Raw genomic sequence first — 90,598 nt, forward strand, 5'->3', positions numbered from 1 at the left:
CGCCGGTTCGAATGCGTCAATGAAGTCCGCCAGACCGTCGCCGTAACGGCTCATCAACGGACTGTGCGGTGGCTGTTGCTGGATGAATATGCCGGCCATGGCGCGGAAGAATTCCTCGCCGACCAACTGCTGCACCACCGGATAACTGTCGGCCAGCGCGTTGATCAACGAACCTTGCACGTTATTGCGATACACCGAGAATCGGCTGGCAGGATCGGCACCGTTGGTGCTGCACAGGCCGGCGGGGCAGGGCAGGCGAGTGTCGAGCAGAGCGGCGCTGAAGTCGGCTTGAATGCTCATGGCTGACCCCCTGCACGCAGCAACAACGCTTCGGCCTGCTGCGCCTCGGCCAGCAGCACATTGAACGCCGGGACCAGATTGTCCCGCTCGATCAAGGTTGCCACCGGGCCAACGCGTTCGAGCGCCTGTCGGTATAGCGCCCAGACCGCGTCATCAATCGGCGCGCCGTGATCATCGATCAGCAAGCGATCACCGAGGCTGTCGGCATCTTCGGCGAACCCGGCCAGATGGATCTCACCCACCGCGTGCAAGGGCAGCGCGTCAAGGTAGGCCAGTGGATCGCGTTGATGATTGATGCACGAGACGTAGACGTTGTTGACGTCGAGCAGCAGACCGCAGCCGCTGCGGCGAACCACCTCGGCGATGAACGCCGGTTCATCGAGGGTCGAGCGTTCGAAGCCGAGATAGGTCGCCGGATTTTCCAGCAGCATCGGACGCTTGAGGGTGTTTTGCACCTGGTCGATATGTGCGCAGACGCGGTCAAGCGTCGGCGTGTCATACGCCAGTGGCAACAGGTCATTGAGGAACACCGGGCCGTGGCTCGACCAGGCCAGGTGTTCGGAAAAGGCTTGCGGTTGATAGCGCTCGATCAGCGTTTTCAAACGTTGCAGGTGCTGAACATCCAGTGATCCTTCGGCCCCGATGGACAGCCCGACACCGTGCAGCGACAGCGGATACTGCTCGCGGATCAACCCGAGAAAATGATGAAACGGACCGCCGTCGACCATGTAGTTTTCGGCGTGGACTTCGAAGAAACCGAGGTCCGGTCGGGTGCCGAGCACTTCACGCAAGTGCCCGGTCTTGAGCCCCAGCCCCGCGCGGGGCGGGAGCCCGCAGAGGGCTGCCCGAGTGCGCGGTGGGACAGGTTCGCTGGTGGTGAACATGAGCGTCACTCGGACAGGCAATGGATCAGGACTTGGCTTTGAAGGCTTCCATCTGACCGAACCCGGTCGGCGAGGTCTTGCTCTCGGTGGTGGTGCAGGTGCCTTTTGGCACGAATTTCCACGAATTGGCCTGGTAGTCCATCTTCGCTGTGCCGGCACAGGTGGTGCCTGCGCCCGCGGCGCAATCGTTGTGACCCTTCATGGCCACGCCGAAGCATTTTTCCATGTTGCTGTTATCGGCGGCATTGGCGCTGGAAACGGCGGTCATGCTCAGGGCGGAACCAAGAGCCAGAACCAGGGCAGCGGCGGACAGGGTGCGAGTGGTAGCAGTCATGATGTTTCTCCAGATTTGAGCTTGGGTTTTACAAGCGAAGTGCGCTTGCTTACCCCACTAGAGAACGCTCATGGCGATGCGTTACAGCGCGGCCGAAATTTCTAAGAAAAAAATGCAAAACCCTGTAGGAGCTGCCGCAGGGATTTCTGTGGTTCCGCGTCTATAGTCATTTGCAACGGCCCCTGTCACAGGCCGATTTACCAGGACGGTATCTCATGACGAAGGATCGCTCAGCCCGCGCTGCGCTATTGCGCAGGACTTCCTCTTTTGCGCTCGCCTGCACGCTGCCCTTGCTGTTCGGCACGGTTTGCGCCCAGACGCAGGTTGATCCGCTGGACACGCTCAAGCGCATCAACCACAACTACAACACCCTCAAGGACGCTTGCCAGGAACCCGATACCGGTGCTGCGCGCGGCCTGTATTACTGCAGCGGCGTGACCTTGCGCATGGTCAATGACGGGCCGTTCAATCCGTGGGATTACAGCCCTTACGCGATCAAGATTGGCGCGACGTCCTATTCGTGGATTCGCAAGGACTTGAGTACGCGGATTCTGATTCACCCGGCGGGTTTCATCCTGCGCACGCCTACCGATGCGGCGGCGTTGAAGCTGCCGGTCAAGGAACAGGGCTTCACCTGCATCTACGCCTTCGATGGCGGCACCGGGCCGGAGCGCAAGTGGTACGGCTGCGGGTTCTTCGACAGCCGCGAACCGCCGCGCGCGGCCCAGGGCACGATGAACAATCGCAATGCCGCGCTGGCCTACGGCACTTGTGCCGAGGCGGGTGTCACCACTGCCGAGCAATGGACGCAGAAATACACCGGGCTGATGAAAGGGCCGATCCAGTACGGCCAGTGTTCGTGGAACGCGGAAAAAACCAGCGACTGGCACGCGATGATCCGCGTGCACGAGTCGCGCCCGAACACCACTAATAAAGACCCCTTTGCCTTCAGCGCCCAGGTCAACGAGTTCATGTTGAAGAACGCCACCGCCACCAATGACGGCAGCGAAAACATGAAGTACATCGACGCCTTCATCTACAACGTCAACAGCACGCAGAACTTCGCCACCCGCGGTGATCAGGCGCCGCCGAAGCCGGAGAACGGCCTGAACAGCGCGCGCAATTTCCAGAAGAAACTCCAGGCTCAGGGCTACAGCGTGCCGATCCTGCGGCTGGACTTCACCAAACCTGCCGATCAGCGTTTCAGCTATGTCGCCGCCGATCAGGCGATCGCCGAAATGGTGGTGGGTGGCGCCCCGGCGCCCAGATACATTGCTGATGCCGTGTGGATCGAGCGTTACGACCCGGGCAGCAAGAAAAACGAATGGTCGCTCAAGGTCACACCGACGGCCGAGGGCAAGGCGATACAGGCCAGCAATCAGGACGCCGTTTATCAGGAGTTGTCAGCCCTGCGTGGGGCCGACAGCCAGTGGCGCGATCACGAGAAATCAGCGGGCAGCATGCGTCAGCAATTGAGCTGTCTGGTACAGAACTACCCAGCCAAGACCGAGTGGAATCTGGAACCGTTCCGCCCCGTGGTCAGCCCGCAGGAAGCGGCTAAGGCCGGCTGCAATCCGGTGGCAGCCCCGGCGCCGCAATACATCGCTTCGGCCGACTGGATCAAGCGTTACGACCCCGGTACCCGCAAGGATGAATGGAGCCTGAGCATCGTGCCCACTGCGGCGGGGCGCGCCTTGCCCAACGACCAGCTCGGCGCCTTGTACGAGCAGTTGTTCGCGCTCAAGGGCGCGGACAGCAATTGGCGCGACAACGAAACGGCGGCCGGCAGCATGCGCCAGCAATTGGGCTGCGTGCTGGCCAACTATCGCAACAAGACGCCGTGGAATCTCGAGCCGTTCCGGCCGGCGCTATCGGATGCCGAGACCCGGGCCGCCGGTTGTAACCCGGTTCCGCGTTAAGTGTGTGTGTTGGCTAATCAAGGAGATGCAAGCCATGAACAAACGTCTGAACAGGATCGCTCCGCTGCTCGTATTGCCGCTGTTGGTGCATGCGGCATGGGCCAGTGCCGAGTCATGCGACGAGACGCTGAGGAAGGTTGAAAAGCTCTACAACAACACCGTCGACAGTTGCGGTCAGGACCCCGCGTCTGACTGCTCGGGGCTGCTGGTGCGCGGCACGCATCGGGCCGATCCGGCCAAGGGGCAGAAGTGGGACGTGTGGAATCCCAGCCCGAAAGCCGTGGAGCTGGGCACGTTTGCCGCCTCGTTCATGCGCGCCGACGGCATCAGTTATGAAGACCCGGGCATGAGCACGCAGAACGGCTATCTGATTACGCCACGGGATCTGGTGAAAGACCCCGAGACGCCAGTGCACGTCTATTGCGCGTTTCCCAACGATGCCTGGACCGACTTTCGCAATGATCGCGGCTGTGGCGACAACAAGAACACCGCCCCGACCGAAGCGGTCTGTCAGGCCATGAAACCACCGATCATCACACCGAACGCCTGGGTCGCGCACTTCACCCAGTACAACAACAATCGTCAGCAGGACCAGTTGCAGTGCGGTTTCAACATGCGCAATCCGATGAGCAGCAAGGAGCGGGTCGATGCCTTTCGCAATTTCATGGGGGCGCGCAAAGTCATCAACAGCCGTGAGTTTCAGACCCAGACCGAGCTGCGCCTGGGCAACCCGAAAACCGATGAGCTTCCGATTCTGGCGTTCTTCTACAGCGATCAGCGCGGCTTGAACGACGCGTTGGCCAACCAAAAGGACTACAAGGCCAAGACCGGCAAGGATCGCAACATCATCAAGATCGACTTCCCGAAAACCCCGGTGGCCAAGGCCTCTTTCTCGTGCATCCAGACCTCGACGCCGACAGAACCAAAATTCTGCGACAAGTACATCGAGTCCAGCACCTGGGTACAACGTCCCGATCCGAAACTGGGGCCGAAGACCTGGTCGCTCTCGGTAGTACCGACTGCGTGTGGTCGGGCGATCAAGGACGACCAGACCGACCGCATGTTTGCCGAGCTGTACAACAAGCACAAGGACGATCCGCAATGGCGCGAGTACAGCGTCAATGGCGGTTCGCTGCGGCGGCAGATGGTTTGCCATCTGGCGGCAACCTACGAGGGCAAGCCAGTGCGCAACAAGCCTGAGTGGAACCTTGAACCGGCGCGTCCGTATGTCGATCAGGCCACCGCCGTAGCCCAATACTGCAACCCGTACTGACGGCGCTTCCCTGTAGGAGCTGCCGCAGGGAGACATTCGTGAAGCACAAAAAACGGCCCGAGGGCCGTTTTTTTGTTCAGCGAAAAACCTCAACCGCCGAGGTAAGCCTCGCGCACTTTCGGGTCGGTCAGCAGTGCTTCACCGGTGCCTTGCATGACCACGCGGCCGTTCTCCAGAACGTACGCACGGTCAGCGATTTTCAGCGCCTGGTTGGCGTTCTGCTCGACCAGGAACACCGTCACACCGTCCTTGCGCAGCTGTTCGATGATGTCGAAGATCTGCTGGATGATGATCGGTGCCAGGCCCAGCGACGGCTCGTCGAGCAGCAGCAGTTTCGGCTTGCTCATCAGCGCGCGGCCGATGGCGAGCATCTGCTGTTCGCCGCCGGACATGGTGCCGCCGCGTTGGTTGAAGCGTTCTTTCAGGCGCGGGAACAGGCCGAGGACCTTGTCCATCTGCTCCTGATAGTCGCCCTTGTCGGTGAAGAAACCGCCCATCGACAGGTTCTCTTCAACGGTCAGACGGGCAAATACCCGACGACCTTCCGGCACCACCGCGATGCTCTTGCGCATGATCTGCGACGAGTCCTGGCCGACCAGTTCCTCACCCATGTAGCGGATGCTGCCGCTGTGCGCCTGCGGTGAACCGCAGAGCGTCATCAGCAGCGTGGACTTGCCGGCACCGTTGGCGCCGATCAGGGTCACGATCTCGCCCTGACGGACTTCGACGTTGACGCTGTGCAGGGCCTGGATCTTGCCGTAGAAGGTGGAAACGTTTTCGAACTGCAGCATTTACGCTTCCCCCAGGTAGGCTTTGATCACTTCAGGATTGTCGCGGATCTGTTCCGGCGTGCCATCAGCCAGCGGTGTGCCCTGGTTGATCACGACGATATGGTCGGAAATGCTCATGACCAGTTTCATGTCGTGTTCGATCAGCAGCACGGTGACGTTGTGCTCTTCACGCAGCACGCTGATCAGCGCCTTGAGGTCTTCGGTTTCCTTCGGGTTCAGACCGGCGGCCGGTTCGTCGAGCATGAGGATCCGCGGACGGGTCATCATGCAGCGGGCGATTTCCAGACGGCGTTGCTGACCGTAGGCGAGGGTACCGGCGGTACGGTTGGCGAACTCTTTCAGGTTGACCTTTTCCAGCCAGTACTCGGCATATTCCATGGCCTCGCGCTCGCTCTTGCGGAACGCCGGGGTCTTGAACAGGCCGGACAGGAAGTTGGTGTTCAGGTGACGGTGTTGCGCGATCAACAGGTTCTCGACCGCCGTCATGTCCTTGAACAACCGCACGTTCTGGAAGGTGCGCACCACGCCCTTGAGGGCGATCTTGTGCCCTGGCAGGCCCTGGATCGGCTCGCCGTCCAGCAGGATGCTGCCGCCCGATGGCTGGTAGAAACCGGTCAGGCAGTTGAACACGGTGGTCTTGCCCGCGCCGTTCGGCCCGATCAGCGCCACCACTTGTTTTTCCTTGACGGTCAGGGCCACGCCATTGACCGCCAGCAAGCCGCCAAAGCGCATGCTCAGGTTTTCGACTTTAAGGATCTCGCGGCTCATTTTCGCAACTCCATGTGTGGGCGTTGCATCGGCAGCAGACCTTGTGGACGCCAGATCATCATCAACACCATCAGCGCACCGAACATCAACATCCGGTATTCGCTGAATTCACGCATCATTTCCGGCAACAGGATCATCACCACGGCCGCGAGAATCACGCCCAGCTGCGAGCCCATGCCACCCAGCACGACGATGGCGAGGATGATCGCCGACTCGATGAAGGTGAACGATTCCGGCGTCACCAGCCCCTGACGGGCGGCGAAGAAGCTCCCGGCGAAACCGGCGAAGCTCGCACCCAGGGTGAACGCCGACAGCTTGATGATCGTCGGATTCAGGCCCAGTGCACGACAGGCGATTTCATCTTCACGCAGCGCTTCCCACGCACGGCCGATCGGCATGCGCAGCAGGCGGTTGATGATGAACAGCGCTGCCAGCGCCAGCAACAGGGCAACCAGGTAGAGGAAGATCACCTTGTTGATCGAGTTGTATTCGAGGCCGAAATATTCGTGGAAGGTTTGCATGCCTTCCGCCGCTTTACGTTCGAAGGTCAGGCCGAAGAACGTCGGTTTCTCGATGTTGCTTATGCCGTTCGGGCCACCGGTGATGTCGGTCAGGTTACGCAGGAACAGACGAATGATTTCGCCGAAACCGAGGGTCACGATCGCCAGATAGTCACCGCGCAGACGCAACACCGGGAAGCCCAGCAGGAAGCCGAACGTCGCCGCCATCAGGCCGGCAATCGGCAGGCAGATCCAGAAGCTCAGGCCGTAGTAGTGCGACAGCAGCGCGTAGCTGTAGGCGCCGACGGCGTAGAAACCGACGTAACCCAGGTCAAGCAGACCGGCCAGACCGACGACGATGTTCAGGCCAAGGCCGAGCATCACGTAGATCAGGATCAGCGTGGCAATGTCCACCGCGCCACGGGAGCCGAAGAACGGCCACACCAGTGCACCCAGAATCAACGCGATGATGATGTAGCGTTGGGTGGTCGGCAGGGTCAGGAAGTTGCTGGCCTTGGCCGGGATCAACGGCAGGCCCGGCGAGGATTTCCACGCCTTGCTGATTTGCTGGTTGAACAGCACGCGCAGGAACATCAGCACCGAGCACACGGCGATGGTCGCCAGAATGGCCGGGCTGGTGCCGTGCACTTCGAGGTTGATGCCGACGATGGTCAGTTTCAGACCGAGTACCGGGTAGGCCACGGCCCACACCAGCAAGGCGCTGAACAGCGCCTGTTTAAGATTCCTAGTCATACTTTCTCAACCTCCGGACGGCCCAGAATGCCGGTCGGACGGAACAACAGCACCAGAACCAACAAGCCGAAAGCCACGACGTCCTTGTACTGGTCGCCGAAGATATCGGCGCCAAAGGCTTCCGCCACCCCGAGCACCAGCCCGCCGAGCATGGCGCCGGGGATGCTGCCGATCCCGCCGAGTACCGCAGCGGTGAAGGCCTTGAGGCCGACGAGGAAACCGGCGTTGGGGTTGATCACGCCGTACTGCATGCTCAGCAGCACGGCAGCGACGGCTGCCAGCGCGGCACCAATGACGAAGGTCAGGGCGATGATGTTGTTGGTGTTGATGCCCAGCAGGTTGGCCATCTTGATGTCTTCGGCACAGGCGCGGCAGGCACGACCCAGGCGAGAGCGGGAGATGAACAGCGTGAGGCCGAGCATGGCGACCAGAGTCACCACGAACACCACGATTTGCATGTAGGAAATCAGCACTTCATGTGCGTCACCTGGCCCGATGGAGAAGTTGCCGGGGATCAGGTTGGGGATGGATTTGTCCTTGGAGTCTTGCGCGAGCAGAACCGTGTTCTGCAGGAAGATCGACATACCGATCGCGGAAATCAGCGGGATCAGACGGTTGCTGCCGCGCAGGGGGCGGTAGGCGATCCGTTCGATGCTGTAACCGTAGGAACTGGTGACGACGATGCTCGCGATGAACGCGGCGGTCATCAACAGCGGGACGTTGTCGATTCCCATCATGGCCAGCCCGGCGATAGCGATGAACGCCACGTAGGAACCGATCATGTACACCTCGCCGTGGGCGAAGTTGATCATTCCAATGATGCCGTAAACCATCGTATAGCCGATGGCGATCAGGGCATACGTGCTGCCAATGGTCAGGCCATTAACCAGCTGTTGGAAGAAGTGATAGATGTCAGGCATTACAACGCTCCTAAAAACCTGATACGCATTTCACTGGTGGAGTCATTTTCCCGCCCGGCCCCGTGGATCTTTATCCACTTCGAATCCGGGTTTTGCCAGCGAACCGCTGATGACGGTTTTGAGATTTTCAGGTGGGGAGACTGGCGGATCACGCCAGCGCGCCCCATACATTCGTAAAACAAAGCCCACGGCACGCCGTGGGCTTTATTGGCAGTCAGTCAGGGCGCGCCTTACTGAGGCGAAACTTCAGTTTTCGGTTTGCCGAAGTGCCACTCGTAAACCACAAATTTGAAGTCCTTCAGGTCGCCCTTGGCGTCGAAGCTCAGGTCGCCGGTAGGGGTCTTGAAGGTGCCGGCGTGGATGGCTTCGGCCACTTTGGCAGGGTCTTCGGATTTGGCTGCGGTGATACCGCCGGCAATCACTTCAACCGCCGAGTAGGAAGGGAACACGAACGGGCCGCTCGGGTCTTCTTTCTTCGCCTTGAATGCATCAGCCAGGGCAACGTTGGCCGGATCCTGGTCGAAGGATTTCGGCAGGGTCACCAGCAGGCCTTCGGAGGACTCTTTGGCGATCTGCGAAATGGAGTCGTTACCCACGCCTTCCGGACCCATGAATTTGGCTTTCAGGCCTTTTTCCTGGGATTGACGCAGGATCAGACCCAGCTCCGGGTGGTAGCCGCCGTAGTAGACGAAGTCGACGTTGGCTTGCTTGAGCTTGGCGATCATCGAGGAGAAGTCCTTGTCGCCGGCGTTGACGCCTTCGAACACGGCGACTTTCACGCCTTTCTTCTCCAGGGTCGCTTTGACTGCGGTGGCGATGCCTTCACCGTATTGCTGCTTGTCGTGCAGTACGGCGACGATTTTCGGCTTCACGTGGTCGGCGATGTAGTTACCGGCGGCAGGGCCCTGGGCGCTGTCCAGACCGATGGTGCGGAAGACCATTTTGTAACCACGGGCGGTGATGTCCGGGCTGGTGGCAGCCGGGGTGATCATCACGACGCCTTCGTCTTCGTAGATGTCCGAAGCAGGCTGAGTGGAGCTGGAGCACAGGTGACCGACCACGAACTTGACGCCGTCGTTGACGACCTTGTTCGCGACCGCTACCGCTTGTTTCGGATCGCACGCGTCATCGTATTCAACGGCTTCAAGTTTCTTGCCGTCGACGCCGCCCTTGGCGTTGATCTGTTCGATGGCCATTTTCGCGCCACTGAACTGCATGTCGCCGTATTGGGCTACAGGACCGGTTTTAGGGCCGGCGATACCGATCTTGATGGTGTCAGCGGCGAACGAATGGCTGGCAACCCCGGCCAGAACCATAGCGGCAAACAGTTTGGAAATCTGCTTAGTAGCCTTAGTCATAGTGCTCCACTCTTACTGTTGTAATTTTTTTGAGTTCTGGCGCCGTAGCAGCAGAACCGGGTCAGATATCTTTGCGATACCCTCCGGAAATGCCCCCGGCAACTGTACCGGTACAGTGTAGAGCGCCGGTTGTTGGCCTGGGAAGCAGGCGCCGAGGGGCAAAACTTGGGGGTGTCGCATTTTTGAATGAAAAAGACAGAATTGCGGCGGGGCTTTCGTGGGCATATATCCCAAACACCAGCATTCCTTGGCGTTCCTGCTCTTTTCGTTCGGTGAAGCCATTTGCAACCGGGTTTTTCTGCCGGACCACCGACGTTATCATTCGCGTCGATTTCTTTTCCGGACAGTCCCATGAATCAAGAACCTAGCACCCTCTATGCCAAGCTGCTTGGTGAAACCGCATCTATTACCTGGAAAGAGCTGGAGCCGTTCTTCGCCAAGGGTGCCCTATTGTGGGTCGACCCGGCCCTGGATTTGATCGCCGCCGCCGAGGCCGTGGCCGCGGATGACGGTGCGAAAGTCGCCGCCTGGCTGGCCGAAGATAGGGTCGCCAAGCTGTCTGAAACGCGGGCGCTGGATATTTTCGAACGTAATCCACAGCTGTGGGCGGTGGTGGTGAGTCCGTGGATTCTGATCCAGGAAAGGGCGGGCGATTCCAACGTTGCACCTTGATGGTGCGAATGATTGTCCGCAAAAAGTGTGTAGCCGAGTAGCGTGATGGCACGTTGCCGTAGAGAAAGGCCACAAGCGTGGGTGGCCTCACGGTGACGTAAACGTAACGGGAACAGTTTATTGAGCAGCCTGAGGGCTGCTTAATTGTTTCTGGATATTGGAATGACTGAAGGTTTTCAGTGAGTTTGAAGGCCTCTTCGCGAGCAAGCTCGCTCCCACAGGGGAATGCATTCCAATGTAGGAGCGAGCTTGCTCGCGAATGGGGCGGCTCGGTCTCCGATCAGACCGAGTAAGTCTTCCCGGTATGGTTATTCAGGGAAATAACCTTGGTCTTGCCGATGCGGTGACGGTAGATCTCGCGCAGGTACTTGATCGACTTCTTCACGCAATCGCGCGACAGGCGAATGTCGTTGATCGAGACAAACTTGTCCTTGTCGTTGATCAGCTCGCGGTACTTCTTCTCGTACATCGGCTTGATCGCGTACCAGTTGGTGTCGAGGATCTTCGCCGGGTTTTCGAACTCGTTGAGCAGATCGTCGATACGGTCTTCGTCGAACTCTTCATTAATGATGAAGTCGAGGATCGAGTTGTCCAGGGTCTCGTCGAAACGGTACGGGGTCTTGGCGAAGCAGCGCTTGATGAAGGCCACGATCAACGTCAGGAAATCGTCCGACAGGCACGGGCTCTTGGCGATCAGGGTGGTCAGCGACAGGTTGGCCGAGGCGCCGATCACCAGCGCATAGCGCTTGAGCGTGGTGTTGGGGAACAGGCTGTTGAGGTGGGTCTTCAACCGGTTCAGATCCATGTACGACAGCTTGTAGTCCTTCGGCAGGGAGACGATCGAGACCACCGACGAGCAGTTCTTGAAGAAGTGCAGGTCGTGCAGCGCCGCGGCGTCGTAGCCGGAATTCTTGTACTGCTCGAGCGAGGCGCGATAACGCTTGGACTCGATCGGCAGCAGGCTGATGCCTTCGATGGCCTGGGTGACCTTGTTGAAGTGCGGCAGGTCGATCGAGCGGAAGAACAGGTCGTCGATGTTCAGACGCTGCGGCTCTTTGTCGAACACCTTGAACTTGTCGCTGCTCGGCGGCGGGGTTTCCGGCACCACCGATTCGGCGTAGGCAATCGCCACCGGGCCGGCCAGGCTCATGAACAAGTCGTTGGCATCGAGGCGAATGGTTTCGCCGATGTCGATGCCGGCGCGACGGAAGTAGTTCTGGTCGTAGTCGGTGGTCACCGCCTGCGCCGTCAGAATGTTGAAGATCTGCTGCGAGATGTACTGGTTGGCGTGCTTCTCCATCGCATTGACATCAATGTTCTGGATGTTGCCGTCATCGCTCTCTTCGGCGTAACGCATGATGTCGTTGGAGATCAGCATCATCGCGTTCCATGGACGGATACGGCCCATGACGCTGGCTTCGCTGCTGTCTTCGTTGGCGAAGTTGTAGGAGAAATCCCATTCTTCCGAAAGGTATTTGCACAGCAGGCGTCCGGCGTTGATGTGCAGCGCCTCGGACATTTCACTGCGGTGATCGGAAATGTTCGGCAGCACGCAGATGCCGCTGGTGAAGATCGGCTCGAACACGAACGAATGCCCGCTCTTGCCGTCATGCTCGTCCATCGGCTTGGTGTCGAACGTCTTGTTCATGTACGAGTGCTGCTGGGCCAGGCCGAACTCCGAGGCCATGCCCGAGCCGGTACCGCCGCCGGCACTGAAGATCGAGAAGTACAGGCGCGACTGGTTGGCCTTGATGCCGCAGCTGTCGATCAGGTACGAGTGGATCATTTTCCAGTCGGGGCTGGAGAAGCGCTGGGTGTCTTTGTTGAGGATGATCTTCGCCAGATACTGGCCGAGGATCGGCGCGTTACCGGCGCCACCGGCGTGGACTTCGGACAAGTCCATGATCTTCATTTTGCTGTAGTCGCGCAGAAAGCCGCTTTTCTCGCCCTTGCGCGAGAAACGGATGCGCCCGGCGATGTCCTTGTCGAGGTCGCCGAGCATCACCAGCGGTTCGACGAGGAACACCGGTTTGCTCGACTTGTTCGGGCCGATCCGCAGATTCTGCTTGATCCACTGCGCCGGGCTGTAGCCCTTGTCGGCCAGACGCCGATCCGCCGCACGGTCTTCGTTGTTGAATTCGTTGAGGTAGAACTTGCGCGCGTTGTAGACCAGCTCCGCGACGTCGAGGGCGATGTTCGAGCCGCAGCGACCGAGGCCGATCAGGCACACCGAGGGAAATTCCTGGTCGTTGTGCTGTTCGTTGTCGCCTTCCAGGTGCGGTGGACGCGGGAATACCAGATCACGCAGCCCGTCGAGATTGTCGAGGATGCGGTCGGTGTTGGTTTCGGTGTAGTACAGATATTGCTGAGTGCCCAGCGGGCGCGAAGGAGGCAATGGCTTCATCGGAGCCGGGCTGTTCGCCGCAGGGCTCAGGGTCAGATCGGATACCGCAGTGGCCGGATTGTTTTTAGAAGTCATTGTGCGCCATATACCTGGACAGGGTTGGCTCGGCGACCGTTGTCATCGAGCCTCACGGAAAGAGGATCTCGCGTCTTTGACTGCGCGTATTTGGCCCGGGCGTCAGGGGCTTGGCCTGATCGTCGCGCGGGGGAATCCTTTCCTGATCGTTCATGAATCGGCCATTATTCAGTGATCTTTAATCGAAAAGAGGCAAAATGATGTCAACGCTACCTTCGTTGGGCTTTGCCGGAATCGGCCTGATGGGCCTGCCGATGTGCCGTCGTCTGCTGGCGGCGGGTTACCCGCTGACCGTGTGGAACCGCAATCCGGCCAAGTGCGCGCCGCTGGTCGAAGCCGGCGCCCGGCAGGTGGCGAGTCCCGCTGAATTGTGTGACCACGCGGACATGGTGATGCTCTGTCTGGCCGACACGGCAGTGGTGCGCGAGGTGGTGTTTGGCGCCGGGGGTGTCGCTGAAGCCGCGAAAAAAGGCCAGTTGCTGGTAGATTTTTCCAGCCTCGAACCGACGGCAACTCGCGAGATGGCGGCCGAGTTGGCAGGCAAGACCGGGATGAGCTGGCTCGATTCACCGGTGTCCGGCGGTGTGGTCGGTGCCGAGGCTGGCAGTCTGGCGATCATGGTCGGCGGCGAGGCGGGGGATCTGGATCGGGTGCGCCCGGTGCTGCTCAACCTCGGTCAACGGGTCACGCACATGGGCGGCATTGGCGCCGGGCAAGTGACCAAGGCCTGCAACCAGATGATCGTCGCCTGCAATGCGCTGGTGATCGCCGAAGTGGTGGCGCTGGCCGAGCAGTCCGGCGTCGATGCGCGCCTGATCGCCGAGGCGCTGGCCGGTGGGTTTGCCGATTCGAAACCGTTGCAGATCCTCGCGCCGCAAATGGCCGAGAGCCGTTTTCAACCGGTGAAATGGCACGTGCGCACGCTGCTCAAAGACCTCGATACCGCAGTGAAATTCTCCCGCGAACAAGGCTCGGCCACGCCGATCAGCGGATTGGCCGCACAATTGATGCGCCTGCATGGGGCGCAGGGCTTTTTGCAGAAGGATCCAGCGACACTGGTACAAATGTACCGCGCGCCAGACTCAACGGATTGACCGCATGCGAGTGTTTACGCTGATTGATTTCTTCCAGCACCGGGCGTAACTCGTCCAGCGGCACCGGACGGCTGAGCAGGTAGCCCTGAATGAAATCGCAGCCCGAGCGCTCAAGGAATTCGTACTGCTCCAGGCTTTCCACGCCTTCGGTCACCACCTGCAGATGCAGGGTGTGGGCCATGACGATGATCGCCTGGACGATCTCCATGTCGGCGGTTGCCTTGGGGATGTCGAGGATGAACGAACGGTCGATCTTCAGTGTGTTGAGCGGCAGGCGCTTGAGGTAGGCCAGCGATGAATAACCGGTGCCGAAGTCGTCGATTGACAGCGACACCCCGAGGGCGCGGATCTGCCGCAGCAGCACCAGGGTGTTGGCGATGTTGCCCATCAGCGCATTTTCGGTGACTTCCAGTTCCAGGCGTTCCGGCGCGACGCCAGCGGTGCGCAGCGCATTTTCGATTTCATCGGCGAGTTCTTCCCGGGCAAGGTTGAGCGGCGAGCAGTTCCAGGCGATTTTCAGTTCGTCGCAGCCGTGGCGCGTCAGTTCGCCAAGGTCGGTGCAGGCCCGGCGCAGCACCCAGTTATCCAGTTCGGCAATCAGGCCGTTGGTTTCGGCAATCGCGATGAAACGATCCGGGGCCAGCAAGCCATGCACCGGGTGCTGCCAGCGAATCAGCGCTTCGAGTTTGGTCACTCGACCGGTTTTCAGTTCGAAAATCGGCTGGTAGTAGAGCATCAGCCCGTTTTCTTCGCGCAGGGCGTGGCGCAGTTCTTCTTCCAGTTGCAGTTCGAGGCTGGCGCGGGTCTTCATGTTGGAGCTGAAAAAATGCAGGCCGTTACGCCCGGCGCCTTTGGATTGATACAGCGCCAGATCCGCGTGCTTGAGCAGTTCTTCGCAGGTGGTGCCGTCGTCGGGAAACAGGCTGATGCCGATGCTGGTGGTCATCACCATACGCCGTCCGGCCAGTTCGATCGGCTCCTTCATTTTCAGCATGATCCGTTGCGCCATGTTGCGCGCTTCTTCGCGGTCATGCAGGCCGATCAGGATGCAGAACTCGTCGCCGCCGAAGCGCGCAACCACGTCTTCATGGCTGCGCACCGAGCCTTTGATGTGATTGGCGATGACTTTGAGCAGGGCGTCACCGGCGTCATGGCCGAGGCTGTCGTTGATCCTTTTGAAGTGGTCGATGTCGAGAAACATCACCGCGAGCATGCCGCCTTCGCTGGTTTTCTGGTTGAGTTTTTCGGCGAAGATCTGGTTGAAACCGCGGCGGTTGATCAGGTTGGTCAGCGCGTCGTAATTGGCCACTTGCTGCAGTGACATGCGCGCCTGATCGAGCTGGCCGAGCAGGGCGTTGACCCGGCGCAGGTCGTGCTCCTTGTTCTGCAGTTTCTTGTCGGCGAGTGCCGCACTGATCGCGCTGCCGAGAATCAGCAGGATGATCAGCGCGACCGTCAGACCCAGTTGCAGATGGCTGGTTTCGCTCGCCATGGTCGGCGCGGTGCCTTCGGGCAAGACCAGATGCAACGCGGCCATGCCGGTGAAGTGCATGCTGATGATGCCGGCGCCGAGGATCACTGCGGCGGTGTATTTGAGCAATTGATGAAAACGCCCGCTGCCTTCACGCAGATAACCGGCGACCCACAGTGCGGCGAAGCTGGCGCCGATGGCAATCACGATCGACAGGCAGAACAACAGCGGCTGGTAGTAGGCGGTGGCCGCCGAGTGCATCGCCGCCATGCCGACGTAATGCATGCCGGCGATGCCCAGGCCAATGACGATCGCGGTTTTCAGGTAGTGCACCAGGCTGGGTTGCGGCTCACTCAAGGTGTGCATCGCCAGCCACGAGGCGAGCAGGGCGATCAGCAGGGAGAACAGGGTAATCGCCAGATCGTAGTGGACTTCGATCGGCGCCTGGAATGCGAGCATGGCGATGAAATGCATGGCCCAGATGCCGCCGGCCAGGCACGAGGCGCCGATCCAGCGCCACACCCGTTGCGAGCCCGGGTCTTCGGCATGCCCGACCCGCTCGGCCATGTCGAGGGTGGCAAAACTCGCGGCGCAGGCGACCAGATAGGCCACCAGCACCAGCAAGGGATTATGGGTGCAATCGAGAATGACCTGCCCGCTCTCCGGCAGCTCGGTAACAAACTGCAAACCAAGCCACTCCATAGCATCCCCGTCTGTGAAGTCGTCCCTGCTGCGTCAGCAACGCAGGCGAATGAGAGGAGTATAGAGGCGGTTTTTGCCATGCAAGCGGTAGTGGCACATTGGCGCCAACGATTTCGGCATGAGCTTTATAGCGATTGGCGCTAAATCTCAGGCGCTTTGCTCGTAAGGGATCTGATTCCAGTCAGGCTCAAGCGGCGGCAAGCCGAAGCGGGCGCGCGCCTTGTCGCAATCGACATTCTGTTCGCCGTTTTCCCAGGACGACTCGAATTCGCGGCAGGGGCTGGAACGCTGTTCGTAAATCGAGCACTGCACCTGGCTGCCCACCTCGCCGACCAACGCCGTACACCGCGGCGATTTGCAGTCGGTGCCGTTCATTGCCACCCGACTGGGGCTGATCTGGGTGACCAGTTCATCGGGCACCGTTCCGCCGGAGGAGGCGCATTCACCCCAGAAAAAAGACACGCGAAAATGGGAACAGCAGGCACCGCAATTCAGACACGGACTGACTTCGGACATTGGGAGGGCATCAAAGGGGTTGATCGGCGAATCCGGACGGATCCGGCGGCTATTCTAGGCTTCGCCAAGAACTTGGGAAGGGGGGCGCGAAAGTATTTTTTTGTGGCAGGATTTTGCTGCAAAACCCCCGGTTTACGGGGGATTGCTGCGTTATCAAGGGCTTACGTTTCTTTACAGTGCCATGGCTCATTATCAGGCTGACGAATGATCACAGACAGCCCCGGTCCGCCTGTCTAGATTGCAGGTTCCGGGCTCGGATGCGTCGGCAGTGAAGCCCTCATAACAATAAAGAGACGGACCCATGCAGAACTCGACCCAAGCGGCGAATGCCTGGCGCATTCTGTTCCTGTTGTTCCTTGCCAACCTGTTCAATTTCTTCGACCGCACCATTCCGGCGATCATCATCGAGCCGATCCGCATGGAATGGCACCTCAGCGATTTTCAACTGGGGATCGTCGGCACCGCTTTCACCCTGGTTTATGCGATCGCCGGCCTGCCGTTGGGGCGCATGGCCGATACCGGTTCGCGCAGCAAACTGATGGGCTGGGGCCTGGCGACCTGGAGCGCGCTGACGGCGGTCAACGGGCTGGTCGGCAGTTTCTGGAGTTTTCTGCTGGTGCGCATGGGCATCGGTATTGGCGAGGCCAGTTATGCACCGGCGGCCAACTCGCTGATCGGTGACCTGTTCCCGGCGCACCGTCGGGCGCGGGCCATGGGTATTTTCATGCTCGGCTTGCCGTTGGGTCTGCTGCTGGCGTTCTTCACCATCGGCGCGATGGTCAAGGCCTTTGACAGCTGGCGCGCGCCGTTCTTTATTGCGGCGGTGCCGGGGCTGATCCTCGCGGTGTTCATGTTTTTCATCAAGGAACCCAAGCGCGGCGCGGCAGAAACCGTGCAGGTCTCACAGGACAGAGTCGACAAGCCGATCCGCCGGGTGCTCGCGGTGCCGACGTTCCTCTGGCTGGTGCTGGCCGGGCTGTGTTTCAACTTTGCCACTTATGCCTGCAACTCGTTTCTGGTGCCGATGCTGCAGCGCTACTTCCTGATGCCGTTGCAGGATGCGGCGGTGGCGACCGGGGTGATTGTCGGTATCACCGGGCTGATCGGCCTGACCCTCGGCGGCTGGATCGCCGACAAGATTCATCAGCGGGTCGCCAACGGGCGGCTGCTGTTTGCCGGCTTCAGTCTGATCATCTCGACCCTGTGCACGGCGTGGGCGCTGCATGCCGGACGGGTCGAGATCGGCGTGTTCGTTGCGGTGTTCAGCGTCGGCTGGCTGTTTGCCTATAACTTCTATACCTGCGTGTACACGGCGATTCAGGACGTGGTCGAACCGCGCCTGCGGGCGACGGCGATGGCGCTGTTCTTTGCCGGGTTGTACCTGCTCGGCGGCGGCTTGGGTCCGGTGGTGGTGGGAGCCTTGTCCGATCACTTTGCCAAATCGGCGATGATTTCGGCAGGCGCCGAACAGATGACCGAGGCGTTCAAGGCTGTGGGGCTGCATGATGCGATGTACCTGATTCCGGTGGCGCTGTTCTTCACCATGGTGTTTCTGTTTCTGGCGGCGCGGTGTTTTGTGCGCGATGCGCAGCGGATGAGGGAGGGGTTGGTGGCTGTGGTTGAGCCTGATGTTTCTGTGGCGACTGCATAACCGCCTTCGCGAGCAAGCTCGCTCCCACATGGGAACGCATTCCAAACTGTGGGAGCGGGCTTGCTCGCGAAAGGGCTATCAGCATCAGTCGATAAATACCAGATAAACAAAAAGGCCCGCATCACTGCGGGCCTCTTCATTTATAGCGGTAGAGCAGGGGACTTAACCCGCCACCAGCACCCGGATCGCTTCCAGACGCAGTGCCGCTTTATCCAGCATCGCCAGGCCCAGTTCACGCTGCTTGCGCAACGCATCCAGTTCGCTGTCGCGTACGGTCGGGTTGACCGCTTGCAACGCGGTCAGGCGCGCCAGTTCTTCTTCGGTGTCCGCCGCCAGACGACGACGGGCCTCGGCCACGCGCTCGGCGTGACGCGGGGTGATCTTGTCTTCACCGGCGTTGATCCGTGGCGTCAGCTGATCGCGCTGGGCCTGGATGAACTTGTTGGCGCTGGCGCGTGGCACGCTTTCCAGTTGATCGTTGAGGGTTTCGAACGAGACCCGTGGCGACAGGTCGTTGCCGTTGGCGTCGAGCAGGCAGCGCAGCGCAGCCGGCGGCAGGTAACGGCCCAGTTGCAGCGAACGCGGGGCTACCACTTCGCTGACGTAGAGCAGCTCCAGCAACACGGTGCCTGGTTTCAGCGCCTTGTTCTTGATCAGCGCAACGGCGGTGTTGCCCATCGAGCCGGACAGCACCAGATCCATGCCGCCCTGCACCATCGGGTGTTCCCAGGTGATGAACTGCATGTCTTCGCGCGACAGCGCCTGGTTGCGGTCGTAGGTGATGGTCACGCCTTCGTCGTCACCCAGCGGGAAACTGGCGTCGAGCATCTTCTCGCTCGGCTTGAGGATCAGGGCGTTTTCCGAGTGGTCTTCGCTGTCGATGCCGAACGCGTCGAACAGGGTTTCCATGTAGATCGGCAGGGCGAATTGATCGTCTTGCTCAAGGATGTCTTCGACCAACTGATCGCCTTCGCCCGAACCGCCGGAGTTGAGTTCCAGCAGACGGTCGCGACCGGTGTGCAGCTCTTGTTCCAGACGCTCGCGCTCGGTGCGCGCCTCGTCGATCAGCGCTTGCCACTCGCCGTCATCGGCCTCTTCCAGCAGCGGCAGCAGGCGCGGACCGAACTGATGCTGCAAGGCGTTGCCGGTCGGGCAGGTATTGAGGAAGGCGTTCAGCGCTTCGTGGTACCACTGGAACAGACGCTCTTGCGGGCTGGTTTCCAGATACGGCACGTGCAGTTCGATAATGTGCTTCTGACCGATTCGGTCGAGACGGCCGATACGCTGCTCGAGCAGGTCCGGGTGCGACGGCAGATCGAACAGCACCAGGTGGTGGGCGAACTGGAAGTTGCGACCTTCACTGCCGATTTCCGAGCAGATCAGCACTTGCGCGCCAAATTCTTCGTCGGCGAAGTAGGCGGCGGCGCGGTCACGCTCGAGGATGTTCATGCCTTCGTGGAACACCGTGGCCGGGATGCCGGAACGCACGCGCAGGGCGTCTTCCAGGTCCATCGCGGTTTCGGCGTGGGCGCAGATCACCAGCACTTTGGTGCGCTTGAGCATTTTCAGCTGATCGATCAGCCACTCGACGCGTGGGTCGAATTTCCACCAGCGCTGTTCTTCGCTGGCGTCCGGCTGGGCCTGGAAGCTGACTTCCGGGTACAGCTCGGCGTGATCGCCCAGCGGCAGTTCGAGGTATTCGTCCGGGCATGGCAGCGGGTACGGGTGCAGTTTGCGCTCCGGGAACCCTTGCACGGCGGCGCGGGTGTTGCGGAACAGCACGCGGCCGGTGCCGTGGCGGTCGAGCAGCTCGCGCACCAGGCGGGCGCTGGCTTCGCTGTCGCCATCGTTGACCGCGGTCAGCAAGGCTTCGCCTTCGTTGCCGAGGAAACCGTGGATGGTCTTGTGCGCTTCCGGCGACAGGCGTCCCTTGTCCAGCAGTTCCTGAACGGCTTCGGCCACCGGGCGATAGTTCTCGCTCTCGGCGCGGAACGCGGCCAGGTCATGGAAACGGTTCGGGTCGAGCAGGCGCAGACGGGCGAAGTGGCTGTCCTGACCGAGCTGTTCCGGGGTCGCGGTGAGCAGCAGCACGCCGGGAATCACTTCAGCCAGTTGTTCGACCAGCGAATACTCGGGGCTGGCCTTGTCTTCGTGCCACACCAGGTGGTGGGCTTCGTCGACCACCATCAGGTCCCAGCCGGCGGCGAACAAGGCGTCCTGCGCCTTCTCGTCTTCGACCAGCCACTCCAGGGCAACCAATGCCAGCTGGGTGTCTTCGAACGGGTTGGTGGCATCGCTTTCGATGAAGCGCTCTTCGTCGAACAGCGCGACCTGCAGGTTGAAACGGCGGCGCATTTCCACCAGCCACTGATGCTGCAGGTTTTCCGGCACCAGGATCAGCACGCGGTTGGCGCGGCCCGAGAGCAGTTGGCGATGGATCACCAGACCGGCTTCGATGGTTTTACCCAGACCCACTTCGTCCGCCAGCAGAACCCGTGGCGCAATACGGTCGGCGACTTCACGGGCGATGTGCAACTGGTGCGCGATCGGTTGCGCACGCACGCCGCCCAGGCCCCAGAGCGAGGACTGCAACTGGCGGCTGGTGTGTTCCAGGGTGTTGTAGCGCAGGGAGAACCACGACAGCGGGTCGATCTGCCCGGCGAACAGACGGTCGCTGGCCAGACGGAACTGAATGAAGTTCGACAGCTGGGTTTCCGGCAGGGTGACGGCTTCGTTCTGCCCGTTGAGACCGTGATAGACCATCAGTCCATCGACGTCGTCGACTTCGCGCACGGTCATCTTCCAGCCTTCGAAGTGCGTAATGGTGTCACCCGGCGAGAACCGCACGCGGGTGAGGGGCGCATTCCGTAGCGCGTACTGGCGGGTTTCGCCAGTGGCCGGGTAAAGCACGGTCAACAAGCGGCCGTCCTGTGCCAGAACGGTGCCTAAACCAAGCTCTGCTTCGCTGTCACTGATCCAGCGTTGCCCCGGTTGATACTGCTGCGCCATGCTGCCTGACTCCCACCTTGAAAAAGCGGGCTATCTTAACGGAATGCAGGCTTCAGGGCCAAAGATTACTGGGTAAAAGCTGCCGCAGGCTGCGATCTTTTGATCTTTGGAAACACTTGAGATTTGTGGTGTCCGATTAAAAGATCGCAGCCTGCGGCAGCTCCTACAGTGCCAACCCGGTCACAAGTTTGCGACCAGTGGCTCAAGGCGCCTTTGCCGCAGCCGATAGCCTGCTGACAGGAGACCCTTCATATGCTGCCACCGATGCTCCCCCTGAGCGCTGTGCCGATCACTTCCCAGCAGGATCCGATTCGCCAGCGGCCGGACATTCCTCCGGTGGTGCCGGTGCAGGAAAGCTCCAACGAAAGCACGATTGATCTGCAAAAACGCGACCCGGAAGAGGATCGCCTGCTGGCGCGCGAAGAACAGCGTCGTCAGCAGGAGCGTGATCGTCGCCGGCGCGAAGCCGACGAAGACCCCGAAGAACATCTGGCCGTGCCAGGCACCGAGCTGAATGCCGACAATACCGTACCGGTGGTGCCGTTGATGGAAGATCAGCCGCGTCAGGGCTTGTGGGTCGATATCGAGATCTGAGGCGAGGCCGCCAGTTCGCCCAGATTGTCCAGCAACGCCTCGATTTCCTCTTCAGTGTTGAGATAACTCACCGCCACCCGCGCCAGGCTTTCGAGCCCGCGAGCCTGCATGTCGAGGGGCGTGTAGGCCACACCGTTGGCACCGATGTTGATTCGCCGTGCAGCCAGCGCCTGCTTCAGTTCGACACAATCCCAGCCTTCCAGGGTGAAGGCGATCAGCCCGGACTGTTGGTCCGCCGGACCGAGATTGCGCAGGGTCAGGCCGGGAATGCTCGGCAGGCGTTGGCGCAGATGATCGCTCAAGCGCTGGATGCGTTGGCGAATCGAGCGTGCGCCGATCCGATTGTGTTCTTCCAGCGCATTGGCCAGCCCGGCCAGCAGGGCCAGCGACACTTCACTGGTTTCAAAACGGCGCGCATCATCGCGCAGGGTGAAGCGCCGGCCATCCCACGGCGCTGACAACACATCACGTTGCTGTGGCAACAGACGTTGCAGAAACGCCCCCCGGATGTACATCAACGCCGTACCGCGCGGGCCGCGCAAAAACTTGCGCCCAGCGCCCTTGAGCACATCGCACTGCAAGGCCTGGACGTCGCAGGGCAACTGCCCCAGCGCCTGACCGGCGTCGATGAAGTAGGGGACTCCATGTTGTCGAGCGACCTGGCCGATCCGCTCGGCGGGGTTGATCAGGCCACCATTGGCCGGCAGCCAGGTCAGGGCGATCAGGCGCACATTGCCGTCGATCATCCGCGCGAGCGCTTGTGGATCGACAGCGCCATCGGCATCGCACGGGATCACCTGCAGTCGCGCACCGGCCTTTACCGCTTCAGCCATGCACGCCAGATTACCGGCCCATTCGTGACGTCCGACAAGGATCCGCTCGCCGGGTTGCCATGGCCCCAGCGCATTGAACGCCTGACTCCATGCCGCCGAGCCGCTGCTGGCGAAGGCGATGTCTTCAGGGGCAGCATTGAGCAGTGTCGCGGCGGCGCTGCGTGCTCTGTGCTGCAGTTGAGTATCAGCGGCCTCCATCGGGCCGCCGAGCGCTTCGCGTTGCAACTGCTCGATGATTGCATCGAGGGTTGCCTGACTCGGCAAGGAGGCACCCGCATGGTTGAAGTGAATGATCCGGGCGCAGCCGGGCGTGGCCGCTCGCAGATATTCGACGGCCTCGGCATTCACGGGAGTAGCTCGAAAATCGCATCGACTTCAACCGCCACACCACTTGGCAGGCTGCACACACCCACAGCGGTGCGGACATGCCTGCCCTTTTCACCGAGTGCGTTGACCAGCAGATTCGAAGCACCGTTGGCCACAGCGCCCTGGCGTTGAAAGTCGGGCGTGGTGGCGATGAACACGCCGAGTCGCAGGATACGTCCCAGCCTGGACAGATCATCGCCCAAGGCATCACCCAATTGCGCGAGCAGGCCCAAGGCCGCCAGCTCGGCAGCCTTGATCCCTTCCTCTTCGCTGATGGCTTCACCCAGGCGCCCGATGAAGGCCGGTTTGCCGTCAATCAACGGAATTTGTCCGGAGATGTACAGGCGGTTTTGAGTGCCGACCTGATTGACGTAATTGGCGATGGGCTGGCTGGGAGGCGGAAGTTGCAGCCCGAGTTGTTCAACGCGCTTGCTGAGCAGATCTGTCATGTTGAGTCCTCCTGAGTGAGGGCATCAGCATGTTGAAGCGACGGATCACCGACAAACGGATAGATCTAATCCGATGTATCGAAATCGCTCATGGGTGGGCCTTTGCATCCAGCCATTGGCTGAAACTCTGCACGTCTGCCTCGGGCAGGCGCTGGGGAGTGACCAGCCAATAACCGATTTCGCCGTGCAACGGCGGCGTGTCAAAGGCCGGGACCAGCGAGCCCTCCTTGAGCCGGCGTTCGATCAGGCATTGACGGCCCATGGCGATGCCCTGACCGGCGACTGCCGCCTCGACGACGATGTTGTAGTCATGGAGCATCACGCTGGGGACGTGGTTCAGGTCGATGCCGCTGTGCTGATACCAGTCTGTCCATTCGAAAGGCTGGTGCGACTTGGCCATCAGCAACGGACCGTTTTTCACGCCATTGGCCTTGAAGTCCGGGCTGCATACCGGGGTCAGGGTTTCGCTCATGAAGCGTCGGGCCAGGACTTTCGGCCAGCCACCCTTGCCATAGCGGATCGCCAGATCCACCTCGCCGCCAGCGACATCGGCCAGTTGCACGGAGGGCAGCAGTTCGACGTGGATGTGTGGGTTTTTCGTGCTGAAATCCGCCAGTCGCGGTGCCAGCCATAAAGTGGCGAACGAGGCGAGCAGGCCAATGCGTAAAGTGCTTGGCTGCTCACCGCGCAGTGGCCGGGTGGCGGCAGCGATGGCGGCGAGGGCAGGTTCGATTTGCTGGTAGTACGCTTGCCCGGCCGGCGTCAGATCGATGGCCCGGGTGCGTCGGACAAACAGACGCAGGCGGAGAAACTCTTCGAGTTTTTGCACCTGATGACTGACCGCACTCTGGGTCACTGACAACTCGTCGGCAGCCTTGATGAAACTCAAATGGCGGGCCACGGCTTCAAAGGCGCGCAGGGCCATCAGCGGTGGCAGGTCCTGATGCAGGGGCACGGCAAACATCCTTGGGTTCGCGGCAAAGCGCAGATTGTGCGGTGAAAACCGTCGCGCGGTACATCAATTGTTCCGGCTTGCCAGTGTCGACAACTGGTCAGGCTCGGCGCCAGGCGGCATTATTGGCGCAGTCCTGCCTTCGATTCGGCAGTTGTGATTCTTTCAAGTGATGCACCCGCCATGAGCCAAGACGACAAACTGATCGACCTCAGCACCGAACGCGCCAAGCGTGTGCATGACCTTAACGAGAAACGCCTAAACGAAGTGCGCAAGGCCTTCGAGCAGGCGATGCCGTTGGGAAAAGTTAAGAAAAAGTCGAAAAACAAGCCGAAAAAGCGTTGATCTCCCCCCTGCATCCTTTGATGCAGGTCAGTTATTTTCCCGCCTTTGCCTTCTGTGTTGACCGGACTTGATCCTGGTCAATTTCTGCGCCTGCGTGATTGGTTAACTTAGCTCCATCGCAGCAAAGCAGGGGCCAGGAGGCCACAGTCATGTTTTTCGATAACGTGGTGTTTGCCGGGGTTCTGACCGTAGGTCTCATGGTTCTGTTTTTTGCAGGGTTTGGATTTTTTATCTGGAAGGATGCGAATAAGCGCAAGAAGTAGGTCTTTCCGGGTTTGATGAGCACGCAAGGCATTTTGGGGCGACTTCGGTTGCCCCTTTTTTTGTGTCTTGGCGGCCTTTGGGCCGACCAGACTTTGGGTGTGCTTTGTGAATATCCGTTGCTGCGGTAACGGCGGCTTAGGGTTCCGCCCTTACGGCGGGTCACTTTTGACAAACGCCTCAAAAGTAACCAAAAAGGCTTTACCCTGACGTTCGGCCCTCGCTTAGGCTCGGGTTCCTTCGCTGCGGGATTCATCCGGGGGGCAGCGCCTACGGTTTGCTTCGCTGCACCTCCTCTCGCTGTGTTTGGCTGCGCCAAACGGTCGCTGCGCTCCCACCCCCGGATAAATCCCTCCACTCAGCCTGCCGACGGGCCCTCAGATCAAAAGCGGTACTCGAGCTAACGCTCATTGTGTTGAGTGGGGCGGCTTCGCCGCATGGGGTGCACGCTCTCTAAATTGTAGGAGCCAGCCTGCTGGCGATGGCGGCCTGACAGCCGACCAAACTCCAACTGAATACACCCGATCCCACTGTGGGAGCGAGCTTGCTCGCGAAGGCGGCCTGACAGCCGACCAAACTCCAACTGAAACACCCAATCCCCTGTAGGAACTGCCGAAGGCTGTGATCTTTTGATCTGTTCTGGCTCTGGCTCTGGCTCTGGCTCTGGCTCTTGCTCTTGCTCTTGATGTGGCTTTTGATCTTCAGCCCCTTCGGCAGGCCGAGCGTAGGTCTCCATCAGGGGGTTAGGCGCGTAGCGCCATGCGGCGAAGCCGCATACATCGAGAGGAGGTGCAGCGAAGCAAACCGTAGGCGATGCCCCCGGATGGACACCGTAGCGAGGGAACACTGAGCCTAAGCGAAGTGCCGTACGCCGGGGCAAAGCCTTTTGGGTTACCTTTTCGGCGTCTGGAAAAGGTGACTCGCTGTAAGAGCGAAACCGCCAGCGGCAACAACCGCAGCAACGGATATGCCCCCAATCCAACCAAAGCAAAAAAGGCGCGATCCTTTCGAATCGCGCCTTTTCATCAAAGCTTGAAGCGGTCTATCAGCTACCCAACGCTTTGGACGCCAACCAGAACAACCCAGCCGACAACGCCACAGTCGCCGGCAAGGTCAGAACCCACGCCAGCAGGATAGTGCGAACAGTCCCACCCTGCAGGCCGCTCTTGTTGGCGACCATGGTGCCAGCCACGCCCGAGGACAGCACGTGAGTGGTCGATACCGGCAGACTGAAGATGTTGGCCATACCGATCAAACTGGCAGTAGTGATCTGCGCCGACATGCCCTGGGAATAGGTCATGCCTTGCTTGCCGATCTTCTCGCCGATGGTCAGTACCACGCGTTTCCAGCCGACCATGGTGCCCAGGCCGAGGGCCAGGGCGACCGCCAGAATCACCCAGAACGGGGCGTATTCAGTGGTCGTGGTCAGGTCTTTGCGCAGTTTGTCCAGGTCAGCCTTTTCACGGGCTTCAAGGCCTGGCAGCTTGCCGACTTTCTTCGCGGTGTCATCCAGGCACAACAGATAGCGACGCACTTCGATGCGGCTTTCCGAGGACAGCGAATGGTAGTCCGCTACACCTTTAAGGGTGTCAAGCAAGGCGTTGATGGTCGGTTCGGTCTGCTGCGGGTTGCAGCGGAATTTCTCCGGCAGGTCGCCTTCGACGCTTTTGCCCAGGGCCAGGAATTCGCCCAGGGAGTCGGCATTGCGTTTGTAGAACTGGCTCAGATGCAGGGTCGCGTCGCGGGTGCGCTCGATCTGGTAAGTGGTGCTGCTCAGGTCGAGGACGAACTGCGCAGGCACGATACCGATCAGTACCAGCATGATCAGGCCGATGCCTTTCTGACCATCGTTGGAACCGTGCACGAAGCTCACGGCCATGGCCGAAATCACCAGAACCAGGCGGTTCCAGAACGGTGGGTGCTTCTTGTCGTCGATCTTGCGGCGCTGTTCCGGGGTCTTGTGCATCTTCGACAGCGGACGCCACCACTTCAGGCCGATCAGGATCAGCGCGGCGATCAGGAAACCGGCCATTGGCGAGAACACCAGCGAGGCGCCGATGTCGATCGCTTTCTGCCAGTTCACGCCGTCGGCCAACGGAATGTTGTTGATCAGGGCGTTGGCCAGGCCGACGCCGAGGATCGAGCCGATCAGGGTATGGGAACTGGAGGCCGGGATACCGAAGTACCAGGTGCCCAGGTTCCAGGTGATCGCCGCGGCGAGCAACGAGAACACCATCGCCAGGCCATGGCCGGTGTTCACATTGATCAGCAGTTCTACCGGCAGCAGGTGAACAATGGCATACGCCACGCCAACGCCGCCCAGCAACACGCCGAGGAAGTTGAACACACCGGAGAAGAACACCGCCAGGTGAGGCGGCATGGCTTTGGTGTAGATAACAGTGGCTACCGCGTTAGCGGTGTCATGAAATCCATTGATGAACTCGAAGGCGAGGACAAACGTCAGGGCGAGCAAGAGGCTCACAAGCACCCAAGCATCCAGTCCGCTGAATAAATCGATCATGAAGGTTTTCTGACCCGGTCATAAGGGGGCGCGATTATGCCAGAAAAGACTGGAAATCGATCCCCTACCTGCTCATCGGTAGCAATCAATGTCGAATTAAATTGTTGCAAGGTGCAAAGCCCCAGCGTGTTGCAGGGTTTTTCAAGTCATTGATTGGCTTGAAAAAACCTTCAGGCGGCAGGCATTTTGTCGAGTGCGTAAGGGCCTCAAACGTCTGTGTGAAATATCTCTGAAACGAGTCAGACACGCTCCTTTCCCGTTCAGGCCGGGGGAGGGGGGCCGCTGCCCGCGGGTAGCGGGCGCGCAAGGCATGGTCGGGTCACCGCGCTTTTAGCCGGTGGCGACGCAGACCCTCGAAAATCTCAGGATCGCCCGGTCATGGCTCTTCGGTTTTGAGTTCTTCTTCCATCTTTTTCAGTTCTTGCTGGAAAACCTGATCCTGAACGGTCGGGCGTTTGCGCCATGCCTTGCGTTCCGGTTCGGGTTGCGCGGCGTAGGTGGTGACTTCCCCGCCGTAAACTTCCTTGTAACGTTGTTCCTGGCGCTCAAGTTCCGCGCGCAGTTCGTCTTTCGTCACAGTGCTACCTGTTTGAGTTGAGATAAATATCTGGTGAAACGCTCGGCAACGAGTCGATTGAACACGTCCACCGAAGGGCCATGCCGGTTCAGGCATTGGCGTTATCGGCAGGGCGATCAAGACTTCCATGTTGCAGGCGGCTACGGCACCAGACTAAAACTGACGCAGCATCAGTTTCCTGTTTCAGCTAGCGCGCTGGCGGTGCATGAATTATGAGCGTCAGGCGCTGGCTGGGGCTGACGGCAATTGGCATCGGGTCAGCAGGCGGCACCCTCGGCCAATGAAAACGCGGCGCCACTGAGGTGCATTATAGCGGTCGATTCGGGAATGACTATCTTTGCCAAGTTAAAAACGGTTCGGGATGTGTGATCGTTTTGTTACTGACAAGTTTTATCGCTAGTTGAAATTCGCCGAAACCTTTTAAGGACTCGCGTTCAGTTTCTGGCGCCATTAAGTCGATCAACTAATGGGGCATGCAAAGTTGGATGAACAGGTCAGGCGAACGATTGAAGAAGCCGCGAAGGACAGCGGGTGATGGATTGCGATAATCGGTCGGCGGTTCGATAATCGCCCAATCTTGGCGTCTTGACTCTTGTGCATCCGCTGTCGAGTCGCTTGTATAGCCATTGATCCGTGCCGCAAAAAAGGACAAGAAATGAACGATCAAATGCGCAACTCCTTCACTTCCGTGGCGCCGCCGATCGTCGCTTCGCCGGCCAAGCGTATCCAGGCGCTGACCGGCGATCCGGATTTCATGACCTCGCTGGCCCGTGGCCTGGCGGTGGTGCAGGCGTTTCAGGAGCGCAAGCGGCACCTGACCATTGCGCAGATCAGCCATCGCACGGAAATTCCCCGCGCCGCCGTGCGCCGTTGTCTGCATACGTTGATCAAACTGGGTTACGCCACCACCGATGGCCGCACGTACTCGTTGCTGCCCAAAGTGCTGACCCTCGGTCACGCGTATCTGTCTTCGACGCCGCTGGCGGTGTCGGCTCAGCCGTACCTCGACCGCATGAGCGAGCAACTGCACGAAGCCTGCAACATGGCCACGCTCGAAGGTGACGACATTCTGTACATCGCCCGTTCGGCGACTACGCAGCGGTTGATCTCGGTGGACCTGTCGGTGGGCGGGCGGCTGCCGGCCTATTGCACCTCGATGGGCCGCATCCTGTTGGCGGCGCTGGACGACACCTCGCTGCGCGAATACCTCGACCATGCCGAACTGGTGGCCAAGACCAGCCGTACGCTGCATACCCCGGAAAGTCTGCTCGAATGCCTGCAGGAAGTACGGCAGCAGGGCTGGTGCATCGTCGATCAGGAACTCGAACAGGGCCTGCGTTCGATTGCCGTGCCGGTCTACGATGCGTCGGGCCAGGTGGTAGCGGCGCTCAATGTCAGCACCCACGCCGGTCGCGTCAGCCGTACCGAACTGGAACAACGCTTTCTGCCGGGCCTGCTCAGCGCCAGCCGCGACCTCAGCGCGCAGTTGTTCGCCTGATGAAGCTGTTCGATAAACGCACAGTGTTGCGTTTATCGAATTGACGCTAAAAGCCCCGGATCATTAATGTCGCGGCAGCGTCATCCGGCGCAGATTTGAATGAGCCTGCCGGATTGTCGACTCCCATAATAATGACAAGAGGCAACTCATCATGCGCATGCTCCCCGACTGTCTCAGCCCCATTCCCTGTTGCCGGATTCACCGCAACATCTGATTCCAGCCTTCTATTCTTGTGACCGTGCCGCTCATTGGCCGGCCGCCGTTCGACTGCGTTTTTTGCGTGGAATAAAAATAATGAACCAGCCTCAGTCCGCTGTAGGTAACTGCCTCGACGTGCAGACCTTCATCAATGCCCAACCGATCTCGCGCTATCAGTGGCGCGTGGTAATCCTGTGTTTCCTGATCGTGTTTCTCGATGGCCTCGACACCGCCGCGATGGGCTTCATCGCGCCAGCGCTGTCCCAGGACTGGGGCATCGACCGCGCCAGCCTCGGCCCGGTGATGAGCGCCGCGCTGATCGGCATGGTCTTCGGCGCACTGGGTTCCGGCCCGCTGGCTGACCGCTTCGGACGCAAAGTGGTGCTGGTTGGCGCGGTGCTGCTGTTCGGCGCTTTCAGCCTGGCCTCGGCCTACAGCACCAACGTCGAGCAACTGCTGGTGTTGCGTTTCCTTACCGGCCTCGGACTGGGCGCCGGCATGCCCAACGCCACCACGCTGCTCTCGGAATACACCCCGGAGCGCAAGAAATCCTTGCTGGTGACCAGCATGTTCTGCGGCTTCAACCTCGGCATGGCCGGTGGCGGATTCATTTCGGCGAAGCTGATCCCGGCGTTCGGCTGGCACAGCCTGCTGCTGATCGGCGGGATTCTGCCGTTGATCCTCGCAGTGGTGCTGCTGTTCTGGCTGCCGGAGTCGGCGCGTTTTCTGGTGGTGCGCAATCGCGGCACCGACAAGGTACGCAAGACCCTGTCGCCGATCGATCCGGTCGCTGTCGCGCAGGCCTCGAGTTTCAGCGTGCCGGAACAGAAAACCGTCAAGGTGCGCAACGTGTTCGCGGTGATTTTCTCCGGCACCTACAGCGTCGGCACGTTGTTGTTGTGGCTGACCTACTTCATGGGCCTGGTCATCGTTTATCTGCTGACCAGTTGGCTGCCGACCCTGATGCGTGACAGCGGCGCGAGCATGGAGCAGGCGGCGTTCATTGGCGCGTTGTTCCAGTTCGGCGGGGTGTTGAGTGCGGTGGCTGTGGGTTGGGCGATGGACCGCTTCAATCCGCACAAGGTCATCGGCACGTTCTATCTGTTGGCCGGGGTGTTTGCCTACGCGGTGGGGCAGAGCCTGGGCAACATCACGCTGCTCGCGACCTTGGTGCTGGTCGCGGGGATGTGCGTCAACGGCGCGCAATCGGCGATGCCTTCGCTGGCGGCGCGGTTCTATCCGACCCAGGGGCGGGCGACCGGGGTCTCGTGGATGCTCGGGATTGGCCGCTTTGGCGCGATTCTCGGGGCGTGGATGGGCGCGACGTTGCTGGGGTTGGGCTGGAATTTCGAGCAGGTGCTGACGGCGTTGGTGATTCCGGCGGGGCTGGCAACGGCGGCGGTGGTGATCAAAGGCATGGTCAGTCATGCGGATGCGACCTGAGTTTCACTGTCAGCATCGTCGGTGAATATGAAGGCCTCATCGCGAGCAGGCTCACTCCTACAAGTTGGAATGCATCTCCCTGTAGGAGTGAGCCCTGCTCGCGATGTTTTTGATGTTGATTGATAGGGTGATAACAATCCGTTCGATAAACGAACACTCAGTCGATTATCGGATTGTTTGGCGATTTTCAGCGGCTTAATCTGCAGTGACTCCGGCGCTGAACCTCGCGCCTTTTTATCACTGGCGATTCACTACAAAAACGGGAGCCTGCTCCATGGCCGAGATCCTTTCGCTGCACGCCGCGGTGAAGCAATTCGTCAACGACGGCGACACCGTCGCGCTCGAAGGCTTCACTCACCTGATCCCTACGGCGGCAGGTCATGAAATCATTCGTCAGGGCAAGAAAGATCTGACCCTGGTGCGGATGACGCCTGACCTGATCTACGACCAACTGATCGGTGCCGGTTGTGCACGCAAGCTGATCTTTTCCTGGGGCGGCAACCCGGGTGTGGGTTCGCTGCACCGACTGCGCGATGCGGTCGAAAAGCAATGGCCGCATGCGCTGGAAATCGAAGAACACAGCCACGCCGACCTGGCCAATGCCTACGTCGCCGGCGCTTCCGGCCTGCCGTTCGCCGTGCTGCGGGCCTACGCCGGTTCCGACTTGCCGAAGGTCAATCCGCTGATCAAATCCGTGACCTGTCCGTTCACCGGTGAAGTGCTGGCGGCGGTGCCGTCGGTGCGTCCGGACGTAACCGTCATCCACGCGCAGAAAGCCGACCGTCAGGGCAACGTGCTGCTGTGGGGCATTCTCGGCGTGCAGAAAGAAGCGGCACTGGCGGCCAGGCGCTGCATCGTCACCGTCGAGGAAATCGTCGACAACCTCAACGCCCCGATGAACGCCTGCGTGCTGCCGACCTGGGCCTTGAGCGCGGTCTGCCACGTACCCGGCGGCGCGCATCCGTCCTACGCCCACGGTTACACCGAGCGTGACAATCGTTTCTATCAGGCGTGGGATCCGATCGCTCGCGACCGTGAGACGTTTACCGCGTGGATCAACGAATACATCCATGGCTGCGCTGACTTCAGCGAGTTCCAGGCCAAGTTGGCCGCTGCTTCGGAGGCCAAGTAATGACTTACACCACCAATGAAATGATGACCGTTGCGGCGGCCCGTCGCCTGAAGAACGGCTCGGTGTGCTTCGTCGGCATCGGCCTGCCGTCGAAAGCCGCCAACCTTGCGCGTCTGACGTCGTCGCCGGACGTGGTGCTGATCTACGAATCCGGTCCGATTGGCGCCAAGCCCAGCGTGCTGCCGCTGTCGATCGGTGATGGTGAACTGGCGGAAACCGCCGACACCGTCGTGCCGACCGGTGAGATTTTTCGCTATTGGCTGCAGGGCGGGCGCATCGACGTCGGTTTTCTCGGCGCGGCGCAGGTCGACCGTTTCGGCAACATCAACACCACCGTGGTCGGCGACTATCACGCACCGAAAGTGCGCCTGCCGGGTGCCGGTGGCGCGCCGGAAATCGCCGGTTCGGCGAAGAGCGTGTTGATTATCCTCAAGCAGTCGGCGCGCTCGTTCGTCGACAAGCTCGACTTCATCACCTCGGTCGGTCACGGCGAGGGCGGCGATTCGCGCAAGCGTCTGGGCCTGCCGGGTGCCGGTCCGGTCGGAATCATCACCGACCTGTGCATCATGGAGCCGGAAGCGGGCACCCACGAATTCGTGGTCACCGCACTGCATCCGGGCGTGACCCGTGAGCAAGTGGTCGCCGCCACCGGTTGGGCGATTCGTTTTGCCGACAACGTTGAAACCACGGCGGCGCCGACCGAGGTCGAACTCACTGCACTGCGCGATCTCGAAGCGCGCACCGCCGCCGCCCACGGCCAGGCACCGGGAGAAGCATGATGCGTGACGTGTATATCTGCGACGCGATTCGCACCCCCATCGGCCGGTTCGGCGGTGGTCTGTCCGCCGCGCGCGCCGACGATCTGGCCGCCGTGCCGATCAAGGCGCTGATGGAACGTAACCCGTCGGTGGACTGGAACGCGATCGACGAAGTGTTCCTCGGCTGCGCCAACCAGGCTGGCGAAGACAACCGCAACGTGGCGCGCATGGCGCTGCTGCTGGCCGGCCTGCCGGAGAGTGTGCCGGGCGTGACCCTCAACCGTCTCTGTGCCTCGGGCATGGACGCGATCGGCACTGCGTTCCGTGCCATTGCCAGTGGCGAGATGGAGCTGGCGATTGCCGGCGGCGTCGAGTCGATGTCCCGCGCGCCGTTCGTGATGGGCAAGGCGGACGCAGCGTTCTCGCGCAACATGAAACTGGAAGACACCACCATCGGCTGGCGTTTCATCAACCCGTTGATGAAAGCCCAGTATGGCGTCGACGCGATGCCGCAGACCGCCGACAACGTCGCTGACGACTATAAGGTTTCGCGGGCCGACCAGGACGCGTTCGCCCTGCGCAGTCAGCAACGCACGGCCGCTGCACAAGCGGCGGGCTACTTTGCCGAAGAAATCGTCGAAGTACGGATCGCTCACAAGAAGGGCGAAACCGTGGTCAGCCAGGACGAACATCCGCGCGCCGACACCACGCTTGAAGCGCTGAGCAAACTCAAACCGGTCAACGGCCCGGACAAGACCGTCACCGCCGGCAACGCGTCCGGGGTCAACGACGGCGCGGCGGCGCTGATTCTCGCTTCGGCGGAAGCGGTGAAAAAACACGGCCTGACAGCACGGGCCAAAGTGCTGGGCATGGCCAGCGCCGGGGTTGCGCCTCGGGTGATGGGCATCGGCCCGGTGCCGGCGGTGCGCAAACTGATCGAGCGTCTCGGTGTGGCGGTCAGCGATTTCGATGTGATCGAACTCAACGAAGCCTTCGCCAGCCAGGGTCTGGCGGTGCTGCGTGAATTGGGCCTGACCGACGATGCGCCGCAGGTCAACCCGAACGGTGGCGCGATTGCCTTGGGTCACCCGTTGGGCATGAGCGGGGCGCGACTGGTGCTGACTGCGCTGCATCAGCTGGAAAAGACTGGCGGCAGGAAAGGTCTGGCGACCATGTGCGTCGGCGTCGGGCAGGGTCTGGCCCTGGCCATCGAACGCGTCTGACGCAGCGCGTCGACTGATAAGAACAGAGGAAAGCGAAATGACTGACAAGCCTGGCTACCGTCGTCCGCAGGAAGGCACCCAGCCTGAATACCTGCACCCGACGTATCAATCCACCAACCTGCGCTCGCCGTCCAAGCCGTTGGTGTTTCTTCCGCATTCGTTGTCGGAGATCACCGGCCCGACTATCGGTGCCGAACGTGTCGCCGACAAGGACAACGATCTGACTGCCCAGCACGACGGCGAGCCGTTGGGCGAGCGCATCATTATTCACGGCCGTGTGCTCGACGAAAACGGTTTGCCGGTGCCGGGGATTCTGGTGGAGATCTGGCAGGCCAACGCCGCCGGCCGCTACAACCACCAGCGTGACCTGCACGACGCACCGCTGGATCCGAACTTCACCGGCACCGGCCGCACCGTGACTGACGCCGACGGCTGGTATCAGTTCCAGACCATCAAGCCCGGCGCCTATCCGTGGGGCAACCACCACAATGCGTGGCGCCCGGCGCACATCCATTTCTCGCTGTTCGGGCCGAGCATCCTCACCCGTCTGGTGACGCAGATGTACTTCCCCGGCGATCCGCTGCTGGCCTACGACCCGATCTACAACTGCGTGCCGGACACTTCGGCGAAAGAACGTCTGATCGCCGCTTTCGATCTGGAAAAAACCATTCCGTCCTACGCCCTCGGCTATCGCTGGGACATCGTCTTGCGGGGCCGCGACGCCACGCCGATGGAGAAATAAGATGACGCTGACTGCCACCACGTCCCACACCGTCGGGCCGTACTACCACATCGGCCTGACCTGGCTGAACCGCGAAAACCTCACCGTCGAACAAACCCTCGGCGAGCGCGTGGCGATCACCGGCCAGGTCGTTGACGGCAACGGCGATGTGGTCAACGACGCGATGCTCGAAGTCTGGCAGGCCAACGCCGCTGGCAAGTACGCGCACCCGGAAGACGAGCAGGACAAACCGCTGGATCCGCACTTCGAAGGTTTCGGCCGGGTGCCGGTGGACGCCGAAGGACGCTTCCGTTTCACCACGATCAAACCGGGTACGGTCGAAGGCCTGAAGGGCTCGACCCAGGCGCCGCATCTGGTGGTGCTGGTGTTTGCCCGTGGGCTGGTCAAGCACTTGCTGACGCGGATCTACTTCGAAGGCGACCCGGCGAACGTCAATGATCCGCTGCTCGAATGTGTGCCCGCCGAGCGTCGCGGGACGTTGCTGGCGAAGCCGGACGCGGCGGGGGTGTATCAGTGGAATGTGATTTTGCAGGGCACTGAGGCGGAGACGGTGTTCTTCGATTATTAAGGTCAAAAGATCGCAGCCTTATGGTTGGCGATCGTCTGTGGCGAGGGAGCTTGCTCCCGCTGGCTTGCGCAGCAAGCCCAAATCCTGTGAATGCGGTGATTCATATCACCTTGTTTTCCGGTTTTACGACTGCTTCGCAGCCGAGCGGGAGCAAGCTCCCTCGCCACAGTGTCGTGCGGTGCCCTTGACGATGTATCAGTGGAACGGGACTGTTGCGAAGTGTGTCTAGACTCTCACCTGTCCCTTCAGAGTAAAAAACAATGACAACTACCACCGCTCATTACACCGGCGAGGAGCGCAGCAAGCGCATCTTCGCCATTGTCGGTGCCTCGTCCGGCAACCTGGTCGAATGGTTCGACTTCTATGTCTACGCCTTCTGCGCGATCTATTTCGCCCCGGCGTTTTTCCCCTCCGACAACCCCACGGTGCAACTGGTCAACACCGCCGGGGTGTTCGCTGCCGGGTTCCTGATGCGCCCGATCGGCGGCTGGATTTTCGGGCGGCTGGCGGACAAGAAGGGTCGCAAGACCTCGATGATGATTTCGGTGCTGATGATGTGCTTCGGCTCGCTGCTCATCGCCTGTCTGCCGACCTACGCCAGCATCGGCGTCTGGGCACCGCTGCTGTTGCTGTTCGCGCGTCTGCTGCAAGGCCTGTCGGTGGGTGGCGAGTACGGCACCACCGCGACCTACATGAGTGAAGTCGCGCTCAAGGGGCAGCGCGGCTTTTTCGCTTCGTTCCAGTACGTGACCCTGATCGGCGGCCAACTGCTGGCGGTGTTGCTGGTGGTGATCCTGCAGCAGTTCCTCAGCGAAGACGAACTGCGTGCTTACGGCTGGCGGATTCCGTTCGTGGTCGGTGCGGTGGCGGCGGTGATTTCGCTGTTCCTGCGCCGTTCGCTGAAAGAAACCACCAGCAAGGAAATGCGCGAGAACAAGGACGCCGGCAGCATCAGTGCACTGTTCCGCGATCACAAAGCGGCGTTCATCACCGTGCTCGGTTACACCGCCGGTGGCTCGCTGATTTTCTACACCTTCACCACGTACATGCAGAAGTACCTGGTGAACACCGCCGGTATGCACGCCAAGACCGCCAGCTACATCATGACCGGCGCGCTGTTCCTCTATATGTGCATGCAGCCGCTGTTCGGCATGCTCGCCGACAAGATCGGCCGACGCAATTCGATGCTCTGGTTCGGCGCGCTCGGCACGCTGTTCACTGTGCCGATCCTGTTGAGCCTGAAAAGCATCAGCAGCCCGATTCTGGCCTTTGTGCTGATCACCCTGGCGCTGGCGATCGTCAGTTTTTACACCTCGATCAGCGGCCTGGTGAAAGCCGAAATGTTCCCGCCGGAAGTCCGCGCCCTTGGCGTCGGCCTGGCCTACGCAGTGGCCAACGCGATCTTCGGCGGTTCGGCGGAATACGTGGCCCTGAGCCTGAAGGCCGGGGGCATGGAAAACGCGTTCTACTGGTACGTCACGGTGATGATGGCGGTGGCGTTCCTGTTCAGCCTGCGCCTGCCGAAACAGGCGGCGTACTTGCACCACGATCTGTAAACCGATGTGCGCGGGCCGCGATGGCCCGCGCCGGCAAGGACTGTTTTATGACTCAGCGACCGGGCAATCAATTGTTCGATGCCTACTTCACTGCCCGCGATATGCGCGAGGTGTTCTGCGATCAGGGCCGGGTGCAGGCCATGCTCGATTTCGAAGCGGCGCTGGCCCGGGCCGAGGCGCGAGTCGGGGTGATTCCGGTGTCTGCCGTGGCGCCGATTGCCGCCGCTTGCAATGCCGGTCTGTATGACTTCGCGGCGCTGGGCGAGGCGATTGCCACGGCCGGTAACTCGGCGATTCCACTGGTCAAGGCATTGGGCAAGCAGATCGCCGTGAGCAGTGCCGAGGCCGAGCGCTATGTGCATCTGGGCGCCACCAGTCAGGACGTGATGGATTCCGGGCTGGTCCTGCAATTGCGGCAGGCGCTGGAGCTGATTGAAAGCGATCTGGCAGCGCTGGCTGATTCGCTCGCCACCCAAGCCCAGCGGCATGCGGCGACGCCATTGGCCGGGCGCACCTGGTTGCAGCACGCGACACCGGTCACCCTCGGGATGAAGATCGCCGGTTGGCTGGGCGCGGTGAGCCGCAGCCGTCAGCGTCTGCGCGAACTCAAACCGCGTTTGCTAGTGCTGCAGTTCGGCGGCGCTTCCGGCACCCTCGCGGCGCTCGGTGAGAAGGCAATGCCGATCGCCCAGGCACTGGCCGAAGAACTGCAACTGAGCTTGCCTGAACAACCGTGGCACACCCAGCGGGATCGCATCGTCGAGTTCGGCGCGGTGCTCGGTTTGATCGCTGGCAGCCTCGGCAAACTCGGGCGCGACGTCAGCCTGTTGATGCAGACCGAAGCGGCGGAAGTGTTCGAGCCGTCGGCGCCGGGCAAGGGCGGCTCCTCGACCATGCCGCACAAGCGCAATCCGGTCGGCGCGGCGGTGTTGATCGGCGCGGCGACACGGGTGCCGGGGCTGGTCTCGACGTTGTTCAGCGCCATGCCGCAGGAGCACGAACGCAGCCTCGGTCTGTGGCATGCCGAATGGGAAACTCTGCCGGAGATCTGCTGCCTGGTGTCCGGTGCGCTGCACCAGGCGCGCCTGCTGGCCGATGGTCTGGAAGTCGACGCCGAACGCATGGCGCGCAACCTCGAATTGACTCAAGGGCTGGTGCTGGCCGAAGCGGTGAGCATCGTCCTCGCCCAGCGCGTCGGCCGTGACACCGCACATCACCTGCTCGAACAATGCTGCAAACGCGCGGTGGCCGAACAGCGCCACCTGCGTGCGGTGCTCGGCGACGAGCCGCAAGTGACCGCCGAACTGAGCAGCACCGAACTCGATCATCTGCTCGATCCTGCGTACTACCTCGGCCAGGCACAAACCTGGGTCGAGCGCGCGGTGGCCGAACACAACGCATTGTCTGTCTGAAAGGAGAGGGCTGTGGCTTTCGTTCAACTCGCCGATGGCGAACTGCATTACGTTATTGAAGGCCCGGTCGATGCGCCGGTGCTGGTGCTGTCCAATTCGCTGGGCACCAACCTGCACATGTGGGACGCGCAGATGCCGGCGTTCACCGAGCATTTCCGGGTGCTGCGTTTCGACACCCGTGGTCACGGCCAGTCGTTGGTGACACCGGGGCCATACAGCATCGAGCAACTGGGCCGCGACGTGCTCGGCTTGCTGGATGCGCTGCACATCGAACGCGCGCATTTCTGCGGATTGTCGATGGGTGGCTTGATCGGCCAGTGGCTGGGGATCAATGCCGGTCATCGTCTGCACAAACTGATCGTGTGCAACACCGCCGCGAAGATCGGCGATCCGTCGGTGTGGAACCCGCGCATCGAAACCGTGCTGCGTGATGGCCCGGCAGCGATGGTCGCCCTGCGTGATGCGTCGATTGCCCGTTGGTTCACCCCTGATTTTTCCGCGGCCAATCCGGCCGCAGCGAAGAAAATCACCGACATGCTCGCAGCCACTTCGCCGGAAGGTTACGCGGCCAATTGCGCGGCGGTGCGCGATGCCGATTTTCGTGAGCAACTGGCCTCGATCAACCTGCCGCTGCTGGTCATCGCGGGTACCGAAGATGCGGTAACGCCACCGTCTGGCGGGCATTTCATTCAGGTGCATGTGCGCGGCGCCGAGTACGCCGAGTTCTATGCCGCGCACCTGTCCAACGTGCAGGCCGGGGCGGATTTCAGTGATCGGGTGTTGGCGTTTCTGAACGCTCAGTGAGGGGAAGTTTGTGGACGAGAAACAACGTTACGACGAAGGCCTGCAGGTACGCCGCGCGGTATTGGGCGATGCTCACGTCGATCGCAGCCTGAATGCGCTGACCGAGTTCAATTCGGAATTCCAGGAGATGATCACCCGTCATGCCTGGGGTGACATCTGGACCCGCCCGGGCCTGCCACGGCATACCCGTAGCCTGATCACCATCGCCATGCTGATCGGGATGAACCGCGAGGCCGAGCTGAAACTGCATTTGCGTGCGGCGGCGAACAACGGTGTGAGCCGGGGCGAGATCAAGGAAGTGATCATGCAGAGTGCGATTTACTGCGGGATCCCGGCGGCGAATGCGACGTTTCATCTGGCGGAGTCGGTGTGGGATGAGCTGGGGGTCGAATCCCGGGAGTGATGGTGCCTGAACTGACGCCATCGCGAGCAGGCTCACTCCTACAATGGAACGCGGTCATCTGTAGGAGTGAGCCTGCTCGCGATGGCGATACTTGTCGTGACACATCACACCCTGGCTACAATGAAAATCCGCTTGAACGGAAACAGCGTCTGCCCGTTTTTCTCCGGCGGGTAATGCCTGTGTACCCGCATCAGGTAGTGATAGATAAACCGCGCCTGTTCCTCTGACGTCAGCGTCTGCATCACCGGCCGCAGCGCCGAAACCTTCACCCAGTCGTACACCGGTGACTTGCCGTCAACCACCTGCAATTGCTCGGTTTCCCAGATATCCAGCGACGTGGTCAGCGGCGCCAGCAAGCGGTAGTAATCCTCCAGCGTCAACAACGGCCGCGCCGCCATGCGCCGGTGCAGTTCTGCTGTGCCGATGGGGGTGTGTCCCGGGCCGGCATCGTCGAGGGTGTCGAGCATCAATCGATACCACGGGGCATCGCGCCAGTCCGGCATGTGCGCCGCCAGACAGCCGCCGGGGGTGAGATGCCCCAGCAGGCGCGGCAGCAGCTGTTGATGATCGCCGATGAAATGCAGCACCGCCGCCGCGAGCAGCAGGTCGGCGGGTTGTCCGGGTTGCCAATCGAGCAGGTCGCACTCTTGCCATTGGGCGTTGATCGGCAGGCAACGAGCCTGATCAAGCATTTGCCGCGAGCTGTCGACCCCCAGCAACTGCGCACGCGGCCAGCGCTCGGCCAGCAACTGTGTGGCGATGCCGGTGCCGCAGCCCAGGTCATAAATGCGTTTGGGGTCGTGCAGATCGACTCGGTCGAGCAATTCGTTGACCGGGCGTTGCCTGAGACGGGAAAACTGCTGGTACGCCTTGGCGTCCCAGTGAGTGCAGGCGTTCCCTGCCGTTTCGAGTTTGGCGCTCATGAGGAGGTCCTCTCTGGCGGATTACAGTTGTCGTCCAATGACGTTGAGGGTTTTCAGGACAACGGCCACGCCTTTGCGTGTGTCCTCTTCATTCAGCAGTTTGAGTAACGCCAGAGTGCCCGGCGCCTCTGACTGTGCCGATACTTCGGCTTTGGCCTTGCGCACTGCATTACTGACTGTCCAGGTGGCGGCAGTGCCGCTCTCGAACAATTGCGCGAGTTTTTCCACCATGGCCGTGTCGAGCAGATCGGCGATGTCGGAAACCAGTGAAAGCAGGTCGACAATATTCTCCAGGCGTCCGCCGTCGATTAACGGCTGCAGTTTTGCCATCAAGGCAGTGAACCCGGGCGTGGCTGACATTTCCTCGGGCATGTTCATGAGCAATCACTCCTCCCTGTGCAGGGTCAAAGCATTCCCCGGGCTACCGCCCAGTAAAGACCGCGATTGAAACCGTTTCTGAGCAGGCCGCCCAATTTGGTCGGGGGTGTCGGCAATACATCGTGGGCGTAGTCGTACCAGAGTGGCATCCCGGCATTCAGGCCCATTTGTGCTACCGCCTGTACCCGACCGTCGTATACCGAGTTGGGTGCGCCAAGACGGATCTGGGCGGTGATGTTGTTGGCGATCACCGGCGCCTGGTTATGACAGGCGCCGCCGGCCTTGCTGACCGGCAGGTCGACGGTGTCGCCGATCACGTAGACATTCTCCAGACCGTAGACCTGCAGCGTTTCGTGATTGGTCGGCAGCCATCCTTCATCATTGGCGGCTTGTGAGATGCCGCATTCACGCACCACCTCGACGGCCTGGATTGGCGGAGTAGCCATCAGGATATCGAAGGGTTGCGCATCGCCCTCGGCCGAGTAGGCGACTTTTGCATCGGGATCCACATGGCTCAGGGTGAAGCCGCGCTGAAATTGAATGTTTTTCCGGGCAAAAATGCTCGGCAGGATTTCACCCGTGGGACGCTGCAAGAACAGACAATTGCGCAATAGCTGGGCAACCGTCGGGTAGGTGTAGATGATTTCCACTTGCTCGCGAACGCCCCGGCGACGCAATAAATCATCCAGCATCAATGTCGTTTCCACGGGCGCGATTCCGCATTGGTGCGGGACGTTCGGTGTTTGCGGGAAGGACACGGTAATGAAAATCCGGCCTTTTTCGATGCTGTTCAGGCGTTGCGCCAGCTGCCGGGCAGGAAGGTATTGATAGAAGTGGTCGCCGGCTTCTTGCAGACCCGCGATGCGTTCCGGCGCCGGCACGCAGCCGGTGGCGATCACCAGAAAATCATAGTCGAAGCGCTTGCCGGTACGGGTGCGCAATTGCTGCCCGGGAAAGTCGAAACGGGTGACTTCTTCAACGTGGAAACTGATTTCCGGGCGCAACAATGAGCGTTCCGGACGTTTGAGTTCCTCTTCGAAGAACTGACTGAACGCCACGTACATGAACGCAGGTTTGTAGTAATGATCTGGAGAACTGGACAGCAGTGTGATCGAGACGTCGCCGCGTAGAACTTCGGGATACAGCTTGCCGACCAGTTGATTGGCCAGCATGGTTCCACCTACACCGCCACCGACGATAACTATTCGCTTGCTCATACCTGACCTCCGTGGCCAAGGCAGCTTCGCGTACAGCATCCGGAGATAACGGAAGAAAACTAAGGGCTCCTACAGCAGGCTGGAGAATTTACACACTCTGTTGACTGTATCTGCGCCTCGACAAATCGCCAGTCCGGCTGACCAGTGGTTGATGCCGGCGCCACTCATGCAGCGCCGGCGTGCGGGTTCAGAGCAGGCTGATCGGATAGCTGATGATCAGACGGTTTTCGTCGAACTCGTTGTTGCTGAAGTCGCGGCGCAGGGTCGAGTTGCGCCAGCGTACGTTGAGGTCGCGCAGGGTGCCGCTCTGCACGGTGTAGCCCAGTTCCGATTCGCGGCCCCACTCCTTGCCATCGGTGATGGTTCCGGTGTGCACGTTGTCGCCGCTGATGTAGCGGTTCATCAGGGTCAGGCCGGGGATGCCCAGGGCGGCGAAGTTGTAGTCGTGGCGCACCTGCCAGGATCGCTCCTGAGCGTTGTCGTAGCTGGAGTTGTAACTGTCGTTGGCCAGGGTGCCGCCGCTGGTGCCGTTGACGCGCATCCAGGCGCTGTCGCCGGTGAGTTTTTGCAGGCCGACGTAGAAGGTGTTGCCGCCGTAGCGAGCCGAGAACATCCCCGACCAGGTCTTGTTGTCGAGTTCGCCAGCGCGGGCGCTGCCATCGTCCTTGCCGTAGAAGAAGCCCAGGTTGGCGCCCAGTGTCCAGTCGCCGAGTGGCTGGCTGTGAGTCAGGTTGAGGTATTGCTGGCTGTAGATGTCCTTGAGTTCGGCGTTCCACAGGCCGATCTGCGTGCGTTTTTCGTTGAACTGGTATTCACCGCCCTGAAAGTTGAAGCGATCGGAGGTGAACGCCGCTTTGCCGAACATCGACATGTCGCTCATGCTGCTGTCATCGCGCGGGCTGTTGGCGCGGAACTGCCCGCCATACAGGGTCAGACCGTTGATTTCCTTCGAGGTGATCTGCCCGCCACGGAAGGTTTGCGGCAGCGAACGGCCGTCGTCCGAGCGCAGGATCGGCAGCACCGGCATCCATTCGCCAACCTTGATTTCGGTCTGCGACAGCTTGGCTTTGAACGCGACGTTGGTGCGACCGAAGTTGTCTGCCGGACGCCCGTCGTGATCCAGCGGCAACAGTTGCGTGCCACCGGTGCCTTTGCCGCCATCGAGCTTTACCGAGTACAGGCCGAGCACGTCCATGCCGAAGCCGACGGTGCCCTGGGTAAAGCCGGATTTGGCATCAAGGATGAAGTTCTGCGTCCACTCTTCAGCCTTGCCCTGGGCCTTGGTCGGGTTGGTGAAGTTGCGGTTGATGTAGAAGTTGCGCAGGTTCAGGTTGGCGCTGGCGCCTTCGACAAAACCGGCTTCTTCGGCTGCGGCGGGCAGGGCGACGCCGGTCAGGGCCAGGGCGATCAGGCCGGGGAGGGCGTACGGCGCAGTTGGATGAGTCATCGCAGGGTCTCTTGTTATTTTTTTTAGGGCGAATGGGTTCGTTGCGCCGCTTTCGGGGCGGGCAAGAAATTGCAGATTCAGGGATAAGGCGGCGGTGATCAGCCGGGCCAGGCAGGGCGCGGGAGCATGGTGTCGAACCTGTTGTTATTGGTGTTGTGGAGCGAATGGTGCGGGGCGCGGTGGGCGGGATTCAATCGGTGAAAGCGGGTTTTGGGCGATTATCGAACAGCAAAAGATCGCAGCCTTCGGCAGCTCCTACAGGGGAAACGCATTTCAAATGTAGGAGCTGCCGAAGGCTGCGATCTTTTGATTTTCAGGCAACAAGGAGCCCGCCAAATGGCGGGCTCCTTGTGTTCACCGGATGATCAGAACAGCTTCATCTTCGGTGCTTCTTCTTTCAGCGGTTCGTTCTGCGCGGTCTGCGCATTCCAGCCACCACCCAGGGCCTTGTACAGGTTGACCGCACTGGTCAGCTGCGCGAGGCGGTCGGTGATCAGTGCCTGTTGCGCGCTGAACAACTGACGCTGGGCGTCGAGGAAGGTCAGGTTGCTGTCGACACCGATACGGTAACGACGCTCGGCCAAACGGTAGTAATCCTGGTTGGCTGCGACGAAGTCACGCTGTGCCTGCAACTGCTCGGTGTAGGTCTGGCGCGCGGCCAGGCCGTCGGCGACTTCCTGGAAGGCGGTTTGAATCGACTTCTCGTAGTTCGCCACGCCAATGTCCTTCTGGATCTTGGCGTAGTCGAGGCTGGCGCGCAGGCTGCCGGCGTTGAAGATCGGCAGGTTGATCTGCGGCTGGAACAGCCAGGTCCCCGAACCACCCTTGAACAGACCGGACAGGTCCGGGCTCAGGCTGCCCGCGTTGGCGGTCAGGCTGATGCTCGGGAAGAACGCTGCACGGGCGGCGCCGATGTTGGCGTTGGCCGCTTTCAGGTTGTACTCGGCTTGCAGGATGTCCGGACGACGCTGCAGCAGGTCCGAAGGCAGACCGGCCGGTACGTCGCTGAGCAGGTCATCCGACAGCGGTTTGGCCGCTTGCAGATTGGCCGGGATGCCGGTGCCGAGCAGCAGGGTCAGGCTGTTTTCGTCCTGAGCCACCTGACGGGTGTACTTGGCCAGTTGCGCCCGGGCGTTTTCCACCGAGGTACGCGACTGCGCCAGGTCCAGCGCCGAGGCCACACCGACTTCGTTGCTGCGGCTGGTCAGCTTGTAGCTTTCTTCAAACGCACCGAGGGTGTCTTGCGTCAGCTTGAGCAGTTCCTTGTCGGCCTGCCAGGTCATGTACGCGTTGGCCACGCTGGCCACCAGACTGATCTGCGTGCTGCGGCGCGCTTCTTCGGTGGCGAAGTATTGTTGCAGCGCTTGTTCGCTCAGGCTGCGCACCCGACCGAACAGGTCGAGTTCGTAGGCGCTGATGCCGACGGTCGCGGTGTAGGAGCTGGTGATGCCCGCTTCACCGGTCTGCGAAGCCCGTGCCGGAACGCGCTGGCGACTGCCGGTGGCGTTCGCCGAAACGGCCGGGAACAGGTCGGCACGCTGGATGCGGTACTGAGCCGCATAGGCGTCGATGTTCAACGCCGCGACACGCAGGTCGCGGTTGTTTTCCAGCGATACCTGGATCAGTTGCTGCAGGGCCGGGTCATGGAAAAACTGCTTCCAGCCCTGCTCGGCAGCGGCTTGCGCCGGTGCCTGGGCCGGCGAGTAAGCCGGGCCCTGCGGGAACTGGTTCGCAACCGGTGCTTCTGGCCGCTGATAGTCAGGAATCAGCGAACAACCGCTCAGCACGAAGGCGGCGACTGCGATGGAGAGTAGCGACTTGCTCATTGGCCAGCCTCTTTAGGAGTTTCAGTCGTCTCATCCTGGTCGGCGATTTTACGCTGGCCCATGGACGAAACCGTGACGAAGAACAGTGGGACCCAGAAGATCGCCAGAATCGTAGCCGTGAGCATACCGCCAATCACGCCCGTACCGATCGCATGCTGGCTGCCCGAACCTGCGCCCGTGGAGATAGCCAACGGTACTACACCGAGGACGAACGCCAGCGAGGTCATGATGATCGGTCGCAGACGCATGCGGCACGCTTCGATCGCCGCATCGCGCAGACTGCGCCCTTGTTCATGCAGCTCCTTGGCGAACTCGACGATCAGAATGGCGTTTTTAGCCGCAAGACCGATGGTCGTCAACAGGCCCACCTGGAAGTACACGTCGTTGGACAGCCCACGCAGGCTGGTGGCCATCAACGCACCGATGATCCCCAGCGGTACCACGAGCATGACCGCAATCGGAATCGACCAGCTTTCATACAGCGCCGCCAGACACAGGAACACCATCAGCAGCGACAGGGCGTACAGCGCTGGCGCCTGAGAGCCGGACAGACGTTCCTCGTAGGACAGACCGGTCCAGGAGATACCGACACCGGCCGGCAGCTTCTTGGCAATCGCTTCGACTTCGGCCATCGCTTCACCGGTGGAGTAACCCGGCGCCGGAGACCCGAGAATCTCCATCGCTTCCACACCGTTGTAACGCGCCAGTTTCGGCGAGCCGTAGATCCACTCGCCCTTGGCGAATGCGGAGAACGGCACCATGGTCCCGGCGCTGTTGCGCACGTACCACTTCTTCAGGTCTTCCGGGCTCATCCGCGAGCCGGCCTGGCCCTGGATGTACACCTTCTTGACGCGACCGCGGTCGATGAAGTCGTTGACGTAGCTACTACCGAAGGAGATCGACAGGGTGCTGTTGATGTCGGAAATGCTCACGCCCAGGGCTCGGGCCTTCGCATCGTCGATTTCCAGATGATATTGCGGCTCGTCGTTCAGCCCGTTCGGACGCACCTGGTAGAGCACCTTGCTCTGCGCAGCCATGCCGAGGAACTGGTTACGCGCTTCCATCAGTTTTTCGTGACCGATACCGGCGCGGTCCTGCAGGAACACGTCGAAACCGGTGGCGTTACCCAGCTCCAGTACTGCCGGCGGAGCAAAGGCGAACACCATCGCATCGCGGAAGCTGAAGAAGTGCTGCTGGGCGCGCTGGGCCAGGGCAAACACGCTGTTGTTCGAATCACGTTCGTGCCACGGCTTGAGCATGATGAACGCCAGACCCGAGCTCTGCCCACGACCGGCGAAGTTGAAGCCGTTCACGGTGAACACCGACGCCACTGCGCCCGCTTCCTTATCCAGCAGATAGGAACGCATTTCGTCGATCACGACTTGCGTACGTTCGGCGCTGGAGCCGGCCGGGGTCTGCACCTGAGCGAACAGTACGCCCTGGTCTTCTTCCGGCAGGAACGCGGTCGGAATGCGGGTGAACAGCCAGATCATGCCGACCACGATCAGTACGTAGGCCAGCAGGTAAGGCGCTTTGCGCGACAGCATGTTGCCGACACCGCGCTCGTAGCTTTTCACGCCACGGTCGAAGCTGCGGTTGAACCAGCCGAAGAAACCTTTTTTCGGCGTGCCGTGCTCGCCTTTCGGGATGGCCTTGAGCATGGTGGCGCACAATGCCGGGGTGAAGATCAGGGCAACCATTACCGACAGGGCCATGGCCGAAACGATGGTGATCGAGAACTGCTTGTAGATCACACCGGTGGAGCCGCTGAAGAACGCCATTGGCAGCAGTACCGCCGACAGCACCAGCGCGATACCGACCAGAGCGCCCTGGATCTGGCCCATGGACTTCTTGGTCGCTTCCTTCGGTGACAAGCCTTCTTCGCTCATCACCCGCTCGACGTTCTCCACCACGACGATGGCGTCGTCCACCAGCAAGCCGATGGCCAGCACCATACCGAACATGGTCAGGGTGTTGATGCTGAAGCCGAACGCCGCGAGGATGCCGAAGGTACCGAGCAATACAACCGGCACGGTCATCGTGGTGATGACCGTGGCACGGAAGTTCTGCAGGAACAGGAACATCACCAGGAACACCAGCACGATCGCTTCGACCAGGGTTTCAACCACACCCTTGATCGATTCGGTCACCACCGGGGTGGTGTCGTACGGGAACACCACTTCCATGCCTTGCGGGAAGAACGGCTTGAGTTCGTCAATCGTCTTGCGCAGCGCCTTGGCAGTGTCGAGGGCGTTGGCGCCGTTGGCCAGTTTTACCGCCAGACCGGACGATGGCTTGCCGTTGAACTGTGCCGAGATGGTCGAGTTTTCGCCACCCAGACCAACGTCGGCGACATCGCCGATGTGCACTTGCGAACCGTCCTGGTTGACCTTCAGCAGAATCGCCTTGAACTGCTCGGCGGTCTGCAGACGGGTCTTGCCGATGATCGTGGCGTTCAGTTGCTGGCCAGGCAGCGCCGGCAGACCGCCGAGCTGACCGGAAGACACCTGAACGTTCTGCGCCGAGATCGCGCTGCTGACATCAGCCGGAGTCAGGTTGTACTTGTTCAGCTTGGCCGGGTCGAGCCAGATGCGCATCGCGTACTGGGCACCGAAGACCTGGAAGTCACCGACACCGGCGGTCCGCGAGATCGGGTCCTGCATGTTCGACACGATGTAGTTGGACAGGTCGTCCTTGGTCATGCTGCCGTCACGCGACACCACGCCGATCACCAGCAGGAAGTTCTTCACTGCCTTGGTCACGCGGATACCCTGTTGCTGCACTTCCTGCGGCAGCAGCGGGGTGGCCAGGTTCAGCTTGTTCTGAACCTGAACCTGCGCGGTGTCGGAGTTAGTGCCTTGCTCGAAGGTCGCGGTGATGGTCATGCTGCCGTCGGAGTTACTTTCCGAGGATACATAACGCAGGTTGTCGATACCGTTGAGTTGCTGTTCGATCACCTGGACCACGGTGTCCTGAACCGTCTGTGCCGAAGCACCCGGGTAGGTCACGGAGATCGCGATGGCCGGAGGCGCAATGCTCGGGTACTGGTTGATCGGCAATTTCAGGATCGATAGTGCCCCGACCAACATGATCACCAAGGCAATTACCCAGGCGAAAATTGGACGGTCGATAAAAAATTTCGACATGAGTTACTCCCCTTTGCCGCCAGCGGCTTTGTCAGCTGCTTGAGCGGGGGCCGGGTTCTTGGCTACGTTGGTCGCTTCGGTCGGATTGACCTGAACACCTGGGCGAACGTACTGCAGACCTTCGGTGATCAGACGATCGCCGGCTTTCAGGCCATCCTCGATCAGCCACTGGCTGCCGACGGTACGGCTGGCCTTGAGCTGACGCAGTTCAACCTTGTTGTCCGCGCCGACAACCAGTGCGGTCGGCGTACCTTTGAGGTCGCGGGTCACGCCTTGCTGCGGCGCCAGAATGGCCGCGGCGTTGACCCCGGCCTGCAACTGGGCACGGACGAACATGCCTGGCAGCAGGGTGTGATCCGGGTTCGGGAACACGGCGCGCAAGGTCACGGAACCGGTAGTCGGATCCACCGAGACTTCGGAGAATTCCAGCTTGCCGTCGAGCTTGTACTGGCTGCCGTCTTCCAGGGTCAGCTTGACCGCTGCCGAGTTGTCGCCGGCCTTCTGCAGACGACCGCTTTCCAGCTCGCGGCGCAGTTCGAGCAGCTCGACCGAGGACTGGGTGACGTCGACGTAGATCGGGTCCAGTTGCTGGATCGTCGCCATCGCGTCGGCCTGACCATTGCTGACCAGCGCGCCTTCGGTCACCGAAGAACGGCCAATGCGACCGGAGATCGGCGCGTAGACCTTGGTGTATTTCACGTTGATCTGCGCGCTCTGCAGCGACGCTTCCGATTCCATGCGATTGGCGACGGCGGTGTCGAATTCCTGGCGGCTCACGGCCTGCTCATCGACCAGTTGCTTGTAGCGGTCGGAGATCGACTTGGTCGAACGCAGGTTGGCCTCAGCGCTTTTCAGGGTCGCTTCATAGACTGCCGGATCGATCTGATACAGCTGCTGGCCGGCTTTGACGTCGCCGCCTTCCTTGAACAGACGCTTGAGAATGATGCCGTTGACCTGTGGTCGAACTTCAGCGATGCGGTACGCGCTGGTGCGGCCCGGCAGTTCCGACGTGAGGGTGAACGCTTGTGGTTGCAGGGTGACGACGCCGACCTGAGGAGGCGGAGCGGCTGGAGCCGCTTCTTCCTTTTTACATCCGCTGAGCAGCGATGCCAGGGCGACGGCAGTGACCAGAGCGGTAACAGCTGGCTTGAATTGCATGAAGATCCTCGGGTCAGGCGCGCACATTGCGCACAAGAAGTGTGAAAGGGTAAAAAAATCGGGTCGAGTGGATAAGTAGCTTGCTAAGGAATATACTTACGTTCATGGTTGTTTGTAAATAGCTTGGCGTCGTACCCACCCTGTTACAAAATGCGTCGCAAGGTTTGAAATTGTAGGCCGGGGAGCCGATTCGTGAGAGATCGGCCCCCTCTTTATTCAGCGGATATTCAGCCATCCCTGAAACATCCCGTTTGAGGTTTTACTGCCATGGTCCGTCGTACCAAAGAGGAAGCTCAGGAAACGCGCAGCCAGATTCTCGAAGCGGCCGAGAAAGCGTTTTATGAAAGGGGCGTGGCGCGCACGACCCTGGCGGATATCGCGACAATGGCCGGCGTCACGCGCGGGGCCATCTATTGGCATTTCAGCAACAAGGCTGATCTGGTGCAGGCGATGCTCGACAGCCTGCATGAACCGCTGGATGAATTGGCCAAGGCCAGCGAGAGCGAGGATGAACTCGACCCGCTGGGGTGCATGCGCAAGCTGTTGATCCATCTGTTCCATCAGGTAGCCCTGGATCCGAAGACCCGTCGCATCAACGAGATTCTGTTTCATAAGTGCGAATTCACCGATGAAATGTGCGATCTGCGCCAGCAGCGCCGCACGGCCAGTCTCGATTGCAACCTGCGCATCGGCCTGACCTTGCGTAATGCGGTCAATCGCGGCCAGTTGCCGGAAAATCTCGACACTGCCAGGGCGGCCATCAGCATTCATGCGTATATCGATGGCCTCCTGTATGGATGGCTGTTGGCGCCGGACAGCTTTCAATTGCATGCCGAAGCCGAGCGCTGGGTCGATACAGGGCTGGATATGCTGCGCCTGAGCCCCAGTCTGCGCAAATGAAACAAAATGCGTAATTGAATCTATCCGTGTCAAGACTTGAAGCGGGGAAATGTCCCTGCTTCAAGACTTTCTGTAATGGGGTGCTTTTATATACGTACGTCGGTCGGGTTGATAGGTAGCGAGCTACGTATTTTGTAGGGGTTTTGTGTCGACTGTGTGAATGAGTGTTAACGCTCGGGCTAAAAGGGCGCCGAGCAGCCGATACGCACCAACCGGTCCGTTTTGTTTCTGTGTCCCCTGTGCCCGATTTTTACCACTGGGCTGTGTCACTTCCGATGGGCTGGAGCCACGGTGGTGAGTTGCCTTGCGCCTCTACCGTTACTGCATGAGGGGGTAACTCTCTATCAGGCCGATGGCGTCATAAATGCGACCATCTTATTGCTGTAAGGATAAACCGGGTTTTCATTTGCCAATAATGCGTCGCAGGTGATGGGTTCGGCGCCAATAGAGAAAGCATTTTTATCCCAGAAGAGTTCGAATTTTGGAGCCCGGTGCCCCGCCATTTTTCTGTAGCAATAACTGAGCGAGGTGTCGAACTGTACTTTCTGTTTGTAGTTGGTGTAACAGACGTAAGTGCTGAATATCTCTTTTTTGATATCGTAATCAATAACGATGTCCTGCTTCAGATGAGGATCTCCTTCAAACATCATAAAAACGGTCTGGTAAGGAAGGATCTTGTCGATAGGGGTCAAGGGCGGGTGCTTTGGAGAGGAATCATCAAGCCAGAAAGTAGAGTCCGTGGCATTGGTGATTTGCAGGAGAAATGTAAGTTTATTTGGGTCTATATTATTCATTTTTATATATCCTTGCTTGATTAAGTTGGTTGATGTGCAAGTGGTAAGTAGCAAGGCGAAGCTTAGGTTTATATTCTTTTGAAGGCGAATCTTTAAATGTGTGCAAATAAAAAAGCCCTGACTCTTTCGAGGCAGGGCTTACTTGTTGGTTGATGTTTTTTACAGCGCTGGATAATCGATATAGCCGACCGGGCCTTTGCCGTAGAACAATTCAGGACGCGCATCGTTGAGCGGTGCATCGGCCTTCAGGCGGGCCGGCAGATCCGGGTTGGCAATGAACGGTACGCCGAACGCCACCGCGTCTGCCTTGCCTTCAGCCAGCCAGGCATTGGCGCTGTCCTTGGTGAAGCGTTCGTTGGCGATGTACGCACCACCGAAGGCTTCTTTCAATTGTGGGCCGAGGCTGTCGGCGCCTTCTTTCTCACGGGAGCAGATGAAGGCGATGCCGCGCTTGCCCAGCTCGCGAGCCACATAAGTGAAGGTCTCGGCCAGATTGTCGTCGCCCATGTCGTGGGAGTCGGCGCGGGGTGCCAGGTGCACGCCGACACGGCCGGCGCCCCAGACGTCGATCGCCGCATCAGTCACTTCCAGCAGCAGACGTGCACGGTTCTCCAGGGAGCCGCCGTAGTTGTCGGTGCGCTGGTTAGTGCTGCTTTGCAGGAACTGGTCGAGCAGGTAGCCGTTGGCGCCGTGGATTTCCACACCGTCGAAGCCGGCGGCTTTGGCGTTTTCGGCACCGGTGCGGTAGGCCTCGACGATCTCGGCGATTTCAGCGGTTTCCAGAGCGCGCGGGGTCGGATAGTCGGCCAATGGGCGAACCAGGCTGACGTGACCCTTCGGCTGGATAGCACTCGGCGCGACCGGGGTTTCGCCGTTGAGGTACGACGGGTGCGAGATGCGGCCGACGTGCCACAGTTGCAGGACGATCTTGCCGCCGGCCGCGTGCACCGCTTTGGTCACGTTGGTCCAGCCGCGCACCTGATCGTTGGACCAGATGCCCGGGGTGTCCGGGTAGCCAACGCCCATCGGCGTCACCGAAGTGGCTTCGGACAGGATCAGACCGGCGGAGGCGCGTTGCACGTAGTACTCGGCCATCAGCGCGTTCGGTACGCGGCCTTCATCAGCGCGGCAGCGGGTCAGCGGGGCCATGATGATGCGGTTGGACAGCTCGAGGTCGCCCAGTTTGATCGGATCGAAAATAGTTGCCATGTGTACAACCCTCGTCAGTGAAGTGGTTAATCAGTGGGTAGCAGGGGCCAGGCCGGCATCGCCGTTCTGACGGAAAGTGATCAGGGTCACCAGCAGCGCGAGCACGGCCAGCGCGGCGGCGGCCAGGGGCACGCTGGTCAGGCCGAAACCGTGGGCGATGACGCTGCCACCGACCCAGGCGCCCAGGGCGTTGCCGATGTTGAAAGCGCCGATGTTCAGGGTCGACACCAGGTTCGGTGCGGCCTTGCCGAAGGTCACCACGTTGACTTGCAGCGCCGGGACGGCGGCAAACGAAGCGGTGGCCCAGAGGAACAGAGTGATTTCTGTCGGGATCAGCGCAACGCTGGTCCAGCTCAGCACGGTGGAAACCACCGCCATCGCCACGAACACGCCGATCAGGGTCGCGCCGAGACGCTTGTCCGCCAATTTGCCGCCGATGATGTTGCCCACCGTCAGACCGAGGCCGATCAGCAGCAGGGTCCAGGTCACGCCTTTTGGCGAGACGCCGGTGACGTCACCGAGCAGCGGTGCGACATAGGTGAAGAGGGTGAACATCGACGCGGCGAACAGCGCGGTCATGCTCAGCGACAGCCAGATGCCGGCGCCTTTGAGGGCGGCGAGTTCGGCGCGCATGTCGAGTTTTTCCTCGTCACGCTTGGCCGGCAGGAAGCGGATCAGACCGATCAGCGCGATCACACCAATCACGGTCACCGCCCAGAAAGTCGAACGCCAGCCGGCTTCCTGACCCAGCGCCGTACCCAACGGTACACCGAGCACGTTGGCCAGGGTCAGGCCGGTGAACATCAGCGCCACGGCGGATGCACGCTTGGTCGGCGCCACCAGCCCGGCAGCTACCACAGAACCGATACCGAAGAACGCACCGTGGCACAGCGCGGTGACGACACGGGCAAACATCAGCACGTTGTAGTCACTGGCGATGGCGCACAGCAGGTTACCGACGATGAAAATCCCCATCAGCGCTACCAGTGCAGCCTTGCGCGGCAGTTTTGCGGTGGCCAGTGCCATGAACGGCGCACCGATGGCCACGCCCAGGGCGTAACCGGTCACCAGCCAGCCAGCGCCGGGGATCGACACACCGAGGTCGGCCGCCACATCGGGCAGCAGGCCCATGATGACGAACTCGGTGGTGCCGATGGCGAAGGCGCTCAAGGCCAGAATGAGTAGCGAGAGGGGCATTTAAGTCAATTCCTTGTGGGAGCGCTGAGCTCTTTGACGATGGCGTCGAGGAACGCCTGGATCACGTCCTCGTTGCGTTTGAAGAAGTGCCACTGTCCGGCTTTCTGGCTGCTGATCAAACCTGCACGCTGCAGGGTTGCCAGGTGGGCGGAGACGGTCGACTGCGACAGGCCGCAGCGTTGATCGATCTGCCCGGCGCAGATGCCGTACTCGTGGTTGTGAATCTGCTCAGGAAACTGGGCTTTGGGGTCTTTCAGCCAGATGAGGATGTCTCGCCGTACTGGGTGTGCCAGGGCTTTTATTATTTCGTCGAGGTCGAGGTTCATGGCTTTATGCTCGTGATCTGTAGCGCTATATCGCGATGAGGCGAACTTTAAATCGGTATTTCGCGATATACCAATATGAATTTGATCTGACGACCGCATAAATCGGTATATCGGGTTATAACGATACGTGTGCTGTAACGATGAAAGCGCGCAGTGCTAAGCTGCGCCCATGAACTATCTCGCACATTTACACCTCGGAGGCCAGCGCCCCGAGCAATTACTCGGCAGTCTGTATGGCGATTTCGTCAAAGGACGCCTGCAAGGGCAGTTTGCGCCGCCGATTGAAGCGGCGATTCAGCTGCATCGGCGCATTGATGTGTTCACCGATCGCCACCCGTTGGTGGACATCGCCCTCGGGCGTTTCACCGCGACCCGGCGGCGTTATGCCGGGATCGTCCTCGACGTGTTTTTCGACCATTGTCTGGCGCGGGACTGGACGCTGTACGCCGATCAACCGCTGGAGCAGTTCACCCGTGACGTGTACCGGGTGCTGTCGAATGAACGGCAATTGCCCGAGCGCCTGGCGCAAATCGCGCCGCACATGGTTGCCAATGACTGGCTGGGGTCGTATCAGGAGTTTGAAGTGCTGGAGCAGGTGCTGCGCGGGATCTCGCGGCGTCTGACGCGGCCTGAGGAATTGGCGGGGGCGATGCAGGAATTGCGGCGGTTGTATGAGCCGCTGAGTGAGGATTTCGCGTTGTTCTACCCGCAATTGCAAGACTTCGCACAATCCTCAACAACACCCTGAATCCCTGTGGGAGCTGGCTTGCCAGCGATGGCGTCGGCACATTCAACATTCGTGTCGGCTGGTCTACCGCTATCGCTGGCAAGCCAGCTCCCACAGGGGCCGACGGTGATTTTAGCGGTTGTATTTCAGGCGGCGATGGCCGGGCGCATCGGGTTTTTCTGCTTTTCCAGAATCGCGCCAAACAACGCCTTCTGCACCGCCTGCTGCGCTTCGAATGCCAGCGCAGCACGTTCGCGGCCCTGACAGGCGATCGGCTTGAGCAGATGCACTTCGACATCGCCGCAGTCATGGCTGAACAGGCGCATCAGGTGCGACAGCAAGTCATCGTCACCAATGAACGGCGCCAGCGCGTCGATTTCGCCATCGCGCAGATAACGGATCGCCACCGGTTGCAGCATCACCTCTGAATCAATCGCCGCCGACAGCAGGCGACCATGAAAGGTGCGCAGCGAGCGGCCATCGGTGGTGGTGCCTTCCGGGAACATCAGCAGCGGATGCTGCGTCTGCAAATGGCGGGTCATCTGTTTGCGGATCAACTGGCTGTCACCCGAGCCGCGACGGATGAACAGACTGCCAGCCTTGGCCGCCAGCCAACCCGCCACCGGCCAGGTGCGCACTTCGGCCTTGGACAGAAACGACTGCGGCGTGAGCATGCCCAGCAGCGGAATGTCAGTCCATGACACATGATTGCTGACCCACAGCATCGGCTGCTTCGGCAATTCGCCATGCACAGTCACGCGAAAGGGCAGGGCATGGCTCAGGCGCGCCATGAAAAACCGCGACCAGCGCTGTCGACGTTGCATCGAATGCGCCAGGCCCAGGCGTTCGAACACGCCGAAGACGCTGGCCATGGTCAGGCCCAGCGCCACCACCAGCAGCACCCGCGCGATCCGCGCGTACACCCGCAACCGGCTCATCACACGGCCGCCTTGAAGTGCTTGGCGTAGCGCGGGCAAAGTTCGTCGCGCTTGAGCAGGATGAACACATCGGCGACCTGGAAGTCTTCGTCCCAGCACGGCTCGCCGCAGATTTTCGCGCCCAGGCGCATGTAGGCCTTGAGCAGCGGCGGCATTTCGGCGATCACGTTCGACGGGATATCCAGCGACGGCAGCGGGTTCTTCGGTTCGGCGCGCAAGTGTTCGGTGCACAGATAACGTTCGCGCAGACGCTGCATGATCGCGTGGGCCTGCACGCCGCCGTCCTGCATCGGGATGCTCGCGCAACCCATCAGGTAGCTGTAGCCGCCCTGATTCAAGACTTCGGCCAGTTCACCCCAGAGCACGGCGATGGTGCCGCCGTTGCGGTAGGCCGGGTCGACGCAGGTGCGGCCGATTTCGAGGATCGGCCCTTGCAGATGGGCGAGGCCGTGCAGGCTGAATTCTTCTTCGCTGTAGAACTTGCCCAGGCTGCTGGCGGCGGTGTGATCGAGCAAACGGGTGGTGGCGACCAGACGCCCGGTGTTCAGGTCACGCACGCCGATGTGGCTGCAGTGAACATCATAGTCATCCATGTCCAGACCCAGTTCCGCGCCTTTCAGCTTGGCGTTGAACTCGCCGCTGAATACGCTGAAGCGCAAGGCCTGGGCTTGCTGCAAGGCCTCGGCGCCGATCAGGCGTTCGGCTTGCAGGCGGCGTTCATTGCCGGTGTCGCTGATGCGGGCGATCTGAGTCATTTGAATCTCCGTACGGGCCTTGAACCCGTCGTGGGTTGCAGCCGATCGACTTTCTTTATGCAGCCATGTTGTGCAAAGTCAGGCTATGTAGCCCCGGTGTCATCGCCATGAACGTTTGGTGATGCTTGTATGACAGCCCACAAGGAGCCTCTTATGCCCTGGCCCAGCCTGCTCGAAAGCCGTGAACGCTTGCCCGCCGTGGCTGATCTGGCGGAAGGTTTCGCCACCTTGCTGCATCAATTGGGCAATGTGACGCCGTTCGAACTGGCAGTGGCCGGAGGCCGGCGGATGGCGACGCCGGGGCTGGCATTTCTGGTGGGGTATCAGGCGGCGTTGCGCATGCTCTGGCCCAGCGCGCCGCCAAGTCTTGGCGCCCTGTGTGCGACCGAACAGCGCAGTTTGCGTCCGGCGGACATGCAGACGCGCCTGACGGATTTGCGCCTCAACGGGCGAAAGGATTTCGTCACCGCCGGGGATGCGGCGGACTGGCTGCTCATCGCCGCGCGCAGTGAAGAGCCCGGCGAAACGCCGCGCCTGAGTCTGGCGGTGGTCTATCCCGGCGAGCCCGGCGTGCGCGTGGAAAAACTCCCGGCGCTGCCGCTGATGCCGGACATCAGTCACGGTCGGCTGCATCTGGATGGCGCACTGTGCGAGCTGCTCGCGGGCGATGGCTGGGATGCTTATGTGAAGCCGTTTCGCACCCTGGAAGATATCTACGTGCTGAGCGCGATGACCGCGTGGTTGTATGGCGTCGGTCAGGACAGTGGCTGGTCGCAGCCGCTGCTGTTGCGCTTGCTGGCGCTGTTGGCCGGGTGCGCGGAAGCGAGTCGCCAACCGCCGAACAATCCGGCGGGGCATGTGTTGCTGGGTGGGTTGTTTGCACAGTTCGATGCGTTCAAACCCGAGATCGATCAGGCGTTGGCCGAGGGTAATCCGGAGTGGGCGCACATGTGGCAGCGTGATCAGGGGGTGATGCAGTTGGCGGCGGGAGCCAGGGCCAAGCGCTTGGCCAAAGCTTTGGCGGTGGGCTGATTGGCCCTATCGCGAGCAGGCTCACTCCTACAGGTGAAATGCGTTCCTTTGTAGGAGTGAGCCTGCTCGCGATGGCAGTCTCGAAAACACCACACATCTGTCATCAACCCCGACTACCCTCAGCAGGTTGTCCCCAAGAGCCCTCACCATGATCAAAGGCCTGTCCCGGTTTCTGCTGCTGATCAGCTTCACGGTCGAGGCCGGGCAATGGCCCGGTGAGCAATGGCCGACGGGCGCAAAAATCAGCGGCGCAGCGGTCGAGGCGTTAGAGACCTACGCCTTCCCACCCCGCGACGACACTACCCGCCAAGGCATCCGCACCGACGCTCTGCTGATCATCCGCGACGGCCAGTTGATCTACGAACGCTACGCCGGCCCGACCCGTGCCGAGACCCCGCACTTGACCTGGTCGATCAGCAAAAGCCTGATGGCCACCGTGCTGGGTGTGGCCTATGGCGAAGACTTGTTCAAACTGGATGATCCGGTTTCGAAGTTTTATCCGGCACTGGAACAACACCCCACGATCAAAATGGCTGACCTGCTGCACTGGGCTTCCGGGCTGGACTGGCAGGAAGACTACGAATACGCGCCGCTGAAATCCTCGGTGGTGGCGATGCTCTACACCCGTGGGCACCGCGACATGCCCGCGTTCACTGCCAATCACGACGCTTATGCGCCGCCGGGGCAGACGTTCCGTTACTCCAGTGGCGACAGCAATCTGCTGGCGGCGGCGCTGAAGAACATGGTTGGCCCGCAGCGTTATCCCGACTATCCATGGACAGCGCTGTTCGAGCCGTTGGGCATCCGCCACGCCGTGTGGGAAACCGATGCCGGCGGCACATTTGTCGCTTCCTCTTATGCCTATCTCACGGCGCGGGATCTGGCGCGGGTCGGATTGCTGATGGCCCGCGACGGACGTTGGCACGACCGGCAATTGCTGCCCAAGGATTGGGTCGCCTTCAACCGCGAGGCTTTTGCCGGCTACAAGGCGCACCAAGACGAAGCGGTGCCCGGTGGCCAGTGGTGGCTCAATCGCCCGGCGGATGGCGCCGCCGCGCCATGGCCTGACGCGCCACCCGACACCTTCGCTGCCCTCGGCCATTGGGGCCAGGCGCTGTATGTGATCCCCAGCGAGAAACTGGTGATCGTGCGTTACGCCGATGATCGCGACGGCAGCTATCGCCACAACGACCTGCTCAAGCGCGTGCTCAAGGCGGTGCAGCCATGAAGCTGGTCAAGCGGATTCTGCTGCTGGCGCTGATCGTGCTGCTCGGCTGGATCTGGCTCGAACGGGAAAACCTCTGGGCGTTCCCCGACATCATCAGCGCGTACACGGCGAAGGAATATTGTTCGTGTCGCTACGTGATGAACAACGACGCCGAGTATTGCCGGGGTTATGTGAAACAGTGGCTGCCGACCAGCGAATTCAGCGATGACAGCACGAGCAAAACCATCACCGTCAGCGGCATGGGCCGCAGTAATCGTGTGCAGTGGCTGGGTGAGCGGCAGGGTTGCCGCCTAAATCCCTGATCTGTGGAGCGTCACTTCCCCATTGTGGCGAGGGAGCTTGCTCCCGTTGGGGCGCGCAGCGGCCCTTTGCGCGCTGTCTGTAAAACTGTGGAGGCGGGTCATGCGACTGCTACGCAGCCGAGCGGGAGCAAGCTCCCTCGCCACAGAGATTTTTATTGTCGGCAGATTTGCGCAGATTGAACATTTGCAATAACGGCGCGGGCGGTTAAGGTTCGTGCAGGTTTTTCGCCCAACGAGTGTTCAATGTTCAACCGCTCCCTCTACAAAGCCTTCGCCAGTCTGCTGCTGGCCGCTGCCGCGTTGCCGGCGCAGGCCAATTGGTATCTGGACGGCGAATCATCGCGGCTGTCGTTTGTCAGCACGAAAAACGCCCACATTTCCGAAGTGCAACGCTTTCTGGTGCTGCACGGCAAGGTCGATCCGGATGGCCGCGCTGAAGTCGAAGTCGAGCTGGATTCGATCAACAGCGGCATCCCGCTGCGCGATGAGCGCATGCGCAAGGAGCTGTTCCAGATCGAGCAATTCCCCGAAGCGACCATCAGCACCCGGATCGACCTGCGCCCGATCAACGATCTGGCCCCCGGTGCGCAGCTGGAATTGCGTCTGCCGCTGACCGTCAACCTGCACGGCAAGCAACATGAATACCCGGCAGAGTTGCTGGCCACCCGTCTCGATGACCGACGTTTTCAAGTGGTGACCCTGGAACCGCTGGTGATCAACGCCGAGGATTTCGATCTGGCGCCGGGGCTGGAAACCCTGCGCAACCTGGCCGGCCTGTCGGCCATCAGTCTGTCGGTACCGGTGGGTGCGGTGCTGATTTTCACGGCGCGCTGACATGCGCGGCGCGGTGTTTCCGTGGCGTGACGGCAACCGTTTCGAGCTGTTGATCGACGGCCCGCAATTCTTCCCGCGCATGCTGGTGGAGATTGCCCGCGCCGAAGAGCAGGTTGAACTGGAGCTGTATCTGGTGGAGGCGGGCGCCTGCGCCGAAGCCGTGGTTCAGGCGCTGATCCAGGCTGCCGAGCGCGGCGTTCGGGTACGCTGCCTGTTCGATGACTACGGCAGTCTCGCGTTTACCCTGCACCTGCGTCAGCGCCTGACCAAGGCCGGGGTCGAACTGCGTTTCTACAATCGCCTGAACTGGCGGCGCTGGGTCGGCAACTTCTATCGCGATCACCGCAAATTGCTGCTGGTCGATCAGCGTCTGGCGGTGGTCGGTGGCACCGGTGTCACCGATGAGTTCTGGACGCCGGGGCAGGACAGCAGCGAATGGCACGAGGTGATGGTGGAAATCAGCGGCCCGCTGGTGCTCGACTGGCAAGTGCTGTTCGACCGCCAATGGATCGCCAACCGCCACCGCCGGGCGTGGAAACCTTCAGCGCATGTCGGCCTGCCACGCTTGCCCAAGGTTCCGGACATGGGCGAGGGCATGGGCCGTGTGGCCTATGCCGATGCGCGTCAGCATCGCGACATTCTGCAATCGTTGTTTCGCGCCCTCAACAGCGGGCAGAAACGCATCTGGATGGCCACCCCGTATTTCCTGCCGACCTGGAAAATCCGCCGCTCGCTGCGCAGGGCCGCTGCCCGTGGTGTCGACGTCCGGTTATTGCTCACCGGGCCGCGCACCGATCACCCGTCGGTACGCTATGCCGGCCATCGCTACTACCCGCGCCTGCTCAAGGCCGGGGTGCAGATCTTCGAATACCAGCCGTGTTTCCTGCACTTGAAAATGGTCCTGGTGGATGAGTGGGTGAGCATCGGTTCGTGCAACTTCGATCACTGGAACCTGCGCTTCAATCTGGAGGCGAATCTGGAGGCGCTGGACCCGGCGTTGACGGCAGCGGTGGTGCAGAGTTTCGAGAAGGATTTCGGCCTGAGTCAGCAGGTCAGTCTGGAAGAGTGGCAGCGCCGGCCGTTGTGGCGGCGAGTGAAGCAGCGGATCTGGGGCTGGGTGGATCGGCTGGTGGTGAATATTCTCGATAGACGCGGCTAGCAGTCGCACCCCAAAACCAAATGTAGGAGTGAGCCTGCTCGCGATGGCGTCGTGTCATTCAGCATTGATCTGGCTGATAGACCGCTATCGCGAGCAGGCTCACTCCTACAGGGGGTTATGTGTTGCCTGAATAATTACAGCAACTCAAAACTCTGCTGCGTCACATCCTGCGAATCCAGGCCGATCTGCACGTTGAACTTGCCAGGCTCGGCCGCGTACTTGAGCTGGGCGTTGTAGAACTTCAGGTCATCCTCGGTGATGGTGAAGTGCACGACTTTCTGTTCGCCGGCCTTGAGCATGATTTTCTGGAAGTTCTTCAGTTCCTTCACCGGGCGGATCATCGATCCGGCGACGTCCTGGATGTACAACTGCACCACGGTTTCGCCGTCACGTTTGCCGGTGTTTTTCAGGGTGACACTGGCGTCGAGCTTGCCGGTCTTGTTCAGCGTGGTCGAGGACAGCGCCATGTCGCTCAGCGTGAACCGGGTGTAGCTCAGGCCGTAACCGAACGGGAACAGCGGGCCGGTGGTGTCATCGAAATACTGCGAGGTGTAGTTGCCCGGTTTGCCCGGCGTGAACGGCCGGCCAATGCTCAGGTGGTTGTAGTAGGTCGGGATCTGGCCCACGGAACGCGGGAAGGTCACCGGCAGTTTGCCCGACGGGTTGTAGTCGCCGAACAGCACGTCGGCGATGGCGTTACCACCCTCGGTGCCGCTGAACCAGGTTTCCAGAATCGCATCAGCCGACTGGTTCTCTTCGAGGATGGTCAGCGGACGGCCGTTCATCAGTACCAGTACCAGTGGTTTGCCGGTGGCTTTCAATGCGCGGATCAGCTCGCGCTGGTTTTCCGGGATGTTCAGGTCGGTGCGGCTGGAGGACTCGTGGGACATGCCACGGGACTCGCCAACGGCGGCGACGATCACGTCGGCGTCCTTGGCCGCTTTTACCGCTTCGTCGATCAACACGTTGGCCGGGCGCGGATCATCGACCACTTCCGGGGCGTCGAAGTTGAGGAAGTTCAGGTAGTCCAGAACCTTCTTGTCGCTGGTGATGTTGGCGCCACGGGCGTAGATCAGGTTGGCCTTGTCGCCGATCACCGAGCTCATGCCGTCGAACAGGGTGACTGATTGCGCAGGTTTGCCCGCAGCGGCCCAGCTGCCCATCATGTCGATGGGTGCCTTGGCCAATGGGCCGACCAGCATGACTTTTGCGTCTTTCTTCAGCGGCAGGGTGTCGTTCTGGTTCTTCAGCAGCACCAGGCTGCGACGTGCCACGTCACGGGCCTCGGCGCGGTGCAGACGGCTTTCGGCGTAGGTGTCGGCCGGATCATCCTCGGCCTTGCCGATGCGCAGGTACGGATCCTTGAACAGGCCCATGTCGTACTTGGCGGCGAGCACTTCGCGCACGGCGTTGTCGATGTCTTTCTGTTCGATCTCGCCGGATTTGAGCAGCCCCGGCAGCTCTTTGCCGTACAGGGTGTCGTTCATGCTCATGTCGATGCCGGCCTTGATCGCCAGCTTCGCCGCTTCACGACCGTCGGCGGCCACGCCGTGCTTGATCAGTTCGAAGATCGCGCCGTGGTCGCTGACGGCCAGGCCCTTGAAGCCCCAGTCCTTGCGCAGCAGGTCGTTCATCAGCCAGGTGTTGGCGGTGGCCGGAATGCCGTTGATCGAGTTCAACGCCACCATCACCCCACCGGCACCGGCGTCGATCGCTGCACGGTACGGTGGCAGGTAGTCCTGGTACATCTTGACCGGGCTCATGTCGACGACGTTGTAGTCGCGACCGCCCTCGACCGCGCCATACAGGGCGAAGTGCTTGACGCTGGCCATGATGCTGTCGGCCGCGCTCGGCGTGTCACCCTGATAGGCCTTGACCATCACTTTGGCGATGCGCGAGGTCAGGTAGGTGTCTTCACCGAAGCCTTCGGAGCTGCGGCCCCAGCGCGGATCGCGGGAGATGTCGACCATCGGTGCGAAGGTGATGTCGAGGCTGTCGGCCGCGGCTTCCTTGGCGGCAACGCGCCCGGACTGACCGATGGCGTCCATGTCCCAGCTCGAGGCCAGGGCCAGCGGAATCGGGAAAATCGTACGGTGACCGTGGATCACGTCGTACGCAAAAAACATCGGAATCTTCAGGCGACTGCGCATCGCCGCGTCCTGCATCGGACGGTTTTCCGGGCGAGTGATCGAGTTGAACGTGCCGCCGATGTTGCCGGCGGCGATCTCTTTGCGGATCAACTCGCGAGGCATTTCCGGGCCGATGCTGATCAGGCGCAACTGGCCGATCTTTTCATCGAGGGTCATTTGCTTCATCAGATTGCTGATGAACGCGTCCTTGTTTTCCAGGGGTGCCGGGGTCGTGGCGGCCAATACTTGATGACTGGCCAGGCTGACGAACAGACCCAGCAAACACAGCTTCTTCATGAATATTTTTCTCGAGGGCCCAAGCGGCAATGCAATGCCGGCCAGCCAAAAGTTAGGGAGCGACTATTGTTGTTCGGGTGCAGGCTCAAAATGACCGAGCCAAAAACGCCCGCCGACACTCGGCAGCGTTTGCGCAGGGCCTCTTTTTAGCCCATTGGCCCGTTGCAATCCAGTGGCGCGGCCGATTATGCCCCAACCGCCGATGCAGAAGGTTTCACGGTCGGTTTTTTATGAAATACGCCAGGGAGCATCACTTTGATGAATGTCAGTCCAACCTACCGCTCGCGTCTGCAGGTCGCCACGCTGCTGGTCCTCGCCACCTTGTTGACCGCGTGCGGCATCAACAATATTCCGACCCTCGACGAACAGGCGAAAGCCGCCTGGGGCCAGGTCCAGAACCAGTATCAGCGTCGTGCCGACCTGATCCCCAATCTGGTGGAGACCGTGCGGGGCTACGCCAAGCATGAAGAAGCGACATTGACGGCGGTGGTCGAGGCGCGGGCCAAGGCGACGTCGATCCAGGTCGATGCCAGCACCCTCGACAACCCGGAAAAACTCAAGCAGTTCCAGCAGGCCCAGGATCAGTTGAGCGGTGCGCTCAGCCGTCTGATGGTGGTCTCCGAGCGCTACCCGGACCTCAAGGCCAACCAGAACTTCCTTGCCCTGCAATCGCAGCTCGAAGGCACGGAAAACCGGATTGCCGTGGCGCGGCGCGATTTCATTCTGGCGGTGCAGAAATACAACACCGAGATCCGCACGTTTCCCGGGCGCCTCTGGCACAGCGTGATGTACAGCGACCTGCCAATTCGCGAAACCTTCGAAGCCACCACCCCCGGTGCGGAAAAGGCCCCGGAAGTGAAGTTCTGATTCGAGGTTGCCCATGCGTGTGTTGAAGATAGGCCTGGTGCTGATGCTCTGGCTGTTCGCCGTCAGCGCTCGGGCCGAGTTGACGTTCCCGGCGCTGAGCGGGCGGGTGGTGGACGAAGCGCAGATGATCGAGCCGTCGGTGCGCGCCCAGTTGAGCCAGCAATTGCAGGCTCACGAGCAGGCCACCGGCGAGCAACTGGTGGTGGTCACGGTGCCTGATCTGCAGGGCACAACCATCGAGGATTACGGCGTGCAATTGGGCCGGCACTGGGGCATCGGCCAGAAGGACAAGAACAACGGCGCGCTGCTGATCGTCGCCCGGGACGAGCGCAAATTGCGCATCGAAGTCGGTTACGGACTGGAGGATCGGCTGACCGATGCGCAGACCTCGGTGATCATCCATCAAGTGATCACCCCGGCGTTCAAGTCCGGCAATTTCAGCAAGGGCATCAGCGACGGTGTGGCGGCGATGCTGGTGGTGCTCGGCGGTAATCCGCTGGACGAACCTTCGACGGTGTACGAGTCGAGCGGTGATCCGCAGAACGATTTTGTCTCGCGTCATCCGCTGTTGTTCGTTTTTCTGGTGGTGTTGTTCATCCTGACCGTGTTTGTCTGTCAGATGCTCGGTATCCTTCCCGCCGGCCGGGGTGGCTCCGGTGGCGGAGGCGGTTTCGGCGGTGGTGGTTTTGGTGGCGGCGGTGGAGGCGGGGGCTTCAGCGGCGGCGGGGGCAGTTTCGGCGGCGGCGGTTCGTCCGGCGGCTGGTGAACACACAACAATAATGATCAGGCACTTTTCGACATGGCATTACTGACTGAACACGAACAACGCAAAGTCGCCGAGGCGATCGCCCGGGTCGAGCGCGACACCGACGCCGAACTGGTCACCGTGCTGGCGGCCCGCGCCGATGACTACGCGTACATTCCGCTGCTGTGGGCCAGCCTGCTGGCGCTGCTGGTGCCGGGCATCGTCCATTACCTGACGGGCTGGCTGACCATGCGCAGCCTGTTGTTGGTGCAGTGGGGGTCGTTCATCGTCCTGTGCCTGCTGTTTCGTCTGCCGAAAATCACCACCCACCTGATCCCGCGCCGTGTGCGCCACTGGCGCGCGTCGAACCTGGCGCGGCGGCAGTTTCTCGAACAGAACCTGCATCACACCGTGGGCAGCACCGGCATGTTGATCTTTGTCTGTGAAGCCGAGCGTTACGTGGAGATTCTGGTAGACGAGGGGATCTCCCGACGGCTGGACAACAACAGCTGGGACACGATTGTCGCCGCGTTCACCGAGCAGGTGCGTCAGGGCCGCACGCTAGAAGGGTTTGTCACCTGCATCGAGGCCTGCGGTGAACTGCTCAAGGTGCACGTGCCGGTGACGCAGGTGAGGAATGAATTACCCAATCGGTTGATTGTGTTGGGTTGAGTCTCTGGGCGCAGTCATTCCCTGTGGCGAGGGAGCTTGCTCCCGCTGGGGCGCGAAGCGGCCCTGAAACCGGTAAACGCGGTCTGTCTGGTTCAAGTAATCGCCTGTTTTAACGACTGCTGCGCAGCCGAGCGGGAGCAAGCTCCCTCGCCACAAAAGACCCAGTGCATTAGGTCCTTGTGCCGTTGGGTAAATAAGAGCGTGTCCCCAACCGCCATCCCCCCTAAAATACCCGCCACTTCCGATTTCGCCCGTTCGAGGCCGCTTGTCCATGTCCGTTACCGCCCCCTCCACCAAACCCACGCCAGACCATCACGCCCAGTTCATCGAGCTGCTGCAAACCAGCCTCGAACAGAACGGCTTCATCAAACTGGTGCTGGCCAAATACGTGGGCGAAGAAGCGGATCTGCAGCGGATCATCATCAAGGCGGTGACGGTCAAGGCGCAGCCCAACCTGTCGTTCGTCTATCGTTACAAGACCCGCGACATCACCAAGAACCTGCCGCTGAGCGAAGGCGTGGCGGTGATTGCCGAGCTGTTGCCGGCCGCGTTCAAGAATGCGCATCTGCTGACCGTGACCGACGAAGCCCAGCTCGAATACAGCAAAAAGGGCAAGAGTTCGCTGTTCAAGAGCAAACCTCAGCAATTGCGTGAAGCACCGTCCGCCGAGCACAACCGTGAGAAAAACCGTTTTCTGGACTTGAGCCGGCCGTTCCTCAAGGACCTGGGCGTGACCAACGTGCAGCACGAGCTGATCCCGGCGATGTCGCGCAAGTGGAAGCAGATCAACAAGTTCATCGAAGTCTTCAGCCACGCCCTGACCTCGTCACCGCTGGCGCTGGACAAACCGGTGCGGGTCGCGGACTTCGGCTCGGGCAAGGGTTACCTGACGTTTGCCATCCACGATTACCTGCGCAACACGCTCAAGGCCGAAGGCGAAGTCACCGGCGTCGAGCTGCGCGAAGAAATGGTCAACCTGTGCAACGCCGCTGCGGCCAAGCTGGAACACCCGGGGCTGGTGTTCAAGTGCGGTGACGTGCGCAGCGTGGCGCCAAGCGAGCTGGACGTGATGATCGCCCTGCATGCCTGCGACATCGCCACCGACTACGCGATTCACACCGGCATCCGCTCGGGCGCGTCGATCATCATGTGCTCACCGTGCTGCCACAAACAGATCCGCCTGCAGATCCAGAGCCCGGCGCTGCTCAAGCCGATGTTGCAATATGGTCTGCACCTGGGCCAGCAGGCGGAAATGGTCACCGACAGCCTGCGTGCGCTGTTCCTCGAAGCCTGCGGTTACGAAACCAAAGTGTTCGAGTTCATCTCGCTGGAACACACCAACAAGAACAAGATGATTCTCGCGGTGAAACGCGCCGAGCCGGTGGACCCGGCCCAGTTGCTGGTGAAGATTCAGGAGCTCAAGGATTTCTACAACATCAGCGAGCACTGTCTGGAAACGCTGCTGCGTTCGGATGGATACCTCTGATCCAGTGGGAGCGAGCTTGCTCGCGAAAGCGGACTGACAGTCAACGATGATGTCGACTGTTACGGCCCCTTCGCGAGCAAGCTCGCTCCCACATTTGATTTTACTGCGGTCTTGCGCCCGAGCATCACCGTCGCGATCACCCCACAGGCAAACACCCAGGTGATCGGCTCGACATGTTCACCAAAGAACAGCGCCGAAAACGCGATGGTGAAAAAGATCTGCAGCAACTGGATCTGACTGACCCGCGCGATCCCGCCCATCGCCAACCCGGCGTACCAGGCGAAGAAGCCGAGAAACTGCGAGAACAGCGCCACATAGCCGAACGCCCACCAGGCCTTGGCTGACACAGCACCGTGATGCTGCAGCGCCAGGTACAACACCGGGCCGATCAGCAGTGGCGTCGACAGCACCAGCGCCCAGCAGATCACCTGCCAGCCGCCCATCTCCTTCGCCAATCGGCCACCCTCGGCATACCCCAGACCACCCACCGCAATTGCGCCGAGCATCAACAAGTCACCGGCCTGAATGCTCCCGGCTCCGGTGTGCAACGCGTAACCGAGCACCAGCGCACTGCCCAGCGCGGCACAGGCCCAGAAGGCTTTTGACGGACGCTCGTGTGATAACCACGCCGCATACAGCGCCACGCACAGCGGCTGCAAACCGTTGACCAGTGCGCCATGGGACGCCGGCAAAGTTTGCATGGCCCACGCCGACAGTACCGGGAAGCCGAGAATCACCCCGGCGATTACCAGGCTCAGGCCTTTGACCTGCTGCCAGGTCGGCCACTTCTCGCGTCGCCACAGCAACAGCGCCGCCGCTGGAATTGCTGCGAACAGCGCCCGGCCGAGGCCGTTGAGCAACGGATGCAGTTCCTGCACCACGATCCGGGTGAAGGGCAGGGTCAGGCTGAAAATCACAACCCCGAGCAGGCCGAGGGCCATGCCGGTGTTTTCGCGCGAGGACATGATGAGAACCAGAATAGAAGGTGGCAGGGGATTGCCTTAATCAAGCCATAAACCGGGGCGCTCGGGCTGGTACAGCCAGGCAAAGAGTTATCCATACAGTTGGATCCCCTGTGGCGAGGGAGCAAGCTCCCTCGCCACAAAGGCGGGGAGGCGTAGTAGCCGGTTGTTACCCGCCCGAACCGATAAGGTCTACCTTGAATACTCCTGCAAGCCCTTTCCCAGAGGAGTCCTCCCCATGGCCGCGAAAAAAATCCTGATGCTGGTCGGCGATTACGTCGAAGACTACGAAGTGATGGTGCCGTTCCAGGCCCTGCAGATGGTCGGTCACACCGTACACGCCGTGTGCCCGGACAAGGCCGCCGGCAAGACCGTGCGCACCGCGATCCATGACTTCGAAGGCGACCAGACCTACAGCGAGAAACCCGGACACCTGTTCGCCCTCAACTTTGATTTCGCCAAAGTTGCCGAGGCCGATTACGACGCGCTGCTGATCCCCGGCGGACGAGCGCCGGAATATCTGCGCCTGAACGAGAGAGTCCTGGAGCTGGTGCGTGCTTTCGACAAGGCCGGCAAGCCGATTGCGGCGGTCTGCCACGGCGCGCAACTGTTGGCGGCGGCGGGTGTTCTCGAAGGGCGCGAATGCAGCGCCTATCCGGCCTGCGCCCCGGAAGTGCGGCTGGCCGGTGGCACGTTCATCGATATCCCGGTGACCGACGGCCACGTTCAAGGCAATCTGGCAACTGCGCCAGCATGGCCGGCGCATCCGAACTGGCTGGCCAGTTTCCTTGGCCTGCTCGGCACCCAGATCACCCTGTAACGAGGATTCGCCGATGTGCGAGCTCTACGTCAAGGCCGACCCGATTCTCTATGAATCCCGCTCGCGCTCGCTGCGCATCTGCGGCGTGGTAACGACGCTGCGCCTGGAAAACCAGTTCTGGGACATCCTCAGCGAAATCGCCGAAGTCGATGGCATGACCACCAACCAGTTGATCGCCAAGCTGTATGAAGAGGTGATGGATTATCGCGGGGAGGTGGTGAATTTTGCTTCGTTTTTGCGGGTGAGCTGTACGCGGTATCTGAGCCAGCGGCGCACGTCTGCGCCGGCGTTGGCGGTGGTACGGGCGGTGAAATGATCGAGCCCGACGGGCCTTGTTCGCGAGCAGGCTCGCTCCCGTTTTTGACCGGTTTCTCAAGTGGAATGCGGTCAACTTCAGGAGCGAGCCTGCTCGCGAAAAGGTCAGATCGGGTCCTGCAAAATCCGCATCAGAAGAACCGCGTCACACTCACCTTGGCGTTGCGCCCCTGACTGTAGGCACGGTCACCGCTGAGTGCGGGGCGATAGTCTTCGTTGAACAGGTTGTCGACGGTCAGGTTGACCTCGGTGCCCTTGAGGTACGGCTGCTGCGGTTTCCAGTTGGCGAACAGGCCTTGCACGTTGTAGCGGTCGTTGGCGTACTGGTCGTAGAACACGTCGCCCACGGTGTTTTTGCCCGACCCGTATTTGTCGCTCGGCAGACGATCGGTCTTGCGCACGAATTCGCCTTGCCAGCCCACCTGCGCATCCCAGCTCGGAATCTTCACGCCCAACACGGCGATCCACTTGGCTGGCGGGACGTCACGCACCCACACATCCGGCCCCCAGGGATTGGTGTACGCGCCTTCATGGGTGCCGGTCATCCACGAGTAGGACAACGAGCCGAACGCGTAGGTGGAGTCGTAGAAACTCTCGATTTCGAAGCCCTTGATGGTCAAACCGCCAATGTTGCGGTAGTTGCCCATCGGCCCCGAACCCTTGCAGTCGGAGGCAATGGTGCCGCCCTTGATCGCCTGATTTTCGCAGCCGACGCCGGTGGCCTTGAAGATTTCGTCGTCGATCTTGTTGCGAAACAGCGTGGTGCGGATTTGCACGTTGTCGCGGTCGGTGAGCACGTTGGCGAAGTTGCTGATGTTGCCGGCGCGCCAGCCGGTGATGCGCTCCGGGTCGAGGTCGACACTGGTGGCGGTGCGGCTGCCCAGACCCTGGACTTCGTACTGCTCGTCAATCACCGGCGCACGCCAGGTTTTGCTGTAGTCGACGAAGAAGCCGACATCCGGAGTCATGCGCCAGAACGCCGACAGGCGTGGCGACCAACCGGTGTAGGTGCGGTCGCTGTAATCGTGACCGAAACTCGGATCCGGGTTGCTGTAGTACGGCGCATCGTTGGCTTCGCCCCGATTGCGTACGTGGTCGTAACGCACCGACGGGGTCAGGGTGAAGTCGCCGAGGGTGATCGCGTCTTGCAGGTAGGCGCTGTTGGTGTCGACCTTGCCTTGGGGCATGAAGCTTGGCTGGAAGTGGCCGTAGTTGTATTTCGGCACGTCGTAGGTTTTGCCCGGCATCCACATTTCGGTGTCGCGGCTGTGCTTGCGGATCTGGATGCCACCGGTGACGGCGTGGGCCAGCGGGCCGGTATCGAACAGGCTGATGTTGCTGGCTTCGAGGATGCGGTCCTTGTAGGCGGTGTCCATCTTGCGCCCGCCGGTGGAGGTCTGGAAAAACGCCGTGGCATCACGCTCGTCGGTCTGATCGGTATTGGATTCCGAATAGCTCAGCTTGAAGTCGACCAGGCGGTTGTCCAGCGGCTGATACTGATACTTGGTCGACCAGGTGGTGTCGGTGGTTTCGCGGTTGGCAAGAAAGCGCTTGAGCGCGTTTTCGTAGCCGTACTGTTTGATGTTGGACGCGCTGGGCGGCGTCGGATAGCTGGCCGAGGAGAACGGCGTCCAGCGTTGGCTTTGCGAGCGCGAATACGACAGGCCGACGCTGTGTTCATCGTTCAGGTGCAGGTTGAACTTGAGCAACTGTCCGTCCAGATCCTGCGCGCTGTTGGGCAGGCGCTGCGGGTTGATCGGGTACTGGTTGTCCGGATCGGGCGGGGTTGCGGCCAGTTTCATGTCGCCGCCATCGCGTTTGGTCAGATAGACCAGCGCGTCGGCCCGGCCATCGTCGGTGCGACCGAACACCGCGCCGGTGTACGTCTGCTGATGGTCGTTGCTGGCGTAGCCGTACTTGAGCATGGCGCCGGTGTTGCGGCCTTCTTGCAGCAGGTCCGGCGCGTCTTTGGTTTCCATATGCACGGTGCCGCCGAAGCCGCCGTTGCCGGTGAGCATCGAGTGCGGACCTTTCTCCACCTCAATGCGTTTGATCAGTTCCGGCTCGATGAAAATCGTGCCCTGCTGATAGCGCTCGAAACCGCTTTTGGTGGCGCCATCCACCGTCAGTGGCACGTCCTCGGCATCGCCCAGACCCCAGATATTGATGGTCTGGCCACCGGGTTTCATCGAGCCGCCCATGCTCACGCCGGGCAGCGTCGCCAGCAGGCTGGGGATGTTGTTCGGTTGATGGCGGTCGATGTCGGCCTGGGTCAGGGTCGAGCGGCCGACCGTGCTGGAGTCGACTTCGGTGCCACTGCCGATCACGCTCAGCGCATCGAGCTGGATGCCGTCGCTGCTGCTGGTGAGCGGTTCTTCGGGACGCACGACGTAAGTCTGGTTGATCTTGATCAGGCCGAACTGGCTGTTGCCGAGCAGTTGGCGGATCGCCGTTTCCGCGCTGAACTCACCGTCGATGGCCGGTGCCTTGAGATCGCGCAACTGCGCCTCGTCGAACAGCAACTGGATTTTTGCCTGCCGAGCAATCTCGCTCAGCGACGTCGCCATCGGCTGTGCCGGCAGATGCAGTCTGATGGACTCGGCATGGGCCTGCACGCTCAACGCCAGGCAGGCAGCGAGCAGAGTCGGACGAAGGCCGGTAAGTGGGTACGGCGAAAACACGCGAAACATGGAATCCCCCAAAGTGGCTGAAAGGCCAAAAAAGGCCTGCGTCAGCAACGCAGACCGGAGGAAGACGCGGCAGGCAAAAAAAACCTCACATGCGAATGCAAAATATTCTCATGTGAGGTGTTTCAGCGGTTTTCGATGCGGATGCGGCCGTCGGCCAGGGCCACGGTTTTCACCGGGATCAGTGCGGGGAGGGCATTGATCAGCGCATCCGGATCCTCGACATCAAGGTTACCGGAGACTCGGATCCGCCCCAGTTGCGGATTGGCCAGCAGCACCGGTTGCGCGCGATACAGGTTCAACTCGTCGATCAGGCTGGCCAGTTCACGGTTGCGAAACGCCAGTTGCCCTGTGCGCCAATCGGCCACCTGACTGGCGGCCAGTGTCTGCTGTTGCAGCGAGTCGCTGATGAGATCGGCGGTGGCCTGTTGTTGCGCACCGAGCAGCAGCGGCGCACGGTTGTCTGGTGCAAAGGCCACCTGACCGTGAGCGACACTGACCACCAGTTGCCTGTCGCTGCGTCGAACGTCAAAACCGGTGCCGACCACTCGCACGGTCGCATCACCGGTTTGCACCCACAGCGGCCGCTCCCTGTCCGGTGCGACTTCGACGTAGAACTGGCCGCGCTGCAGAACAATCCGCCGCTGATGGCTATCGAAGTCCACGTGCAGTTGCGTGTTGGCGTTTACCGACAAGGTGCTGCCGTCGGGCAGTTCGAAGGTGCGCATGCCTTTGGCTTGCGCGCTGATCTGCTGCTGGTAAATCCCGTGCGAGGTGCCCAGAGGCGTGGTCAGTACTGCGCAGAGCAACGCCGCCGCAATCGCCAGTGCGGGGCGCCGGTTCGCTTTGGGTTTTTGCGTCTTGAGTGGAGTTGGCGGGTTCAGGTGCTGCAGCTCACCCAGATCCGCCCAAAGCGCCTCGAATTCCCGATAAGCCCGGGCATGTTCCGGTTCGCGCATCCATTGCTCGAATGCCTGGCGCACGCTGTGCCCCTGCGGCTGACGATTGCGGGTAAACCACGCGGCGGCCTGTGCGTCGATGCTGACGTCGCCCGGATCGCTGTCGAGTTCGTAAGGGCGGTTCATTCGGGCTGCTCCGTGCCGTTGTCGTTATCCAGGCGTTGCTTGCAATGCATCAGCGCGAAGGCGATGTGTTTTTCCACCATGCTCAGTGAAATCCCCATGCGCGCGGCAATCTGTGCCTGACTCAAGCCTTCGAAGCGGTGCAGCATAAGGGCCTCGCGCCGGCGAGGCGAGAGTTCGGCCAACACTTGCTTCAAATGTTCCAGCCGTTGCTGGCGCTGTGCGGCTGCCATCGGGTCGTGATGTTCGTCAGTCACCGGTTCCACATCGCTATCGTGATTGGGTTGAACAATGTGCCGCACCTTTTGCCTGCGCCAATGATCACGCAACAGATTGCGCGCCATCTGAAACAGGAACGCGCGCGGCTGCTCGACCTTGGCCCGGTCGCGGTAGTCGAGCCATTGGGTAAACACGTCCTGGGTCATGTCCGCCGCATCGCTGGGATTTTCCGTGCGTTTGCGCAGGTAATGCAGGATGTCCCCGTAAAACCGGCGAAATGAATCCGCCGACAGGGGATCGGGCGTGAGGCGGGGCATGGATATCCTTCTTGACGAAGCCGGCACAGAAAGTCGCGGATGATATCGAGAATTATTGTCATTTGTCATGTTGCCAATAACACCTGGCGTCCCGCAGTGGCTAAACCATCGAAACAGTCTTTACTTTCGAGGGTTCAATCGACAGGAGTGGCAACATGTCCGGATGGTACGAGTTGAATAAAAGCAGCAACGGCCAGTTCAGGTTCGTGCTGAAAGCGGCGAATGCCGAAACGATTTTGACCAGCGAGCTGTACACCACCCGCAGCGCCGCTGAAAACGGCATTGCAGCGGTGCAGACCAACAGTCCGCTGGATGAACGCTACGAGAAAAAATCGACGAAGGACGGCCACCCCTACTTCAATCTGAAGGCGGCCAATCACCAGATCATCGGCAGCAGCGAGTCGTACTCCAATGACGCCGCGTGTGCCAAAGGTATCGCCAGCGTCAAGGCCAACGGGCCGAGCAAAGTGATCAAGGACAAGACCTTGCCGGTGCTTTGAAATAACCCCACGCCTCAGTCGCCAGAACAATGGCGACTGAATTCTGGCTATGTGCCACTACATCGCTTATCCTTCGCGGCCAATCCATGGAAGGGGCGGCGGTCAATACTCTTTCGTGCGTTTTTCAATGTTTACGCGAGAGTTTTTCCTTTGAAGATTCGCTTTTTCGCTGTTCTGACGGCGCTGCTCGGCCTGAGCGGTTGCTACAGCATGTCACCGACCCACATTGACGATGAACTCAAGCCAACCGCCGATTCCGGCGTGGCTTATGTGGTAGGTGTGGTCGGCATCTGGCCCAAGACGAGGTTTTCAGCGAAGGAACAAATGCTGATGATCCGTAAGCGTGGAAGCGACGATTTCGCCACCGCGCGCCTGTACAACGAGTTTTACGCCCGAACCGAACGAGATGTACGCGAGACCGATCACGGCATCGGCACGTTGTTTGTCATGCCGCTCAAACCCGGCCGTTACGAGATCTACAACGTGCGATTCGATCGTGGACAGTCGGTGACGTGGAGCCGCGAAGACTTCACCATCGGCATGCAACTGGAGGCGGGCAAGGCTTATTACCTCGGCGATTTTCGGGCCGGGTGCCTGATAGGTGTCCAGCCGTCATGCCTGTTCCTGCACAGCGATCATCTTGAACGTGATGCGGCGCTGGTTCGTGCCAAATACCCGCACGTACCGGGATTGCAGCGTCTGGACATGCCGAATCTGGACAGCATCACGCCGTTCATTCGCGAAGAAAACGGCCCCAGCGCCTCTGTCTATAAAGCCATGCTGTCAGGAAAACTCTAATGCGCCTCAAGCTTCTGTTTCTGGGATTGCTCATGTTGCTGGGTGGCTGTCAGGCAACTCACAGCCTCAAGGCCCCCGATACCGACTACAGCCAGCAACTGCCGGCGATCAACGTGAATGTGCTCGGTCTGCCGAGCTGGATGTTGCGGGATGAACTGCGCCGGCGCGGTACTTTCGACGAAGTTCGCGCCGGTCGAAGCGAGGATGGCTACAACGTCCTGGTCGTCGCCAACAGCGATGTCGGCGCGCTTCAGCCTCAGTTGTTCCTGAGTGCCTTCACGCTGTTCCTGGTGCCGGTACCCGTGAGCTTCGACAGTACGGTGGTGTTCAGTCTCAGCCATGGCAAGGAGATACTGGGTGTCTATACCGTGCACAATCACACAGAGTCCTGGCGGGGCGCCTTCAACGCCTCGGGCGGGCAGTTCGAACATGTGCGCTTGATCACTGACACGTTCATTGCGCAGGTCCTGAAGGATCAGCCCTTCCACCGTGAAGCGATGAAGCACGCCGCGAGTCTTTGACCACGGGCAGAAAAAATCCCGCCCGGAGTGTTCCGGGCGGGATTTTTTACATCAGCGCAAAACGTTGAGCAGCGCGGTGAGGTGATGTCTGCCGGTGTCACTCAACGGAAACACCGGCAACCGCGGATCACCGACCGCCAGCCCCGTCTCGCGTAGCCCGGCCTTGATCGTCGCCGGCAAACCGCCCTTGAGGATGAAGTCCAGCAGCGGCAACTGGCGATAGAACAGTTCGCGTGCCCGCGGCAGATCGCCGGCCAGAGTGGCCGCGTACAGATCCAGGTTCAACCGCGGAATCAGGTTCGGCGCGGCGGTGCACCAGCCCTTCGCCCCGGCGGCAAAGGCTTCCAGCGCCAGCGGATTGCAGCCGTTGTAGAACGGCACCTGACCGTCGCCCAACAGTTGCAGCTTGTGCATGCGCTGAATGTCGCCGGTGCTCTCTTTGACCATGGTGACGTTTTCCACGCCGTTGACGATGCGCAGAATCAGTTCGACCGACATGTCGGTGCCGCTGGTGGCCGGGTTGTTGTAGAGCATGATCGGCACGCCGATGCTGTCGCCGATGGCGCGGTAATGGGCGAGGATTTCCGCTTCGCTGAGCTTCCAGTAGGAGGCCGGCAGCACCATCACCACGTCAGCGCCGTGGGCTTCGGCGAAGCGTGCGCGGCGTACGGCTTTGGCGGTGGTCAGGTCGGACACGCTGACAATGGTCGGCACCCGTTTGGCCACGTGTTTGATGCTGTACTCGGCGACCTGATCCCACTCGGCGTCACTGAGGTAAGCGCCTTCGCCGGTGCTGCCGAGCGGGGCGATGGCATGGACGCCGCTGTCGATCAGCCGATCGATGGATTGGCCGAGGGCCGGCAGGTCAAGACCTTCGCCGTGGGTGCCGAACGGGGTGATGGTGTAGCCGATGATGCCGTGAATGTTGGACATGATGAGTCTCCGGAAAAAGCTGAAATCAGTTCAGGCAATCGGCGTGTTGGCGCAGGTTCTGCCGGGCGTAGTAGTTGAAAGCGGCGGCGTGGCGTTTGGGTTTCGACACCCAGTCGTGGGCCTCGCGACCCAGTTCCGGAATGATCGGCTTGATCGTCCCGGCGGCCATCGCCAGTAGTTGCAGTCTGGCGGCGCGCTCGATCAATTGGGCGATGACGCAGGCTTCTTCGATCGTGCTTCCAGTCGACAACTGGCCGTGGTGCGACAGCAGAATTGCGCGCTTGTCGCCCAGTGCCCCGGCGATCAGTTCGCCTTCCTCGTTACCCACCGGCACCCCCGGCCAGCCTTCGAGAAACGCGCAGTCGTCGTACAGCGGGCACAGGTCCATGTGGGAAATCTGCAGCGGCACCTCCAGCATCGACAGCGCGGCAATGTGCGTCGGGTGGGTGTGAATGATGCAGTTCACGTCCGGCCGAGCGCGGTAGACCCAGCTGTGGAAACGGTTGGCCGGGTTGGCCATGCCGTGCCCTTCGAGCACCTCCAGGTCTTCGTTGACCAGCAGCAGATTGCTCGCGGTGATTTCATCGAAACCCAGGCCCAGTTGCTGAGTGTAATAAGTGCCGGGCTGCGGGCCGCGGGCGGTGATTTGTCCGGCCAGACCGGAGTCATGACCGTTCTCGAACAGGATCCGGCAGGTCAGCGCCAGCTTTTGCCGGTCAGTCCACGTATTATCCGCCAGGGTGTTTTGCATCTGGGTCAGCGCTTGCTTGACCAGTTGCGCTTTGGGTAGTGCTAATGTCTTGGCCATGTCTGTGTCCTTTGGGTGATTGCAAATGACACGAAAGAGCCTATATGACACAAAGTGTCATAAGCAAGCATAAATCGTCGCTTCCTTGATGGAATAACTGCTGCGCATGTCTATCCGTTTGAAATTATTGAGAAAAAAACTTGGCGTAACGCTTGAGGCACTGGCCGAAAAATCCGGCATGACCAAGAGTTATCTGTCGAAGGTCGAACGCGGGTTGAACACTCCGTCGATTGCGGCCGCGCTGAAACTGGCGAAAGCGCTGAACGTGAAAGTCGAGGAATTGTTCTCCGAAGACAACGTCAGCCTCGACAGCTACAGCCTGGTGCGCAGCCACGAACGCCAGTCACTGGCGGCCAATGATCAGAGCCCGGGCTATGCGGTGCTGGCGCATCAGGTCAGCGAACGCAACCTGCTGCCATTCATCATCTACCCGCCGAGCGAATTCACCGACAAGACCTTCAAGGAGCATCTGGGCGAGGAGTTTCTGTTCGTCCACGAAGGGCAGGTGGAAGTGGATTTCATGAACGAGCGGGTGCTGCTGGAACGCGGCGATGCGCTGCATTTCAATGCGCAGAAACCGCATCGGATCCGGTCGGTGGGCGAGGTGCAGGCACAGTTGCTGGTGGTGGTGCACAGCAGCGAAGAATGAGTTGGCCCCAAAAGCTTCGCGAGCAAGCTCGCTCCCACAGTAGTTCGCGTTCCAATGTGGGAGCGAGCTTGCTCGCGAAAGCGTCAGTCCGGTTTACATCAAACTTCGACGGGCACCGAAAGCTTCGGATTCCCCAACGCATGCGTCTTCGCATCAAAGAACCGCAACGCAACCCCGGTGCCCTCGAACACCTTCGCGTAATGCCGTTTCTGATGCTGGATGAACGCCGCACTGCGCGGATAAATCGAGATCGCCACGTTCGCCGGTTTTGCCAGCTGCAGCGCCCGCACGATGTGCGCATCCTGCTCGCCCAAGGCATGACCGAAGATGCACAGGTTCTGCGCGTGCCCCAATAACTGCTCATAACAGAACGACAGATAATCCGAACTGCGAATGGTCTTGAGCTTGTCCGCGCTCGGCCCTTCGGTGACGAACAGCGGCACATCATCCAGGGTCTTGATCGTATTGTTGATCGCGAAACTGCCGAGCAGGGTGCCCTCGGTCGAGGTCAGTTTGCGCGCGGTGCCGTCCTGATTGCGCACCAGGTGCAGACCGCCGTGCAGGTACAGCAGACGCGGTTTGGCGCTGGCGCTTGCGCTCAGATCGAAACTGGCGTCGGGGCCGTTGAACAGGTCGTCGATGGCTTCGCTTTTGTGTTGCAGCGCCCAGTAGTTGAGCAGGTCGTAATTGGTGGTGAACACCGTGCGATAACGCGCCAGCTCGTCGTTGAGCGTCGCCAGCGTCGAGGCCTGCACAAGCCGCCACGGAATGTGCACCGCGTGCACGGTGTTGATCAGCGCTTCCTTGATCGCGTAGTAGCGATTGCGCGGTGCGGCGGAACTCACGGCCAGTGCCTTGTTGACCCGGCTGGTGGTTTTCAGCGCGCCGAGCACCTGCTCGAAGCTGCGCGTCTGCATTGCATCGAACACGCTCAGTTCCGACGGGCTCAAAGGTTTCTCTTCCACGGTGCGCGCGTTTTCGAACAGCGAGTCGTAGCCGAAATCGTCCCACACCGCGCGGCTGGCGCCATTGCCCACCAGCAGACCGTTGAAGTCGGCGGTAGCGCGCAGGGCGTTCCAGTCTTCGAGGGTGGCATCGACATCCAGAAAATCGCTCATTGCTTGGCACATCTCAAAACATAGGGGCTGATGGACGGCGACTTTATCACGAGCGGGCATTGAGCCAGATCAACATCGGTGGTGACCGATCGGTCGATCCTGTGCACATCCGCCGGATCGGAGCAGTCGATTCGGCCCCAGTCAGGAGACGCGCATGAGCAGCACCTTTTTCATTCCGGCGGTAAACATCATGGGCAACGGATGCCTCGACGAGGCCATGGTTGCGATCCGCAACTACGGTTTTCGCAAGGCGCTGATCGTCACTGATAAGGGGCTGGCCAAGGCTGGCGTGGCAACCATGGTCGCCGAGAAACTGGCGATGCAGGACATCGATTCGGTGATCTTCGATGGCGCCAAACCCAACCCGAGCATCGCCAACGTCGAGTCCGGTCTGGCGCTGCTCAAGGACAGTCGCTGTGATTTCGTGGTGTCGCTGGGCGGCGGTTCGCCCCATGACTGCGCCAAGGGCATCGCCCTGTGCGCGACCAACGGCGGGCAGATCCGCGACTACGAAGGCGTCGATCAATCGAGCAAGTCGCAGCTGCCGCTGGTCGCTATCAACACCACCGCCGGCACCGCCAGCGAGATGACCCGTTTCTGCATCATCACCGACGAGTCACGCCACGTGAAAATGGCCATCGTCGACCGCAACGTCACGCCGCTGCTGTCGGTCAACGACCCGGCGCTGATGGTCGCCATGCCGAAAAGCCTGACCGCCGCCACCGGCATGGACGCGCTGACCCACGCCATCGAAGCCTATGTATCGACCGCGGCCAACCCGATCACCGACGCCTGCGCACTGAAGGCCATGACCCTGATCAGCAACAACCTGCGTCTGGCGGTGCGTGACGGCAGCGACCTTGCGGCGCGGGAGAACATGGCTTACGCGCAGTTCCTCGCCGGCATGGCGTTCAACAATGCGTCGCTTGGCTACGTGCATGCGATGGCGCACCAGTTGGGCGGTTTCTACGACTTGCCCCATGGCGTGTGCAATGCAGTGTTGCTGCCGCACGTGCAGACCTTCAACGCGCTGGTCTGCGCCGAACGCCTGACCGACGTCGCCCACGCCATGGGCGCGGATATTCGTGGGTTCAGCCCGGAAGAGGGCGCCCAGGCGGCGATCAACGCGATCCGTTGTCTGGCCAAAGACGTCGAGATTCCGGGCGGCCTGCGTGAACTCGGCGCCAAACTCAGCGACATCCCGGTGCTCGCCACCAACGCGTTGAAAGACGCGTGCGGTCTGACCAACCCACGGGCGGCGGATCAGCGGCAGATCGAGGAGATTTTCCGTAACGCGTTTTGAGCAGGGTACAGCCTCGACACGTTCCGAGGTTTTTCGCGCCACCTCTGACGCCATCGCGAGCAGGCTCACTCCTACAGGGGAACGCATTTCAACTGTAGGAGTGAGCCTGCTCGCGATGGCTGTCTTCCAGACATCGAATAACCCTCTGGATTAACCGACTGCTGCTACATTCCTCTCAAACACCCCACCAAACTGAATCAACACCACCCCGCCAATCAACAACAATGCCCCCAGCGCGCGCGATAACGTCAGCTGTTTCTCCACCAGCCCGAACAGCCCGAAGTGATCGAGCAGCATCGACGCAATCACCTGCCCAGCCAACGCCAGCGCAACAAATCCCGACGCGCCGAGCTTCGGCAGCAACATCACCGCCAGCGCCACAAAACACACGCCGAACGCACCGCCAGCCCACATCCACAACGGTGCCTTGCTGATAAACCCCAGCGACGGCAGCGGCAGGCGCAACGCCAGAATCACCGGCAACAGCACCAACACACTCACCAGCAACGAGGCCAAGGTTGCCCATAGCGGATGCCCGAGGCCCCGCGCCAGATTGCTGTTGATCGCACTTTGAAACGGCACCACCGCCCCGGCAAACGCGGCCAGCAGCAACAAACCGGTCCACTGCAACGTACTCATGATCACTCTCCAACAGGTTTCGCTGGACTCTACGGTATTCGTCGCGCAGATTTAAATTCGGTTTTGTCATACAGAACATGCACAAGATGAATGATCTGCGCCGTATCGATCTCAACCTGCTGGTGGTCCTCGACGCCTTGCTCGGCGAGCAACATGTCACCCGCGCCGCCGAGCGTCTGCACCTGAGTCAACCGGCGGTCAGCCATGCGCTGGCGCGTCTGCGCGACTTGCTTGGCGATCCGCTGCTGGTGCGCGCCGGTTCGACGCTGGTGCCCACGGCGCGGGCGCTGGAACTGGTTGCGCCACTGGGCGAAGCGTTGGCCCAGGTGCAATCGCTGTTGGCGCCGAACACTTTCGATCCGGCCACTGCGCGGCGGACCTTTCGCGTGGCGATGTCCGACTACGGCGCGGCCATCATCCTGCCCGGGCTGATCCGTACTTTGCGCCGAGAGGCGCAGGGCATCGATCTGCAGATCAGCCATGCCAGCCGCGAGGGCATGCTGGAGGGTGTGCTCAACGGTGACATCGATGTGGCCGCCGGGGTGTTCCCGGAAATGCCCAACGAGTTGCGCAGCAGCGTGCTGTTCGAAGAGCGCTATGTCTGCCTGCTGGATCGTCGCAGCTTGCCGGCCGACGGAGTACTGGATTTGCCGACCTACCTGTCGCGCCCGCATGTGTTGCTGGAAATGCGCGGCAGCGGCACCCCGGAAATCGAACGGGCGCTGACCTCATTGCGCGAACGCCGCCGCGTCGCCATCAGCCTGCCGCACTGGAATGTCGCGCCGCAGTTGATCAGCGGTACGGATTTGATTCTCACGGTGTCGTCGCGCAGCGTGCGCGAGATTGATCAGCAGGAACTGATTGTGCTGCCGCCACCGTTCGAGATCGCGCCGTTCACGTTTGTGTTGGCGTGGCATAGGCGCCGGGGTGGGGATCAGGCGTTGAACTGGTTGAATCGCCGGATTGAGGAGGGGATAGTGCGCGGCTGAAAACGTTATCAAGGAGTGGGGTGTGACAGTGAAGTCTGGATGGATCGGTTGGGTGGCCCTGAGTGGGTGGTTGATGGCAGGGCAGGCGTTCGCCGAATGCACGCCGCCAGCGGTGACAGGACAGTGGAATATTTCGGTCTGCAAGGATTGGCCTGTGGATCCGCCCCTGACGATCAATGCGATAGCAAAGTTTGATCCGGATCCGGTGTACGCCCATGGCGACAGAATTGGCACTTACGATCTGGATTTATCCCTCTCGTCAGCCGACAACTTGAAACCGCTCGCTACTTATCATCGATCGTCCGCATTCCAGACTGACGCCTTCGCGCTGGAGAGCCTGGAACTGGACACTGCGCGCTACAAACTCACTTCTAACCTTCGTGCCTTTGGCGTCCGGGCAATTTTCAAAGGATCTTCGCGCGTCAATCCTCTGGATGAAACCCAGCTGTCGCTCTATGTGAAAGAAGGCGGCAAACTGCGTCCGGTACTGGATCGGCTGCTGGTTTACAGCTTCAGCGGCGAGTGGGATGGCAATTGCGCAGGCGAACGTGCGACCACTGTCAGCACGATCGAGATAGGTAAAACAAGCTCTCACGGATTTGCCGATCTGATCGTCAAATCGGTCACCACCAGCGTGAGTGGCGAGGGGTCGCCGGACAATTGCGAAATGAAGACCACGAGCAATAAACCGGTGCTGACCACCCTGCACTACGACGGACAATCCTACGTTTTGCCAAACGGTTTCCAAGGCACATAACCCGCCAGCCAGACACGACACTTATCAAGGAAGAACCATGCTTAACCCCACCAGACTCTTGATCGCCCTCGGTTTCCTGGCCATCACCACCCAAGCCCACGCCGCCTGCACCACCAAGAGTTTCGACGGCAAATCCATGTCGCGCTGCAATGTCTGGCCGGCGTTTCCGAGTCAGGCGATTTCGGTCAAATCCACCTATCTGGCCGATTCCGGTAGCGACGATGCCGGGGCGTTCGATCTGGAACTGGCGCTTCTCAACGCGAGCAACGCCAAACCCATTGCCACCTACCGTAAGCCGGGCGCCTATAACTCCGATGCCGTGCGCCTGGATGATGTGCGCATCGACACGGCGCGCTACCGATTGACGCCGGATATCCGCGCCTTTGGGTTGCGCGCGAAGTTCGCGCACAGTTCCCAGGCCATTCCCTACGAAAAAACCGATCTGGCGCTGTATGTGCGCGAGGGCGACGAGTTGCGTCCGGTGCTTGAAGGCCTGGTGGTCTTCAAGGACAACGGTGAGTTCGTAAATGACTGCGAGGGCTACAGCAAAAAAATCCGCCGGACGCTCGAGATCGCTCCGACGAGCCACAATGGTTTCGCCGATCTGATCGTCACCACCAGCGGCAGCAAAATGAAAAACAAAAAGACCGGCAATCAGTGCATATCGACAAACACCGAGCTGAAGAAAAAGCAGATCACCCTGACGTACGATGGCCAGCAGTACAACGTCCCCGAAGACCTCAGAGGTTACTGACCCATGCTCACCGGCCTCAACCACCTGACCCTCGCCGTCAGCGATTTGCCCCGCAGCCTGGCGTTCTATCGCGATGTGTTGGGTCTGCGCGTCGAAGCCACATGGGATGCCGGTGCGTATCTGTCGCTGCCGGGGCTGTGGTTGTGTCTGTCGCTGGACGTACAGCGCAGCGCCGAGCCATCCGTCGACTACACCCATTACGCGTTCAGCCTCGCCGAGGCAGATTTTCCCTCGTTTGTGCAGAAGCTAAAAGCGGCGAACATACGGGAATGGCGCGACAACCGCAGCGAAGGTGCGTCGTTCTACTTACTGGATCCCGATGGTCACAAGCTGGAGGCTCACGTCGGCGATCTGGCTTCGCGACTGGCAGCCTGTCGGTTGAAACCGTACTCGGGCATGCGATTTTACGACGCGTCGTGATCAGACACATTGGGCTGATATAGACTGGCCATCATTTGTACTGGCGACAGCAGGTTTTTCATGACTCCATCGCTGCTAATGGCCGTTCTGGCCTCGGGTTTCATTTACGGCATCACGCCAGGGCCTGGCGTTCTGGCGGTGTTCGGCATCGGCGCGGCGCATGGCCGGCGGGCCGGGGCCGGGTTTCTTTGCGGCCACCTGCTCGGTGATGTGGTCTGGTGCAGCACCGCGTTGATCGCGATCGTCGGCGCCCGCGAGATCGGCAGCACCGCGTTCGACGTACTCGGTGTGCTCAGTGGCTTGTACCTGTTCTGGCTCGGCTGGCGTGCAGTGCGGGCCAAACGGCGCAGTGATGATCAGCCGCAAGGCGCAGCGCGTCAGCCGTTCTGGCACGGCATCCTGTTCGGCCTGACCAATCCCAAGGCTTACCCGGTGGCGGTGGCGACCTTTACCGCGCTGCTGTCGAGCCGCGCCGAACTGCTCAACTGGTCGATGCTGCCGGCGCTGATCGCCCTGAGTTTCTTCGGCGGATTGCTGGCTTACGCTATCTTGATCGGCGTTGTCGGCGCCCAACGGGTACGCACGCTGTATCAGCGCCATGAGCTGATGATCACGCGGTTGTGTGGCGTGATGTTTATCGGTTTTGCCATCAATGCGCTGGTGCATGCGCTGCCGGGATTGTTGCCGAACAAGGCTTGAAGTTGTGTGCAGGGATGCGTGAACAAAGGGTCAGGGATGGTTGATCAGTGCTGCATTGTCCGGACATCCACGCTGAACCATGGAAAGCCGAAATTCCGCGCCGCTGGCGAGTTACATGGACCTGTTGCTGGATGCCGTCTGTGCGGTGGACAGGCAGGGCCGTTTCGTTTTTGTCAGCGCCGCCTGCGAGCGTATTTTCGGTTATACCCCTGAAGAACTGATCGGCCGGTCGATGATTGAGCTGGTGCATCCCGCAGACCGCCAACGCACCCTCGCCGCCGCCCACGACATCATGGGCGGCGAACCCAAGCACAATTTCGAAAATCGTTACGTGCGCAAGGATGGCCGCATCGTCAACATCCTCTGGTCCGCACGCTGGTCGGAGGTCGATCAACTGCGCATCGCCGTGGCCCGCGACATCACCGAGCGCAAGCAGGCGGAATCGCGTCAGGCTGCGCTGTATGCGATTTCCGAGGCGGCGCATGTCGCCGAAGACTTGCTGGCGCTGTTCAAGCGCATCCACCTGATCATCGGCGAATGGTTGCCGGCGCTGAATTTCTCCGTGGCGCTGTACGACGAGCACTGTGCGCAGCTGAATTTTCCCTATCACGTTGACGATCACGAATTGCAGCCCGAGCAACCGGGCACCGTCACCGGGCGTTTGTGTACGGAGGTCATCCGTAGCGGTCAGCCGATTCTGCTGACCCCGGACAGCCCCGACGCCTCGCCCGACTTCGCCGCGCTGGTGGCGGGGCAGGACTCACCCTGCTGGCTCGGTGTGCCGCTGAATTCGAAGAACGGCACCATCGGTGCGCTGATCGTCAAAAGTCTGCCGGGCGGCGAGCGTTACACCGAGCAGGACAAGGAACTGCTGCAATACGTCTGCGCCCAGGTCGCCACCGCCATCGAGCGCCAGCAACTGCACGCGCGGCTCAAACGCATGGCGCAATACGATCAACTGACCCAGTTGCCCAATCGCGGGTTGCTCAAAGAGCGCCTCAAGGCCGCGTTGGCCGCTGCCCGCGAAACCTCGGGAAACATGGCGCTGCTGTACGTCGATCTGGATCGCTTCAAACAGGTCAACGACACCTTTGGCCATGCGGTCGGCGACATGCTGCTGCAAACGGTGGCGAGTCGGCTCAAGGGCTGCGTACGCGACGCCGATACCGTGGCGCGCATCGGTGGCGACGAATTCGTGGTGCTGTTGCACAGCGTTCACGCCGCTGAAGACGCCGACATCGTCGCCGGAAAAATCCGACAGGTGCTGGTGCAGCCGATGCGCCTGGACGGTCACAACCTGCACATCGAACCGAGCATCGGCGTGGCCCGCTATCCCGAACATGGCAGCGAGGAGCAGCAACTGTTCCGGCATGCCGACCAGGCGATGTACACCGCCAAACGCCTTAACCATCGGGCGGTGGATAGCTGAACCAGTGCGCGCCGTTCGTCGCGGCGCGGGCAACTTTTCTAAACCTTTGGCAGTCCGGCAATTCTCAATTTAGGCGGGCACCTGCTCGCCAACGATCAATACCAAGAGGAAGAGAATCATGCCTAATTCAAGAAACTCGAACTCGGGAAACTTCGCCAACGATCGAACGAAGGCGTCTGAAGCCGGTCGCAAAGGTGGGAAAACCACCACCACGACGGTCGACAAAGAGCCTGCGAAAACCGAAATGGGCCGCAAGCCAGCTCAGAAGTCGAAGTAGTCGGTGAGGTAGTTTTGATTGAGAGGCGGGGGCGCAAGCCCCCGCTTGAATTTGCAGAGATAGGAGGGCGCGACCATGAGCCGGATGGCCACCCAGATACGTCGTTTCAGTTTTGCCACGCTGTTGGGATTGTTCGCTGGCAGTGCATTCGCCCAGTCGCCTGCCGACTTCATCAACGATGCGTCCGCCAAAGGCATGGCCGACATCGAAGCCAGTCGTCTGGCGCACCAGAAATCCGAATCCAAAGAGGTCAAGGATTACACCATTGTCGTGATCAATGACCGCACCACGGCCAACCAGCACCTGGCGAAGATCGCGAAAAAACTCGATCTGCCGGTCGCACCCCGTGAAGAAATCGCCGACAAGGCCAAGACCATGATCCCGCAGGTTAAAGACGGCGAAACCTTCGATCAGGCCTACGCCGCGAGCCAAGTGAAAGCGACCGAAGAAGCGATCCAGCAGATCCAGCAGGAAGCGCAGTCGACCGACGTGCCGGAAATCAAGGCCTTTGCCGACGAGACACTGCCAAAACTGCAAAGCCATCTGGAAATGGCGCGAGCGCTGCAAGCCAGCCGCTGATACTACCTGCTAATCAAAAGATCGCAGCCTGCGGCAGCTCCTACATAGAACGGTGTAGGAGCTGCCGCAGGCGGCGATCTTTTGCTTTGTTCAACTTTACTTAGCAGTCATTCAAATCCTGCTTCGGCTTGCTCTTCTCCCCCAGCCCATCGAGATTGAACACCTCGCTTTCCCCCAGGCTGCGGTAATGCTTGCGCAACGCCTCGAGTTGTTTGAGATCCAGCGATTCCAGCCCGAGCATCGCGTTCTGCGCTTCTTTATTCACCCGCAGCAACTCATCAAGCTTCAGGTGCAGGATGTCGGTATCGCGGTTCTGCGTGTTCTGGATCAGGAACACCATCAGAAAGGTGATGATCGTGGTCGAGGTGTTGATGATCAGTTGCCAGGTGTCATTGAAATGAAAAATCGGCCCACTCAACCCCCACAGAAAAATCAGGATCAATGCGCCCATGAACGTTTTCGGGCTACCGGCCCAGAGAGCCAGGGTCTGGGAGATTTTCGCGAATTTCATTGCGGTGTTCCTTATTGGGAGAGCTTGAAATTCAGACATCCGGGGCGTGATGAAAATTCTACTTACAAATGACTCCTGCCAATAATTGTGAAAGCGGAGACATCCCTTGCAATGAGTCGCTCTAGAACTGCGCGCAGCGCTGCCTGTATCGTGACGAACCGCAAGAATGTCCCGACAGGAGAACGCAATGAGTTGGTCCGCCAGACAATACGTAGCTTTCGAAGATGAACGCACCCGCCCGGCTCGTGATCTGCTGGCGGCGATTCCCACGGTTCAGGCGCGATCGGTGGTCGATATCGGTTGTGGCCCGGGTAACTCCACCGAACTGCTGGTGCAGCGTTTCGAGCAGGCGCAGGTCCGAGGGCTGGACAGCTCGGCGGACATGATTGACGCGGCGCGCAAGCGGCTGCCGCAGTTGCAGTTCGAGGTCGCGCAAATCGTTAGTTGGGCGGATCAAGGGCCGTTCGATGTGATCTTCGCCAACGCCGTGCTGCAGTGGGTGCCGGATCACGCGACGTTGCTGCCGGCGTTGGCGGGTAAGCTTTCGGACGGTGGCAGTCTGGCGATCCAGATGCCGGACAACCTCAACGAGCCTTCCCATCGACTGATGCGCGAAGTCGCCGCCAACGGCCCATGGGCCGCGAAACTGACCGGCGCCGCCGGGCAGCGCACCGACATGGCCAGTGCCAGCGATTACTTCTCGATGTTGCGTCCGCACTGTTCGCGGGTCGATGTGTGGCGCACCACCTATCACCATCAACTGCCGGGCGGGGCGGCGGGGGTGGTGGAGTGGTTCAAGGGCAGTGGTTTGATTCCGTTTCTGAGCCCGCTGAGCGAAGAGGAGCAAACGCAGTATCTGCAGCAGTATCTGGCTGCAGTTGCCGAGGCTTATCCGGCGTTGCCTGATGGTTCGGTGCTGTTGCCGTTTCCGCGGCTATTTATCGTCGCGACTCGCTAAGGGCAAACAACAATTCTGTGGCGAGGGAGCTTGCTCCCGCTGGACTGCGAAGCAGGCCCAAGGTCTTCGGGATACTTCGCGCCCGAGCGGGAGCAAGCGCCACAATGCATGTTTCGCGAGTTAGCGCTGCACCGCCACCAACATCATCATCGGCCGCTCCCGCTCTTCCGCCAGCGCCGGTTGCGCCGCCACCTCCGCATCGCTCGGCCCCCATTCGTTGACATGGCGAATGGCAAAACCCGCCGCGATCAACGAATTCAACAGCGTGCCCATCGTGCGATGCTGCTTGATCACCCCGTCGGCCAGCCAGTGGGTCACCCGCTCGCCTTCCATTTGATAACTGTCCAACGGCCAGCGCTTGTGACCGTCGCTGTCGACCAGCCAGCCCGGATTGCGCGGGGCCATGAAGATCGGGTGTTCGATGGAGAACACAAAATGCGAACCCGGTTTCAACGCCGCGTACAGACGAGCGAACAACCCTGGCAGATCCTTGATGTAATGCAGCGCCAGCGAACTGTAGGCCAGATCGAAACTGCAGGCCGGCAAGTCGAGATGTTCAAGGTCGGCGCGTTCATAGCGGATGTTCGCCGCCGCAGTGGTTTCGCACGCCCGCTCGAGCATCTTTTCCGAGACATCCAGCCCCAGTACATGGGCGGCACCGTGCTCACTGGCCCAGCGGCTGAACCAGCCATAGCCGCAGCCGAGGTCGACCACATGCAAATCGTGTATCGATGGCAGCAAAGCCTTGAGTGCCGGCCACTCCGGCGCAGCATCGAGGCCGCCGATTGAACGGTTCATCTGGCTGTAACCGTGAAAAAATTCGGGGTCGTCGTAAATGTTTTGCGTCATGGGGGAAGTGCTCTTTTGAGTTCGGTCATCAGCGGCAAGGTGGCCGCGCCATGGAGTCCCTCGAAAGTCAAAACGCGTATTCGTCGATGGCCGCGCAGGGGGAGGGTGGTGGGTGATGGAGAAATCCTGGCAGAGAGCCGGGTTTGCATTCAACCTTGCTGCAAGACCTTCAACGCTGCCGAAGCCAGAAACCCCGAACGACTTTTCTCTTCCGGGTGATGAAGCACATATTCATCAATGCGGTTGAGCAGATAGCCGGGCAGTGTGATGTTGAGTTTCTGCGCCTTGCCCAGGTATTTGGTAACGTCGATATCAACCACAGCCCAGGCACAACCGGCATACTGCGGGTTCACTACGTGCACGCCAAGCTTGCTGGCTGGCGGGATCGGCGCACCGTCCTCTGCCAGGATTTCGAAATGACCCTCAATGGCTTCGCGAGCCATCGCGACGGCATCATCCAAATCATCCCCGGCAGAAAAACAGCCGGGTATATCCGGCACTTCCACTCCCCAGGCATGTTCTTCATCACCTATTGAAATTGCGATCGGGTAAAGCATGTTCGTGAACCTCCTGGACGCTGTCGGTGGCGTGAGTCAAAGCAGCGCCTGTTTCAAAATGCTGATGGCCGTTTTTTTAAGCAGGTCCTTCTTCGGATGCGGCACCGTCACCAGACCGGGTTTGATGGGATGTTTGAAGTGATGATGACTGCCTTTGACCCGCACCAGATACCAACCGTCTGCGACGAGTTGACCGATTAAAAAGCGGCTATTCACAACACCTCCTTGTGGTGTGCTTGGTGGGTACTATAACTACTGATTTTTTTTGATCAACACTATAACCACCGAGCGGTCATCGTCCTTTGATTGGCTCGGTGGCAAGGTCCAGTCTAGGCTGGGGCTTCGCGTTGGGATGATGGGTGTGTTGCAGGCCTTTACGGGGCACTGCGGATAAATCCCGGACACAAAAAAACCGGCCCTATAGGCC

Annotated in this window: 89 protein-coding genes (1 of these 89 cut by a window edge); 46 read left to right on the forward strand and 43 right to left on the reverse strand. The window is 60.6% G+C overall.

Features of this window, described 5'->3' with window-relative positions; genetic code table 11:
* The 3 genes in view from PMI25_RS00830 to PMI25_RS00840 are tightly spaced (at most 25 nt apart) and all read right to left on the reverse strand, a layout consistent with a single transcriptional unit that may run on beyond the window.
* A protein-coding gene (locus PMI25_RS00830) for an HvfC/BufC N-terminal domain-containing protein (RefSeq protein ID WP_007969473.1) crosses the window boundary here: on the reverse strand, positions 1–300 show its 5' end (the start). 459 nt of this gene lie to the left of the window's left edge; the window shows 300 of its 759 coding nt (coding positions 1–300); it begins with the start codon at positions 298–300; the stop codon falls past the left edge of the window.
* On the reverse strand, positions 297–1,184 hold the full coding sequence (bufB, locus tag PMI25_RS00835; protein WP_007969474.1) for an MNIO family bufferin maturase: 888 nt from the start codon (positions 1,182–1,184) through the stop codon (positions 297–299). Before bufB ends, PMI25_RS00830 begins: the two co-directional genes overlap by 4 nt.
* Positions 1,185–1,209: 25 nt before the next feature.
* Entirely contained in the window at positions 1,210–1,518 is a 309-nt protein-coding gene (locus tag PMI25_RS00840; protein ID WP_007969475.1) for a BufA1 family periplasmic bufferin-type metallophore, read from the reverse strand.
* A gap of 215 nt (positions 1,519–1,733) precedes the next feature.
* On the opposite strand from PMI25_RS00840, the gene PMI25_RS00845 reads away from it, so the two are divergent.
* On the forward strand, positions 1,734–3,437 hold the full coding sequence (locus PMI25_RS00845; protein WP_007969477.1) for a DUF2599 domain-containing protein: 1,704 nt from the start codon (positions 1,734–1,736) through the stop codon (positions 3,435–3,437).
* A gap of 34 nt (positions 3,438–3,471) precedes the next feature.
* Positions 3,472–4,710, forward strand: a complete 1,239-nt coding sequence (locus PMI25_RS00850; RefSeq protein ID WP_007969479.1) for a DUF2599 domain-containing protein — start codon at positions 3,472–3,474, stop codon at positions 4,708–4,710.
* 89 nt (positions 4,711–4,799) lie between these two features.
* Here the strand turns inward: PMI25_RS00850 and PMI25_RS00855 are convergent, their stop codons facing one another.
* From PMI25_RS00855 to PMI25_RS00875, 5 genes are all read right to left on the reverse strand, one after another.
* Positions 4,800–5,501, reverse strand: a complete 702-nt coding sequence (locus tag PMI25_RS00855) for an ABC transporter ATP-binding protein (RefSeq protein WP_003222380.1) — start codon at positions 5,499–5,501, stop codon at positions 4,800–4,802.
* Positions 5,502–6,269 (reverse strand): high-affinity branched-chain amino acid ABC transporter ATP-binding protein LivG, encoded by a 768-nt coding sequence (gene livG / locus PMI25_RS00860; protein WP_007969480.1) that lies wholly within the window; start codon positions 6,267–6,269, stop codon positions 5,502–5,504.
* Positions 6,266–7,522, reverse strand: a complete 1,257-nt coding sequence (locus PMI25_RS00865; protein ID WP_007969481.1) for a high-affinity branched-chain amino acid ABC transporter permease LivM — start codon at positions 7,520–7,522, stop codon at positions 6,266–6,268. Before PMI25_RS00865 ends, livG begins: the two co-directional genes overlap by 4 nt.
* On the reverse strand, positions 7,519–8,442 hold the full coding sequence (gene livH / locus PMI25_RS00870; RefSeq protein WP_007969482.1) for a high-affinity branched-chain amino acid ABC transporter permease LivH: 924 nt from the start codon (positions 8,440–8,442) through the stop codon (positions 7,519–7,521). Before livH ends, PMI25_RS00865 begins: the two co-directional genes overlap by 4 nt.
* Positions 8,443–8,672: 230 nt before the next feature.
* Positions 8,673–9,800: a branched-chain amino acid ABC transporter substrate-binding protein gene (locus PMI25_RS00875; RefSeq protein WP_007969483.1), complete on the reverse strand. Its 1,128-nt coding sequence runs from the start codon at positions 9,798–9,800 to the stop codon at positions 8,673–8,675.
* A gap of 351 nt (positions 9,801–10,151) precedes the next feature.
* Between PMI25_RS00875 and PMI25_RS00880 the strand changes: the two genes are divergently transcribed.
* Positions 10,152–10,472, forward strand: coding sequence for a DUF2288 domain-containing protein (locus PMI25_RS00880; protein ID WP_007969484.1), 321 nt, complete (start codon positions 10,152–10,154; stop codon positions 10,470–10,472).
* Between the two features lie 280 nt (positions 10,473–10,752).
* Here PMI25_RS00880 and PMI25_RS00885 read toward each other — a convergent pair whose 3' ends face one another.
* Positions 10,753–12,951 (reverse strand): hypothetical protein, encoded by a 2,199-nt coding sequence (locus PMI25_RS00885; RefSeq protein ID WP_007969485.1) that lies wholly within the window; start codon positions 12,949–12,951, stop codon positions 10,753–10,755.
* 197 nt (positions 12,952–13,148) lie between these two features.
* On the opposite strand from PMI25_RS00885, the gene PMI25_RS27785 reads away from it, so the two are divergent.
* Positions 13,149–14,045 carry an NAD(P)-dependent oxidoreductase gene (locus PMI25_RS27785; protein ID WP_177325683.1) on the forward strand — a complete coding sequence of 299 codons (897 nt, stop codon included), beginning with the start codon at positions 13,149–13,151 and terminating at the stop codon, positions 14,043–14,045.
* On the opposite strand, the gene PMI25_RS00900 is transcribed toward PMI25_RS27785, so the two are convergent.
* Both PMI25_RS00900 and PMI25_RS00905 read right to left on the reverse strand, forming a co-directional pair.
* Positions 13,936–16,218: a putative bifunctional diguanylate cyclase/phosphodiesterase gene (locus tag PMI25_RS00900; RefSeq protein ID WP_045121932.1), complete on the reverse strand. Its 2,283-nt coding sequence runs from the start codon at positions 16,216–16,218 to the stop codon at positions 13,936–13,938. The genes PMI25_RS27785 and PMI25_RS00900 overlap by 110 nt on opposite strands.
* A 147-nt stretch (positions 16,219–16,365) precedes the next feature.
* Positions 16,366–16,734 carry a YkgJ family cysteine cluster protein gene (locus tag PMI25_RS00905; RefSeq protein WP_007969491.1) on the reverse strand — a complete coding sequence of 123 codons (369 nt, stop codon included), beginning with the start codon at positions 16,732–16,734 and terminating at the stop codon, positions 16,366–16,368.
* A gap of 301 nt (positions 16,735–17,035) precedes the next feature.
* Between PMI25_RS00905 and PMI25_RS00910 the strand changes: the two genes are divergently transcribed.
* Positions 17,036–18,385, forward strand: coding sequence for a spinster family MFS transporter (locus PMI25_RS00910; RefSeq protein ID WP_007969492.1), 1,350 nt, complete (start codon positions 17,036–17,038; stop codon positions 18,383–18,385).
* A 162-nt stretch (positions 18,386–18,547) separates the two neighbouring features.
* Here PMI25_RS00910 and rapA read toward each other — a convergent pair whose 3' ends face one another.
* On the reverse strand, positions 18,548–21,394 hold the full coding sequence (gene rapA / locus PMI25_RS00915) for an RNA polymerase-associated protein RapA (protein WP_007969493.1): 2,847 nt from the start codon (positions 21,392–21,394) through the stop codon (positions 18,548–18,550).
* Between the two features lie 252 nt (positions 21,395–21,646).
* On the opposite strand from rapA, the gene PMI25_RS00920 reads away from it, so the two are divergent.
* The gene (locus PMI25_RS00920; RefSeq protein WP_003222394.1) at positions 21,647–21,988 is read left to right on the forward strand and encodes a hypothetical protein; all 342 of its coding nucleotides are present in this window, start codon (positions 21,647–21,649) and stop codon (positions 21,986–21,988) included.
* On the opposite strand, the gene PMI25_RS00925 is transcribed toward PMI25_RS00920, so the two are convergent.
* The 3 genes from PMI25_RS00925 to PMI25_RS00935 all read right to left on the reverse strand — a co-directional run bounded on the left by PMI25_RS00925 (position 21,958) and on the right by PMI25_RS00935 (position 24,591).
* Positions 21,958–23,169 (reverse strand): aminotransferase class V-fold PLP-dependent enzyme, encoded by a 1,212-nt coding sequence (locus PMI25_RS00925; RefSeq protein WP_007969494.1) that lies wholly within the window; start codon positions 23,167–23,169, stop codon positions 21,958–21,960. The two genes, PMI25_RS00920 and PMI25_RS00925, sit on opposite strands and share 31 nt — an antisense overlap.
* On the reverse strand, positions 23,166–23,636 hold the full coding sequence (locus tag PMI25_RS00930) for a RidA family protein (protein ID WP_007969495.1): 471 nt from the start codon (positions 23,634–23,636) through the stop codon (positions 23,166–23,168). Before PMI25_RS00930 ends, PMI25_RS00925 begins: the two co-directional genes overlap by 4 nt.
* Positions 23,637–23,724: 88 nt before the next feature.
* On the reverse strand, positions 23,725–24,591 hold the full coding sequence (locus PMI25_RS00935) for a LysR substrate-binding domain-containing protein (RefSeq protein ID WP_007969496.1): 867 nt from the start codon (positions 24,589–24,591) through the stop codon (positions 23,725–23,727).
* Between the two features lie 180 nt (positions 24,592–24,771).
* Here PMI25_RS00935 and PMI25_RS29410 point away from each other — a divergent pair, with 180 nt between their 5' ends.
* Positions 24,772–24,933: a hypothetical protein gene (locus PMI25_RS29410; protein WP_007969497.1), complete on the forward strand. Its 162-nt coding sequence runs from the start codon at positions 24,772–24,774 to the stop codon at positions 24,931–24,933.
* A 149-nt stretch (positions 24,934–25,082) separates the two neighbouring features.
* Positions 25,083–25,196: a cytochrome c oxidase subunit CcoM gene (gene ccoM / locus PMI25_RS29795; RefSeq protein ID WP_003222396.1), complete on the forward strand. Its 114-nt coding sequence runs from the start codon at positions 25,083–25,085 to the stop codon at positions 25,194–25,196.
* Between the two features lie 1,043 nt (positions 25,197–26,239).
* Here the strand turns inward: ccoM and PMI25_RS00945 are convergent.
* The gene (locus PMI25_RS00945) at positions 26,240–27,715 is read right to left on the reverse strand and encodes an inorganic phosphate transporter (RefSeq protein WP_007963152.1); all 1,476 of its coding nucleotides are present in this window, start codon (positions 27,713–27,715) and stop codon (positions 26,240–26,242) included.
* 376 nt (positions 27,716–28,091) lie between these two features.
* Positions 28,092–28,292 carry a hypothetical protein gene (locus tag PMI25_RS00950; protein ID WP_003222398.1) on the reverse strand — a complete coding sequence of 67 codons (201 nt, stop codon included), beginning with the start codon at positions 28,290–28,292 and terminating at the stop codon, positions 28,092–28,094.
* Positions 28,293–28,947: 655 nt separating this feature from the next.
* Between PMI25_RS00950 and pcaR the strand changes: the two genes are divergently transcribed.
* The 11 genes from pcaR to pcaC all read left to right on the forward strand — a co-directional run bounded on the left by pcaR (position 28,948) and on the right by pcaC (position 40,029).
* Positions 28,948–29,790 carry a pca regulon transcriptional regulator PcaR gene (gene pcaR / locus PMI25_RS00955; RefSeq protein WP_007963153.1) on the forward strand — a complete coding sequence of 281 codons (843 nt, stop codon included), beginning with the start codon at positions 28,948–28,950 and terminating at the stop codon, positions 29,788–29,790.
* Between the two features lie 294 nt (positions 29,791–30,084).
* Positions 30,085–31,431 carry an MFS transporter gene (locus tag PMI25_RS00960; protein WP_007963154.1) on the forward strand — a complete coding sequence of 449 codons (1,347 nt, stop codon included), beginning with the start codon at positions 30,085–30,087 and terminating at the stop codon, positions 31,429–31,431.
* A 274-nt stretch (positions 31,432–31,705) separates the two neighbouring features.
* Positions 31,706–32,563 carry a CoA transferase subunit A gene (locus PMI25_RS00965; RefSeq protein ID WP_007963155.1) on the forward strand — a complete coding sequence of 286 codons (858 nt, stop codon included), beginning with the start codon at positions 31,706–31,708 and terminating at the stop codon, positions 32,561–32,563.
* Positions 32,563–33,342: a CoA-transferase subunit beta gene (locus PMI25_RS00970; RefSeq protein WP_007963157.1), complete on the forward strand. Its 780-nt coding sequence runs from the start codon at positions 32,563–32,565 to the stop codon at positions 33,340–33,342. Before PMI25_RS00965 ends, PMI25_RS00970 begins: the two co-directional genes overlap by 1 nt.
* Positions 33,339–34,544: a 3-oxoadipyl-CoA thiolase gene (pcaF, locus tag PMI25_RS00975; protein ID WP_177325684.1), complete on the forward strand. Its 1,206-nt coding sequence runs from the start codon at positions 33,339–33,341 to the stop codon at positions 34,542–34,544. Before PMI25_RS00970 ends, pcaF begins: the two co-directional genes overlap by 4 nt.
* 37 nt (positions 34,545–34,581) lie before the next feature.
* On the forward strand, positions 34,582–35,286 hold the full coding sequence (gene pcaH / locus PMI25_RS00980; RefSeq protein ID WP_007963162.1) for a protocatechuate 3,4-dioxygenase subunit beta: 705 nt from the start codon (positions 34,582–34,584) through the stop codon (positions 35,284–35,286).
* 1 nt (position 35,287) lies between these two features.
* Entirely contained in the window at positions 35,288–35,854 is a 567-nt protein-coding gene (pcaG, locus tag PMI25_RS00985) for a protocatechuate 3,4-dioxygenase subunit alpha (protein WP_007963164.1), read from the forward strand.
* A gap of 260 nt (positions 35,855–36,114) precedes the next feature.
* The gene (locus PMI25_RS00990; protein WP_007963165.1) at positions 36,115–37,410 is read left to right on the forward strand and encodes an MFS family transporter; all 1,296 of its coding nucleotides are present in this window, start codon (positions 36,115–36,117) and stop codon (positions 37,408–37,410) included.
* A 47-nt stretch (positions 37,411–37,457) separates the two neighbouring features.
* On the forward strand, positions 37,458–38,822 hold the full coding sequence (locus PMI25_RS00995) for a 3-carboxy-cis,cis-muconate cycloisomerase (protein ID WP_007963166.1): 1,365 nt from the start codon (positions 37,458–37,460) through the stop codon (positions 38,820–38,822).
* A 12-nt stretch (positions 38,823–38,834) separates the two neighbouring features.
* Entirely contained in the window at positions 38,835–39,626 is a 792-nt protein-coding gene (pcaD, locus tag PMI25_RS01000) for a 3-oxoadipate enol-lactonase (RefSeq protein ID WP_007963168.1), read from the forward strand.
* 10 nt (positions 39,627–39,636) lie between these two features.
* Complete coding sequence (pcaC, locus tag PMI25_RS01005; protein ID WP_003222417.1) at positions 39,637–40,029, forward strand: 4-carboxymuconolactone decarboxylase; 393 nt, start codon at positions 39,637–39,639, stop codon at positions 40,027–40,029.
* Between the two features lie 104 nt (positions 40,030–40,133).
* On the opposite strand, the gene PMI25_RS01010 is transcribed toward pcaC, so the two are convergent.
* The 7 genes from PMI25_RS01010 to emhA all read right to left on the reverse strand — a co-directional run bounded on the left by PMI25_RS01010 (position 40,134) and on the right by emhA (position 50,124).
* The gene (locus PMI25_RS01010; RefSeq protein ID WP_007963171.1) at positions 40,134–40,952 is read right to left on the reverse strand and encodes a methyltransferase domain-containing protein; all 819 of its coding nucleotides are present in this window, start codon (positions 40,950–40,952) and stop codon (positions 40,134–40,136) included.
* Positions 40,953–40,973: 21 nt separating this feature from the next.
* Positions 40,974–41,330: a DUF1641 domain-containing protein gene (locus PMI25_RS01015; protein ID WP_007963173.1), complete on the reverse strand. Its 357-nt coding sequence runs from the start codon at positions 41,328–41,330 to the stop codon at positions 40,974–40,976.
* Between the two features lie 26 nt (positions 41,331–41,356).
* On the reverse strand, positions 41,357–42,547 hold the full coding sequence (locus PMI25_RS01020; protein WP_007963175.1) for an NAD(P)/FAD-dependent oxidoreductase: 1,191 nt from the start codon (positions 42,545–42,547) through the stop codon (positions 41,357–41,359).
* Positions 42,548–42,734: 187 nt separating this feature from the next.
* Positions 42,735–43,994 carry an OprD family porin gene (locus PMI25_RS01025; RefSeq protein WP_007963177.1) on the reverse strand — a complete coding sequence of 420 codons (1,260 nt, stop codon included), beginning with the start codon at positions 43,992–43,994 and terminating at the stop codon, positions 42,735–42,737.
* A 365-nt stretch (positions 43,995–44,359) separates the two neighbouring features.
* On the reverse strand, positions 44,360–45,820 hold the full coding sequence (gene emhC / locus PMI25_RS01030) for an efflux RND transporter outer membrane subunit EmhC (protein ID WP_007963178.1): 1,461 nt from the start codon (positions 45,818–45,820) through the stop codon (positions 44,360–44,362).
* On the reverse strand, positions 45,817–48,966 hold the full coding sequence (gene emhB, locus PMI25_RS01035; protein WP_007963179.1) for an efflux RND transporter permease subunit EmhB: 3,150 nt from the start codon (positions 48,964–48,966) through the stop codon (positions 45,817–45,819). Before emhB ends, emhC begins: the two co-directional genes overlap by 4 nt.
* Before the next feature lie 3 nt (positions 48,967–48,969).
* Positions 48,970–50,124 (reverse strand): efflux RND transporter periplasmic adaptor subunit EmhA, encoded by a 1,155-nt coding sequence (gene emhA / locus PMI25_RS01040; RefSeq protein WP_007963180.1) that lies wholly within the window; start codon positions 50,122–50,124, stop codon positions 48,970–48,972.
* 267 nt (positions 50,125–50,391) lie between these two features.
* Between emhA and emhR the strand changes: the two genes are divergently transcribed.
* Entirely contained in the window at positions 50,392–51,024 is a 633-nt protein-coding gene (gene emhR, locus PMI25_RS01045) for an efflux system transcriptional repressor EmhR (protein ID WP_007963181.1), read from the forward strand.
* A 344-nt stretch (positions 51,025–51,368) separates the two neighbouring features.
* On the opposite strand, the gene PMI25_RS01050 is transcribed toward emhR, so the two are convergent.
* From PMI25_RS01050 to PMI25_RS01065, 4 genes are all read right to left on the reverse strand, one after another.
* Positions 51,369–51,818 carry a hypothetical protein gene (locus PMI25_RS01050; RefSeq protein ID WP_007963182.1) on the reverse strand — a complete coding sequence of 150 codons (450 nt, stop codon included), beginning with the start codon at positions 51,816–51,818 and terminating at the stop codon, positions 51,369–51,371.
* 159 nt (positions 51,819–51,977) lie between these two features.
* The gene (locus PMI25_RS01055; protein WP_007963183.1) at positions 51,978–53,027 is read right to left on the reverse strand and encodes an alkene reductase; all 1,050 of its coding nucleotides are present in this window, start codon (positions 53,025–53,027) and stop codon (positions 51,978–51,980) included.
* A gap of 30 nt (positions 53,028–53,057) precedes the next feature.
* Complete coding sequence (locus PMI25_RS01060; protein WP_007963184.1) at positions 53,058–54,224, reverse strand: MFS transporter; 1,167 nt, start codon at positions 54,222–54,224, stop codon at positions 53,058–53,060.
* Between the two features lie 5 nt (positions 54,225–54,229).
* Positions 54,230–54,550 carry an ArsR/SmtB family transcription factor gene (locus tag PMI25_RS01065; RefSeq protein ID WP_003222436.1) on the reverse strand — a complete coding sequence of 107 codons (321 nt, stop codon included), beginning with the start codon at positions 54,548–54,550 and terminating at the stop codon, positions 54,230–54,232.
* A gap of 169 nt (positions 54,551–54,719) precedes the next feature.
* Between PMI25_RS01065 and PMI25_RS01070 the strand changes: the two genes are divergently transcribed.
* A complete protein-coding gene (locus tag PMI25_RS01070) occupies positions 54,720–55,298 on the forward strand; it encodes an acyl carrier protein phosphodiesterase (protein WP_007963185.1) in 579 nt (192 codons plus the stop codon).
* Positions 55,299–55,423: 125 nt separating this feature from the next.
* On the opposite strand, the gene PMI25_RS01075 is transcribed toward PMI25_RS01070, so the two are convergent.
* On the reverse strand, positions 55,424–56,215 hold the full coding sequence (locus PMI25_RS01075) for a lysophospholipid acyltransferase family protein (RefSeq protein WP_007963186.1): 792 nt from the start codon (positions 56,213–56,215) through the stop codon (positions 55,424–55,426).
* Positions 56,215–56,970 (reverse strand): L-ornithine N(alpha)-acyltransferase, encoded by a 756-nt coding sequence (gene olsB, locus PMI25_RS01080; RefSeq protein WP_007963187.1) that lies wholly within the window; start codon positions 56,968–56,970, stop codon positions 56,215–56,217. Before olsB ends, PMI25_RS01075 begins: the two co-directional genes overlap by 1 nt.
* Positions 56,971–57,123: 153 nt before the next feature.
* Between olsB and PMI25_RS01085 the strand changes: the two genes are divergently transcribed.
* The 5 genes from PMI25_RS01085 to PMI25_RS01105 all read left to right on the forward strand — a co-directional run bounded on the left by PMI25_RS01085 (position 57,124) and on the right by PMI25_RS01105 (position 61,525).
* On the forward strand, positions 57,124–58,002 hold the full coding sequence (locus tag PMI25_RS01085; protein WP_007963189.1) for an acyl-CoA dehydrogenase family protein: 879 nt from the start codon (positions 57,124–57,126) through the stop codon (positions 58,000–58,002).
* Between the two features lie 148 nt (positions 58,003–58,150).
* The gene (locus PMI25_RS01090; protein ID WP_007963191.1) at positions 58,151–59,230 is read left to right on the forward strand and encodes a serine hydrolase domain-containing protein; all 1,080 of its coding nucleotides are present in this window, start codon (positions 58,151–58,153) and stop codon (positions 59,228–59,230) included.
* On the forward strand, positions 59,227–59,532 hold the full coding sequence (locus PMI25_RS01095) for a hypothetical protein (protein ID WP_007963193.1): 306 nt from the start codon (positions 59,227–59,229) through the stop codon (positions 59,530–59,532). Before PMI25_RS01090 ends, PMI25_RS01095 begins: the two co-directional genes overlap by 4 nt.
* A 243-nt stretch (positions 59,533–59,775) precedes the next feature.
* The gene (locus PMI25_RS01100; protein WP_007963195.1) at positions 59,776–60,366 is read left to right on the forward strand and encodes a YceI family protein; all 591 of its coding nucleotides are present in this window, start codon (positions 59,776–59,778) and stop codon (positions 60,364–60,366) included.
* 1 nt (position 60,367) lies between these two features.
* Complete coding sequence (locus tag PMI25_RS01105; RefSeq protein ID WP_007963197.1) at positions 60,368–61,525, forward strand: phospholipase D-like domain-containing protein; 1,158 nt, start codon at positions 60,368–60,370, stop codon at positions 61,523–61,525.
* Between the two features lie 134 nt (positions 61,526–61,659).
* Here the strand turns inward: PMI25_RS01105 and bglX are convergent, their stop codons facing one another.
* The gene (gene bglX / locus PMI25_RS01110) at positions 61,660–63,951 is read right to left on the reverse strand and encodes a beta-glucosidase BglX (RefSeq protein ID WP_007963198.1); all 2,292 of its coding nucleotides are present in this window, start codon (positions 63,949–63,951) and stop codon (positions 61,660–61,662) included.
* Between the two features lie 258 nt (positions 63,952–64,209).
* On the opposite strand from bglX, the gene PMI25_RS01115 reads away from it, so the two are divergent.
* The 4 genes from PMI25_RS01115 to PMI25_RS01130 all read left to right on the forward strand — a co-directional run bounded on the left by PMI25_RS01115 (position 64,210) and on the right by PMI25_RS01130 (position 67,721).
* Positions 64,210–64,818, forward strand: a complete 609-nt coding sequence (locus tag PMI25_RS01115; protein ID WP_007963199.1) for a LemA family protein — start codon at positions 64,210–64,212, stop codon at positions 64,816–64,818.
* 13 nt (positions 64,819–64,831) lie between these two features.
* Positions 64,832–65,584 carry a TPM domain-containing protein gene (locus tag PMI25_RS01120; protein ID WP_007963200.1) on the forward strand — a complete coding sequence of 251 codons (753 nt, stop codon included), beginning with the start codon at positions 64,832–64,834 and terminating at the stop codon, positions 65,582–65,584.
* Between the two features lie 33 nt (positions 65,585–65,617).
* Positions 65,618–66,235, forward strand: coding sequence for a TPM domain-containing protein (locus PMI25_RS01125; protein ID WP_007963201.1), 618 nt, complete (start codon positions 65,618–65,620; stop codon positions 66,233–66,235).
* Between the two features lie 271 nt (positions 66,236–66,506).
* Complete coding sequence (locus PMI25_RS01130; RefSeq protein ID WP_007963202.1) at positions 66,507–67,721, forward strand: class I SAM-dependent methyltransferase; 1,215 nt, start codon at positions 66,507–66,509, stop codon at positions 67,719–67,721.
* 59 nt (positions 67,722–67,780) lie between these two features.
* Here the strand turns inward: PMI25_RS01130 and PMI25_RS01135 are convergent, their stop codons facing one another.
* Positions 67,781–68,686: a DMT family transporter gene (locus PMI25_RS01135; protein WP_007963203.1), complete on the reverse strand. Its 906-nt coding sequence runs from the start codon at positions 68,684–68,686 to the stop codon at positions 67,781–67,783.
* A gap of 235 nt (positions 68,687–68,921) precedes the next feature.
* Between PMI25_RS01135 and PMI25_RS01140 the strand changes: the two genes are divergently transcribed.
* Together PMI25_RS01140 and PMI25_RS01145 are read left to right on the forward strand one after the other, a co-directional pair.
* Positions 68,922–69,503 carry a DJ-1/PfpI family protein gene (locus PMI25_RS01140; protein WP_007963217.1) on the forward strand — a complete coding sequence of 194 codons (582 nt, stop codon included), beginning with the start codon at positions 68,922–68,924 and terminating at the stop codon, positions 69,501–69,503.
* Positions 69,504–69,516: 13 nt separating this feature from the next.
* Entirely contained in the window at positions 69,517–69,819 is a 303-nt protein-coding gene (locus PMI25_RS01145; RefSeq protein ID WP_007963222.1) for a ribbon-helix-helix domain-containing protein, read from the forward strand.
* Between the two features lie 130 nt (positions 69,820–69,949).
* Here PMI25_RS01145 and PMI25_RS01150 read toward each other — a convergent pair whose 3' ends face one another.
* From PMI25_RS01150 to PMI25_RS01160, 3 genes are all read right to left on the reverse strand, one after another.
* Complete coding sequence (locus PMI25_RS01150) at positions 69,950–72,508, reverse strand: TonB-dependent receptor (RefSeq protein ID WP_007963223.1); 2,559 nt, start codon at positions 72,506–72,508, stop codon at positions 69,950–69,952.
* A gap of 122 nt (positions 72,509–72,630) precedes the next feature.
* Positions 72,631–73,590 carry a FecR family protein gene (locus tag PMI25_RS01155; RefSeq protein WP_007963225.1) on the reverse strand — a complete coding sequence of 320 codons (960 nt, stop codon included), beginning with the start codon at positions 73,588–73,590 and terminating at the stop codon, positions 72,631–72,633.
* Positions 73,587–74,123 (reverse strand): RNA polymerase sigma factor, encoded by a 537-nt coding sequence (locus tag PMI25_RS01160; protein WP_007963226.1) that lies wholly within the window; start codon positions 74,121–74,123, stop codon positions 73,587–73,589. Before PMI25_RS01160 ends, PMI25_RS01155 begins: the two co-directional genes overlap by 4 nt.
* Positions 74,124–74,278: 155 nt before the next feature.
* Between PMI25_RS01160 and PMI25_RS01165 the strand changes: the two genes are divergently transcribed.
* The 3 genes from PMI25_RS01165 (at position 74,279) to PMI25_RS01175 (ending at position 75,942) form a co-directional block, all read left to right on the forward strand.
* Positions 74,279–74,623: a YegP family protein gene (locus tag PMI25_RS01165; protein WP_007963227.1), complete on the forward strand. Its 345-nt coding sequence runs from the start codon at positions 74,279–74,281 to the stop codon at positions 74,621–74,623.
* Positions 74,624–74,833: 210 nt separating this feature from the next.
* Positions 74,834–75,421 (forward strand): hypothetical protein, encoded by a 588-nt coding sequence (locus PMI25_RS01170; protein ID WP_052026359.1) that lies wholly within the window; start codon positions 74,834–74,836, stop codon positions 75,419–75,421.
* Positions 75,421–75,942, forward strand: coding sequence for a hypothetical protein (locus PMI25_RS01175; RefSeq protein ID WP_007963229.1), 522 nt, complete (start codon positions 75,421–75,423; stop codon positions 75,940–75,942). Before PMI25_RS01170 ends, PMI25_RS01175 begins: the two co-directional genes overlap by 1 nt.
* 51 nt (positions 75,943–75,993) lie before the next feature.
* Here PMI25_RS01175 and PMI25_RS01180 read toward each other — a convergent pair whose 3' ends face one another.
* Together PMI25_RS01180 and PMI25_RS01185 are read right to left on the reverse strand one after the other, a co-directional pair.
* Positions 75,994–76,878, reverse strand: coding sequence for a dihydrodipicolinate synthase family protein (locus PMI25_RS01180; protein ID WP_177325688.1), 885 nt, complete (start codon positions 76,876–76,878; stop codon positions 75,994–75,996).
* A gap of 22 nt (positions 76,879–76,900) precedes the next feature.
* The gene (locus tag PMI25_RS01185) at positions 76,901–77,683 is read right to left on the reverse strand and encodes an aldolase (protein ID WP_007963231.1); all 783 of its coding nucleotides are present in this window, start codon (positions 77,681–77,683) and stop codon (positions 76,901–76,903) included.
* Between the two features lie 106 nt (positions 77,684–77,789).
* Here PMI25_RS01185 and PMI25_RS01190 point away from each other — a divergent pair, with 106 nt between their 5' ends.
* Entirely contained in the window at positions 77,790–78,332 is a 543-nt protein-coding gene (locus PMI25_RS01190) for a helix-turn-helix domain-containing protein (protein WP_003222480.1), read from the forward strand.
* Between the two features lie 98 nt (positions 78,333–78,430).
* Here PMI25_RS01190 and PMI25_RS01195 read toward each other — a convergent pair whose 3' ends face one another.
* On the reverse strand, positions 78,431–79,450 hold the full coding sequence (locus tag PMI25_RS01195) for a DUF4917 family protein (protein ID WP_007963233.1): 1,020 nt from the start codon (positions 79,448–79,450) through the stop codon (positions 78,431–78,433).
* A gap of 154 nt (positions 79,451–79,604) precedes the next feature.
* Here PMI25_RS01195 and yiaY point away from each other — a divergent pair, with 154 nt between their 5' ends.
* Complete coding sequence (yiaY, locus tag PMI25_RS01200) at positions 79,605–80,753, forward strand: L-threonine dehydrogenase (RefSeq protein WP_007963235.1); 1,149 nt, start codon at positions 79,605–79,607, stop codon at positions 80,751–80,753.
* A 150-nt stretch (positions 80,754–80,903) separates the two neighbouring features.
* Here yiaY and PMI25_RS01205 read toward each other — a convergent pair whose 3' ends face one another.
* The gene (locus PMI25_RS01205; protein ID WP_007963238.1) at positions 80,904–81,392 is read right to left on the reverse strand and encodes a DMT family transporter; all 489 of its coding nucleotides are present in this window, start codon (positions 81,390–81,392) and stop codon (positions 80,904–80,906) included.
* Between the two features lie 77 nt (positions 81,393–81,469).
* On the opposite strand from PMI25_RS01205, the gene PMI25_RS01210 reads away from it, so the two are divergent.
* From PMI25_RS01210 to PMI25_RS01240, 8 genes are all read left to right on the forward strand, one after another.
* Positions 81,470–82,381 (forward strand): LysR substrate-binding domain-containing protein, encoded by a 912-nt coding sequence (locus PMI25_RS01210; protein WP_007963240.1) that lies wholly within the window; start codon positions 81,470–81,472, stop codon positions 82,379–82,381.
* 22 nt (positions 82,382–82,403) lie between these two features.
* On the forward strand, positions 82,404–83,138 hold the full coding sequence (locus PMI25_RS01215; protein ID WP_007963241.1) for a hypothetical protein: 735 nt from the start codon (positions 82,404–82,406) through the stop codon (positions 83,136–83,138).
* Between the two features lie 37 nt (positions 83,139–83,175).
* Entirely contained in the window at positions 83,176–83,892 is a 717-nt protein-coding gene (locus PMI25_RS01220; RefSeq protein WP_007963242.1) for a hypothetical protein, read from the forward strand.
* A gap of 3 nt (positions 83,893–83,895) precedes the next feature.
* Positions 83,896–84,312 (forward strand): fosfomycin resistance glutathione transferase, encoded by a 417-nt coding sequence (gene fos, locus PMI25_RS01225; RefSeq protein ID WP_007963244.1) that lies wholly within the window; start codon positions 83,896–83,898, stop codon positions 84,310–84,312.
* Between the two features lie 60 nt (positions 84,313–84,372).
* Positions 84,373–85,011, forward strand: coding sequence for a LysE family translocator (locus PMI25_RS01230; RefSeq protein WP_007963245.1), 639 nt, complete (start codon positions 84,373–84,375; stop codon positions 85,009–85,011).
* 79 nt (positions 85,012–85,090) lie between these two features.
* Entirely contained in the window at positions 85,091–86,440 is a 1,350-nt protein-coding gene (locus tag PMI25_RS01235; RefSeq protein WP_007963246.1) for a sensor domain-containing protein, read from the forward strand.
* Between the two features lie 118 nt (positions 86,441–86,558).
* Entirely contained in the window at positions 86,559–86,717 is a 159-nt protein-coding gene (locus PMI25_RS27790) for a KGG domain-containing protein (protein ID WP_003222499.1), read from the forward strand.
* Positions 86,718–86,792: 75 nt separating this feature from the next.
* Positions 86,793–87,296: a DUF4142 domain-containing protein gene (locus PMI25_RS01240; protein WP_007963247.1), complete on the forward strand. Its 504-nt coding sequence runs from the start codon at positions 86,793–86,795 to the stop codon at positions 87,294–87,296.
* 100 nt (positions 87,297–87,396) lie between these two features.
* On the opposite strand, the gene PMI25_RS01245 is transcribed toward PMI25_RS01240, so the two are convergent.
* A complete protein-coding gene (locus tag PMI25_RS01245) occupies positions 87,397–87,807 on the reverse strand; it encodes a low affinity iron permease family protein (RefSeq protein ID WP_003222503.1) in 411 nt (136 codons plus the stop codon).
* A 187-nt stretch (positions 87,808–87,994) separates the two neighbouring features.
* On the opposite strand from PMI25_RS01245, the gene tam reads away from it, so the two are divergent.
* Positions 87,995–88,765 carry a trans-aconitate 2-methyltransferase gene (gene tam / locus PMI25_RS01250; protein ID WP_007963248.1) on the forward strand — a complete coding sequence of 257 codons (771 nt, stop codon included), beginning with the start codon at positions 87,995–87,997 and terminating at the stop codon, positions 88,763–88,765.
* A gap of 120 nt (positions 88,766–88,885) precedes the next feature.
* Here the strand turns inward: tam and PMI25_RS01255 are convergent, their stop codons facing one another.
* The 3 genes from PMI25_RS01255 to PMI25_RS01265 all read right to left on the reverse strand — a co-directional run bounded on the left by PMI25_RS01255 (position 88,886) and on the right by PMI25_RS01265 (position 90,387).
* Positions 88,886–89,614 (reverse strand): class I SAM-dependent methyltransferase, encoded by a 729-nt coding sequence (locus PMI25_RS01255; protein ID WP_007963249.1) that lies wholly within the window; start codon positions 89,612–89,614, stop codon positions 88,886–88,888.
* A 149-nt stretch (positions 89,615–89,763) separates the two neighbouring features.
* Positions 89,764–90,171 carry a type II toxin-antitoxin system HicB family antitoxin gene (locus PMI25_RS01260; protein WP_007963250.1) on the reverse strand — a complete coding sequence of 136 codons (408 nt, stop codon included), beginning with the start codon at positions 90,169–90,171 and terminating at the stop codon, positions 89,764–89,766.
* Positions 90,172–90,207: 36 nt separating this feature from the next.
* On the reverse strand, positions 90,208–90,387 hold the full coding sequence (locus PMI25_RS01265; RefSeq protein WP_007963251.1) for a type II toxin-antitoxin system HicA family toxin: 180 nt from the start codon (positions 90,385–90,387) through the stop codon (positions 90,208–90,210).
* Positions 90,388–90,598 lie beyond the last annotated feature (211 nt).

The sequence above is a fragment of the Pseudomonas sp. GM30 genome (assembly GCF_000282275.2).
In the GTDB taxonomy this organism is placed as follows: Bacteria; Pseudomonadota; Gammaproteobacteria; order Pseudomonadales; family Pseudomonadaceae; genus Aquipseudomonas.

Coding starts and splice junctions, on each gene's coding strand:
- bufB (WP_007969474.1), bottom strand. CDS start 1,184: ATGTTCACCACCAGCGAACCTGTCCCACCGCGCACTCGGGCAGCCCTC.
- PMI25_RS00840 (WP_007969475.1), bottom strand. CDS start 1,518: ATGACTGCTACCACTCGCACCCTGTCCGCCGCTGCCCTGGTTCTGGCT.
- PMI25_RS00845 (WP_007969477.1), top strand. CDS start 1,734: ATGACGAAGGATCGCTCAGCCCGCGCTGCGCTATTGCGCAGGACTTCC.
- PMI25_RS00850 (WP_007969479.1), top strand. CDS start 3,472: ATGAACAAACGTCTGAACAGGATCGCTCCGCTGCTCGTATTGCCGCTG.
- PMI25_RS00855 (WP_003222380.1), bottom strand. CDS start 5,501: ATGCTGCAGTTCGAAAACGTTTCCACCTTCTACGGCAAGATCCAGGCC.
- livG (WP_007969480.1), bottom strand. CDS start 6,269: ATGAGCCGCGAGATCCTTAAAGTCGAAAACCTGAGCATGCGCTTTGGC.
- PMI25_RS00865 (WP_007969481.1), bottom strand. CDS start 7,522: ATGACTAGGAATCTTAAACAGGCGCTGTTCAGCGCCTTGCTGGTGTGG.
- livH (WP_007969482.1), bottom strand. CDS start 8,442: ATGCCTGACATCTATCACTTCTTCCAACAGCTGGTTAATGGCCTGACC.
- PMI25_RS00875 (WP_007969483.1), bottom strand. CDS start 9,800: ATGACTAAGGCTACTAAGCAGATTTCCAAACTGTTTGCCGCTATGGTT.
- PMI25_RS00880 (WP_007969484.1), top strand. CDS start 10,152: ATGAATCAAGAACCTAGCACCCTCTATGCCAAGCTGCTTGGTGAAACC.
- PMI25_RS00885 (WP_007969485.1), bottom strand. CDS start 12,951: ATGACTTCTAAAAACAATCCGGCCACTGCGGTATCCGATCTGACCCTG.
- PMI25_RS27785 (WP_177325683.1), top strand. CDS start 13,149: ATGATGTCAACGCTACCTTCGTTGGGCTTTGCCGGAATCGGCCTGATG.
- PMI25_RS00900 (WP_045121932.1), bottom strand. CDS start 16,218: ATGGAGTGGCTTGGTTTGCAGTTTGTTACCGAGCTGCCGGAGAGCGGG.
- PMI25_RS00905 (WP_007969491.1), bottom strand. CDS start 16,734: ATGTCCGAAGTCAGTCCGTGTCTGAATTGCGGTGCCTGCTGTTCCCAT.
- PMI25_RS00910 (WP_007969492.1), top strand. CDS start 17,036: ATGCAGAACTCGACCCAAGCGGCGAATGCCTGGCGCATTCTGTTCCTG.
- rapA (WP_007969493.1), bottom strand. CDS start 21,394: ATGGCGCAGCAGTATCAACCGGGGCAACGCTGGATCAGTGACAGCGAA.
- PMI25_RS00920 (WP_003222394.1), top strand. CDS start 21,647: ATGCTGCCACCGATGCTCCCCCTGAGCGCTGTGCCGATCACTTCCCAG.
- PMI25_RS00930 (WP_007969495.1), bottom strand. CDS start 23,636: ATGACAGATCTGCTCAGCAAGCGCGTTGAACAACTCGGGCTGCAACTT.
- PMI25_RS29410 (WP_007969497.1), top strand. CDS start 24,772: ATGAGCCAAGACGACAAACTGATCGACCTCAGCACCGAACGCGCCAAG.
- ccoM (WP_003222396.1), top strand. CDS start 25,083: ATGTTTTTCGATAACGTGGTGTTTGCCGGGGTTCTGACCGTAGGTCTC.
- PMI25_RS00945 (WP_007963152.1), bottom strand. CDS start 27,715: ATGATCGATTTATTCAGCGGACTGGATGCTTGGGTGCTTGTGAGCCTC.
- pcaR (WP_007963153.1), top strand. CDS start 28,948: ATGAACGATCAAATGCGCAACTCCTTCACTTCCGTGGCGCCGCCGATC.
- PMI25_RS00960 (WP_007963154.1), top strand. CDS start 30,085: ATGAACCAGCCTCAGTCCGCTGTAGGTAACTGCCTCGACGTGCAGACC.
- PMI25_RS00965 (WP_007963155.1), top strand. CDS start 31,706: ATGGCCGAGATCCTTTCGCTGCACGCCGCGGTGAAGCAATTCGTCAAC.
- PMI25_RS00970 (WP_007963157.1), top strand. CDS start 32,563: ATGACTTACACCACCAATGAAATGATGACCGTTGCGGCGGCCCGTCGC.
- pcaF (WP_177325684.1), top strand. CDS start 33,339: ATGATGCGTGACGTGTATATCTGCGACGCGATTCGCACCCCCATCGGC.
- pcaH (WP_007963162.1), top strand. CDS start 34,582: ATGACTGACAAGCCTGGCTACCGTCGTCCGCAGGAAGGCACCCAGCCT.
- pcaG (WP_007963164.1), top strand. CDS start 35,288: ATGACGCTGACTGCCACCACGTCCCACACCGTCGGGCCGTACTACCAC.
- PMI25_RS00990 (WP_007963165.1), top strand. CDS start 36,115: ATGACAACTACCACCGCTCATTACACCGGCGAGGAGCGCAGCAAGCGC.
- PMI25_RS00995 (WP_007963166.1), top strand. CDS start 37,458: ATGACTCAGCGACCGGGCAATCAATTGTTCGATGCCTACTTCACTGCC.
- PMI25_RS01010 (WP_007963171.1), bottom strand. CDS start 40,952: ATGAGCGCCAAACTCGAAACGGCAGGGAACGCCTGCACTCACTGGGAC.
- PMI25_RS01015 (WP_007963173.1), bottom strand. CDS start 41,330: ATGAACATGCCCGAGGAAATGTCAGCCACGCCCGGGTTCACTGCCTTG.
- PMI25_RS01020 (WP_007963175.1), bottom strand. CDS start 42,547: ATGAGCAAGCGAATAGTTATCGTCGGTGGCGGTGTAGGTGGAACCATG.
- PMI25_RS01025 (WP_007963177.1), bottom strand. CDS start 43,994: ATGACTCATCCAACTGCGCCGTACGCCCTCCCCGGCCTGATCGCCCTG.
- emhC (WP_007963178.1), bottom strand. CDS start 45,820: ATGAGCAAGTCGCTACTCTCCATCGCAGTCGCCGCCTTCGTGCTGAGC.
- emhB (WP_007963179.1), bottom strand. CDS start 48,966: ATGTCGAAATTTTTTATCGACCGTCCAATTTTCGCCTGGGTAATTGCC.
- emhA (WP_007963180.1), bottom strand. CDS start 50,124: ATGCAATTCAAGCCAGCTGTTACCGCTCTGGTCACTGCCGTCGCCCTG.
- emhR (WP_007963181.1), top strand. CDS start 50,392: ATGGTCCGTCGTACCAAAGAGGAAGCTCAGGAAACGCGCAGCCAGATT.
- PMI25_RS01050 (WP_007963182.1), bottom strand. CDS start 51,818: ATGAATAATATAGACCCAAATAAACTTACATTTCTCCTGCAAATCACC.
- PMI25_RS01055 (WP_007963183.1), bottom strand. CDS start 53,027: ATGGCAACTATTTTCGATCCGATCAAACTGGGCGACCTCGAGCTGTCC.
- PMI25_RS01060 (WP_007963184.1), bottom strand. CDS start 54,224: ATGCCCCTCTCGCTACTCATTCTGGCCTTGAGCGCCTTCGCCATCGGC.
- PMI25_RS01065 (WP_003222436.1), bottom strand. CDS start 54,550: ATGAACCTCGACCTCGACGAAATAATAAAAGCCCTGGCACACCCAGTA.
- PMI25_RS01070 (WP_007963185.1), top strand. CDS start 54,720: ATGAACTATCTCGCACATTTACACCTCGGAGGCCAGCGCCCCGAGCAA.
- PMI25_RS01075 (WP_007963186.1), bottom strand. CDS start 56,215: ATGAGCCGGTTGCGGGTGTACGCGCGGATCGCGCGGGTGCTGCTGGTG.
- olsB (WP_007963187.1), bottom strand. CDS start 56,970: ATGACTCAGATCGCCCGCATCAGCGACACCGGCAATGAACGCCGCCTG.
- PMI25_RS01085 (WP_007963189.1), top strand. CDS start 57,124: ATGCCCTGGCCCAGCCTGCTCGAAAGCCGTGAACGCTTGCCCGCCGTG.
- PMI25_RS01090 (WP_007963191.1), top strand. CDS start 58,151: ATGATCAAAGGCCTGTCCCGGTTTCTGCTGCTGATCAGCTTCACGGTC.
- PMI25_RS01095 (WP_007963193.1), top strand. CDS start 59,227: ATGAAGCTGGTCAAGCGGATTCTGCTGCTGGCGCTGATCGTGCTGCTC.
- PMI25_RS01100 (WP_007963195.1), top strand. CDS start 59,776: ATGTTCAACCGCTCCCTCTACAAAGCCTTCGCCAGTCTGCTGCTGGCC.
- PMI25_RS01105 (WP_007963197.1), top strand. CDS start 60,368: ATGCGCGGCGCGGTGTTTCCGTGGCGTGACGGCAACCGTTTCGAGCTG.
- bglX (WP_007963198.1), bottom strand. CDS start 63,951: ATGAAGAAGCTGTGTTTGCTGGGTCTGTTCGTCAGCCTGGCCAGTCAT.
- PMI25_RS01115 (WP_007963199.1), top strand. CDS start 64,210: ATGAATGTCAGTCCAACCTACCGCTCGCGTCTGCAGGTCGCCACGCTG.
- PMI25_RS01120 (WP_007963200.1), top strand. CDS start 64,832: ATGCGTGTGTTGAAGATAGGCCTGGTGCTGATGCTCTGGCTGTTCGCC.
- PMI25_RS01125 (WP_007963201.1), top strand. CDS start 65,618: ATGGCATTACTGACTGAACACGAACAACGCAAAGTCGCCGAGGCGATC.
- PMI25_RS01130 (WP_007963202.1), top strand. CDS start 66,507: ATGTCCGTTACCGCCCCCTCCACCAAACCCACGCCAGACCATCACGCC.
- PMI25_RS01135 (WP_007963203.1), bottom strand. CDS start 68,686: ATGTCCTCGCGCGAAAACACCGGCATGGCCCTCGGCCTGCTCGGGGTT.
- PMI25_RS01140 (WP_007963217.1), top strand. CDS start 68,922: ATGGCCGCGAAAAAAATCCTGATGCTGGTCGGCGATTACGTCGAAGAC.
- PMI25_RS01145 (WP_007963222.1), top strand. CDS start 69,517: ATGTGCGAGCTCTACGTCAAGGCCGACCCGATTCTCTATGAATCCCGC.
- PMI25_RS01150 (WP_007963223.1), bottom strand. CDS start 72,508: ATGTTTCGCGTGTTTTCGCCGTACCCACTTACCGGCCTTCGTCCGACT.
- PMI25_RS01155 (WP_007963225.1), bottom strand. CDS start 73,590: ATGAACCGCCCTTACGAACTCGACAGCGATCCGGGCGACGTCAGCATC.
- PMI25_RS01160 (WP_007963226.1), bottom strand. CDS start 74,123: ATGCCCCGCCTCACGCCCGATCCCCTGTCGGCGGATTCATTTCGCCGG.
- PMI25_RS01165 (WP_007963227.1), top strand. CDS start 74,279: ATGTCCGGATGGTACGAGTTGAATAAAAGCAGCAACGGCCAGTTCAGG.
- PMI25_RS01170 (WP_052026359.1), top strand. CDS start 74,834: ATGTCACCGACCCACATTGACGATGAACTCAAGCCAACCGCCGATTCC.
- PMI25_RS01175 (WP_007963229.1), top strand. CDS start 75,421: ATGCGCCTCAAGCTTCTGTTTCTGGGATTGCTCATGTTGCTGGGTGGC.
- PMI25_RS01185 (WP_007963231.1), bottom strand. CDS start 77,683: ATGGCCAAGACATTAGCACTACCCAAAGCGCAACTGGTCAAGCAAGCG.
- PMI25_RS01190 (WP_003222480.1), top strand. CDS start 77,790: ATGTCTATCCGTTTGAAATTATTGAGAAAAAAACTTGGCGTAACGCTT.
- PMI25_RS01195 (WP_007963233.1), bottom strand. CDS start 79,450: ATGAGCGATTTTCTGGATGTCGATGCCACCCTCGAAGACTGGAACGCC.
- yiaY (WP_007963235.1), top strand. CDS start 79,605: ATGAGCAGCACCTTTTTCATTCCGGCGGTAAACATCATGGGCAACGGA.
- PMI25_RS01205 (WP_007963238.1), bottom strand. CDS start 81,392: ATGAGTACGTTGCAGTGGACCGGTTTGTTGCTGCTGGCCGCGTTTGCC.
- PMI25_RS01210 (WP_007963240.1), top strand. CDS start 81,470: ATGCACAAGATGAATGATCTGCGCCGTATCGATCTCAACCTGCTGGTG.
- PMI25_RS01220 (WP_007963242.1), top strand. CDS start 83,176: ATGCTTAACCCCACCAGACTCTTGATCGCCCTCGGTTTCCTGGCCATC.
- fos (WP_007963244.1), top strand. CDS start 83,896: ATGCTCACCGGCCTCAACCACCTGACCCTCGCCGTCAGCGATTTGCCC.
- PMI25_RS01230 (WP_007963245.1), top strand. CDS start 84,373: ATGACTCCATCGCTGCTAATGGCCGTTCTGGCCTCGGGTTTCATTTAC.
- PMI25_RS01235 (WP_007963246.1), top strand. CDS start 85,091: ATGGAAAGCCGAAATTCCGCGCCGCTGGCGAGTTACATGGACCTGTTG.
- PMI25_RS27790 (WP_003222499.1), top strand. CDS start 86,559: ATGCCTAATTCAAGAAACTCGAACTCGGGAAACTTCGCCAACGATCGA.
- PMI25_RS01240 (WP_007963247.1), top strand. CDS start 86,793: ATGAGCCGGATGGCCACCCAGATACGTCGTTTCAGTTTTGCCACGCTG.
- PMI25_RS01245 (WP_003222503.1), bottom strand. CDS start 87,807: ATGAAATTCGCGAAAATCTCCCAGACCCTGGCTCTCTGGGCCGGTAGC.
- tam (WP_007963248.1), top strand. CDS start 87,995: ATGAGTTGGTCCGCCAGACAATACGTAGCTTTCGAAGATGAACGCACC.
- PMI25_RS01255 (WP_007963249.1), bottom strand. CDS start 89,614: ATGACGCAAAACATTTACGACGACCCCGAATTTTTTCACGGTTACAGC.
- PMI25_RS01260 (WP_007963250.1), bottom strand. CDS start 90,171: ATGCTTTACCCGATCGCAATTTCAATAGGTGATGAAGAACATGCCTGG.